Annotated in this window: 100 protein-coding genes and 6 pseudogenes (2 of these 106 cut by a window edge); 52 read left to right on the forward strand and 54 right to left on the reverse strand. The window is 72.5% G+C overall.

The genetic code is table 11. From position 1 onward, the window contains the following. The 4 genes from ACQPXS_RS06645 to ACQPXS_RS06660 all read right to left on the reverse strand — a co-directional run. Window positions 1–660 carry the 5' end (the start) of a sensor histidine kinase gene (locus ACQPXS_RS06645; protein WP_433455735.1) on the reverse strand. The gene continues 1,176 nt to the left of window position 1, outside the view, so the window shows 660 of its 1,836 coding nt (coding positions 1–660); the start codon lies at window positions 658–660; the stop codon falls past the left edge of the window. A 148-nt stretch (window positions 661–808) separates the two neighbouring features. Further along, window positions 809–1,513, reverse strand: coding sequence for a response regulator transcription factor (locus ACQPXS_RS06650; protein WP_433447860.1), 705 nt, complete (start codon window positions 1,511–1,513; stop codon window positions 809–811). 20 nt (window positions 1,514–1,533) lie between these two features. After that, window positions 1,534–2,274, reverse strand: a complete 741-nt coding sequence (locus ACQPXS_RS06655; RefSeq protein ID WP_433447862.1) for a L,D-transpeptidase family protein — start codon at window positions 2,272–2,274, stop codon at window positions 1,534–1,536. Window positions 2,275–2,316: 42 nt separating this feature from the next. Next, a complete protein-coding gene (locus ACQPXS_RS06660; protein WP_433447864.1) occupies window positions 2,317–3,723 on the reverse strand; it encodes a M1 family metallopeptidase in 1,407 nt (468 codons plus the stop codon). Window positions 3,724–3,883: 160 nt separating this feature from the next. On the opposite strand from ACQPXS_RS06660, the gene ACQPXS_RS06665 reads away from it, so the two are divergent. Further along, a complete protein-coding gene (locus ACQPXS_RS06665) occupies window positions 3,884–4,231 on the forward strand; it encodes a DUF488 domain-containing protein (RefSeq protein WP_433447866.1) in 348 nt (115 codons plus the stop codon). A 37-nt stretch (window positions 4,232–4,268) separates the two neighbouring features. Here the strand turns inward: ACQPXS_RS06665 and ACQPXS_RS06670 are convergent, their stop codons facing one another. The 3 genes from ACQPXS_RS06670 to ACQPXS_RS06680 are packed head-to-tail and all read right to left on the reverse strand — an operon-like array spanning window position 4,269 to window position 7,966. Then, a complete protein-coding gene (locus ACQPXS_RS06670; RefSeq protein WP_433447868.1) occupies window positions 4,269–5,573 on the reverse strand; it encodes an RNA-guided endonuclease InsQ/TnpB family protein in 1,305 nt (434 codons plus the stop codon). A 51-nt stretch (window positions 5,574–5,624) separates the two neighbouring features. Then, window positions 5,625–7,298: an FAD-binding dehydrogenase gene (locus ACQPXS_RS06675; RefSeq protein WP_433455737.1), complete on the reverse strand. Its 1,674-nt coding sequence runs from the start codon at window positions 7,296–7,298 to the stop codon at window positions 5,625–5,627. A gap of 26 nt (window positions 7,299–7,324) precedes the next feature. After that, complete coding sequence (locus tag ACQPXS_RS06680) at window positions 7,325–7,966, reverse strand: TetR/AcrR family transcriptional regulator (protein WP_433447870.1); 642 nt, start codon at window positions 7,964–7,966, stop codon at window positions 7,325–7,327. Between the two features lie 103 nt (window positions 7,967–8,069). Between ACQPXS_RS06680 and ACQPXS_RS06685 the strand changes: the two genes are divergently transcribed. From ACQPXS_RS06685 to ACQPXS_RS06695, 3 genes are all read left to right on the forward strand, one after another. Next, the gene (locus ACQPXS_RS06685) at window positions 8,070–8,699 is read left to right on the forward strand and encodes an alpha-ketoglutarate-dependent dioxygenase AlkB (protein WP_433447872.1); all 630 of its coding nucleotides are present in this window, start codon (window positions 8,070–8,072) and stop codon (window positions 8,697–8,699) included. Between the two features lie 77 nt (window positions 8,700–8,776). Next, window positions 8,777–9,523 (forward strand): MBL fold metallo-hydrolase, encoded by a 747-nt coding sequence (locus tag ACQPXS_RS06690; RefSeq protein ID WP_433447874.1) that lies wholly within the window; start codon window positions 8,777–8,779, stop codon window positions 9,521–9,523. A 31-nt stretch (window positions 9,524–9,554) separates the two neighbouring features. Further along, on the forward strand, window positions 9,555–10,790 hold the full coding sequence (locus ACQPXS_RS06695; RefSeq protein WP_433447876.1) for a DUF4032 domain-containing protein: 1,236 nt from the start codon (window positions 9,555–9,557) through the stop codon (window positions 10,788–10,790). Window position 10,791: 1 nt separating this feature from the next. Here ACQPXS_RS06695 and ACQPXS_RS06700 read toward each other — a convergent pair whose 3' ends face one another. Continuing rightward, entirely contained in the window at window positions 10,792–11,658 is an 867-nt protein-coding gene (locus ACQPXS_RS06700; protein ID WP_433447878.1) for a universal stress protein, read from the reverse strand. Between ACQPXS_RS06700 and ACQPXS_RS06705 the strand changes: the two genes are divergently transcribed. From ACQPXS_RS06705 to ACQPXS_RS06730, 6 genes and pseudogenes are all read left to right on the forward strand, one after another. Next, window positions 11,548–12,129 (forward strand): MarR family winged helix-turn-helix transcriptional regulator, encoded by a 582-nt coding sequence (locus tag ACQPXS_RS06705; protein ID WP_433447880.1) that lies wholly within the window; start codon window positions 11,548–11,550, stop codon window positions 12,127–12,129. The genes ACQPXS_RS06700 and ACQPXS_RS06705 overlap by 111 nt on opposite strands. A gap of 235 nt (window positions 12,130–12,364) precedes the next feature. Beyond that, window positions 12,365–12,705: pseudogene (locus ACQPXS_RS06710) on the forward strand (VOC family protein). Between the two features lie 119 nt (window positions 12,706–12,824). Continuing rightward, on the forward strand, window positions 12,825–14,501 hold the full coding sequence (locus ACQPXS_RS06715; RefSeq protein ID WP_433447882.1) for an FAD-dependent oxidoreductase: 1,677 nt from the start codon (window positions 12,825–12,827) through the stop codon (window positions 14,499–14,501). Window positions 14,502–14,517: 16 nt separating this feature from the next. Beyond that, the gene (locus tag ACQPXS_RS06720; RefSeq protein WP_433447884.1) at window positions 14,518–15,987 is read left to right on the forward strand and encodes an ATP-binding protein; all 1,470 of its coding nucleotides are present in this window, start codon (window positions 14,518–14,520) and stop codon (window positions 15,985–15,987) included. Beyond that, window positions 15,984–16,346 carry a UBP-type zinc finger domain-containing protein gene (locus ACQPXS_RS06725; RefSeq protein WP_433447886.1) on the forward strand — a complete coding sequence of 121 codons (363 nt, stop codon included), beginning with the start codon at window positions 15,984–15,986 and terminating at the stop codon, window positions 16,344–16,346. The genes ACQPXS_RS06720 and ACQPXS_RS06725 overlap by 4 nt, the downstream gene beginning before the upstream one ends. Window positions 16,347–16,481: 135 nt before the next feature. Then, window positions 16,482–19,445: a helix-turn-helix transcriptional regulator gene (locus ACQPXS_RS06730; protein WP_433447888.1), complete on the forward strand. Its 2,964-nt coding sequence runs from the start codon at window positions 16,482–16,484 to the stop codon at window positions 19,443–19,445. Here ACQPXS_RS06730 and ACQPXS_RS06735 read toward each other — a convergent pair. Together ACQPXS_RS06735 and ACQPXS_RS06740 are read right to left on the reverse strand one after the other, a co-directional pair. Next, entirely contained in the window at window positions 19,400–20,683 is a 1,284-nt protein-coding gene (locus ACQPXS_RS06735; protein ID WP_433447890.1) for an SGNH/GDSL hydrolase family protein, read from the reverse strand. The genes ACQPXS_RS06730 and ACQPXS_RS06735 overlap by 46 nt on opposite strands. A gap of 407 nt (window positions 20,684–21,090) precedes the next feature. Then, window positions 21,091–22,881, reverse strand: a complete 1,791-nt coding sequence (locus tag ACQPXS_RS06740; protein WP_433447892.1) for a M4 family metallopeptidase — start codon at window positions 22,879–22,881, stop codon at window positions 21,091–21,093. 302 nt (window positions 22,882–23,183) lie between these two features. Between ACQPXS_RS06740 and ACQPXS_RS06745 the strand changes: the two are divergent. From ACQPXS_RS06745 to ACQPXS_RS06795, 11 genes and pseudogenes are all read left to right on the forward strand, one after another. After that, a pseudogene (locus ACQPXS_RS06745) lies at window positions 23,184–24,101 on the forward strand (CAP domain-containing protein); the annotation flags it as partial. A gap of 56 nt (window positions 24,102–24,157) precedes the next feature. Then, entirely contained in the window at window positions 24,158–24,835 is a 678-nt protein-coding gene (locus tag ACQPXS_RS06750; protein ID WP_351808832.1) for an AIM24 family protein, read from the forward strand. Between the two features lie 169 nt (window positions 24,836–25,004). Next, window positions 25,005–26,045, forward strand: coding sequence for a tetratricopeptide repeat protein (locus ACQPXS_RS06755; protein ID WP_433447894.1), 1,041 nt, complete (start codon window positions 25,005–25,007; stop codon window positions 26,043–26,045). Then, window positions 26,042–27,061 carry a polyprenyl synthetase family protein gene (locus ACQPXS_RS06760; RefSeq protein WP_433447896.1) on the forward strand — a complete coding sequence of 340 codons (1,020 nt, stop codon included), beginning with the start codon at window positions 26,042–26,044 and terminating at the stop codon, window positions 27,059–27,061. Before ACQPXS_RS06755 ends, ACQPXS_RS06760 begins: the two co-directional genes overlap by 4 nt. Before the next feature lie 297 nt (window positions 27,062–27,358). Next, on the forward strand, window positions 27,359–28,321 hold the full coding sequence (locus tag ACQPXS_RS06765; protein WP_433447899.1) for a threonine/serine dehydratase: 963 nt from the start codon (window positions 27,359–27,361) through the stop codon (window positions 28,319–28,321). Between the two features lie 198 nt (window positions 28,322–28,519). Further along, window positions 28,520–30,103 carry a serine/threonine protein kinase gene (locus ACQPXS_RS06770; RefSeq protein ID WP_433447901.1) on the forward strand — a complete coding sequence of 528 codons (1,584 nt, stop codon included), beginning with the start codon at window positions 28,520–28,522 and terminating at the stop codon, window positions 30,101–30,103. Between the two features lie 50 nt (window positions 30,104–30,153). Continuing rightward, window positions 30,154–31,146, forward strand: coding sequence for an LLM class F420-dependent oxidoreductase (locus tag ACQPXS_RS06775; RefSeq protein WP_433447903.1), 993 nt, complete (start codon window positions 30,154–30,156; stop codon window positions 31,144–31,146). Between the two features lie 99 nt (window positions 31,147–31,245). Beyond that, entirely contained in the window at window positions 31,246–32,286 is a 1,041-nt protein-coding gene (locus ACQPXS_RS06780; protein WP_433447905.1) for a hypothetical protein, read from the forward strand. Between the two features lie 62 nt (window positions 32,287–32,348). After that, window positions 32,349–32,774 (forward strand): SsgA family sporulation/cell division regulator, encoded by a 426-nt coding sequence (locus tag ACQPXS_RS06785; RefSeq protein ID WP_433447907.1) that lies wholly within the window; start codon window positions 32,349–32,351, stop codon window positions 32,772–32,774. Window positions 32,775–32,917: 143 nt separating this feature from the next. Beyond that, window positions 32,918–33,103: a hypothetical protein gene (locus ACQPXS_RS06790; protein WP_433447909.1), complete on the forward strand. Its 186-nt coding sequence runs from the start codon at window positions 32,918–32,920 to the stop codon at window positions 33,101–33,103. A gap of 59 nt (window positions 33,104–33,162) precedes the next feature. Then, window positions 33,163–33,366 (forward strand): hypothetical protein, encoded by a 204-nt coding sequence (locus ACQPXS_RS06795; protein WP_433447911.1) that lies wholly within the window; start codon window positions 33,163–33,165, stop codon window positions 33,364–33,366. A gap of 282 nt (window positions 33,367–33,648) precedes the next feature. Here the strand turns inward: ACQPXS_RS06795 and ACQPXS_RS06800 are convergent, their stop codons facing one another. Continuing rightward, window positions 33,649–34,203, reverse strand: a complete 555-nt coding sequence (locus ACQPXS_RS06800) for a DUF6328 family protein (RefSeq protein ID WP_433447913.1) — start codon at window positions 34,201–34,203, stop codon at window positions 33,649–33,651. A 53-nt stretch (window positions 34,204–34,256) separates the two neighbouring features. Continuing rightward, window positions 34,257–35,240 carry an aldo/keto reductase gene (locus ACQPXS_RS06805; RefSeq protein WP_433447915.1) on the reverse strand — a complete coding sequence of 328 codons (984 nt, stop codon included), beginning with the start codon at window positions 35,238–35,240 and terminating at the stop codon, window positions 34,257–34,259. A 212-nt stretch (window positions 35,241–35,452) separates the two neighbouring features. Between ACQPXS_RS06805 and ACQPXS_RS06810 the strand changes: the two genes are divergently transcribed. Further along, window positions 35,453–35,599 carry a hypothetical protein gene (locus tag ACQPXS_RS06810; RefSeq protein WP_433447917.1) on the forward strand — a complete coding sequence of 49 codons (147 nt, stop codon included), beginning with the start codon at window positions 35,453–35,455 and terminating at the stop codon, window positions 35,597–35,599. Between the two features lies 1 nt (window position 35,600). Here the strand turns inward: ACQPXS_RS06810 and ACQPXS_RS06815 are convergent, their stop codons facing one another. From ACQPXS_RS06815 to ACQPXS_RS06830, 4 genes and pseudogenes are all read right to left on the reverse strand, one after another. Further along, entirely contained in the window at window positions 35,601–36,191 is a 591-nt protein-coding gene (locus tag ACQPXS_RS06815; RefSeq protein ID WP_433455739.1) for a TetR family transcriptional regulator, read from the reverse strand. Further along, on the reverse strand, window positions 36,188–37,678 hold the full coding sequence (locus ACQPXS_RS06820; protein WP_433447919.1) for an MFS transporter: 1,491 nt from the start codon (window positions 37,676–37,678) through the stop codon (window positions 36,188–36,190). The genes ACQPXS_RS06815 and ACQPXS_RS06820 overlap by 4 nt, the downstream gene beginning before the upstream one ends. A 99-nt stretch (window positions 37,679–37,777) precedes the next feature. Then, entirely contained in the window at window positions 37,778–38,599 is an 822-nt protein-coding gene (locus ACQPXS_RS06825) for a lipase family protein (protein ID WP_433447921.1), read from the reverse strand. A gap of 68 nt (window positions 38,600–38,667) precedes the next feature. Continuing rightward, window positions 38,668–39,871: pseudogene (locus tag ACQPXS_RS06830) on the reverse strand (FAD-dependent monooxygenase). Window positions 39,872–40,203: 332 nt separating this feature from the next. On the opposite strand from ACQPXS_RS06830, the gene melC1 reads away from it, so the two are divergent. Together melC1 and melC2 are read left to right on the forward strand one after the other, a co-directional pair. Beyond that, window positions 40,204–40,587 (forward strand): apotyrosinase chaperone MelC1, encoded by a 384-nt coding sequence (gene melC1, locus ACQPXS_RS06835; protein ID WP_433447923.1) that lies wholly within the window; start codon window positions 40,204–40,206, stop codon window positions 40,585–40,587. 34 nt (window positions 40,588–40,621) lie between these two features. Next, window positions 40,622–41,443, forward strand: coding sequence for a tyrosinase MelC2 (gene melC2 / locus ACQPXS_RS06840; RefSeq protein WP_433447925.1), 822 nt, complete (start codon window positions 40,622–40,624; stop codon window positions 41,441–41,443). A 16-nt stretch (window positions 41,444–41,459) separates the two neighbouring features. On the opposite strand, the gene ACQPXS_RS06845 is transcribed toward melC2, so the two are convergent. Then, window positions 41,460–42,158 carry a ribonuclease H family protein gene (locus tag ACQPXS_RS06845; protein WP_433447927.1) on the reverse strand — a complete coding sequence of 233 codons (699 nt, stop codon included), beginning with the start codon at window positions 42,156–42,158 and terminating at the stop codon, window positions 41,460–41,462. Between the two features lie 33 nt (window positions 42,159–42,191). Continuing rightward, a complete protein-coding gene (locus ACQPXS_RS06850) occupies window positions 42,192–42,986 on the reverse strand; it encodes a VOC family protein (protein WP_433447928.1) in 795 nt (264 codons plus the stop codon). 164 nt (window positions 42,987–43,150) lie between these two features. On the opposite strand from ACQPXS_RS06850, the gene ACQPXS_RS06855 reads away from it, so the two are divergent. The 5 genes from ACQPXS_RS06855 to ACQPXS_RS06875 all read left to right on the forward strand — a co-directional run bounded on the left by ACQPXS_RS06855 (window position 43,151) and on the right by ACQPXS_RS06875 (window position 48,883). After that, the gene (locus ACQPXS_RS06855; protein ID WP_351809133.1) at window positions 43,151–44,158 is read left to right on the forward strand and encodes a zinc-binding alcohol dehydrogenase family protein; all 1,008 of its coding nucleotides are present in this window, start codon (window positions 43,151–43,153) and stop codon (window positions 44,156–44,158) included. A gap of 300 nt (window positions 44,159–44,458) precedes the next feature. Continuing rightward, window positions 44,459–45,901, forward strand: a complete 1,443-nt coding sequence (locus tag ACQPXS_RS06860; RefSeq protein WP_365330512.1) for a family 2B encapsulin nanocompartment shell protein — start codon at window positions 44,459–44,461, stop codon at window positions 45,899–45,901. Beyond that, window positions 45,898–46,968, forward strand: a complete 1,071-nt coding sequence (locus ACQPXS_RS06865) for a family 2 encapsulin nanocompartment cargo protein terpene cyclase (RefSeq protein WP_433447929.1) — start codon at window positions 45,898–45,900, stop codon at window positions 46,966–46,968. Before ACQPXS_RS06860 ends, ACQPXS_RS06865 begins: the two co-directional genes overlap by 4 nt. Before the next feature lie 64 nt (window positions 46,969–47,032). Next, window positions 47,033–47,911 carry a geranyl diphosphate 2-C-methyltransferase gene (locus ACQPXS_RS06870; RefSeq protein ID WP_433447931.1) on the forward strand — a complete coding sequence of 293 codons (879 nt, stop codon included), beginning with the start codon at window positions 47,033–47,035 and terminating at the stop codon, window positions 47,909–47,911. Window positions 47,912–47,974: 63 nt separating this feature from the next. After that, entirely contained in the window at window positions 47,975–48,883 is a 909-nt protein-coding gene (locus tag ACQPXS_RS06875; protein WP_433447933.1) for an aminoglycoside phosphotransferase family protein, read from the forward strand. A gap of 24 nt (window positions 48,884–48,907) precedes the next feature. On the opposite strand, the gene ACQPXS_RS06880 is transcribed toward ACQPXS_RS06875, so the two are convergent. Next, the gene (locus ACQPXS_RS06880; RefSeq protein WP_433447935.1) at window positions 48,908–49,390 is read right to left on the reverse strand and encodes a VOC family protein; all 483 of its coding nucleotides are present in this window, start codon (window positions 49,388–49,390) and stop codon (window positions 48,908–48,910) included. Window positions 49,391–49,513: 123 nt separating this feature from the next. Between ACQPXS_RS06880 and ACQPXS_RS06885 the strand changes: the two genes are divergently transcribed. Beyond that, window positions 49,514–50,713: an epoxide hydrolase family protein gene (locus ACQPXS_RS06885; RefSeq protein WP_433447937.1), complete on the forward strand. Its 1,200-nt coding sequence runs from the start codon at window positions 49,514–49,516 to the stop codon at window positions 50,711–50,713. A 16-nt stretch (window positions 50,714–50,729) separates the two neighbouring features. On the opposite strand, the gene ACQPXS_RS06890 is transcribed toward ACQPXS_RS06885, so the two are convergent. Further along, the gene (locus ACQPXS_RS06890; RefSeq protein ID WP_366488193.1) at window positions 50,730–51,125 is read right to left on the reverse strand and encodes a helix-turn-helix domain-containing protein; all 396 of its coding nucleotides are present in this window, start codon (window positions 51,123–51,125) and stop codon (window positions 50,730–50,732) included. Window positions 51,126–51,392: 267 nt separating this feature from the next. Here ACQPXS_RS06890 and ACQPXS_RS06895 point away from each other — a divergent pair, with 267 nt between their 5' ends. After that, a complete protein-coding gene (locus ACQPXS_RS06895; protein WP_433447940.1) occupies window positions 51,393–52,286 on the forward strand; it encodes an RNA polymerase sigma factor SigF in 894 nt (297 codons plus the stop codon). Between the two features lie 19 nt (window positions 52,287–52,305). Here the strand turns inward: ACQPXS_RS06895 and ACQPXS_RS06900 are convergent, their stop codons facing one another. Both ACQPXS_RS06900 and ACQPXS_RS06905 read right to left on the reverse strand, forming a co-directional pair. Next, window positions 52,306–52,758, reverse strand: coding sequence for an ATP-binding protein (locus tag ACQPXS_RS06900; protein ID WP_433447942.1), 453 nt, complete (start codon window positions 52,756–52,758; stop codon window positions 52,306–52,308). 350 nt (window positions 52,759–53,108) lie between these two features. Continuing rightward, window positions 53,109–54,287 (reverse strand): annotated as a pseudogene (locus ACQPXS_RS06905) (DUF6777 domain-containing protein); the annotation flags it as partial. A gap of 189 nt (window positions 54,288–54,476) precedes the next feature. On the opposite strand from ACQPXS_RS06905, the gene ACQPXS_RS06910 reads away from it, so the two are divergent. Continuing rightward, a complete protein-coding gene (locus ACQPXS_RS06910) occupies window positions 54,477–55,751 on the forward strand; it encodes a streptophobe family protein (protein ID WP_390681499.1) in 1,275 nt (424 codons plus the stop codon). Between the two features lie 62 nt (window positions 55,752–55,813). On the opposite strand, the gene ACQPXS_RS06915 is transcribed toward ACQPXS_RS06910, so the two are convergent. The 4 genes from ACQPXS_RS06915 to ACQPXS_RS06930 form a co-directional block, all read right to left on the reverse strand. Then, a complete protein-coding gene (locus tag ACQPXS_RS06915; protein ID WP_433447944.1) occupies window positions 55,814–56,830 on the reverse strand; it encodes a serine/threonine-protein kinase in 1,017 nt (338 codons plus the stop codon). Beyond that, window positions 56,830–57,381 carry a hypothetical protein gene (locus tag ACQPXS_RS06920; RefSeq protein ID WP_433447947.1) on the reverse strand — a complete coding sequence of 184 codons (552 nt, stop codon included), beginning with the start codon at window positions 57,379–57,381 and terminating at the stop codon, window positions 56,830–56,832. The genes ACQPXS_RS06915 and ACQPXS_RS06920 overlap by 1 nt, the downstream gene beginning before the upstream one ends. Before the next feature lie 38 nt (window positions 57,382–57,419). Further along, window positions 57,420–59,759: an FHA domain-containing protein gene (locus ACQPXS_RS06925; RefSeq protein ID WP_351808905.1), complete on the reverse strand. Its 2,340-nt coding sequence runs from the start codon at window positions 59,757–59,759 to the stop codon at window positions 57,420–57,422. 70 nt (window positions 59,760–59,829) lie between these two features. Next, window positions 59,830–60,240 (reverse strand): hypothetical protein, encoded by a 411-nt coding sequence (locus ACQPXS_RS06930; RefSeq protein WP_433447950.1) that lies wholly within the window; start codon window positions 60,238–60,240, stop codon window positions 59,830–59,832. Window positions 60,241–60,564: 324 nt separating this feature from the next. On the opposite strand from ACQPXS_RS06930, the gene ACQPXS_RS06935 reads away from it, so the two are divergent. Beyond that, window positions 60,565–60,948 (forward strand): nuclear transport factor 2 family protein, encoded by a 384-nt coding sequence (locus ACQPXS_RS06935; protein ID WP_433447952.1) that lies wholly within the window; start codon window positions 60,565–60,567, stop codon window positions 60,946–60,948. A gap of 101 nt (window positions 60,949–61,049) precedes the next feature. After that, on the forward strand, window positions 61,050–61,334 hold the full coding sequence (locus tag ACQPXS_RS06940; protein WP_433447954.1) for a DUF1905 domain-containing protein: 285 nt from the start codon (window positions 61,050–61,052) through the stop codon (window positions 61,332–61,334). Here ACQPXS_RS06940 and ACQPXS_RS06945 read toward each other — a convergent pair. Then, window positions 61,327–62,244 (reverse strand): AraC family transcriptional regulator, encoded by a 918-nt coding sequence (locus ACQPXS_RS06945; protein ID WP_433447956.1) that lies wholly within the window; start codon window positions 62,242–62,244, stop codon window positions 61,327–61,329. The two genes, ACQPXS_RS06940 and ACQPXS_RS06945, sit on opposite strands and share 8 nt — an antisense overlap. 99 nt (window positions 62,245–62,343) lie before the next feature. Between ACQPXS_RS06945 and ACQPXS_RS06950 the strand changes: the two genes are divergently transcribed. Further along, on the forward strand, window positions 62,344–63,327 hold the full coding sequence (locus tag ACQPXS_RS06950; RefSeq protein ID WP_433447958.1) for an oxidoreductase: 984 nt from the start codon (window positions 62,344–62,346) through the stop codon (window positions 63,325–63,327). A gap of 25 nt (window positions 63,328–63,352) precedes the next feature. Here the strand turns inward: ACQPXS_RS06950 and mgrA are convergent, their stop codons facing one another. Beyond that, window positions 63,353–64,345, reverse strand: a complete 993-nt coding sequence (gene mgrA, locus ACQPXS_RS06955) for an L-glyceraldehyde 3-phosphate reductase (protein ID WP_351808919.1) — start codon at window positions 64,343–64,345, stop codon at window positions 63,353–63,355. Window positions 64,346–64,486: 141 nt separating this feature from the next. Between mgrA and ACQPXS_RS06960 the strand changes: the two genes are divergently transcribed. The 3 genes and pseudogenes from ACQPXS_RS06960 to ACQPXS_RS06970 all read left to right on the forward strand — a co-directional run bounded on the left by ACQPXS_RS06960 (window position 64,487) and on the right by ACQPXS_RS06970 (window position 67,525). Then, window positions 64,487–65,413 (forward strand): LysR family transcriptional regulator, encoded by a 927-nt coding sequence (locus ACQPXS_RS06960; protein ID WP_433447961.1) that lies wholly within the window; start codon window positions 64,487–64,489, stop codon window positions 65,411–65,413. Between the two features lie 67 nt (window positions 65,414–65,480). Next, window positions 65,481–66,981, forward strand: a pseudogene (locus ACQPXS_RS06965) (carotenoid oxygenase family protein). Between the two features lie 28 nt (window positions 66,982–67,009). Continuing rightward, the gene (locus ACQPXS_RS06970) at window positions 67,010–67,525 is read left to right on the forward strand and encodes a mycothiol transferase (RefSeq protein WP_351808928.1); all 516 of its coding nucleotides are present in this window, start codon (window positions 67,010–67,012) and stop codon (window positions 67,523–67,525) included. Here ACQPXS_RS06970 and ACQPXS_RS06975 read toward each other — a convergent pair. From ACQPXS_RS06975 to ACQPXS_RS07010, 8 genes are all read right to left on the reverse strand, one after another. Further along, on the reverse strand, window positions 67,507–68,577 hold the full coding sequence (locus ACQPXS_RS06975) for an adenosine deaminase (RefSeq protein WP_433447963.1): 1,071 nt from the start codon (window positions 68,575–68,577) through the stop codon (window positions 67,507–67,509). The genes ACQPXS_RS06970 and ACQPXS_RS06975 overlap by 19 nt on opposite strands. A gap of 36 nt (window positions 68,578–68,613) precedes the next feature. Then, a complete protein-coding gene (locus tag ACQPXS_RS06980) occupies window positions 68,614–69,009 on the reverse strand; it encodes a VOC family protein (RefSeq protein WP_433447965.1) in 396 nt (131 codons plus the stop codon). 119 nt (window positions 69,010–69,128) lie between these two features. Then, window positions 69,129–70,064 carry a M48 family metalloprotease gene (locus ACQPXS_RS06985; RefSeq protein ID WP_433447967.1) on the reverse strand — a complete coding sequence of 312 codons (936 nt, stop codon included), beginning with the start codon at window positions 70,062–70,064 and terminating at the stop codon, window positions 69,129–69,131. Next, complete coding sequence (locus ACQPXS_RS06990) at window positions 70,061–70,441, reverse strand: BlaI/MecI/CopY family transcriptional regulator (RefSeq protein WP_351808940.1); 381 nt, start codon at window positions 70,439–70,441, stop codon at window positions 70,061–70,063. Before ACQPXS_RS06990 ends, ACQPXS_RS06985 begins: the two co-directional genes overlap by 4 nt. Before the next feature lie 164 nt (window positions 70,442–70,605). Further along, entirely contained in the window at window positions 70,606–71,511 is a 906-nt protein-coding gene (locus ACQPXS_RS06995) for an aldo/keto reductase (RefSeq protein WP_433447970.1), read from the reverse strand. A 376-nt stretch (window positions 71,512–71,887) separates the two neighbouring features. Further along, the gene (locus tag ACQPXS_RS07000) at window positions 71,888–73,120 is read right to left on the reverse strand and encodes an RNA polymerase sigma factor (RefSeq protein ID WP_433447972.1); all 1,233 of its coding nucleotides are present in this window, start codon (window positions 73,118–73,120) and stop codon (window positions 71,888–71,890) included. A gap of 125 nt (window positions 73,121–73,245) precedes the next feature. Next, on the reverse strand, window positions 73,246–73,680 hold the full coding sequence (locus ACQPXS_RS07005) for an ATP-binding protein (RefSeq protein WP_356306581.1): 435 nt from the start codon (window positions 73,678–73,680) through the stop codon (window positions 73,246–73,248). Between the two features lie 35 nt (window positions 73,681–73,715). After that, window positions 73,716–74,621 (reverse strand): anti-sigma factor family protein, encoded by a 906-nt coding sequence (locus ACQPXS_RS07010; protein WP_433447975.1) that lies wholly within the window; start codon window positions 74,619–74,621, stop codon window positions 73,716–73,718. Between the two features lie 24 nt (window positions 74,622–74,645). Between ACQPXS_RS07010 and ACQPXS_RS07015 the strand changes: the two genes are divergently transcribed. Continuing rightward, window positions 74,646–75,638 carry a metallophosphoesterase family protein gene (locus tag ACQPXS_RS07015; RefSeq protein WP_433447977.1) on the forward strand — a complete coding sequence of 331 codons (993 nt, stop codon included), beginning with the start codon at window positions 74,646–74,648 and terminating at the stop codon, window positions 75,636–75,638. A gap of 35 nt (window positions 75,639–75,673) precedes the next feature. On the opposite strand, the gene ACQPXS_RS07020 is transcribed toward ACQPXS_RS07015, so the two are convergent. Then, complete coding sequence (locus ACQPXS_RS07020) at window positions 75,674–76,024, reverse strand: YciI family protein (RefSeq protein ID WP_351808960.1); 351 nt, start codon at window positions 76,022–76,024, stop codon at window positions 75,674–75,676. Between the two features lie 112 nt (window positions 76,025–76,136). Between ACQPXS_RS07020 and ACQPXS_RS07025 the strand changes: the two genes are divergently transcribed. Beyond that, the gene (locus ACQPXS_RS07025; RefSeq protein WP_433447981.1) at window positions 76,137–77,174 is read left to right on the forward strand and encodes an acyl-CoA dehydrogenase family protein; all 1,038 of its coding nucleotides are present in this window, start codon (window positions 76,137–76,139) and stop codon (window positions 77,172–77,174) included. Window positions 77,175–77,214: 40 nt separating this feature from the next. Here ACQPXS_RS07025 and ACQPXS_RS07030 read toward each other — a convergent pair whose 3' ends face one another. Beyond that, on the reverse strand, window positions 77,215–77,751 hold the full coding sequence (locus ACQPXS_RS07030) for an HXXEE domain-containing protein (RefSeq protein ID WP_433447984.1): 537 nt from the start codon (window positions 77,749–77,751) through the stop codon (window positions 77,215–77,217). Between the two features lie 201 nt (window positions 77,752–77,952). Here ACQPXS_RS07030 and ACQPXS_RS07035 point away from each other — a divergent pair, with 201 nt between their 5' ends. After that, window positions 77,953–78,387, forward strand: a complete 435-nt coding sequence (locus ACQPXS_RS07035; protein ID WP_433447987.1) for an SPW repeat protein — start codon at window positions 77,953–77,955, stop codon at window positions 78,385–78,387. 82 nt (window positions 78,388–78,469) lie between these two features. Here the strand turns inward: ACQPXS_RS07035 and ACQPXS_RS07040 are convergent. From ACQPXS_RS07040 to ACQPXS_RS07050, 3 genes and pseudogenes are all read right to left on the reverse strand, one after another. After that, window positions 78,470–79,236, reverse strand: a pseudogene (locus ACQPXS_RS07040) (ArsR/SmtB family transcription factor). Between the two features lie 55 nt (window positions 79,237–79,291). Continuing rightward, a complete protein-coding gene (locus ACQPXS_RS07045; protein ID WP_433447989.1) occupies window positions 79,292–79,822 on the reverse strand; it encodes a GNAT family N-acetyltransferase in 531 nt (176 codons plus the stop codon). A gap of 110 nt (window positions 79,823–79,932) precedes the next feature. Further along, on the reverse strand, window positions 79,933–81,384 hold the full coding sequence (locus ACQPXS_RS07050) for an APC family permease (protein ID WP_433447991.1): 1,452 nt from the start codon (window positions 81,382–81,384) through the stop codon (window positions 79,933–79,935). A gap of 118 nt (window positions 81,385–81,502) precedes the next feature. Here ACQPXS_RS07050 and ACQPXS_RS07055 point away from each other — a divergent pair, with 118 nt between their 5' ends. Together ACQPXS_RS07055 and ACQPXS_RS07060 are read left to right on the forward strand one after the other, a co-directional pair. Then, window positions 81,503–82,687 (forward strand): ROK family protein, encoded by a 1,185-nt coding sequence (locus tag ACQPXS_RS07055; RefSeq protein ID WP_433447993.1) that lies wholly within the window; start codon window positions 81,503–81,505, stop codon window positions 82,685–82,687. 105 nt (window positions 82,688–82,792) lie between these two features. Further along, on the forward strand, window positions 82,793–85,516 hold the full coding sequence (locus ACQPXS_RS07060) for a glycoside hydrolase family 2 protein (RefSeq protein WP_433447996.1): 2,724 nt from the start codon (window positions 82,793–82,795) through the stop codon (window positions 85,514–85,516). Between the two features lie 40 nt (window positions 85,517–85,556). On the opposite strand, the gene ACQPXS_RS07065 is transcribed toward ACQPXS_RS07060, so the two are convergent. Then, window positions 85,557–86,999, reverse strand: a complete 1,443-nt coding sequence (locus ACQPXS_RS07065) for a hydrolase (protein ID WP_356306549.1) — start codon at window positions 86,997–86,999, stop codon at window positions 85,557–85,559. Between the two features lie 211 nt (window positions 87,000–87,210). Here ACQPXS_RS07065 and ACQPXS_RS07070 point away from each other — a divergent pair, with 211 nt between their 5' ends. Further along, a complete protein-coding gene (locus tag ACQPXS_RS07070) occupies window positions 87,211–87,474 on the forward strand; it encodes a GlsB/YeaQ/YmgE family stress response membrane protein (protein ID WP_433447999.1) in 264 nt (87 codons plus the stop codon). Window positions 87,475–87,481: 7 nt separating this feature from the next. Here ACQPXS_RS07070 and ACQPXS_RS07075 read toward each other — a convergent pair whose 3' ends face one another. Together ACQPXS_RS07075 and ACQPXS_RS07080 are read right to left on the reverse strand one after the other, a co-directional pair. Beyond that, window positions 87,482–88,258, reverse strand: a complete 777-nt coding sequence (locus tag ACQPXS_RS07075) for a GNAT family N-acetyltransferase (RefSeq protein ID WP_433448001.1) — start codon at window positions 88,256–88,258, stop codon at window positions 87,482–87,484. Between the two features lie 41 nt (window positions 88,259–88,299). Next, on the reverse strand, window positions 88,300–88,677 hold the full coding sequence (locus ACQPXS_RS07080; protein WP_356306959.1) for a MerR family transcriptional regulator: 378 nt from the start codon (window positions 88,675–88,677) through the stop codon (window positions 88,300–88,302). Window positions 88,678–88,735: 58 nt separating this feature from the next. Between ACQPXS_RS07080 and ACQPXS_RS07085 the strand changes: the two genes are divergently transcribed. Then, window positions 88,736–89,989, forward strand: coding sequence for an MFS transporter (locus ACQPXS_RS07085; RefSeq protein WP_433448004.1), 1,254 nt, complete (start codon window positions 88,736–88,738; stop codon window positions 89,987–89,989). A gap of 157 nt (window positions 89,990–90,146) precedes the next feature. Here the strand turns inward: ACQPXS_RS07085 and ACQPXS_RS07090 are convergent, their stop codons facing one another. After that, window positions 90,147–91,001 carry a GNAT family N-acetyltransferase gene (locus ACQPXS_RS07090; RefSeq protein ID WP_433448006.1) on the reverse strand — a complete coding sequence of 285 codons (855 nt, stop codon included), beginning with the start codon at window positions 90,999–91,001 and terminating at the stop codon, window positions 90,147–90,149. Window positions 91,002–91,788: 787 nt separating this feature from the next. Then, the gene (locus tag ACQPXS_RS07095) at window positions 91,789–92,463 is read right to left on the reverse strand and encodes a chaplin family protein (RefSeq protein ID WP_433448008.1); all 675 of its coding nucleotides are present in this window, start codon (window positions 92,461–92,463) and stop codon (window positions 91,789–91,791) included. Window positions 92,464–92,746: 283 nt separating this feature from the next. Between ACQPXS_RS07095 and ACQPXS_RS07100 the strand changes: the two genes are divergently transcribed. Together ACQPXS_RS07100 and ACQPXS_RS07105 are read left to right on the forward strand one after the other, a co-directional pair. Further along, window positions 92,747–94,345: an alpha/beta hydrolase gene (locus ACQPXS_RS07100; protein WP_433448010.1), complete on the forward strand. Its 1,599-nt coding sequence runs from the start codon at window positions 92,747–92,749 to the stop codon at window positions 94,343–94,345. Between the two features lie 132 nt (window positions 94,346–94,477). Further along, window positions 94,478–95,008 carry a DUF4232 domain-containing protein gene (locus ACQPXS_RS07105; RefSeq protein ID WP_433448012.1) on the forward strand — a complete coding sequence of 177 codons (531 nt, stop codon included), beginning with the start codon at window positions 94,478–94,480 and terminating at the stop codon, window positions 95,006–95,008. On the opposite strand, the gene asnB is transcribed toward ACQPXS_RS07105, so the two are convergent. Beyond that, the gene (asnB, locus tag ACQPXS_RS07110) at window positions 94,998–96,839 is read right to left on the reverse strand and encodes an asparagine synthase (glutamine-hydrolyzing) (protein ID WP_433448014.1); all 1,842 of its coding nucleotides are present in this window, start codon (window positions 96,837–96,839) and stop codon (window positions 94,998–95,000) included. The two genes, ACQPXS_RS07105 and asnB, sit on opposite strands and share 11 nt — an antisense overlap. A 233-nt stretch (window positions 96,840–97,072) precedes the next feature. Then, window positions 97,073–97,852, reverse strand: a complete 780-nt coding sequence (locus ACQPXS_RS07115; protein WP_433448017.1) for an alpha/beta fold hydrolase — start codon at window positions 97,850–97,852, stop codon at window positions 97,073–97,075. A 180-nt stretch (window positions 97,853–98,032) separates the two neighbouring features. Here ACQPXS_RS07115 and ACQPXS_RS07120 point away from each other — a divergent pair, with 180 nt between their 5' ends. Then, a complete protein-coding gene (locus tag ACQPXS_RS07120) occupies window positions 98,033–99,127 on the forward strand; it encodes a chemotaxis protein (RefSeq protein ID WP_433448019.1) in 1,095 nt (364 codons plus the stop codon). A gap of 71 nt (window positions 99,128–99,198) precedes the next feature. Further along, entirely contained in the window at window positions 99,199–100,224 is a 1,026-nt protein-coding gene (locus ACQPXS_RS07125) for a Gfo/Idh/MocA family protein (protein WP_433448021.1), read from the forward strand. Here ACQPXS_RS07125 and ACQPXS_RS07130 read toward each other — a convergent pair. Further along, entirely contained in the window at window positions 100,214–102,238 is a 2,025-nt protein-coding gene (locus ACQPXS_RS07130; RefSeq protein ID WP_433448023.1) for a phosphocholine-specific phospholipase C, read from the reverse strand. The two genes, ACQPXS_RS07125 and ACQPXS_RS07130, sit on opposite strands and share 11 nt — an antisense overlap. 132 nt (window positions 102,239–102,370) lie before the next feature. After that, window positions 102,371–102,787 (reverse strand): SsgA family sporulation/cell division regulator, encoded by a 417-nt coding sequence (locus ACQPXS_RS07135; RefSeq protein WP_356306510.1) that lies wholly within the window; start codon window positions 102,785–102,787, stop codon window positions 102,371–102,373. A 347-nt stretch (window positions 102,788–103,134) separates the two neighbouring features. Between ACQPXS_RS07135 and ACQPXS_RS07140 the strand changes: the two genes are divergently transcribed. Then, the gene (locus ACQPXS_RS07140) at window positions 103,135–104,562 is read left to right on the forward strand and encodes a PP2C family protein-serine/threonine phosphatase (RefSeq protein WP_433448026.1); all 1,428 of its coding nucleotides are present in this window, start codon (window positions 103,135–103,137) and stop codon (window positions 104,560–104,562) included. A 66-nt stretch (window positions 104,563–104,628) separates the two neighbouring features. On the opposite strand, the gene ACQPXS_RS07145 is transcribed toward ACQPXS_RS07140, so the two are convergent. Beyond that, the gene (locus tag ACQPXS_RS07145; protein ID WP_356306506.1) at window positions 104,629–106,122 is read right to left on the reverse strand and encodes a DNA-binding protein NsdB; all 1,494 of its coding nucleotides are present in this window, start codon (window positions 106,120–106,122) and stop codon (window positions 104,629–104,631) included. A 331-nt stretch (window positions 106,123–106,453) separates the two neighbouring features. Here ACQPXS_RS07145 and ACQPXS_RS07150 point away from each other — a divergent pair, with 331 nt between their 5' ends. Together ACQPXS_RS07150 and ACQPXS_RS07155 are read left to right on the forward strand one after the other, a co-directional pair. Next, a complete protein-coding gene (locus ACQPXS_RS07150) occupies window positions 106,454–107,599 on the forward strand; it encodes an aminoglycoside phosphotransferase family protein (RefSeq protein ID WP_433448028.1) in 1,146 nt (381 codons plus the stop codon). A gap of 259 nt (window positions 107,600–107,858) precedes the next feature. Next, window positions 107,859–109,829, forward strand: coding sequence for an N-acetylmuramoyl-L-alanine amidase (locus ACQPXS_RS07155; protein ID WP_433448030.1), 1,971 nt, complete (start codon window positions 107,859–107,861; stop codon window positions 109,827–109,829). A gap of 17 nt (window positions 109,830–109,846) precedes the next feature. On the opposite strand, the gene ACQPXS_RS07160 is transcribed toward ACQPXS_RS07155, so the two are convergent. The 3 genes from ACQPXS_RS07160 to ACQPXS_RS07170 all read right to left on the reverse strand — a co-directional run. After that, window positions 109,847–110,344: a hypothetical protein gene (locus ACQPXS_RS07160; protein WP_030339601.1), complete on the reverse strand. Its 498-nt coding sequence runs from the start codon at window positions 110,342–110,344 to the stop codon at window positions 109,847–109,849. 162 nt (window positions 110,345–110,506) lie between these two features. Beyond that, complete coding sequence (locus ACQPXS_RS07165; protein WP_433448033.1) at window positions 110,507–111,922, reverse strand: 3-hydroxybutyrate oligomer hydrolase family protein; 1,416 nt, start codon at window positions 111,920–111,922, stop codon at window positions 110,507–110,509. Window positions 111,923–112,057: 135 nt separating this feature from the next. Next, on the reverse strand, window positions 112,058–112,068 hold the final stretch of the coding sequence (locus ACQPXS_RS07170) for an extracellular catalytic domain type 1 short-chain-length polyhydroxyalkanoate depolymerase (protein WP_433448036.1). It continues 1,246 nt past the right edge of the window; only the last 11 of its 1,257 coding nucleotides appear in the window; the start codon falls outside the window, past its right edge — the gene reads right to left on this strand; its stop codon occupies window positions 112,058–112,060.

A 112,068-nucleotide genomic window follows, 5' to 3' on the forward strand; every position in this document is an offset into this window, starting at 1 on the left:
GAGGTCGGTGAGGTCGGCCAGGGCCTTGCGTTCCGTCGGTGTCGGCATGTTGAGCCGTCCGTCCTCGCACACCGCCGCGCCGTAGGCGGCCGGATCGGTGCCGTCGGGGAGCGTGACGACGGTCCGCCCGCTCGCCGAGCGGACGATTCCGGGCTGGAGGCCGTAGTGCTCGTAGCACTGCCTGCGTTTGGCGGCCAGCGCCTTCACTTGCGCGCGTTCCTTCGCCGGGAGCCGGTAGGGGCCGACCACGCGCGGGTCGATGCCGCTGAGCTGGGCGCCGCTCTCGCTGTACGTGTCGGTGCGCAGCGGGTCGACGGTGGCCGCGGGCCGGGGCGGCAGCGGGGTGCCGCGGGGCGCGGAGTCGGCGACGAGGGTGCGGTCGGCGGTGGTCAGCGCGATCCGGCGTCCGGTCTCGGCGGCCAGCTGCCGGACGGTGCGGCGGACGTCCGTCCAGTCGGAGTGGGTGGCGGCGTATCCGCTGAGCCGGGCCAGGATGCTGTTGTCGGCCGCGAGGTCCTGGCCCTGCTCCTCCTTCAGGGCGCTGGTCGTGGTGGTCACCGCGAGCCAGGCGGTGGCGGCCACCGAGCAGACCGCGATCAGCGCGGACACGGACAGCAGCCGGACGAGAAGCCGCTTGCGCAGCGGGATCCGCCGCCTCACGGGCGCCTGCGGGCCGGCGCCCGCCTGCTCGCGCTGCCCGGGCATGCCCGGCCGGACCCGGAGCCACCGACGCTTCACGGACACCTCCGCCCGTCCCGAAGCCGCCCGCACGTCACGGACGCCTCCCGCCCCGCTCGGGACCGCCGCCTCACGGCCTGGTTCCGCTCAGCTTGTAGCCGACGCCGAACACGGTCAGCAGCCGTACCGGCCGGCGCGGGTCGGTTTCGATCTTGCGGCGCAGGTTCATGATGTGGACGTCGATCGCCCGCTCCGTGGACGCCCGGTCGAAGCCGCGGGTGCACTGCAGCAACTGCCGCCGGGTGAACACCCGTTCCGGCCCGGCGGCCATCGACAGCAGGATCTGGAACTCGGCGGGCGTGCAGTCCACGACCGCGCCGTCGCAGCGCACCTCGTGCCGTACGGGATCGACGCTGATCCCGGCGGCCCGTACGACCGGGTCGTCGTCCCGGGTGCCGACGCCGCGCCCGCTGCGTCTGAGCACCGTGCGGATGCGGGCCATCAGCTCGCGTGGGCTGTACGGCTTGGTCATGTAGTCGTCGGCGCCGAGTTCGAGGCCCAGCAGCACGTCGTCCTCGGCGGACCGGGCGGTGAGCATGACCACCGGTATCTCCGGGTCCGCGCCGCCGCGCAGCGCCCGGCACACCCCGAAGCCGTCGACGACCGGGAGCATCAGGTCCAGGACGACGAGGTCGGGTCTGAGGCCGCGGGCCGCCTCCAGCGCGGCGGCGCCGTCGTGCACCACGGTTGCGGTGTGTCCCTCGGCCAGCAGGGAGCGGCGGATCAGTTCGGCCTGCTTCTCGTCGTCCTCGGCGACCAGTACATGTGCGCACACGGGTTCGGATCCTAGGCGGCTCAGACGGCGAGCCAGTCGGCGTGTCCCATGACGACCACCGGATGCCGTGCCGGATCGAGGGTCCGCAGCAGTTCCCTCATGTGGCCCTTGGCGACGCTGACACAGCCGTGGGTGGGCCCGCCGTGGTCGACGTGCAGCCAGACTCCGCCGCCGCGCTTCGGGCCGAGCGGCCGGGTCCAGTCCAGCGGGGAGGTGCCGGGCCGGCGGTTGTAGTCGATCGCGATGACGTAGTCGAAGCAGCCCTCGAGCGGTTCGCCCTCGAAGCCGGTGCCGGGCGAGTGGAAGCCGCCGGAGCGGTGGTACGGCAGTTTGCTGCCGGGGTCGGGGAGGAGGCCGCCGGCGTCGGAGAGGGTGTAGACGCCGAGCGGGGAGCGCAGGTCGCCCAGTACGTGGTGGGCGCTCCAGCCGCGAAGGGCGTTGTGGCCGGGCCAGCGGGGGCCCGTCTGCCAGCCGGCGGTGGTGCGCTGGTGCAGGGCGACCGTGCAGAGCGGGGAGTCCTTCCCGCGCCCGGTGACGACGACGGCCTGCTCGCAGCGCTCGGGTATCGCCGCCGACCTGGCGGGGCCGAGGCCCGGTATGCCCTGGTGTGCCTGCTCCGCCTGGACCGCGGAGGCGGGCGTGGCGGTGGGTGCCGGGCGGGTGGGGGGTGTCCGGCGCCCGGTCGCCTCGACACCGCCGCCGCAGCCGGTGAGCAGCAGCGGGGAGGCGAGGAGGGCGACGGCGGTTCTGCGATGGATCATGGTGTCGACCCTGGCCGACACATGTTTGGAACCGGTCAGGGTTCAGGCGCTGTTCGGCTTGCCTTTGGTGAACAGCCAGGTGTGGAACAGCCCGTCCAGCCGCTTCCCGGAGATCCGCTCGGCCAGCGCTTCGAACTGTGCCGTCGTACCGTGGCCGCCGCGGTGTCCGGCCGTCCAGGCGCGCAGGATCCGGAAGAAGTGCCGGTCGCCCACGGCCTTGCGCAGTTCGTGCAGGGTCATGGCGCCACGGGCGTAGACGGGCGTGTCGAAGATGTTCCCGCCGCTGCCCGGGTCGCCGGGCGGAAACGCCCACAGGTGGTCGCCGGCCGGGCGGGCGTAGAGGGCGTCGAAGGTCTTCTGGGCGCTGTCGCCGCCGTGCTGCTCGGTGTACAGCCACTCGGCGTAGGTGGCGAAGCCCTCGTTGAGCCAGATGTCCTTCCAGGCGGTCAGGGAGACGGAGTCGCCGAACCACTGGTGGGCGTTCTCGTGGACGAGGGTGCCGATGTCGGGTGCGGAGTCGTACAGCGGCCGGGTCTGGGTCTCCAGGGCGTAGCCGACGTTCGCGTGGTCGACGATCGACCCGGCGGAGCGGAACGGGTACGGCCCGAACAGCTTGCTCTCCCAACTCAGGACGGACGGAAGCTTCTTGAGCACCGGTGCGGCCGCGCTCGCCTCACGCGGGTCGACGGCGTTGTACACGTGGACGCCGTCGTGGGTGGTGTACTGCTCGACGTCGAACTTTCCGATGGTGACCGTGGCCAGGTAGGCGGCCATGGGCTGGGTCTCGCGCCAGTGGAAGGTCGTACGCCCGTGCTCGGTGCGCCGGCCGAGCAGCACGCCGTTGGAGACGGCCGTGCGCCCCTGGGGGACGGTGACGGTGATGTCGTACGACGACGTGTCCTTGGGGTGGCTGTTCGCCGGGAACCAGGTCATCGCGCCCTGGGGCTCGCCGGCGACGAAGGCGCCGTCGTCGGTGGGGATCCAGCCGTCCGCGCTGCCGTCGGGGTCGGTGACCGGCTTCGGGGTGCCGGCGTAGGTGACGGTGACCCGGAAGTCCCGGCCCGCGCGCAGGGTGTGGCGCGGGGTGACGACGAGTTCCTGGCCGTCGCGCCGGAAGGCCGCGGGCGCGCCGTCGACGGTGACGCGGGTGACCTGCAGGCCCTTCAGGTCGAGGTCGAAGCGGCTGAGGTTCTCGGTGGCGCGGGCGGAGAGGGCGGCCCGGCCGTCGAGGTGCCGGGCGGAGGTGTCGTAGCGGAGCGTCAGGTCGTAGTGCCGGACGTGGTAGCCGCCGTTGCCGCTGAGCGGGAAGTAGGGGTCGCCCGTGCCGGAGGCGCCGGCCTTGCCCGGCACCGTGGCTCCGGCGGCGCCGACGAGTGTCGCGAGGGCGACGGGGAGGGTGGCGAGGACGGCGGTGCGGCGTCGGAGGTGCGGTCTGCTGGGTGGCGTCACATGCGGCTCCTGGAGGAAGTGCCGGGTGCTACAGACTAGGGGCGGCGAGCGCCCGGTTTCTGTCTTGTTCAGGACAACTCGCCCCGCGTCGCGACCGGGTGGCCGGGATCCGCCGCAGTAGGCTCGCGGGACCGTCCACGATCCGAGAGGGGCCCCGACCGTGAGCGTGCGTGTGCGCCGCATCTACGACCCGCCCGAGGCCGACGACGGCCTGCGCGTCCTCGTCGACCGCCTGTGGCCGCGCGGCCTCGCCAAGGACGCGGCCCGGGTGGACGAGTGGCCGAAGGCGCTCACGCCGTCCAACGAACTGCGCAAGTGGTACCACAGGGGCGGCTCCTACGAGGAGTTCCGGGGCCGCTACGAGGCGGAGCTCGACGCCCCCGAGTCCGCCGAACTCCTCGACGGCCTGCGCAAGGCGGCCCGCGGGAAGCGCGTGACCCTGCTGACCGCGTCCAAGACGCCGGAGCAGAGCCACGCGCAGGTCCTGCTGGAGCTGCTGAAGGGCTGAGTTGACTTCCTCCCCGGGTGGAAACCCGGGGATTCCCCTATGAGGGGGTTCGGCCGGTCGCCCGGCTTACGAGTTCCTGCTTCACGGACCGGCTGGTGCCAAGGTCTCCACAGGCTGAGACCGCATGTCCTGCGGCCTTGATGTTCTTCGCGGCGTTCACGTCGGCATGGTCGCGGTGTCCGCAGCCTGGGGCTTTGCACCGGAAGACCGCTTGGCTCTCGCGGTTTTCTTCGGTGACGAAGCCGCAGGCGGAGCACCGCTGCGACGTGTACGCGGGGTTGACCTTCACCACGCGCGTGCTCGTGTACCGGGCGGCGTTGGTAAAGGCGAGTTCGAGGCGGTGCCATCCCTTGTCCAGGATGGCCCGGTTCAGCCCGGCCTTCTGACGGACGTTCCGGCCGGGCTCGGCCACGGTACCGGACGCGCTGGCGGACATGTTCTTGATCCGCAGGTCTTCGAGGACCACCAGGGCGTTCTTCGCGACGATCCGGGCGGCGGTCTGCGCGCAGAAGTCCCCACGCCGGTCCGACACCCGGGACATGATCCGGCCCATAGCCGCGATCGTCTTCTGCCGGTTCGCACTGCCGCGCTTCGACCGGGCGAGGCGCTGTTGCAGACGCCGGTACCGGACGATCTCGCCGGCCGTGATGAACGGGCGGTCGTAAAAGTCGCCGTCCGAGGTGACGACGGCGGTCTTGACCCCCCGGTCGATACCCACGGCGGTACCGGGCATGGCATGCTGCCGGCAAGTGGCGGCCTGGTCGTCCACGAGGAACGACACAAACCACCGGCCGCCCTTGCGGGACACGGTCGCGGAACGGATCTCACCACCCGGGGGCCGGGACCAGCGGAAACGGACCCAGCCCCGCTTCGGCAGCTTGACCCGGCCCCGCTTGCGCCCCAGCCGCTCCACGCTGATCTGCTCGGCGTCCGGGAACCGGAACGACGGCGACCAACGTGCCTTCGACCGCCACCGCACCTGGAACGTGCCGTGATCCCGGCAGGCCCGGTCCAGATCCTTGAGCGTCTGCTGCAACGCGTGCGACGGTGCCGCCTTCAACCACGGGTGCTCAGCCTTGGCGTCGGCCAGCTCGGCACACTGCGGCGCGCAGTTCATCCACGCCCCGCGCCGCCGGTATTCCCGGCGCTGCTCCAAGGCTGTGTTCCACACCGACCGGCAGATGTTGCCGAACTCCTCGCACATCTCCTGTTGTTCGGGCGAGAGATCGAGCAGGTACCGGCGACCGGACAGCATGAGCACACCCCCCTTCGGCTGGTGGATCAACATAGTGCACGCCACCGACAACGCAGAGAACTCCGCCGCTGCGCGGCTCCGCGCCAAGGATGAGCTGACCCCGTCCTGAAGGACGGGGCCTGCACTCAAGAGATCCGGTCAACCCGTGTGCCTGGCCGCGTGCCGGCCCGCGGCCCGGCCGGAGAACAGGCAGCCGCCGAGGAAGGTGCCCTCCAGCGCGTTGTAGCCGTGCACCCCGCCGCCGCCGAAGCCGGCCACCTCGCCCGCCGCGTACAGCCCCTCGATCGGGGTGCCGTCGGCGGACAGGGCGCGGGAGTCGAGGTCGGTCTGGATGCCGCCGAGGGTCTTGCGGGTCAGCACGTGCAGCCGGACGCCGATGAGGGGGCCCGCGGCGGGGTCGAGGAGGCGGTGCGGGGTGGCGACCCGGCCGAGCCGGTCCCCGATGTAGCGGCGGGCGTTGTGGATGCCCTGGACCTGGGAGTCCTTGCTGTAGGGGTTGGCCATCTGCAGGTCGCGGGCCTCTATCTGGCGGCGCACCTCGACCGCGTCCAGCAGCGGCTTGTCGGTGAGGGCGTTCATCTTCCCGACCAGCTGCTCCAGGTTGCCCGCGGTCACGAAGTCCGCCCCCTTGTCGAGGAAGGCCTGCACCGGTGCGGGCGCACCCTTGCCGAGCAGCCGGTCGCGCAGGACGGCCTTGCGGTCCTTGGCGGTGATGTCCGGATTCTGCTCGGAGCCGGAGAGCGCGAACTCCTTCTCGATGATCTTCCGGGTGAGGATGAACCAGGAGTGGTCGTATCCGGCGATGTCCTCGGTGGTGCGCAGGTACTTGAGGGTGTTGAGGGTGTCGTAGCCCGGCAGGCAGGGGTCGGGCAGCCGGCGGCCGAGGGCGTCGAGCCAGATGGAGGACGGGCCGGGCAGGATGCGTATGCCGTGGCCGGGCCAGATCGGGTCCCAGTTCTGCAGGCCCTCGGTGTAGTGCCACATGCGGTCCCGGTTGACCAGCCGCACACCGGCCTCGGCGCTGATGTCGAGCATCCGGCCGTCGACGTAGGCCGGGACGCCGGTGACCATCTCGGCCGGCGGGGTACCGAGCCGCGCGGGCCAGTGGCGGCGGACGATGTCGTGGTTGGCGCCGATGCCGCCGGTGGTGACGACGACCGCCTGGGCGGTGAGTTCGAAGTCGCCGACGCGCTCGCGGTTGGAGGCGACTCCGCGTGCCGAGCGGTCCTCGGCGAGCACCGTGCCGCGCACCCCGCGCGCGGTGCCGTCCTCGATGACCAGCTCGTCGACCTGGTGGCGGTGGTGGAAGGTCAGCAGTCCGTCCCGGGCGGCCTGGCGGGCGTACTTGACGAACGGCTCGACCACGCCGGTGCCGGTGCCCCAGGCGATGTGGAAGCGGGGCACCGAGTTGCCGTGCCCGCCGGCCCTGAGGTCGCCGCGCTCGGCCCAGCCGACGGTCGGCAGCAGCTCGATGCCGTGCCCCTTGAGCCAGGACCGCTTCTCGCCGGCCGCGAACTCGACGTAGGCGCGGGCCCAGCGCACCGCCCAGGAGTCCTCGTCGTCGTGCCGGTCGAACCGCGCACTGCCCTGCCAGTCGCTCCAGGCGAGGTCGAAGGAGTCCTTGATGCCGAGGCGGCGCTGCTCCGGGGAGCCGACGAGGAAGAGCCCGCCGAAGGACCAGAACGCCTGTCCGCCGAGGTTGTTCGCGTTCTCCTGGTCGACCAGGGCCACCCGGCGGCCCCGGCTGGTGAGCTCGTGCGCCGCGACCAGGCCGGCGAGGCCCGCTCCGACGACTATGACGTCCGCGTCCATCGTGACTGTGTCCTTCCTGAGGGTCCTCATGCGGGGGTCGTGCGGGGTGCTGCGGGGGTGCGGCTGCCGTCCGTGAGCAGGGCGGTGACCAGTTGCTTGAGCCAGGCGCGGGCGGCGTCGACGTCCTTGTCCAGCAGGAGCTGGACGGTGACGCCGTCGTACGCGGCGACCACCGCGTGCGCGGCGCCGTCCACGCCACCGAGCACGGCGGGCAGTTCGGTGTGGCTGCCGGCCTGGAAGAGCCGGTCGGCGACCGCCTCGCGGAGCCGGGCGCGGTGGTCGAGGAGGGCCCGGGCGATCTCGGGGTCGCGGGCGGCGTGCACCAGGAAGTCGGTCTTGACCAGCAGCCAGTCCACGTCGAGCAGCAGCACCTCGGTGACGCGGTCCACGGCCGTCGGTACGTCGAGTCCGGGCCCGTCCTGGGTGAGCGCCTCGGTGACCTGGGAGGCGATGAGGTCGGCGCGCTCCTGGTAGAGGGCGAAGAACAGCTCGTCCAGCGTGGCGAAGTTCGAGTAGAAGGCGCCGCGGCTGAAGCCCGCGGCCTCGCAGACCTCCTCGATGGAGACCCGCCCGAAGCCTTTGGCCGCGAACACCTCGAACGCGGCCTGAAGCAGCCTTGCTCGGGTCTGGACCCGGCGCCGGGTGACGCGCTTGGGTGTGTCCTCCATCCGGCCCTCCCGAGTTCGATACAGGAATGTATCCGATACATCGATGTATCGAAAGGTCCGATCAAAGGGGAACACATTTTCGATTAAGGAGTACGCTGGACCCATGTCCACGCACCTCCAGGGCTCCCTCTTCGACCAGACCGACGAGCTCCGGCTCGGGCCGCTCGACGGGCCGGCCCGGACCGAGCTGGGCGCCGGCGCCTGGATCGACGTCCTGCCGGGCTGGCTGAGCGGGGCCGACGCCCTGTTCGAGAAGCTGGCGGCGGACGTGCCGTGGCGGGCGGAGCGCCGCAAGATGTACGACAACGTGGTGGCCGTGCCGCGCCTGCTGGCCTTCTACAAGGCGGACGACCCGCTCCCCCATCCGGTGCTTGACGAGGCCCGTGACGCGTTGTCCCGGCACTACGCCGAGGAGCTGGGCGAGCCCTTCACGACCGCCGGGCTGTGCTTCTACCGCGACGGCCGGGACAGCGTGGCCTGGCACGGGGACCGGATCGGGCGGGGTGCCCGCGAGGACACGATGGTCGCGATCCTCTCCGTCGGCGCGCCCCGGGACCTGCTGCTGCGTCCGGCGGGCGGCGGCGGTACGACGCTGCGGCGGCCGCTCGGCCACGGCGATCTGATCGTGATGGGCGGCTCCTGCCAGCGGACCTGGGAGCACTGCGTACCGAAGACGGCCCGGGCCACGGGACCGCGCATCAGCATCCAGTTCCGGCCGCACGGCGTGCAGTGACGCCACCCACCGGTGCGGGAGCACCGGCACATCTGGTTGGCTGTCCCGGACGGTCGGTCACAGGGTTCGGGGAGATCATGCGGGCAGAGGTACACCACGTCGCCGACGGCACCTATCTGGTGCACGGCAACCACGTCAACTGGGTGATCCTGAAGGACGGGGACGCCGTCACGCTGGTGGACACCGGCTATCCGGGAGACCGCCAGGGAGTTCTCGAATCCCTCGCCGAGGTGGGCAGCTCCCCGGAGGCGGTCGCCGCCGTTCTGATCACCCACGCGCACAACGACCATCTGGGCTCGGCCGAGTACCTGCGCGCCACCCACGGCACGCCCGTCTACCTGCACCCGGCCGAAGTGCCGCACGCGCGGCGGGAGTTCCTGCAGCAGGCCTCCATCGGCGACGTGGTCCGCAACGCCTGGCGGCCGGGCGTCCTGCCCTGGGCGGCCCATGTGATCCGCGTCGGCGGCACCGACCACAACCCCGTCACCGCTCCCGAGCCGTTCCCGGACGAGGGCCCCCTGGACCTGCCCGGCCGCCCCGTGCCCGTGCACACCCCGGGCCACACCGGCGGCCACTGCGTCTACCACCTCCCCGAGGCGGGCATCGTCATCTCCGGCGACGCCCTGGTCAGCGGCCACGCGACCTCGCGGGTCAGGGGACCGCAGATACTGCTCGACTTCTTCCACCACGAGCGCTCCGGTGTCCTGGCCTCCCTGGAGACGATCGGCGCGCTGGACGGCGACACCCTGCTGCCCGGTCACGGGCCGGTCCACCGGGGTCCGGTGCGGGCGGCGGCCGAGCAGGCGCGGGACCGGGCCTCCTAGAACACGCGGGCGGGGCCTTAGGGTTCGTGCCATGGCCTTGCAGATCAACGCCACGAACCCGGAGCACCCCGCGCTCCTGCTCGCCCTGCCCTGGGACGTGCCCCTGGAGGAGTGGCCCGAGGAGTACCTCGTGCCGCTCCCCAGGGGCATCTCCCGGCACGTCGTGCGGTACGCGCACGCCGGCGACGAGGTGATCGCCGTCAAGGAGCTGGCCGAGCGGCCCGCGCTGCGCGAGTACGGGCTGCTGCGCGACCTCGACCGGCTCGGCATCCCCGCCGTCGACCCGCTCGCCGTGGTCACCGGCCGCACCGACCGCTCGGGCGCCCCGCTGGAGCCGGTCCTGATCACCCGGCATCTGCGCGGCTCGATGCCGTACCGGTCGATGTTCGAGACGACCATGCGTCCGGCGACCATGCACCGGCTGATGGACGCCCTCGCCGTGCTGCTGGTCCGGCTGCACCTGGCCGGGTTCGCCTGGGGCGACTGCTCGCTGTCCAACACCCTCTTCCGGCGGGACGCGGGCGCCTATGCCGCGTATCTGGTCGACGCCGAGACCGGCGATCTGCACCCGCGGCTGAGCCCGGGGCAGCGGGAGTACGACCTGGACCTGGCCCGGGTGAACATCAGCGGCGAGCTGCTGGACCTGGAGGCGTCCGGTGCGCTGCACCCCTCCGTCGACCCGGTGGAGTTCGGGCACGAGATCTGCACCCGCTACCAGGGCCTGTGGCAGGAGCTGACCCGCACCTCGGTGTACCCGGCGGGCAAGTACCACTACATCGAGCGCCGGATCCGCCGGCTGAACGACCTCGGTTTCGACGTGGCCGAGATGCAGATCGAGCACTCCTCCAACGGGGACACGGTCACCTTCGTACCGAAGGTCGTCGACGCCGGGCACCACCAACGGCAGCTGTTGCGGCTGACCGGCCTGGACACCGAGGAGAACCAGGCGCGGCGGCTGCTGAACGACCTGGAGAGCTGGATGGCCACCCAGGACGACTACGCGCCCGGCGATCCGCTCGCCGCCCGTCCGGAAGTCCTGGCCCACCGGTGGGTGCGGGACGTGTTCCGGCCCACCGTACGGGCCGTGCCGCCACAGCTGCGCGGCTCGATGGACCCGGCCGAGATCTACCACGAACTCCTGGAACACCGCTGGTACCTGTCCGAGCGCGCCCAGCACGACATAGGCCTCGACACGGCCGTCGAGGACTACATCGCGAACGTCCTGCCCAAGGCGCGGGCCGGCCTGGAGCCGACCGAGGCCGAGTAGCTCACTCGTGCGGGACCACCGCGACCGGGCATTCGGCGTGGTGCAGCATCCCGTGCGCGACCGAGCCGATCCGGGCGCCCACGGCCGTACGGTGCGCCCGGCGCCCGACGACCATCAGCTGGGCCCGGTCGGCCACCGACAGCAGCACCTGGCCCGCGCTGCCCATCTCGAGGTGCTCGGCCACGGGCACGTCCGGGAACCGTTCCCGCCACGGCCGGAGGGCCTCGGTCAGCGCCTGCTGCTCGTAGGGTTCGAGACCGCCGGAGTCGTCGAGGAGCTTGAGCGAGCCGGGGCTGTAGGCGAAGACCGGCGGCAGGGTCCACGCCCGTACGGCCCGGACGGCCGCGCCACGGGCCGCCGCCGTCTCGAACGCGAACCGCAGCGTGGCCGCACTGTCCTCGGGGTCGCCGTGCTGGCCGACCACAACTTCCCGCCCGGCCGCCTCGGCCGCCGGCCGGTCCCCGGCGCGCACCAGGACCACCGGCCGGGCCGCCTCGGTGATCACCTGCTGCCCGACCGAGCCCAGCAGGAACCCGAGCACGGGGCCGTGCCCGCGCGAACCCAGCACCATCATCTCCGCCTCCGCCGCGGCACGGGCCAGCGCGCGCACGGGCTCGCCCTCGACCACGTCGACGCTCACCTCCAGCTCCGGATGCCGCGCGGAGACGCCCCGCACGGCCTCCGCCACCCCTTCCGACACCCAGACCTGCTGGGTGGTCCGGTCGGCGACGGCCAGCGACTCGGCGTACCGCCAGGCATGCACCACGCGCAGGGGCAGCCCACGGCGTACGGCCTCCCGGCCCGCCCAGTCCAGCGCGGCCAGGCTCTCCTGGGTGCCGTCCACCCCTGCCGTGATCGGGCGTGTCATCCGTGGGCCTCCTCGTCGTCGCCGCTGTCGTGGTGCTGGTGCCCACTATCGGCCACCGTCGCGCACGGGCACGACGATCTCCTCCACGAGCCGTCGGGCGATACCCCGGGGGGATGTTCCAGATGTCCGCGTGTCCGGCGACCAGCCGCAGGGTGCGATCGCCCCAGCCGGGAGGCCGCCGACAGGATCGGGGCCGACCGAACCACGATGACCGCACTGGTCGTCGCCCTGGAGGACAAGGGACTCGTGGCGCGCCGCCGCAACGCCGAGGACCGGCGCCGGAACACGGTCGAGCCGACCACCCACGGCCAGGAGGACCTGCACCGCGCCGAAGAGGCCCGCCCGGAGGCCGAGCGCCGGTTCCTGGCGGCCCTCTCCGACGCTGACGCCGAGCGTTTCCTGGGTGCGCTGCGGACCCTGGCCGGCTTCGCGGAGGCGGAAAGGGAACAGGACGGCACGGCCGCCCGCTGACCACGCTTCCGGCACGGCTCCGGAGTGGGAGCAGGTGGTCCTCGACACGGCCGGCCCCGTGGCGCTCGGGCGCTGGTGGGCCGGGGCGTGGTGAATGCGCCGCGGACGCGTACGAGATCCGGCCCGCGCCCGACCGGCTGCCTGGGCTGCTGTTCGTGCCGGCGCCGGAGACGGTCGAGAACCGGCACGGCCGCCCGCTGACCACGCTTCCGGCACGACTCCGGAGTGGGACCAGCTGGTCGTCGACGCGGCCGGCCCCGTGGCGCTCGGGCGCTGGTGGCCGAGGCGCTGGGCCGGGCCGTGGTGAACGACGCCGCGGACGCGTACGGGACCCGGCCCGCGCCCGACCGGCTGCCTGGGCTGCTGTTCGTGCCGGTGCCGGAGCTGGAGACGGTCGGGAACCGGCTGCATCTCGATTTTCACCCGGACGACCCGGCGGCCGAGGTGGCCCGGCTGCTCGCGCTCGGCGCCCGCCGCGCGGAGATCGGGCAGGGCGAGCAGCCGTGGCAGTGGGTGGTGCTCGCGGGTCCCGAGGGCAACGAGTTCTGTGTGCTCGGGGAGCGGCACCCGGGCTGATCGCGCCCCCTGCCGTATCCCAGGGCGAATCGGGGCGATCGAACATACGATGGCTGCGAACCGGTGCGGTGGTCCCCACGACACCGACCCGCGGAACCAACGCTCGGGGTGGGAGACGTATGGCACAGGCCGCCGACGCAGCGCGGACCGTCATCCTGACCGTGGACGACGACCCGGGGGTCTCCCGCGCCGTCGCCCGCGATCTGCGGCGCCGCTACGGCGAGTCGTACCGGATCGTGCGCGCGGAGTCGGGGGAGTCCGCGCTCGAGGCCCTGCGCGAGCTGAAGCTGCGCGGCGACCTGGTGGCGGTGATCCTTGCCGACTACCGCATGCCGCAGATGAACGGCATCGAGTTCCTGGAACTGGCGCTGGACGTGTACCCGGGGGCGCGCCGGGTGCTGCTGACCGCGTACGCGGACACCAACGCGGCGATCGACGCGATCAACGTGGTCGATCTGGACCACTATCTGCTCAAGCCCTGGGACCCGCCCGAGGAGAAGCTCTACCCGGTCCTGGACGATCTGCTGCAGGCCTGGCGCTCCAGCGCCTACCGGCCCGTGCCCAGCACCAAGGTGGTCGGGCACCGCTGGTCGGCGCGGTCGTCGGACGTGCGCGAGTTCCTCGCCCGCAACCAGGTGCCGTACCGCTGGTACTCGGTGGAGGAGCCCGAGGGGCAGCGGCTGCTGGCGGCCGCCGGGCAGGACGCGCGGCGGCTGCCGCTGGTGATCACGCCGGACGGCACCGTACTGGTCGAGCCCGAGGCGCCGGAGCTGGCCGCGCGGGTCGGGCTGGCGACCACGCCGACGGCCGACTTCTACGACCTGATCGTGATCGGCGGCGGGCCGGCCGGGCTCGGTGCGGCCGTGTACGGAGCCTCCGAGGGGCTCAGGACCGTGCTGGTGGAGCGGTCGGCGACCGGCGGGCAGGCCGGGCAGAGCTCGCGGATCGAGAACTACCTGGGCTTCCCCGACGGCGTCTCCGGCGCCCAGCTCACCGACCGGGCGCGCCGGCAGGCGGCCAAGTTCGGCGCGGAGATCCTGACCGCCCGCGAGGTGACGGGACTCGAGGTCAACGGCGCCGCCCGGGTCGTACGGTTCGCGGACGGCTCGGCGATCGCCGCGCACAGCGTGATCCTCGCGACCGGCGTGCAGTACCGGCAGCTGGAGGCCGCCGGCTGCTTGGATCTGACCGGCTGCGGGGTGTTCTACGGTTCGGCGCTGACGGAGGCCGCCTCCTGCCAGGGGCAGGACATCTTCATCGTCGGCGGCGCCAACTCGGCGGGCCAGGCCGCGATGTACCTGTCCCGGGGCGCGAAGTCGGTGACCTTGCTGGTGCGCGGCCCCGACCTGTCGGCCTCGATGTCGCACTACCTGATCCAGCAGATCAACGAGGCGCCGAACATCTCGGTGCGCCCGCACACCGTGGTGGACGCGGCGCACGGCACGGACCACCTGGAGCAGCTGACGCTGCGTGACACCGTGACCGGCGAGAGCGAACGGGTCGACGCGCAGTGGATGTTCGTGTTCATCGGCGCCGCCCCGCTGACCGACTGGCTCGGCGACGCCGTGCTGCGCGACGAGCGCGGGTTCATCCTGGCCGGGCCCGATCTGACGGCCGACGGGCGGCCGCCGGCCGGCTGGGAGCTGGACCGGCCGCCGTACCACCTGGAGACCAGCGTCCCCGGCGTGTTCGTGGCGGGTGACGCCCGTGCCGAGTCCGCCAAGCGGGTCGCGTCCGCCGTCGGAGAGGGAGCCATGGCCGTGATGCTCGTCCACCGGTATCTGGAACAGTCATGAACGATCTGGAGCAGTCATGAGCGGGCAGATCATGCCGTGCAGTCCCCAGGAGATCGGCTCGCTGTTCCTCTTCGAGAAGCTGAGCCCCGAACAGCTGGGCCGGTTGTGCTGCGAGGGTCGGGTGGAGCTGTTCCAGCCCGGTCCGGTGTACACCGAGGGCGACCCGGCCACCTGCTTCTTCGTGTTGATCGAGGGCACGGTCGTGCTCTCCCGCCGGGTCGGCGGCGACGACGTGGAGGTCACCCGCACCTCGCAGCGCGGGGTGTACGCGGGCGCGATGCAGGCCTACATCGGCGACCGAGTGCGGCAGGCCTACAACAACTCGATGCGGGTGACGGAGCCGTCGCGGTTCTTCGTGCTGCCGGCGGACATCTTCGCGGACGTCATGAACGAGTGGTTCCCGATGGCCGTGCATCTGCTGGAGGGCCTGTTCTTCGGGGCGAAGCGCACCCAGGCGGTGATCGGGCAGCAGGAGCGGCTGCTGGCACTGGGCTCGCTGTCGGCGGGGCTCACGCACGAGCTGAACAACCCCGCGGCGGCGGCCGTACGGGCGACGGCCACGCTCCGCGAACGGGTCGCGAAGATGCGGCGCAAGCTCGCCATGATCGCCGAAGGCCCCTTCTCCCGCGACGCGTTGGCGAGTCTGGTCGAGATCCAGGAGCGCACCGCCGAACGGGTCGCCAAGGCTCCGGTGCTCAGTCCGCTGGAGGCCTCCGACCGGGAGGACCTGCTCACCGACTGGCTGGAGGACCACGGCGTCGGCCAGGCCTGGCAGCTGGCGCCGGCCTTCGTGCAGGCCGGACTCGACGTCGACTGGCTGGACCAGGTCGCCGCCGCCGTGGACGAGGAGATCCTGCCCGGTGCGGTCGCCTGGCTCAACTACACCATCGAGACCGAGCTGTTGATGAACGAGATCGAGGACTCCACCACCCGGATCTCGCATCTCGTCGACGCGGCCAAGCAGTACTCGCAGCTGGACCGGGCGCCCTACCGCGCGGTGGACGTGCACGAACTCCTCGACAGCACCCTGCTGATGCTCTCCGGCAAGATCGGCGGCGGCATCCAGGTCGTGAAGGAGTACGACCGCACGCTCCCGCCGGTGCCCGCCTATCCGGCGGAGCTGAACCAGGTGTGGACCAACCTGATCGACAACGCGGTGTCCGCCATCAACGGCGCGGGCGGCACGGGCACGTTGACCGTGCGGACCGCGCTCGACCACGAACGGCTGCTGGTGGAGTTCCGGGACACCGGACCCGGGATCCCGCCCGAGATCAAGGACCGGATCTTCGACCCGTTCTTCACCACCAAACCGGTCGGCGAGGGCACCGGGCTCGGCCTGGACATCTCCCGGCGGATCGTCCTCAACAAGCACCACGGCGGCCTGCGCGTGGAGTCGGTGCCCGGCGACACCCGCTTCCAGGTGCTGCTGCCGCTCACCGCCGAGCTGCCTGACACGTCCATCGAGCAAGCGGAGGAAGCCGTATGAGCACCAGCGACAAGGCCGACGCGATCGACCCGGGCGTCCCGCCCAGCGGCACCGGCTGCGTGGAATGCGAGGAGGCCGGCGGCTGGTGGTTCCATCTGCGCCGGTGCGCGCAGTGCGGGCACATCGGGTGCTGCGACGACTCACCCGCGAAGCACGCCACCGCGCACTACCACGCCACGGGGCATCCGGTGATCCAAAGTTTCGAGCCGGGTGAGGAGTGGTTCTGGGACTACGCGACGGACGAGTTGTACACCTCGGGTCCGGAGCTGGCCCCGCCGGTCAGTCATCCCGCCGAACAGCCGGTGCCGGGGCCTGCCGGGCGGGTGCCGAGGAACTGGGCGCAGGTGCTGAGGGGTTGAGCGTCCGCCGGCTCGGCGGGTTCTGCGCGGACGGCGACCGCGGGTGCGTCGTGGCTGGTCGCGCCCGCGCGGCGGGACCGCCCATCGGCACGGTCCCGCGCCCCTTCGGGGCGCCCGGCGTGCCAGGATGGGGGCGTGTCGCAGATCGTCTTCTCCTCGCCGCCGTTGATCGGGCGGGACGAGGAACTGGCCCGGCTCCTCGGCGTGCTGGAGCGCGCCCGGGGTGGGGAGGCGCGGGCGGTGCTGGTCGCCGGGGACGCCGGGGTCGGCAAGACACGGCTGCTGGACGAGGTCACGGGGCGGGCGGCGCGGACGGGGGGCACCGTGGTCACCGGGCACTGCGTGGACCTCGGTGACGTGGGCCTGCCGTATCTGCCGTTCACCGAGATCCTCGGCGTGCTCGCCGCCGACGCACGCTTCACGTCCGTGCTGGCCGCGCATCCGGCGGTGGAGAGGCTGCTGGGCGCCGGCACCGATCCGGCGGGCGGCCCGGACGGAAGGCTGCGACTGTTCGAGGACGTCGCCGGGCTGCTGGCCGAACTGGCCGCCGTGGCACCGCTGCTGCTGGTCCTGGAGGACCTGCACTGGGCCGACCAGTCCTCCCGGGACCTGCTGCGCTTCCTGCTCAGCCGGGGCGTGCTGCACCGGCCGGGCGGCGGCCCCGAGCGGCGCCTCGCGGTCCTCGCCTCCTACCGGGCGGACGATCTGCACCGCCGCCACCCCCTGCGCCCGCTGCTCGCCGAACTGGTCCGGCTGCCGGCCGTGGAGCGGCTGGAGCTGCGGCCGCTGCCCGATCCCGAGGTCGCGCGGCTGGTGCGGGCCCTGGAGGACCGCCCGCTGCCCGAGGCCGTCGTACGGGGCATCGTGGCCCGCGCGGAGGGCAACGCGTTCTACGCGCAGGAGCTGTTCGCTGCGGCCGGCGCGGACGCCGGCGGCGTGCCCAGCGGGCTCGCGGACCTGCTGCTCATCCGGGTCGAGCAGCTGACGGAGACCGGCCAGCAGGTGCTGCGGACCGCCGCCGTGGCCGGGCGCCGGGTGGAGCACGACCTGCTGCGCGAAGCGGCCGGGCTCCCCGAGGAGGAGCTGGAGGCGGCGCTGCGCGAGGCCGTCGGCCGGCAGCTGCTCGTCCCCGGGGACCGCGACACCTACGCCTTCCGGCACGCCCTGACCCGCGAGGCGGTCTACGCCGATCTGCTGCCCGGCGAGCGGTCCCGGCTGCACGGGGCGTACGCCCGGCTGCTCGCCGCCCGCGGCCGCGCCCCGGAGACCGCCGCCGAGCGCGCCCACCACGCGCGCGAGAGCCACGACCTGCCGGCGGCGCTCGCCGCCTGTCTGGAGGCGGCCGACCACGCCCGGCGGCTGGGTGCGCCGGCCGAGGAGCTGCGGCACCTGGAGACGGCGCTGGACCTGTGGTCGTCGGTGCCGGCCGGGGCACGGCCGAGCGCCGACGGCATCGCGCCCGTCACCCTGACCCTGCGGGCCTCCGTCGCGGCCGTGCAGGCCGGGGACTCCCATCGGGCGGTCTCCCTGACGCGGGCCGCGCTCGCCGAGGTCGGCGAGGACGCCGACTCCGCGCTCGCCGCCCGGATCCGCTACACCCTGGCCGGCAACCTGATCAGCGTGGACCGGCTGCAGGCCGCCTTCCGGTACAGCAGTGAGGCGCTGGCGCTCATCCCCGCCGAGCCGCCCTCGCCGACCTGGGTGTGGGCGGCGGCCACCCATGTCGTGGCGGCCCGTCACCTCGGCGCGGACGAGACGGCGCTGAGCATCGCCCACCGCGCCCTGCGCGTCGCGGAGGAGCTGGGTATGGCCGATGCCTGGGCCGATCTGCTGATCTCCCTGGCCAATCTCGAAGGAGGCGGCCGGCGCTCCCCGGAGGGCCAGGAGAAGCTGCGGCGGGCCCGGGAGCTGGCGCGGTCCGCCGGGCACGGTCCGGTGGAGATGCGCGCGCTGTTCAACCAGGCGATCAGCCGCCTGGAGGCCGGCGATCTCCAGGCGTGCCTGCCCGTGCTGGCCGAGGCGCTGGAGCGGGCCCGCCGGACCGGACTGCTGTCCTCGCCGTATCCGCTGGGGATGCGGTATCTCCAGCTGCTGGCGCTGTACACGCTCGGCCGGTGGGACGAGTGCCTGAGCACGGCGGCCGAGGCCGCGTCCGCCCTGCCGGCCACGGGCGCCTTCGCGGCGGGGCCCGCGCTGTACGCGGCCGCGGCGCGGGGCGACGCCGGGGCCGTCCAGCGGGCCGAGGCCCTGCTGGAGGGGCCGTTCAACTGGATGGGCACGCTGGTCGCCGGCATCGTCCTCACCGACGCCGCCGCCCTACGGGGCGACCCGGAGACGGCCGAGGAGCGGATGCGGGCGGCCCTCGCCGCGCTGGGCGACGGCTCGGAGCGGCGGCCCGACGTCACCGTCCGGCTCGCCGCACTCTGTCTCACGGCGGTCGCCGACCGGGCGGTGGAAGCGCGGCGTACCGGGGACGCGCCGGCGCTGCGCCGCTGGGCGGACACCGCGACCGAGCTGGTGGAGCAGGCGCGGGCCTCGGCGGCACGGGACGAGGAGGGGCGTCCGCAGGGCCCGGAGGGCCAGGCCTGGCTGGCGCGCGCCGAGGCGGAGTGGGCGACGGCCACCTCCGGCCCGGATCCGGCGGCCTGGGACAAGGCGGTCGCCGCGTTCGCGTACGGCGACGTGTACGAGCAGGCGCGCTGCCGGGTGCGCTGGGCGGAGGCGCTGCTGGCCGTCGAGCGGCGCGCGGAGGCGGCGGAGCAGGCGCGTGCGGCGCGGGCGACAGCGGCCACGCTCGGTGCGGCACCGCTGCTGGAGCGGATCGACGTGCTGACCCGCCGGAGCCGTCTTACCGCCGCCACCGCGGCGGACCCGGCCGGTGCCGCGCCGCTGACCGCCCGGGAGCAGGACGTGCTGCGGCTCCTCGCGCGGGGCCGCAGCAACCGGCAGATCGGCGAGGAGCTGTTCATCAGCGTCAAGACGGCGAGCGTGCACGTCTCCAACATCCTGGCCAAGCTGGGCGCAGCGAGCCGTACGGAGGCGGTGGCGGTCGCCTACCGCCGGGGGCTGATCGCGCCGGAGCCGACCGGGGCGGGGTGAGCCGGCCGGTCCCCGGTCAGGCGGGTGCAGTCGAGGGTGCCGGGGTCGACGGCGCCGGCGATCGCCCGCATCCCCTGGTCGTCGGGGTGCAGGTGGTCACCGCCGTCGAGGAACGGCAGCAGCCGTACGGCGTCGTGGGGGCTGCGCAGGATGCGGTCGACGTCGGTGACCGCGTCGAACTCCCCGCTGCCGCGGATGAATCGGTTCACTTCCCGGCGTACGGTCTCGGCGGCCGGATCCCATTCGGGCCAACCCTCGAAGGGGCCGATCGTGGCGGCCACCACGCACTTGCCCGCAGCGTGCACCCGCTCGGCGATCTTCCGGTACCCGGCGATCAGGTCCCGCGCGGTGACGCCGGTGTGCGCCTTGAGGTCGTTGACCCCCTCGAAGAGGAAGACGGTGCGCACACCGGGCAGGGACAGCACGTCCCGGTCCAGCCGGTTCAGCGCGCTCTGCCCGGCGCTGTCGGCGAGGACCTGGTTGCCCGAGATGCCCTCGTCGGCGACGCCTCGCACGGCCGCGCGGGCTGTGCGCAGGCGCTTCGCCAGATAGTCGGGCCAGCGGTGGTCCAGATCCAGGGTGGAGTGCCAGCCGTCGGTGATGGAGTCGCCGAGCGCGGCCACGGCCCCGGTGCCGCGGCCGGCCGGCCGTACCGACACGGCGTCGAGGTACCACCAGGAGCCGGTGGTCTGCGTCCAGTTGGTGCCGCTCTCCTCGGCGGTGTGGTCGCCCTGTCCGGTGTAGGAGGTCTGCATCGCCAGCCAGTGGCCGGTCGCCGGACCTGCCGCGGCCGGGGTATGCAGGCTGACGACCAGATCGGTGCCGGCGCGCAGCCGGCCGGGCAGCGGGTCACTCCAGGCGGTGGCACCCGTCGGAACGATGACCGTACGGGCGCCGCCGAAGGTGAGCCGCCGGTTGCTGCCCGGCCGCACGGCGGCCCCCTCGCCGCGCATCCCGGCGTAGACGCTGTCCACGGTCAGCGGCCGGTCGCCGAAGGCGTTGCTCAGCCGCACGCGCGGATCGTCGCCGCCGACGCTGGTGTGCACGATCATCCGGTAGCCCTGGCCGGCGGTGCCCTCGCCCATGCGGTCGGCGCTCGCCGCCCAGGTGACGACCCCGGAAGCCTGCTCGGCGGACGCGGGCAGAGCGGCCGCCCTGCCCGGCGCGGACTGGCAGACGACGGCCGTGAGCAGGACGGCGGCGACGCGGCGGAGGCGTCGGAACCGGCCGGTCTTCACGCGGGCTCCCGGAGCGTGCCGGACCCGCCGGGTCGCACGCGGACCGTCCGGGACATGCCTGCGTACCCCACGGACGTCATGGTCCCGCCACCGCCGCGGTCGCGCACCTCGGTGGGTCTCCGCTCCCGCCGCTGCGGGCCGGGGAGGGGCCCGCAGCGGGTCCCCGGCCCCGGTCGGCGAGGCGCCGGGCCGTTCGCGCCGAGGTCCTCCGGGGACATCCACTCCGAAATCGGCCTCCCGAACCGGATCCGCCACCGGCGTACGGTAGTTGCCGGACAGCGCTCACACCAAGGGCGCCACCCCCGGCCTCGCCGTGGGTCAAGCGGACGGCCATGGGCGGTTCGCGCGGGTCCCGGACATGCGGATGCCCCGCGCGAGGCGGGGCATCCGGTGGTGCGGCGGTTCCGTCAGTGACGGGCGGCCGGCGTGTTGGCGGCGGTGACGTTGACCGCGGCCCACGCCTTGTCCACCGTCTTGTACTCGGTGCTGCTCGCGCCGTACAGGTCCTTGGCCGCCTTCAGCGTCGCGACGCGCGCGTCGTGGAAGTCGGTCGTGGAGACCATGTAGCGGGTGAGCGCACGGTAGAAGATCGCGGTGGCCTTGGTGCGGCCGATGCCCTTGACCGTGGCGTTGTGGTAGGTCGGCGAGTTGTAGTTCACGCCGTTGATCGTCTTCTTGCCGCTGCCCTCCGCGAGGAGGTAGTAGGCGTGCGAGGAGACACCGGAACCGGCGTGCACCTCGGTGTAGTACGTGTCCGGCGACCAGTAGTCGATCGTGCCCTCGAGTTTGTCGAGCGACGGGTGGTCGAGACGGCGCAGGAACTTCTGCGCGAGGCCCAGCTTCTCGCCGATGAGGTAGTCCCCGACGTCCTTGGAGTTCTTGGTGAAGAACTCGACGTTGGAGCCGAAGATATCGGCGAGCGACTCGTTCAGCGAGCCCGGCTCACCGTACTGGTTGCCGTCGGAGTCGACGTAGGTCGGCTCCAGCTTCGCGGTCGCGTCCACCACGCCGTGGGTCAGCTCGTGGCCGGTGACGTCGAGGACGACGAGCGGCTTCTTGAACATCTGGCCGTCGCCGTCGCCGTACAGCATGCAGTTGCAGGTCGGGTCCCAGAAGGCGTTGGCGACCTTGCTGCCCCAGTGCACCATCGCCTGGGCGGCCTTGCTGTTGTTGGCTATGCCCTTGCGGCCGAAGGTGCTCTTGTAGAAGTCCAGCGTCTTGGTGACGCCGTACTGCGCGTCGGCCGCGGCGCTGGCACGGCTGCTCGTCGCGCCGTTGCCCCACACGTTGGTCGTGTTGGTGAACTTCGTGCCCGCGCTGAACTTCTCCGTGTACGAGCCCTTGGCGTCCCGCGTCTCGGTGCCGTACCGGCTCGGGTCCTTGAGCTGGTAGTGGCCGCGCGAGGTCTGCGTGGTGGTCAGGCCGACGCTGCCGACGAAGAGGGTCTTGCCGGTGCCCTTGGCGGCCGACGGGTAGCTCGCCGCGGCACCGGAGACGCCGGAGCCGAGCAGGCCGGCCTCGGGGGAGGCGGAGCCGATGCCGGTGGCCGGGTCGATCGTCTCGTGGTGCTTGCGCAGGCTGTCCAGCAGCTTCGGCGACAGGAACTCGTCGCTGTCCGGTGTGTTGCTGCGCACCTTGCCGGTGACGGCGTCGACGACGACGGTGTTGGTGCCGTTCCCGTCGGTCACGGTCACCTGGTAGGCGAGGGCCGAGGAGCCGCCGCGCGCGTCGACGACGAGCCGGGCGGTGCCCGCGTCGCCCTTGGCGGCCTGGGCGGCCTTGGCGGCGGCCTGGTCGGCGGTCAGCTTGGCCTTGGTCGTGGCCGGCTCGACGGCGTGGCCGGCGGCGCGGGTCACGCCGGCGTAGGCCAGCTTGTGGTCGAGGTGGACGATGAGGTCGCCGCCGAGCACGGGCATGCCGTCGTGCGTGCGGACGAACCGGACGTGCCGGGCGCCCTCGGGGTCGAGCATCACGTCCTGCGCGTGCAGTTCGTCGCCCCGGGAGACGCCGGTCGCCGAGGCGTGGGCGAAGGCCGCGGTGCGCGCCGCCTCGACCACCGCGGTGGCGTTCGTGGTGGCGGACGCCGAGGACCGCTCCACCCCCGTGGACGGACCCGCGAAAGCCGTACCGGCCAGACCCGTGGCAGCGGTCGTCACCGCGATGGCGACGGCAACGCTGCGTATGTGAGGTCTACGCAAGGATCAGGGTTCCTTCGTTCTAAGGCAGCGGGGATCACCAACCGCCTTGACGCATGACGCGGTTCCGCGTCACGGGGGCTGGTCGGGCCCCAGGGCGTAACCCTTACGGATCAGTCATGTCCACGTAAAGGCGGAATGATCGATTTCGCGAACTTCTATGGCAATCCTTTACGAATGGGCGCCACAGAGTGATCACGGACTGACCAACTGTGTGTCGGCTGTGGAGACGTGGACTCCGTCCCCCAGGTTCCGAGGCCGGAATGTGACCGATGTCGCATCACATGCCGTACCCAGCAGCCACCCCTTCCGTCCCGCCGACCACGACCAACCCGCCTTCGCCGCCGCCCCCTCCGTCCGCCCGGGCCCCGACGGCCCGCCCACAACCTCCATCCGCCGGTCCGGCCACGCCCCGCCCACACCCGCCGTCCAGCCCGCCCGCCGAGGCACCCGGCGGCGCCGACGGCTTCCTCCGCCTGGTCAACTCGGCCCGTGCGCGGGCCGGTTCTCCCCTGGTCGCCCTCGATCCACGGCTCGTCTCCGCCGCGCGGTCCCATGTCCGGGCCATGGCGGAGGCCGGGCGGCTCGACGGTGAGGGCCGGGACGGAGTTTCGGTGCACCAGCGGATCAGCATCGCCGGATACACGTACGTCACGGTCGGCGAACACCTCGTCTCCGGGCCGCGCAGCCCGGCGGAGTTCGTGGAGTACTGCCTGGAATCGGCGCATTCCCGGCGTACCCTGCTCGACCCTGCCTTCCGGCATGCCGCCCTGGCCCACGCCGACGCCGGCCACCGGTACTGGACCGCACTGTGGGCCGCTCCGCTCACCCCGGACGCGCTGTCGCGCACGGCCTCCGAGATCCTCGCGCTCACCAACGCCGAGCGCGGCCGGGCGGGCCTGCCCCCGCTGGCGGAGGACCCGCTGCTCACGGCCGTCGCGCAGGCGCACTGCGGGGACATGGTGGCCCGCGACTTCTACGACCACACCTCGCCCGACGGCTCCCGGCCCTGGGACCGGGCCGCCGCGGCGGGATCCCGGATGCGCACGATCGGCGAGAACATCGCCTGCGGCCAGCGCTCCCCCGCCGAGGTCGTGAACGGCTGGATGAACAGTCCCGGGCACCGCGCCAACATCCTCAAGCGGGAGTTCGGCCACCTGGGCGTCGGCTTCGCGGGCGGCGGCCGGGCGGGCACGTACTGGACCCAGCTGTTCGGTGGTTGAGCGGGCACTTTGCGTGATCTTGTCGGAACGACATCCTCCGGGACACCATGCCCCGCATGAAGGGTGATCTCTTTTCCAGTACGCACGTGGTGCAGCCGGCCGTGGAGCCGGGGATGTCCGTGGAGAACGCCAAGTGCGTCAAGTACGCGGTGAACGGCGAGATGTACGCCCGCCAGGGCGCGATGGTCGCCTACCGCGGGAACCTGAAGTTCGAGCGCAAGGGGCAGGGCGTCGGCGGCATGCTGAAGCGTGCGGTCACCGGTGAGGGACTGCCCCTCATGGCCGTGCGCGGGCAGGGCGAGGCCTGGTTCGCGCACGAGGCGCAGAACTGTTTCATCGTCGAGGTCGAGCCCGGCGACCAGTTCACCGTCAACGGCCGCAACGTGCTGTGTTTCGACGCCTCGCTGTCGTACGACATCAAGACGGTGAAGGGGTCGGGCATCGCGGGCGGCGGCCTGTTCAACAGCGTGTTCAGCGGGCAGGGCCGGCTCGGGCTGGTCTGCGAGGGCAACCCGCTGGTCATACCGGTCTCCGCGCAGTCCCCGGTGTACGTCGACACGGACGCGGTGGTCGGCTGGACCGCGCATCTGCAGACCTCGCTGCACCGCTCCCAGTCCATCGGCTCGATGCTGCGCGGCGGTTCCGGCGAAGCCGTGCAGCTGATGCTCCAGGGCGAGGGCTTCGTCGTGGTGCGCCCGAGCGAGCTGACCCCGCAGAAGGCCCAGCAGCACTGAACCTTCACAGGGTGATCCGCATCGCACGGGCAACCCCCGTCGCCGTACCCGCGTCTTGATCGGCGACAGACCGACACGCCCCGGTCCCCTCGGCCGGGGCGTCTTTTCGAGACGCTATACACGCCATGTATACGCATCGTGTATACACGTCGAGTATAGAAAGGTACGCATGTACGGCAAGGCTTTCGCCCCGGAGTACCAGGGCGCCCTGACCACCCTGTCCGTGAACTCCTCGCTGGTCGATGTGCTGGCGGAGGGCACCGAGAAGCTGCGCGAGGCCGAGCGGTCCGGGCGCCCCGCCGAGGCGGCCCGCTGCGGGATCGCCGTCGCCGAGGCGCACCGGCGGCTCGGCCACACGGCGGCCGCGGACCAGGCCTGGAAGGCGAGTTACCGCACCGCCCGCGCGGCAGGCGACACGGCCGCGATGGCGTGGGCGCTGTGGAGCGGCGGCACCCTCGCCCGGCAGCGCGGGGCCTTCCCGCTGGCCTGGCGGCTGCTGGGGTTCGCGGCCGAACTCGGCGAGCGCGGCGGCGACATCGTCGTCCGCGGCTACTCGCTGGCCGGCCTGGCGGAGACCGGCCGGATCCAGGGCGACTACGCGGCGGTCGGCCGGCTGCACGAGCAGCTGCTGGCCGAGGCGCGCCGGCGCGGCGAGGCCCGGCACACCGTGTGGGCGCTGGAGGGCATCGCGCAGATGCACCGCAACACCGGCGACCACGACCGGGCGTTCGCGCTGTTCGAGGAGGCGGCGGAGATAGCCGAGCGCGCGGAGGACCGGCGCGGGCACGCCTGGGCGCTGCGCGGACTCGCCGACATCCTCTCGGTGCGCGACAAGGACACCGAGGGAGCACTGGAGCTGCTGTCCCGGGCGGAGGCCTCCTGCCGGGCGATGAACCTCTCCAGCGCGCTCGCCTACAACCACAAGATGCGCGGCAACGTCCTGTACCGGGCCGGGCGTTACGCCGAGGCGCGCGATCTGTACGAGCTGGCGCTCGGGGAGTTCCGCGCGATGAGCGAGCCGCGGGGCGAGGCGCTGGCCCGGCTGGGCCTGGCCAAGTCGCTGGCGCGGCTCGGCCGCGACCGGTCCGAGACGGCGGCCGAACTCGCCGATCTGGCACGGATGTTGGAGCGGAGCGGACTGAAGCACGCCCGGGAGATGGTGGCCCGGGCCCAGGAGGAGTTCGGCCTCGATGCGGAGGTGGTCCGGTGACCACCGTACAAGCTCCGTCCTCTGTTCCCGAACTCCTCGGCCGCTGTGCGCGGTTGGCGCAGCCCGCGCTGCGGGAGGCGGTCGGGCGGCTGCATCCGTGGGTGGCCGAGATGGCCGGGTACTCCTTCGGCTGGTGCGAGGTCGGCGGGGCACCCGCCGCCGCGCCGGGCGGCAAGGGCGTACGGCAGGCGCTGGCGGTGCTCGGCGCCGAGGCGGCGGGCGCCGACCGGCGGGCAGGCGTCCCGGCCGCGGTCGCCGTGGAGCTGGTGCACGCCTTCTCGCTGCTGCACGACGACGTCATGGACGGCGACGCGACCCGGCGCCGCCGCCCCGCCGTGTGGAAGGCGTACGGCACGGGCCCGGCGGTGCTCGCCGGGGACGCCCTGTTCGCGCTGGCGGTGGAGACCCTCGCGTCCGCACCGCAGGGAGCCGGCACCGTACGGCTGCTGTCGGCGGCCCTCGCCGACCTGGTGCGCGGGCAGGCCGACGACCTGCTGTTCGCCACCCGCCCCTGGACCGGCCCGGAGCGGGTCACACCCGAGGAGTACCGGTCGATGGCGGAGGGCAAGACCGGCGCGCTGCTGGGCTGTGCCGCCGCGCTGGGCGCCGTGCTCGGCGGCGCGGACGCGGCCACCGCCGGTGCGCTGGACCGGGCCGGACGGCATCTCGGCATCGCGTTCCAGCTGGTCGACGACGTGCTGGGCATCTGGGGCGACCCGGCCGTCACCGGCAAGCCCGTGGGCGGCGATCTGCGACAGCGCAAGAAGACCTATCCGGTGCTGGCCGCACTCGGTTCCCCGGCGGCCCGTGGGTTGCCCGAGCTGCTCGACACGCCGGGACGGGCGGCGCAGGCCGCCGCGCTGATCGAGGCAGCGGGCGGCCGCACGGCGGCGCTGACCGAGGCCCGCGCGCACACGGCCGCCGCCCGGGCGCTGATCGCGGAGGCACCCCTGGCCACCGAAGCCGCCGGGCAGCTCCTCCGGCTCCTCGATCACCTGATGGACCGCGAGCTGTGACCCCACACGACCGTCCGCGACCCGGGAGCCACTCGAGTCGCCGAGACAGGCCACGGAGGCCGCCACGCTGATCGAGGCAGCGGGCGGCCGCACGGCGGCCCTGGCCGAGGCCCGCGCGCACACGGCCGCCACCCGGGCGCTGATCGCGGAGGCAGCCGGGGAGCTGTTCCGGTTGCTGGGCGTCCGGGTGGGCCGCGAGTGGCCAGCGGCTGTGAAACCGTGTTGACCTCGACAGTCTGCGCGGGTCAGGGTGCGAACGGCGCGGCCCAACTCCCCGCGCCGGAAGGGTGAAGCACCTTGATCGGCATCACGGAGATCGAAGCCGCGGCGGAGCGGATCGCCGGACATGTGGTGCGGACGCCGACCGTCCCGAGTCCGGGCCTGACCGAGCTGCTCGGCGTGCCGGTCACCGCCAAGCTCGAACTGCTGCAGCGCACCGGCTCGTTCAAGGCTCGCGGGGCGACGGCGAAGCTGCTGTCGCTGAGCACGGCCGAGCGGGCGGCGGGCGTGGTCGCGGTCAGCGGCGGCAACCACGGGATCGCCCTCGCGGTGATGGCCGCGGCCCTCGATGTGAAGGCCACCGTGGTCATGCCCCGCACCGCGCCCGAGCGTTCCGTCGCACTCGTCGAGCGGGCGGGGGCGCAGCTGCGGCTGACCGATGGCATGGACAGCGCCTTCGCGCTGGTGACGCGGCTCCGGGACGAGGGGCTGACCCTGGTCCACCCGTTCGACGACCCGGTGGTGATCGCCGGACAGGGCACGGTCGGTCTGGAGCTGGCCGAGGACGCGCCGGGCGACCTGACGGACGTCGTGCTCAGCATCGGCGGCGGTGGGCTGATCGCCGGGGTCGCCGCGGCCCTCGCCGCCCGGCGTCCCGGGGTCCGCGTCTGGGGTGTGGAGACCGAGGGCGCCGAGGCCATGTCCGGCGCGCTGAAGTCGGGCGGACCGGTGCCGGTGCCCTTGTCGTCCCTGGTCACCACGCTCAGCGCGCCCTCCGTGTCCCAGCTGACGTACGACCATGTGTCGGCGCTGGTCGAGGAGGTGCTGGTGGTGCCGGACCGGGACGCGGTGCGGGGCTCGCTGGACCTCGCCGAACACGCGAAGGTGTGGGCCGAGCCGGCCGCGGGCTGTCTGCTGCCGGCGGCCCGCCAGGTCGTGGCCCGGGTCGGCGACGGCGCCCGGATCGGACTCGTGGTGTGCGGCGGCAATACGACACCACGGGAACTGACCGGCTGGGCCGAGCGGTTCGGGCTGCTGTGACACGCGGCCGCACCCGTGAATTTACCCTCGGTTACCCGCAGGTCGAAGGCCCCCCGGGTGCGACCATCCCAAACTCGCAAGCCCTTTCGAAGAATTGAATGAAAGGCAGGAACGGCACCGGACTCGCGGATTCTTTGAACGCACCCCCGCACGCCCCTCGTACCTCTGTGAGACACGCAACAGGGGTTCCAGCGAGGGATGACCATGACCAAGGCGCACGTCTCCGCACACGAGTTGGTCGCCGGACGGTACCGGCTCCTGGAGGTCTTCGCCCGCGAGACGAACCGCCTGTGGTGGTACGCCGAGGACGTGGCGGCGGAGCAGCCCCGGCTCGTGGCCCAGACCGCCCTGCCGGAGCCCTCCGCCGACGACACCGCGCGCCGGATCACGGCCCGCGTCGTGCGGACCTCCGAGACCATGCGGCTGCTGTGCCCCGGCCAGGTCGCCACGGTCGTCGACGCCGTGGTGGAGGCCGGCACCCTGTGGACGGTCACCGAGTGGATCGACGGCACGCCTCTCGGCGAACTCCTCGACCGCGAGGGCGGGTTCAACGTCGCGCGGACGGCCCGGATCGGCGTGGAACTGCTCGACGTGCTGCGGGCCGCGCACGACGGGGGCATCACCCACGGCGAGCTGAGCCCCGGCCAGGTCTTCGTACGGGACAGCGGCCCGGTCGTGGTCACCGGGTTCGGGCTGGCCGGCGCGACCCTGGTGCCGCGGCTCACGGCACCGTCGTACGCCTCGCCCGAGCAGGCCCGCGACGAGCGCATCGGACCGGCCGCCGACCTGTGGGCGCTGGGCGCGCTGCTGTACACGATGGCGGAGGGCCGACCGCCGTTCCGCGACCGCGGCCGGCCCGACGCCACCCTGAAGGCCGTGGACCGGCTGCCGCTGCGCACCCCCCTGCGCACGGGCCCGCTCACCCAGGCCGTGCAGGGGCTGCTGCGGAAGAACTCGCGGGAGCGGCTGACCCGGCCGGTGGTCAGGGAGGCCCTGATCCGGGCCCTCGACGAGGACGCCGACGCAGACCGGGAGCCGGCCCCCGTGCCCCGGCTGCGCGCCGCGTACGCCGGTGTCCGCGCCGGCGTACGCCGCGCCGGGCGGGAGCGGAGCAGAGGGATGCTCGCGGCCGGCACCGCGCTGGCCGTGGTCACCGTGGCCGCCGCCGTCCTGGCCGCGACCCACCAGCTGCCGGGCGTCGGCACCGCGCAGGCACCGGTCCGCCCCACCACTTCGGCCACCCCGGCAGGCAGTCGCACCGGAGGCACCGCGACCTCCTCCCCGACCCCGACCCCGGCACCGAGCACCGCGCCCGTCCTGCCGGCCGGCTATCACCGCTACACCGCCCCGGAGGGCTTCTCCGTCGCCCTGCCGGACGGCTGGAAGCGGCTGACCACCACCCGCGTCACCGGCGCCTACCGCGTCACGTTCGGGCGGGACGGCACCTCCCCCACCCTCGCCGTCACGCACAGCGAGCAGGTCGGCCCGGATCCCGTGGCCGTCTGGCGGGACGACGTCGAGCCCGGTCTGCGGCGGCTGGCCGGCTACCACCGCGTCGGCGACGTCCGGGCCACCACGTACCAGGGGTACCGGGCCGCCGACCTGGAGTGGCTGGCCGGCACGGGGGACGCGCGGGTGCACACCTTCGGGCGCGGCTTCCTGACCGGCGGCGGCGACGCCTTCTCGCTGCGCTTCACGGCCCCGGCCGCGACCTGGGGCGACGCCGCGAGCCGGCTGGCGCTGAGGACGTTCCTGCAGACGTTCCGGGTGCCGGAGCACTGACCGGCGCCGGTGGTTCGTTTTCCGGCCGCCACCCCGGGGACTCGCCACGTATGGTGCAAATCGGATACACGATGATGACCGAGCAGGCAGGGCCCCGGGACCTCGTGGGCCACGTCGTCCGGGCCGAGGAGACCGGGTTCGACTTCTCGGTGATCTCCGACCACTACTTTCCGTGGCTGCGCTCGCAAGGCCACTCCCCGTACGCGTGGAGCGTGCTGGGCGCCGCTGCCCAGGCCACCTCGCGGATTCCGCTGATGACCTATGTGACCTGCCCCATCCTGCGCTACCACCCGGCGATCGTGGCGCAGCAGGCGGCCACCGTGCAGTTGCTGTCCCAGGGCAGGTTCCGGCTCGGGCTGGGCGCCGGCGAGAACCTCAACGAGCATGTGGTGGGCGGCGGCTGGCCTCCGGTGGACGTGCGCCACGAGATGCTGGAGGAAGCCGTGGGGATCATCCGCGCGCTGTTCGAGGGCGGCCATGTCACCCACCACGGACCGCACTACGACGTGGACTCGGCCCGGCTGTGGGATCTGCCGGACCAGCCCCCGCCGATCGGCATCGCCGTCTCCGGCGACCAGTCCTGCGAGCTCGCCGGGCACCTCGCCGACCTGCTGATCGCGACCGAACCGGAGCCGGGTCTGCTGGAGGCCTTCGACCGGCACGGCGGCAGCGGCAAACCCCGCGTCGGCCAGCTGCCGGTGTGCTACGACCCCGACCGGGACACGGCGGTCAAGCGCGCCCATTCCCAGTTCCGCTGGTTCGGGCTCGGCTGGAAGGTGAACGCCGAACTCCCGCACCCCGACTCCTTCGAGTCCGCGACCCGATTCGTGGACGAGGACGACGTCGCCGCCTCGATCCCGTGCGGCGACGACCCCGATGCCTTCGTCGAGGCCGTACGGCCGTACGTCGAGGCCGGGTTCGGGGAGATCGCGCTCGTGCAGATCGGCGGCGACGCGCAGGCGGAGTACCTGGACTGGTCGGCGAAGACCCTGCTGCCCGCGCTGCGGGAGGCGTTCGGCAAAGGCGCGGAGACGGCGACCTGACGGGTCGGCCCAAACATGGCCAATGCGTCCATATAGGCTTTCCTGCCTGCGCCCGCTTCCGGGTGCGGTTCCCTGAGCATTGTTGCAGGAGAGTCATCCGTGACCCTGGTCATCGACCCGTCCGAGACGTCCGCCCCGGCGCCGCAGCCGCTGTCCGACCTGGTGGCGCGCGACGCCCGTGAGTTCGGCGCCTACGCACGCGCCGGGAGCTGGGCCTTCGCGCTGATGGTGGCCCGCAGTGTGCGGCCGGGCGGACAGCCTGCCGGTGAGACGCCGAAGGTGTCCGCGAAGGAGTTCGCTCGACTCGCCGGCTGCTCCCCGGAGCGGGTCATGCGCTACTACAAGGCCTGGGACCGGGCCGCCGACGACGGGCTCGTGCCGCACTTCGAGGCCCTGCAGCCGGGCCGGCAGGTCGCGCTGCCGGACGCGGACGTGTGGCTGAGCTACTACGTCTCGCGCACCAGCGCGACCTCCGAGCGCGGCACGGCGATCGCCGAGGCCGCCGAGGCCGGGGGCATCCGCCCCACCAAGGCGCTGGAGGTCGCCGAGAACCCGACCGCCCTGCGTGCCGCGATCCTCGCCGATCCCTCCACCGCCCGCACGGCCCGCGCCGCCCTGCTGGACCGGCTGCGGGAGGACCCCGAGCTGCAGGCGGAGCTGGCGCGTGACGTCGTACGGACCGACGACCTGAAGAAGGCCGTCGCGACCGAGAGCCGGGCCGCCGACCGGATCGGGTATGTCCGGCAGATCGCCGAGTCCGGGCAGATCAGGACCCCGGCCGGACAGACCGTCGAGGCCCCGGCCGAGCTGCGCGAGGAGGCCGAGCGCCATCTGTCGCTGATCGACGAGCTGGAGGGCGACGAGGACACCGGCGAGTGGGCGACGGAGGCCTACGACACGATGAAGTCGCTCGTCGCCGAGGCGGTCGAGGCCGATCCCCGCTTGCGCGTCCAGGAGCGGCGGACGAAGTTCTACAGCAGCCTGCAGAAGGCGACCAGGGCGTTCGAGGAGCTGACCTTCGACGACGCCCAGGACTTCTACGAGGACGACATGGTGCGGCGCCTGGAGGAACTCCAGCAGGCCATCGGCAGCTGCCTGGCCGCACTGCGCGGATCCGGCGGGAATCCCTCGGACGAGTGAGCATCACGGCCCTCACGGGGGTACTAGAGGGCCCTGAGCCGTTCGTCACCGGAGGCCCTCTCGTGACCGCGTTCGTGCACAACACCCTGGTGGTACAGCTTCGTTCGGAAGGCACCGGCCGGTGTCCCGTGCTGGCCCATCTCAGTTACGACGCCGACGACCCGTTCGCCGTCACCGCCGTCTTCGGCCACGACGGCCGGGTGCTGGCCTGCTGGCGGCTGGACCGGGAGATGCTGTCCGAGGGTCTTACGCGGCCGGTCGGCGTCGGGGACGTACGGCTGCGGCCGGCCGCGACCGGTGCGTGGCACGAGCTGCGCATGGAGTTCCTCGGGGACGTCCGCCCGGACGGCGGCCGGCAGCACGCGGTGGTGTTCGCCTGGGCGCCCGCGGTCGCGGCGTTCCTGCGGGAGACCCACCGGATCGTGCCGCCGGGGCGGGAACGCGTCCCGGTGGACGCGCTGCTGGCCGAGATCCTCGCCGCGGGCTGAGCGTCCCGTTGCCGCGCCGGGTACCGCCCGCCGTGTTCGCCTGCGTGGCGGCCGCCCGGTCTCGCCCTGTCGGCGCGGGGCACGCACGACCGCACGACCTGGCTGCTGGGGACCGCGTTGGCGCTGATGGGCCTGCCCTCGCGATGCTGCCGCTGCGGCGCTTCCCGCTGACCGGGCTACCGTACGGGTTGCTGACCGCGCACGCGGTGGTGTTCGCCTGGGCGCCCGCGGTCGCGGCGTTCCTGCGGGAGACCCACCGGATCGTGCCGCCGGGGCGGGAACGCGTCCCGGCGGACGCGCTGCCGGCCGAGATCCTCGCCGCGGGCTGAGGGTCTCCCGTTGCCGCGCCGGGTACCGCCCGCCGTGTTCGCTCACGTGGCGGGCGCTGATGGGCCTGCCCCTCGCGATGCTGCCGCTGCGGCGCTTCCCGCTGACGGGGCTACCGTACGGGCTGCTGACCGCGCACGCGGTGGTGTTCGCCTGGGCGCCCGCGGTCGCGGCGTTCCTGCGGGAGACCCACCGGATCGTGCCGCCGGGGCGGGAACGCGTCCCGGCGGACGCGCTGCCGGCCGAGATCCTCGCCGCGGGCTGAGGGTCTCCCGTTGCCGCGCCGGGTACCGCCCGCCGTGTTCGCTCACGTGGCGGGCGCTGATGGGCCTGCCCCTCGCGATGCTGCCGCTGCGGCGCTTCCCGCTGACGGGGCTGCTGTGCGGGCCGCTGACCGCGCACGCGCTGGTTCGGGCACCTGGCGCAGGGCTTGGCTTCGTGCCGGCGGTGCCGGTGCGCGAGCTGCTGAGCCGCTCACCGTGTGCGCCTGCCCGGCGTTCTGCTGAAGAGTGCCGGCCGCGGAGACCGGCGGCCACGGTGCCGCTGCTCAGTCGTGTCCACGACTGTCGGCTCCGCGCGCTGGAGGAGCCTGCCCCGGCCCGGGGTGATCGGCAGGCGACGCGGTCGTGTGCCGGTGCCGGGCCCACAGCGGGAGGCCGTACCAGCAGACCAGGTACCAGACGACGACGGCCGCCAGCAGATACGGCACATAGCCGCCCTGCGTGGCCACCCGCAGGATCAGCAGCAGGGCGCACGCCATCGTCGCCAGGAGCAGGATCAGGCCCACGAACGTCATCCGGGCCGCGATCCGCACCGTCTGCGGCTTGATCCGGCGGCCCGCCACCAGCCGGTGCAGGGACACCGGGCCGATGAGGGCGCCGGTGGCGCAGGCGCCCAGGACGACGGTCACGATGTAGATGGCCTGGTCGGCGTCGGGCAGCGTGGCGTACTTCGGCTGGAAGACGACGGTCAGCAAGAAGCCGAACAGGATCTGCACACCCGTCTGGGCGACGCGGACCTCCTGGATGAGTTCGACCCACATCCGGTCGGCCCGCTCCTCCTCGGTCTCGTCCCGCCCCCGGCGCGGTCCTTCCTCTTTCATGCGCTTGCGTGTAACCGCCCTGCCGTTCGTTCAAACGACGGGTGACACGGTGACTACCAGCGGTGCTCGACCTGGTCCTTGATCCGCCACTCGTACAGCTCACGGATCGCGGTGAACGTCTCCGCGGGCAGCGGCGGCAGCTTGGCGGCGGCCGCGTTCGCACGGGCCTGGTCGGGGTTGCGGGCGCCCGGGATCACCGTGGTCACGCCGTCCTGCTCGGCGATCCAGCGCAGCGCCAGCTGGGCCGGGGTGTAGCCCTCGGGGGCGAGCGCGGCGAACTCGGCGGCGGCCTCGACACCGGTCTCGTAGTCGACTCCGGAGAAGGTCTCGCCCTGGTCGAAGGCCTCGCCGTGCCGGTTGTAGGTGCGGTGGTCGTTGGCCGCGAACACCGTGTCCTTGGTGTACTTGCCGGACAGCAGGCCGGAGGCGAGGGGCACGCGCGCGATGATGCCGACGCCGGCCTCGCGGGCGGCGGGGAGCACCTCGTACAGGGGCTTCATGCGGAACGGGTTGAGGATGATCTGCACGCTCGCCACGTGCGGCCGGGCGATCGCGGTCAGCGCCTCGGCGCAGGTCTCCACGCTCACCCCGTACGCCGCGACGCGCTCCTCCTCGACCAGGGTGTCCAGCGCGTCGAACACCGCGTCGGAGGAGTAGACGGGCGTCGGCGGGCAGTGCAGCTGGACCAGGTCGATGCGATCGACGCCGAGGTTGCGGCGGGAGCGGTCGTTCCACGCACGGAAGTTGTCCAGGACGTAGTTCTCGGGGACCTGCTCGACCCGGCGGCCCATCTTGGTCGCCACCAGGACATGCAGGTCGGGCCGGCTACGCAGGAAGGAGGCGATGGTCTCCTCGCTGCGTCCGTCCCCGTACACGTCGGCCGTGTCGAAGAAGGTGACCCCCGCCTCGGCCGCGGCCTCCAGGACGGACAGGGCTTCCTTGTCGTCCACGTCGCCCCAGTCGGCGCCCAGCTGCCATGTGCCGAGACCGATCACCGATGCCCACTGACCCGACCTGCCGATTACGCGTTCGTCCATGGCGCCAGTGTGTCATCCGGCACCGGGGCTCGTGGAATGAGCCGCTCCTGCGGGCGAGCTGCCGGTTCCCACCCGGGGAAGCCGAAGCGCTCCTCGCCCGTCACCGGGAGCGCTCCCGGTGACGGGCACGTCCGGGGGCAGGCCGACGACCTCGGCGATGGCCCGGAACGGCGGCCCTTCCTCGTCGGTGGTGGGCAGCCGGCTGCCCGCCGGTGCCTGCCGACGACTTCGAGGACGAGTCCGAGCTCGTCGCCTCGGGCCAGGTCGCCCTGGCGACGCGCGCCGGCGACGACGGCCGCCTGTTACGCGGCCTTCCGCGGGTCGGCGCGGGCCCTGCTCACCGGCCGGCCGGCGAGTGAGTCAAGGTCCGGGGGTCAACTGGGCCTGCACCAGCGGTCCGTAGCGGTCGGCGATGGAGTCGATGTCGCTCTCGCGCAGGTGCGGGCCGCGTGCGATGCCGTACATCACGCCGAGGCCGACCAGTGCGGCGACGGCGAGTTCGGCGCGCAGGCCCGCGTCGGGGCCGGTGAGCCGCGCGGCGAGGCGTTCGGTCACCTGGGCGCGGAAGTTGGCGCGCAGGATGTCGCCGTGGTCGCCGTGCAGCGGGGCGAAGGCGATGCGCAGCAGCGGGTCGGCGCCGCGCTCGCGCTGGCTGGCGAGGACGTGCCGGGCCATGTGCCGGCCGAGATCGGCGAGCGGCGCGTCCAGCAGGGCGTCCGCGTCGGTGTCGAAGGACATCACGCGGGCGAACAGGGCGTCCTTGTTGCCGAAGTACTTCACGATCAACGGCGGGCTCACGCCGGCGCGTTCGGCGACCGCCTTGAGCGTGATGTCGGCGTGCGCGTGCCGGGCGAGGAGGTGGCGGGCCGCTGTGAGGATGGCCGCCTTGGTGGCCTCGGCGTCGCGACGGGCGGACAGGCTCGGTGCGGGTGGCGTGCTCACGCCTCCTATGCTCCCTCCATGGCCTGGTCGCGGGCGCCGCGGGTGGTGTCCTCGGCACGCCGGGTGCCGTCCGGGGTGCCGTCGCCCGGGATGGCCAAGGCGGCGGCGCAGGCGGCGAGGGCGACGGCGCCCGCCATCGCGAAGGCGAGCAGATAGCCGTGCAGGGTGGGAATCGGGACGCCGCCGACCGGGCCGCTGTGGTGCACGAGGACGGCGGCGACGGCAGCGCTGGAGGTGGCCTGGCCGATGGTGCGCATGAGGACGTTGACGCCGTTGGCGGAGGCGGTCTGCCCGGCCGGGACGGCCCGCAGGATGAGCGTCGGCAGCGCCGAGTAGGCCAGCGTGGTCCCGGTCGCCACGACCGTGGCCCCGATGATGATCATCCACAGGTCGCGGCTGTCGGCGATGCGGACCGCATAGCCGCAGGCGATGACGGCGGCGCCCAGGGCGAGGGTGATCCGCGGGCCGCGGGCGGCCGAGATACGGGCCGACAGCGGTGAGAACAGCAGCATGGTCACGCCGCTGGGCAGCAGGCACAGACCGGTGGCGACGATCGACAGGCCCAGGCCGTAGCCGCTGGCCTTCGGCGCCTGCACCAGCTGGGCGGTGACCAGCGAGTTGGCGTAGAAGGCGAATCCGGTCAGCAGGGCGGCCACATGCGACAGGCCGACCCGTGGCCGGCTGACCAACCGCAGGTCGACCAGCGGCCGTTCGGCGCGCAGTTGCTGCCACCACCACAGGGCGAGGACGAGGGCGGCCCCGAGGAACAGCCCGAGGACGCGGGCGCTCCCCCAGCCCCAGGAGCCGCCCTGCGAGACACCCAGCAGCAGGCACACCAGCCCGGCGGCCAGGCCCAGCGCGCCGAGCACGTCGAACCGGCCGGGCTCGCGCACCGGCGACTCCTTGACCGCCCACCAGGTCGCCGCGACACCCGTCGCGCCCAGGGCGCTGGTCAGCCAGAACATGGTGTGCCAGTCGGCGTACTGGACGACCAGCGCGGCGAGCGGCAGGCCGAGGGCGGCGCCGATGCCGACGGTGGAGCTCATCAGCGCCACCGCCGAGCCCCGCCGTTCCGGCGGGAGTTCGTCGCGCAGGATGCTGATGGACAGCGGTACGACGGAGGCGGCGGCGCCCTGGAGTGCGCGGGCGGCGATGAGCACGCCGATGTCGGAGGACAGCGCGCACAGCACCGACCCGATGGTCATCAGGGCGAGCGCACCGGTCAGCACGCGCCGTTTGCCGTACATGTCGCCGGCCCGGCCGAGCACCGGGGTGAGGACGGCGCCGGAGAGCAGGGTCGCGGTGACCGTCCAGGAGACGGCCGCGGCGGACGCGCCGGTGAGCCGGGGCAGGTCCGGCAGCAGGGGGACGACGACGGTCTGCATGACCGCCATGAGGATGCCGCCCGACGCCAGCACCGGGATGGTGAGCCGGTCCCGCAGCGGGGGCGCCACGGCCGGGCCGAGCGGCTGGGATATCGGGGCGGGCTGGTCCATCCGGGGCTCCTGTGGAAGATGCGACTGGCCGGTGAATGGCAATTCACCCTATCGAGTGAATGGCCATTCACCAACACGCCCGGCGCCGGCGCGGGGCCCTCAGTCGAGGTTCTTCTCCAGTGCCGTCAGGTAGTTGTGCATGAAGTGGTCGCGGATGCCGTCGGAGGTGGGTGCGAAGGCGTCGACGGTCGGTCCGGCCGCCCGGTCGGTCAGCGCCGCCAGCATCGGCATGCTCTCGTGCAGCCGGCCGTAGGAGTCGATGTAGCGCAGGGCGCGGACATGGGTGAAGGCGGGCTCGGGCGGCAGTTGGGGAACGATGTCGTTGTTGTTGACGAAGCGGTACATGCGGCCGCCGAATCCCTCGTGGAACGCCTCGGCGAGCAGCCGGTCGCAGGTGCGCGGCTGCCCGTAGGTGTACACGCCGTCCGCGGCCAGGTGCGGGTCCTCCAGATACATCCGGGCGCCGGCCAGCATCGCGAGGGCACCGCCCAGGCTGTGCCCGGTGAAGTACACGGTCTGCCCGTTGGTGCGCAGTTCGGCGAGGGTCTTGTGGACGGCCGGGTAGACCGATTCCAGGACCTCGGCGAATCCGTGGTGGACGTATCCGTTGCCGCCGGGTCCGGGCCAGGGCGGGGTGGTGACGTCGGTGAGCCAGTCCTTGATCCGGGTGGGTTCGGTGCCGCGGAAGGCGGTGACGATCATCCGCTCGCCGGCCAGGGTGTACGCCTGGGTGTCCGGCAGCGGGAAGGGCGGGGTGAAGCGGGTCTCGTGGTGGCGCACCTGGTCGAAGCCCCACTTGGCGGCCTGGTCCTCGATGTCGGCACGGTCCTTGTGGGCCAGGTCGGCTGCGCGGGCCAGCCAGTAGGCCCGTTGCAGGCTGTAGCCGGTCGAGATCTGGTCGAACGAGACGGGTACGGCCATGGGCGGACTCCTCGGGTGTGGGGGCGGGGAAACCGGGGTGGACCGGCCGCGGCGGGAACGGGCGGGGGCTAGCCGCGGTGGGCCGAGGACCGGGCGTGCAGGGCGCGTGACCGCCCTGGGGCCGAGCCACCGCTTGAACCCGTGCAGGGCCTGCAGCCGGCCGGCCGCCTTGTCGAGGCCGTAGTACAGCTGCGGCGGGACGTACGGCAGCAGAGGCGAGTGGCGCCGGCCGAGTAGCGCGGACATCCGGTGCGGGGGGAGGTGGATGTACCGGGGCAGGTTCTCGTACCACCGGGCGCTGTAGCGGGCCGCACTCTGCACGGACAGCAGCTCGGCCATGCGCCGGCGCTCGTAGGCGGCGAGGGCGTCGGACAGGCCGGTGTGCTCGTGCAGGGCGCGGGCGAGGCACATGGCGTCCTCCAGGGCGAGGGTGGTGCCGGCGCCGATGGAGTAGTGGGTGGTGTGGGCGGCGTCGCCGAGCAGCACCAGGTTGCCGTGGTGCCAGGTGCGGTTGGTGAGGGTGCGGAAGTTCAGCCGGCCGGCGCCGGGGCGGCCGATGAGCGGGTGGCCGTCGAGGACGTGCGCGAAGAGTTTCTCCAGCAGGGCGAGGCCGTCCGCCTCGGTCGCCCGGTCCAGGCCGAGCCCGGTGAAGGTCTCCGGGGAGCACTCGACGACGCAGGTGCCCGTCACCTCGCTGCAGGCGTAGCCGTAGGTCCAGATCCAGCCGTGCTCGGTCTCGGTGAAGGCGAAGGTGAAGGCGTCGAAGGCCTTGGTGGTGCCGAGCCAGATGTAGTGGTCGCGGCCCGAGGTGATCCGGGTGCCGAAGGACGCCGCGTGCCGGGTGCGCAGGGCGCTGTGCACCCCGTCGGCCGCGACGACGAGGTCCGCGCCGGCCGGCGGTTCGGTGATCGCGCTCTCGAACTCCAGCCGGACGCCGAGGGCTCGGGCCCGTTCGGCGAGCAGGTCGAGCAGCCGGGGGCGGCCGATGCCGAAGCCCTCGCCACCGTGGTGACGGGTCGTCAGGTCGCGTACGTGGGCAATGCCGTCGCCCCAGCGGACGGACGCCTCCTCGATCGCCCGCGCCGTGGCCGGGTCGGGCTCCTGGAGCTTGTCGAGGAGGCCGCGCCAGTACGTCACGCCCCAGCCGTAGGTCGAGCCCTCGGGGTTGCGCTCGTGGACGGTGATGCCATGGGACGGGTTCTGCCGCTTGAGCAGGATGGCGAGGTACAGGCCCGTGGGCCCGCCTCCGACACGGACGACCTTCACGTGCACCCCTGACAGTCACCCGATGCGCTCGGTCGGTACCGCAGGGTAGCAGCGCACCCACCCCGCCCTATCGCGTCACTCTGGCGTGGTGAGCCGGGCCACTCGGACGGAGGGCGGACGAGAGGGATCGCCGGAAAAAGGGGCGGGCCCGGCAAGGATTTCCCCGTTCCGGGGTGCGTCACCCCCCGGCCGCGGCAAGATCATCCTGGTTCAACTCTGTACGGCATGTGGTCAATTGTCCGGATCACAGCCAACCGGTTCCGGGTGATTTCCTCCCGTACCGGAGCCCCCGATAGGCATACGTCGTCACCACCGGAACACCCTCCTGGAGGACCCGTATGCCCGACATCACCCGGCGCCGCGCGCTGACCGCGACGGCGGCCCTCGCCGCGACGGCCGCCGTGACCACCCTCGTGGCACCCGCCGCCTCGGCCGCCGGTCACGGCCGGCCCATGCCGATGCCGGAGAGCTTCGACGAGGTCTACCGGGGCCGCCGGATACAGGGCCGGCCCATGACGGGCCCCGGCGGTCACCACCACGAACACGGCGGCGGTTACGAGGTGTTGATCGACGGCGTACAGCTGCATGTGATGCGCAACGCCGACGGCAGCTGGATCAGCGTCGTCAGCCACTACGACCCGGTGCCCACCCCACGCGCCGCCGCCCGGGCCGCGGTGGACGAGCTGCAGGGCGCCCCGCTGCTGCCCTTCCCCGCCAACTGACCGCCCCCGCAAGGACTCCGGAGCATCGCGCACCATGACCGTACGCAAGAACCAGGCCACCCTGACCGCCGACGAGAAGAAGCGGTTCGTGTCCGCCGTCCTCGAACTCAAGCGCAACGGGCGCTATGACGAGTTCGTCCGCACGCACAACGCGTTCATCATGTCGGACACCGACACCGGCGAACGGACCGGCCACCGCTCACCGTCGTTCCTGCCCTGGCACCGCAGATTCCTGCTCGACTTCGAGCAGGCGCTGCAGTCGGTGGACTCCTCGGTCGCGTTGCCGTACTGGGACTGGAGCACCGACCGCACGGTGCGTGCCTCGTTGTGGGGACCGGACTTCCTCGGCGGCACCGGGCGCAGCTCGGACGGCCGGGTGATGGACGGGCCGTTCGCCGCGGCGGCCGGCGACTGGCCGATGAACATACGGGTCGACGGCCGTACCTTCCTGCGCCGCTCGCTCGGCACGGCCGTGCGCGAGCTACCGACCCGCGCGGAAGTGGAGTCGGTGCTGTCGATCGCGACGTACGACATGGCGCCGTACAACAGCGCCTCCGACGGCTTCCGCAACCACCTGGAGGGATGGCGCGGGGTCAATCTGCACAACCGGGTCCACGTCTGGGTCGGCGGGCAGATGGCGACCGGGGTCTCCCCCAACGACCCGGTGTTCTGGCTGCACCACGCCTATGTCGACAAGCTCTGGGCGCAGTGGCAGCGGCGGCATCCGGACGCCGGGTACGTGCCGGCCGGCGGCACGCCGGACGTCGTCGATCTGGACGAGGCGATGAAACCGTGGAACGACGTGCGCCCGGCGGACCTGCTGGACCACACGAAGTACTACACCTTCGACAGCTGAGCGGACCGCGCGGTGCTCAGGCCTCCGCGGTACGGCACTCCGGGTGGCCCCAGCCCTGCGCGTTCTTGGCGATGGACTCGCCGGCCGCGTAGGCGCGGCCGCACAGGCAGCGGCCGGGGAACTTCGCCTTGATGGTGCGGGACGAGGACGCTCCGCCGCCGGTGCGGCGGGGCGCCTTCCCGCGCGAGACGGCCGCCTTCGGGGTGCCGGGCGAGGGCGGCGGCACCGGGGAGCCGAGCGCGCTGCCGGCCGCCTCCTGCACCAAGGCGGCCTGGCTGGCGGCGCGGTCGGCGAAGTCGTTCAGCGGGTCGCCGTCGACCTGGTGGGCCGGGACGTAGCGGAACTCGACCGTGCGGCCGTCCAGGAGCGCGTCGATGCGGACGACCAGCTCCTGGTTGGCGACGGGCTTGCCGGCGGCCGTCTTCCAGCCGTTGCGCTTCCAGCCCGGAAGCCAGGTGGTGACGGCCTTCATCGCGTACTGGGAGTCCATGCGGATCTCCAGCGGCACGTCCGGCTCGACGGCCGTGAGCAGCCGCTCCAGGGCGGTGAGTTCCGCGACGTTGTTGGTGGCCCGGCCGAGCGGGCCCGCCTCCCAGCGGGCGGGGGTCCGCTCGTCGCCGTCCGAGACCACCCATGCCCATCCGGCCGGTCCGGGGTTTCCCTTCGAAGCCCCGTCGCACGCGGCCACCACACGTTCACGCATACGCCCGATCATGCCACGGCCGCGGCGGGCGCCGTCACATGCCGGTCAGGCCTCCTTGACCTTGGGCATCTCGCCCTCCGTGGTCGTGATGTCGATCACGGAGAAGTTCGCGCCCTGCGGGTCGCTGAGCGCCGCGAACCGGCCGAAGGGGCTGCTCATCGGCCCGAAGCGGAGGATGCCGCCGAGCTTGGTGGCCCGGGAGACGGCCTCGTCGCAGTCGTCGACGGTGAAGTAGACGTTGATGTACGAGGGCACCTCGGGCGGGAAGTCGTCGGTCATGCGCATCCGGCCGAGGACGGTGTCCTCGCCGACGTCGAACATCCGGAAGTCCACCGCGTCGTCCACGATGTCCTTCATCCGGTACGGGAACACGGCGGAGAGGAAGGTGTCGGCCTTCTCGGGCTCACGGGTGAAGACCTCCGCCCAGCAGTAGGCGCCCGGGGTCGCGGTCGCCTCGAAGCCCTCGTGGGTGCCGGCCTGCCAGACCCCGAAGACGGCCCCGCTGGGCTCGCGGGCCAGGCACATCGTGCCGAAGTCCCCGACCTGCATCGGCTCCATCAGCACCTCGCCGCCGTTGTCCCGGATCTTCTCCGCGGTGGCGGCGGCGTCCGGTGAGGCGAAGTACAGGCACCACTGCGACTGGCCCTCCTGGCCGGGCATGGGCGGGACCACGGCCGCCACCGCCTTGCCCTCCGTGTAGGCCTGCGTGTAGTTGCCGTACTCCGACGACGACTCGCCGAAGGTCCAGCCGAGGACTTCGCCGTAGAACCGCTTGGCTCCCTCGACGTCGCCGAACATCGCATCGGCCCAACAGGGCGTTCCCTCGGGTTGCACGGCCATGCTCGCGGCCCTCCTGGTCTTCGATCCCGTACGGATGGTCCCCCGCCTTCGAGGCTTACGTCCCGAAGCTCACGCTAGCCATCCCGCCGTCGGCCCGCGCGCCGAACCGCGGAGACGCCCGGACAATGGGAAGTGGAGGCGACGGAGCGATGACGACGGGCACGATGCGGGCGTGGTCGGTGGTCCTGCCGGGGCCGGTCGAAGGGCATCCCCTGCGGCTGGTGGAGCGGCCGGTGCCGGTTCCTGGGGCGGACGAGCTGCTGGTGCGGGTGCGGGCCTGCGGGGTGTGCCGGACCGATCTGCATGTCGCCGAGGGCGATCTGCCGGTGCACCGGGCCGGGGTCACCCCCGGACACGAGGTGGTCGGCGAGGTCGCGGGGGCCGGGGCCGGGGTGCGGGACTTCACGGCGGGCGACCGGGTCGGCGTGGCCTGGCTGCGGCGCACCGACGGGGTGTGCGCGTACTGCGCGCGGGGCGCCGAGAACCTGTGCCCGTACTCGGAGTACACGGGCTGGGACGCCGACGGCGGATACGCCGGGTACACGACCGTGCCGGCCGCGTTCGCCTACCGGCTGCCCGGCGCCCTGGACGACGTGGCGGCGGCGCCGCTGCTGTGCGCCGGGATCATCGGGTTCCGCGCGCTGCGGCGGACCGGGCTGCCCAAGGGCGGCAGGCTCGGCCTGTACGGGTTCGGGGGCAGCGCCCATCTGTGCGCGCAGGTGGCGCTCGCCGAGGGTGCCACCGTGCATGTGATCACCCGGGAGCCGGCCGCCCGCAGGCTGGCCCTGGAGCTGGGCGCCGCCTCCGCGCGGGACCTGCACGAGGCGCCGCCGGAGCCGCTGGACGCGGCGATCCTGTTCGCCCCGGCCGGCGAGCTGGTCCCGGTGGCGCTGCGCGCCCTCGACCGGGGCGGCGTGCTGGCCCTCGCCGGCATCCACCTGACCGACGTACCGCCGCTGCACTACGCGACCGAGCTGTTCTACGAGAAGGAGCTGCGCAGCGTCACCGCCAACACCCGTGCCGACGGGCGGGAGTTCCTCGCCCTGGCGGCCCGGCACGGCGTCCGCGCGACCACGCACGCCTATCCGCTGTCCCGCGCCCCACAGGCGCTCCGCGACCTCAAGGCCGGCCGGTTCGACGGGGCGGCCGTCCTGGTCGACGACCTGTCCTGAGCCCTGGCCGACGGCCTCTCCCGAGCGCTCGCAGGCGGCCTCTCCCCTGCGCCCGGGGCGCACCACACCGGCGCGCGCGGACGCCGGCCGGGGGCGCAGTGCACCGGCGCCCGATCACACCGTTTGCCGGTCGTGCCCCGATCAGCAGGTTTACGCACCTGAGCGTCATGATCAGCCCCCTTCGCGCTGTATCGGGCACTTCACGAGGACTGTTTGGCTTGGCCCGGGTGCTGGATCACCACGCCCACCACCCGGCGATCCAAGCCACCCCTGTTCGCACGCAGCTCCGCTGGAGGGAATGTGACCACACCGGACACCGCCACCGGTTCCGCCGTCGACGAACCCGCCCCCGACCCGGCGGCCGACGGGCAGCTCACCAGCCTGAGCACCCGGGCGGCACGCCAGCTCAGCACGACCACCAAGTCCGAACCGCAGATGCAGGCCATCACCTCGCGATGGCTGCTGAAGTCGCTGCCGTGGGTGGACGTCAGGGGCGGCACCTACCGGGTCAACCGCCGCCTGACGCTGCGCACGGGCCGCGGCCGGGTGCACTTCGAGCAGAACGGCGCCGACGACATCCGGGTCGTCCCGGAGACGCTGACCGAGCTGCCGATCCTGCGCGGCTACCCCGACGGGGAGGTGCTGCGGGAGATCGCCGGCCGCTTCCAGCCCCGGGAGGTGCGCGCCGGGCAGGTGCTGTTCGAGGCCGGACAGCCCGTGACGGAGGCCTACCTGGTCGTCCACGGCCGGTTCACCCGCTACACCGCCGGCAAGTACGGCGACGAGGAGATCACCGGGGTCGTCACCGACGGCGACCAGATGGGCGACGAGGCGGTCGGGCAGTCCGACCCGCTGTGGCTGACCTCGGTGCGGGCCGAGACCGCGGGGGTGGTGCTCGCGCTGCCCTGGGCCGTCGTGCAGGAGTTCACCGAGCGGGTGCCGTCCCTCGCCGCGCACTTGCGGGCCTATGTCGAGCGGCAGCAGCGGCCGATGAACCGCAAGGGCGAGGCCGAGGTGCCGGTGCAGGCCGGTCACGTCGGCGAACCGACCCTGCCCGGCGGCTTCGTGGACTACGAACTCGCCCCGCGCGAATACGAGTTGTCCCTCACCCAGACCGTGCTGCGGGTGCACACCCGGGTCGCCGACCTCTACAACCACCCGATGGACCAGACCCAGCAACAGCTCCGGCTCACGGTCGAGGAGATCCGCGAGCGCCAGGAGTGGGAGCTGGTCAACAACCGGGAGTTCGGGCTGCTGCACAACGTCGACTACGGCCAGCGGATCAGCACCTTCACCGGCCCGCCGGTGCCGGACGACATGGACGAGCTGCTGTCGATGCGCCGCAAGACCAAGGTGTTCCTCGCCCATCCCAAGGCGATCGCGGCGTTCTTCCGGCAGTGCAACCGGCGCGGTCTGGTGCCCGGCACCGCGAGCGTCGACGGACACGAGGTGCCGGCCTGGCGCGGGGTGCCCATCTTCCCGTGCAGCAAGATCCCGATCAGCGAGGACCACACCACCAGCATCATCGCGCTGCGCACCGGCGAGGCCGACCAGGGCGTGATCGGCCTCTACCAGACCGGCATCCCGGAGGAGTACCAGCCGGGGCTGAACGTCCGGTTCATGGGCATCGACTCGGCCGCGATCATCAGCTACCTCGTGACCGCCTACTACTCGATGGCGATCCTCGTGCCCGACGCGGCCGGGATCCTGGAGAACGTCCAGATCGGCCGGTTCCCCGAATGACCTCCGAGCGGACCACGAGTTCGCCCGCCCCCTCCTACACCCTGCCGGGGCCGCCGGACGTCGCCGCGAGCCTGCGCAGACCCCGCCGCACCGGGGCCGTCCCAGGACTGCACCACCAGCCGGCCGTGCCCGCCGACCCGGTGAAGGCGGCCGAGGTGGACCGCCGGCTGGAGACCTGGGCCCGTGGCCTGGATCTGTTCCCGGAGGCGTGGAAGGGGGACTTCTCCGGCTTCCAGTTCGGCCGGGCCGTCGTCCTGCAGCATCCGGGCGCGCTGGACCTGGACCGCCTCACGGCCGCCGGGAAACTGCTGCTCGCCGAGAACATCGTCGACTCCTGCTACTGCGAGGAGGACGAGGGCCGGGGCGCGGCGCGCCGCGGCCTCGGCGGCCGGCTGGTCATGGCCCAGTCCGCGCTCGACTCCTACCACGGCGTCCCGGAGCTGGAGGAGGAGTGGCGCCAGGGCATGCGGGCCGACGGTCCGCTGCGCTCGTACCACTTCGCCCTGGAGGACTTCGCCGGCTTCGCCACGCCCAGCCAGACCGACCGGTTCGTGCACGACATCGCCCGGCTGCACCTGGGCTACCTCGCGGAGGCCGCCTGGGCGGAGACGCGGTACATGCCGAGGGTCTGGGAGTACCTGGTGATGCGGCAGTTCAACAACTTCCGGCCCTGTCTGTCGATCGTCGACGCCGTGGACGGCTACGAGCTGCCCGAGCAGATCTACGCCCGGCCCGAGATCCAGCGGATCACGGCCCTCGCCTGCAACGCCACCACGATCGTCAACGACCTGTACTCCTTCACCAAGGAACTGGCCGGCGATCCCGGCCATCTGAACCTGCCGCAGGTCGTCGCCGCCAACGAGCGGCGCGGGCTGAAGGCCGCCTATCTGAAGTCCGTCGAGATCCACAACCGGATCATGGCGGCCTTCGAGGAGGAGTCGGCGCTGCTGTCGGCCACCTCGCCCCTGGTGGAGCGCTACGCCCGGGGGCTCGCCGCCTGGGTGTCCGGCAACCACGAGTGGCACGCGACCAACACCCACCGCTACCACCTGCCCGACTACTGGTGACCGCCCTGACCCGAAACACCGTCACATGCACGACGAACACCGCCACATGCGCGAGGAGCCACCTTTGACCACCGCCCCCGTCGCCCGGACCACCTCCGCTGCGATCCCGTCCCAGTCCGTCTACCAGAGCCGGGTCGCGGACTACTGGAACGCCGAGGAGAACCCGGTCAACCTCGAACTCGGCAAGATCGACGACCTGTACCACCATCACTACGGCATCGGAGAGGCCGACCGGTCGGTGCTCGACGAGCCCGATCCGGACCGGCGCCGGGAACGCGTCACCGCCGAGCTGCACCGCCTGGAACACGCCCAGGCCGAGCTGCTCGCCGCGCATCTCGGCCCGCTGGCCCCCGCCGACCGGGTCTTCGACGCCGGCTGCGGCCGGGGCGGCGGCAGTGTCGTGGCGCATCTGCGGTACGGCTGCCACGCCGACGGGGTCACCATCTCCGCCAAACAGGCCGAGTTCGCGAACGAGCAGGCCCGCGCCCGGGGCATCGACGACAAGGTGCGCTACCACCACCGCAACATGCTCGACACCGGCTTCGAGACCGGCGCGTACGCGGCCTCCTGGAACAACGAGTCCACCATGTACGTCGAGCTGGACCTGCTGTTCGCCGAGCACGCCCGGCTGCTGCGCCGCGGCGGACGCTACGTGGTGATCACCGGCTGCTACAACGACACCTACGGCCGGGCCTCGCGCGAGGTGTCGCTCATCAACGCCCACTACATCTGCGACATCCACCCGCGCTCGGAGTACTTCAAGGCGATGGCCCGCAACCGCCTGGTGCCGGTGCACGTCGAGGACCTGACCGAGGCCACGATCCCCTACTGGGACCTGCGCAGGGAGGCCGACCATCTGGTGACGGGCATCGAGGACACCTTCCTGGACGCCTACCGCAACGGCAGCTTCCAGTACCTGCTGATCGCGGCCGACCGGGTCTGAGCCCGGCCTGCCGGCGGAAATTCCGTCGACAGCGAGGGCGCCGAGGCGCTGGGATGGGCCGCCATGAGCGCCCACGACAGCCCCACTCCGCCGAGGATGCACGCGGACGAGATCGACCTCGACGCCCCGCTGGTCCAGCGCCTGGTCGCCCGCCGGTTCCCGCAGTGGGCGGCGCTGCCGGTACGCCGGCTGCCGTCCTCCGGGACCGAGAACGCCATGTTCCGGCTGGGCACCGAGCTGCTGGTACGGCTGCCCCGGCGGCCCGGCGCCGTACCGGACGTGAAGCTGGAGCAGCGCTGGCTGCCCCGGCTCGGGCCGCTGCTGCCGGTCGCCGTGCCCGAACCGGTGGGCATCGGCGCGCCGGACGAGGGTTATCCGTGGCCGTGGTCCGTCTACCGCTGGCTTCGGGGGCGCAATCCGGTGGCGGGCGCCGTGCGGGAGCCGGAACGGCTCGCCGAGGACCTGGCGGCGTTCGTGCGCGCGCTGCGCCGGATCGACCCGCAGGACGGACCGCCCGGTTACCGGGGTGGTCGGCTGCGGGACCGGGACGAGTCCACCCGGGCGGCCGTCGCCGAGCTGGGCGCACGGGTCGACGCCGGCGCGGTCACGGCGCTGTGGGAGGAGTCCCTGCGGGCCCCGGAGCACGCGGGGCCGCCGGTGTGGGCCCACGGGGACCTCTCCCCCGGGAACGTGCTGGTCGACGCGGGCCGGCTGAGCGCGGTCCTCGACTTCGGCTGTGCGGGGGTGGGGGACCCTGCCGTGGATCTGATCGTGGCCTGGAACCTGCTGCCCGCCGCCGTCCGGGACACCTTCCGCAAGGCCGTCGGCGCCGACGACGCCGAGTGGGCCCGGGGGCGGGGCTGGGCGCTGTCGATCTCCCTGATCGCGCTGCCGTACTACTGGGACACCAACCCGGCCCTGGCGGAGAACTCCCGGCATGTGATCACCGAGATCCTCGCCGAGACCGGGTGACGGTCGCGGTCCGACGGGGGTCCGCTACTCGCCCGCGTACGCCTTGTCCAGCGCGGCGACGTCGAGCTTGCCCATGCCCATCATGGCCTTCATGGCGCGGTCGACCTTCTCCGGGTCGGGGTCGTGGAGGATCTCGGGCATCCGGTCGTAGACGACCTGCCAGGAGACCCCGAACCTGTCCTTGAGCCAGCCGCAGGGGCCGCCCTCGCCGCCGTTCTCGGTGAGCTTGGCCCAGTAGTGGTCGATCTCCGCCTGGTCGGCGCACAGGATCTGGAAGGAGATGGCCTCGTTGAACTTGAACTGGGGGCCGCCGTTGAGCGCGACGAACTTCTGGCCGTTGGCCGTGAACTCGACGGTCAGCACGGAGCCGGTCTCGCCGGGGGCGGAGTCGGTGCAGCGGCTGACCCGGCCGAGGCTGGAGTTCTTGAAGACCGACACGTAGAACTCGGCGGCCTCCTCGGCCTGGCCGTCGAACCAGAGACAGGTGGAGAATCCGTCGGTGGTCATGGGTACCTCCTTGGCGGGGGAACGCGGTCTCCAGTGTCGACCTGTCCTCGCGGCCGAACTCATCGGCCGCGCCACCGAAATAATCCGGGCGGGTGAACGGCGCACCCGCCTAGCATCCCGATCATGACCTCCACACCTGCCGAACGCATCGAGCCCTTCCGGCTGTCGGTACCGCAGAGCGACCTCGACGACCTGCACGACCGGCTCGACCGCACCCGCTGGCCGGCCGAGCTGCCGGGAGCCGGCTGGGAGTACGGCGTCCCGGCCGGCTATCTGCGGGAGCTGGTCCGGTACTGGCGGCACGAGTACGACTGGCGGGCCGCCGAGGCCGAGCTGAACCGGTGGCCGCAGTTCACCACCACGATCGACGGAGCCAAGGTCCACTTCGCCCACGTCCGCTCCCCGGAGCCCGATGCCACGCCGCTGGTGATCACCCATGGCTGGCCGGGCTCGATCGCGGAGTTCCTGGACGTGGTCGGCCCCCTCACCGACCCGGTGGCCCACGGCGGCGACGCGGCGGACGCCTTCCATGTCGTCGTGCCGGGCATCCCCGGCTTCGGGCTGTCCGGGCCCACCACCGAGCGGGGCTGGGAGGCGCGCCGGGTGGCCGACGCCTGGGCGGAACTGATGCGGCGGCTCGGCTACGCGCGGTTCGGGCTGCAGGGCGGCGACTGGGGCGCGGCGATCTCGCGCGAGCTGGGGCGCGTGCATCCGGAGCGGGTGATCGGCGTCCACCTCAATCTGCTGCCGGGCGCGCAGGCGGCCACCGAGCCGACCGAGGAGGAGCTGGCCGCGCTCGGTCCCGAGGAGCGGGAGCGGACCCTGCGGTCCTGGCGCCGCTGGGACGCGTGGTCGCGGGACGGCGCCGGGTACGCGAGCCTGCAGTCCACCCGTCCGCACACCCTCGGCTACGCCCTGACGGACTCGCCCGTCGGCCAACTCGCCTGGATCGTCGAGAAGTTCCGGGAGTGGACGGACTGCGAGGAACTGCCGGAGGAGGCGGTGGACCGGGACCGGCTGCTGACCAACGTGATGCTGTACTGGCTGACCGGTACGGCCGGTTCGTCCGCCCGTATCTACTACGAGCGGGCCCACGTCACCGGCGACCGGGCGTGGCAGCCGGCCGAGCCGTCGACGGCGCCGACCGCGGTGGCGGTGTTCCCGGCCGACCCCCAGATCCCGCTGCGGCACAAGGCGGAGCGGACCGAGAACCTCGTGCGCTGGACGGAGTTCGACCGGGGCGGCCACTTCGCGGCCCTGGAGGAGCCGGACCTGCTGATCGACGACGTCCGGGCGTTCTTCCGGCAGCTCCGCGAGAAGTGACCCGGCCGCCGCCGGGTCAGGCGGCCAGGCAGAGGCCGTTGTAGGGGCGGTGCGGCGCGGCGGCCGGCCGGTGCTGCGCGCCTGTGCGCCTGGTCAGCTCGCCGTGTGCCAGTGAGAGCAGGTCGCCGAGGCCCAGGCCGAGGGCGTGCGCCGCGGCGGCGAGGACCTCCGAGGAGGCCTCTTTGCGGCCGCGCTCGATCTCGGACAGGTAGGGCAGCGAGATCCTGGCCGCGTCGGCCACGTCCTTGAGGGTGCGGTCCTGTGCCCGCCGCTCACGGCGCAGCACCTCGCCGACCAGATCGCGCCACAGCGGCTCCTTGTCCACCGCGGGCTCGGCCCCGGGCTTCGCGGGTCGGGCCGGCGCCGGTCGCAGGGGGATCACTCGGGCTTCGTCGCTCACCTGGTTGCTCATCCCCGTCAGCCTAGGAGCCGGAGGCCGTGGGGCAAGGGCCCGGCATTGCGCCCTGAGGGGAAACGGGCCTTCCGGGCGGGCGCCGGCCGGTTCCCGGATCGTCATCGGGTGTGCATGCGTGGCGTGACGGGGGGTACCCGCCCGGTGAGCGGCACCCGCCGGTACGCATGAAACGCCGGGTTATGGGTAAAGCAGACAAACATCAGCGAATACCCGCATATAGGATGTCGAGGCAGACTCAGCACCGTGACTTTCGTGGGAGAGGTAATGAATACCGCCGGGATCCGGTCGGACGCAGAAGTCTCCGAGAGCACCGCGCAGGGCAGGACGGGCGAGGGAGCGGTATCAGTGCCTGGCATCGCGGACCCTGCGTCCGTCGCACCACGTGACGCACGCGAGCTGTCCCGTCAGTTCTTCCGCCGGCTGACCGAGCTGGAGGAGGGCACGCACGAGTACCAGTACGCGCGCAACACCCTCATCGAGATGAACATGTCGCTGGTGCGGTTCGCGGCCGGGCGGTTCCGGGGCCGCGGCGACGACATGGAGGACATCGTCCAGACCGGCATGATCGGCCTGATCAAGGCCATCGACCGGTTCGAGCTGGCCCGCGAGGTGGAGTTCACCTCCTTCGCGCTGCCGTACATCGTCGGTGAGATCAAGCGGTTCTTCCGGGACACCACCTGGGCGGTCCACGTGCCACGCCGGCTCCAGGAGCTGCGGGTGGAGCTGGCCAAGGCGCGCGAGGAGCTGTCCAGCCGGCTGGACCGGGACCCGACGGTGGCCGAGCTGGCGACCCTGATGAACATCTCCGAGCAGGAGGTGGTCGAGGCCCAGCTCGCCTCCAACGGGTACAACTCCGCGTCCCTGGACGCCGCGCTCACCGGCGACGGCCCGGAGGACGGCGAGGCGGTGCTCGCCGACTTCATCGGCGTGGAGGAGGAGGGGCTGCGGCTCGTCGAGGACTTCCAGGCGCTCGCCCCGCTGATGGCGGAGCTGAGCGAACGGGACCGGCAGATCATCCATCTGCGGTTCGTCGAGGAGGCCACCCAGGCGCAGATCGGGGAACGGCTCGGCTGCTCCCAGATGCATGTGTCCCGGCTGATCAAGCGGATCATCACCCGGCTGCGCGAGGGGATGCTCGGCGAACTCGACCGCGTCTGAGACGGCGCCCTGGTCCGGTTCAGCGGTTCAGCTCGAAGCGGGCGCGTACCCGCTTGCCCACGGGTACGCGCTCCGCGACGACCTCCGAGGCCAGGGCGTACACGATCTCCATACCGTGCCGGCCGACGCGCTCGGGGTCCCTCGGGTATCTGCGGGGCAGGGCGGCGCTGCTGTCGTAGACGCCCACCGTGACGGCGCTGTCCGTGCCTTCCAGTTCCAGGATGTAGGGGCCGTTGCTGTGCCGGTCGGCGTTGGTGACGAGTTCTGTCACGACGAGCAGCAGCTCACCACAGGCGCGGCGGTCGGCGACTGCGCACCACTCGGTGCGCAACTGCTCCAGAAACCGGGCGGCGAAGGCGCGCGCCTCGGCGATGCATCCGGGTTCGCCGGTGTAGTGGGCCGCGCGCCACAGTGGCTCCACGGGTACGTCGAAGCCAGTCGGTATCACTGCCCCGCCCAGGTGCTTGGTCATGCTGTCTCTCTCGGAAAGCCCGGCCCGGCCGGTCGCCTGTTGCACCTGTCCTCGTACCCCGTGCCGGGCGCGGCAGTCCCCCGGGCGTTCGCCCCACCGCGCACAGTGGCGATGGTCACGCCGCCGGAAGCCGCGACCGCTCACTGAGCAGGTGAGCCCTGCGGCTCCGGCTGCGTGGGCGTGATCGCCCCCGACTCGCCGGGCGTCTGAGTGGTCGCCGGGCCCGGAGCGGAACTCTCCGAGGACACCTGAGCGGTGCCGGTCGTCTGCTGCTCCGACGTCTTCTCGCTCGTGGTCTGGGCCGACGGAGAGCCCGCGGACGGCGACGCCGGCTCGGCGGAGGACGGCTTGGTCGACGACGACTGCGACTGCGACGACTGGGATTCGGACGACTTCGGTTCCGACGGCTTCGATTCCGAGGGTGACTTCGATTCCGAAGGCGAGGACTCGGACGACGACGGGGACGAGGGCGAGGACGAGGAGGGCGAAGAGGACGAGGAGGACTTCGACGGGGACGGCGACGAGGACGACGCCGACGGGCTGGGCCGGCCCGGTGTGGACGGGCAGTTCTTCGAGCCGGGCGGGCACGTCGGGGACGGAGGCCGGGGCGGGTTCCAGGGATTCGGCAGCTTCGGCGGCTCGGCGTGCTCGTCGTGCCGGCCGTACTGGTCACCGCGCTCACGCTGGATCCACTCCTTGTGGTGGCTGTCGTAGAGCACGAAGACGTTGACGACCGTCGGCGCCGGCGTCACCACGACCACGTTCGAGGGCCGGTACGACGGCCAGGGGTGGCCCACCAGCTTCGGCGTGCTCTTCTGCGCGACCGGCGGGTTCAGCGGGTTGCCGCAGGCGCAGCGCACGCGGGGGACGCCGTGGCTGTCCACCAGCACGGCGGTGCCCGCCTGGAGGACCGACTGGTAGCTGGTGGCGGCCCCGTCGCGGTAGCCGTGGTTGGTGACCCGGGTGTCCACGCGCAGCTGAACCGGGGTCAGCGAGCGCAGATAGGCGGGTACGCCGGAGGGCTGGACGCCGGCCACGGAGGCGAAGGCCTTCTCCTTGCCCTGGTCGGCCTGCAGGTACTTGACCTGCTTCTCGACGTCGCAGGCGGGAGTGCGACGGGTGCCGCCGTACAGGCCGGGCGCTCCGCCGTCGACTCCCTGCAGCGTGTTGGCGGTGCCGGTGGGAGCGGCGGAGGCGGAGGGCGGGGGCGGGGCGGAGCTCTGCTTCGCGGTGGATTCCGTGAACGGGTCCTGACCACTGCTGTTCGCGGACTGCAGGAAGACCTCGCCGCCCTTGCCGGAGCCGCCCGGCCGGGTGAAGACCACCGCGAGGACCACGGCGGCGACGACGGCGGCGCTGATGGCCGCCACCCGCGGCACGGACTTCCACCACGGCCCGTGGGGTCCCTGGGCTCCGCCGCCACCCGGCGGTTGGGAGGGCGGGGGCCCGGACGGGGGCCGGGAGGAACCCGACAGCGGGCCGGAGGGCGGCCCGGTCGGACGGCCCGAGGACGGAGGTTCGGCGCTCACGAGCACTTCTTCCCGTCGCGATCGTCGCGATACGCGGTGCGATACGCGGCTTTTATCGGTCAAGTCCCGTTTAGTGCATTTAGCTGCACGTTGACCCCATTGTGTGTCTCAGGACGGCGAGGCTCGCAAGCCGACGCGAACGGCCCACCCGGCGGGCGGGGTGCCCGGCCGCTGCATAGCGTGTCAACCGTGAGCGTTCCGTCCGTCTCCCAGCGGCCCGCCGCCCGTCACGGCTGGGCGCGGGCCGTGGCCACGGTGCTGACCGGGCTGGCCGTCATGGCGCTGGTGGCGGCGCTGGGACTGTGGGCGGCCGGAGCGGGTGACCTGCCGGACGGCGCGTTCCCGCGGGTGGTGGCCGCGACCCTGGTCACGGCGGTCGGCGGCAGCGTGGAACTCTCCGGCAACGCGGGCGCGCTGGCGCAGACCCGGGCGGGGGTCACCGTGATCCCGCTGTCGGTGACCCTGGTCGGCGCGCTGGTCATCGGCGGGGGCTTCCTGCGGCCGCTGCGGCACCGGGCGGTCGCCTCGGCCGGAGAACTGGCCGGCTGGGCCGCCCGGATCGGGGTGCTGTGGCTGCTCGCGCTGATCGGCCTCGCCCTCGGCGCCCGGCAGACCTTCGCGGTCGACGTGGGCAGCGGCACCCTCAGCGACCTGACCGGCCTGTTCGACGCCGCCCCCCGGGTCGGCTTCCGCACGGACGTGCCGCTGACGGTGCTGTTCGGCCTGCTGTGGCTGGCCGGGGTGCTGGTGCTCGCGCTGCTGGTCGCGCGCGGGGCGCCGCTGCCGGGGCGGCTGCTGCGGTTCCAGGAGTCGGTGCGCCCGGCGGCGCACGCGATGGTGGTGCTGCTCCTCGCGTACGTCGTCATCGGCCTGGTCGCCGCCCTGATCGCGGCGGCCACCCGGGGGCACGCCCCGGCGACCTTCGCCCTGATCCTGCTCGGCCTGCCCAATCTGGCCTGGCCGGCTCTCACCATCGGTATGGGAGCGACCTGGAACGGCCGCGTGGACGGGCCGTTCGGACTGCCGGTGCCGCACGTCCTGGACGTCATCCTGCGCACCCCGGACGTCTCCGCGCTGAACCTCGGCTCGCTCACCGACTACGACGGCCGGTGGTGGTGGCTGGTGGCCGTGGACGCGATCCTGCTGCTTGCCGTGGCCTTCCGGATGGCAGCGAGCTCACCGGCTCGGATCCGCCTGTGGCAGCACGCCGTCCACCTGGCGGTGGCGCTGGCGCTGACGGTGCTGATGATCTGCCTGACGGGCCGTATCTCGGCGCACTACGGGCTCTCCCTGCTCGGCATCGGCGACCTCGGCGGCGGGCTGTCCGGGGAACTGTTCCTCAGGCCCCAACTGTGGGGGGCGGTGGGCCTGGGCGCGCTGTGGGGGCTGGCCGCCGGGTTCCTGGGCGGCCTGCTGGCCCGGCGGGTGCGGCGGCGGGGCGAGGTGGGCGGGCCGGGCGAGTGATCCACCTGGTCGGCGGCCGGATCACCGAGGGCTTCCGGCCGGAGGCGGCACGGTGGGCGGTCTCAGGCGGGGTTCCGCGCTGTCTCGTCCGCCCGGTACACCGGGTCCGCCCAGTGCGGCGGGCTCGGAGGCTCGGCCGCCACCGTGTGGTCCGTCTGCGTGTGGGGCTGGTGCGCCGGGCGGACGCCGGCCGGGCCCGCGCCGGTCGCCATGGTGGCGCGCAGGGCGGCGACGAAGGCGAGGCAGGTGTCGTAACGGGCGTCGGGGTTCTTGGCCAGGGCCTTGGCGAAGACCGGGTCCACCGCGGGGTCGAGTCCGGGGCGGGCCTCGCTCGGCGGGGGCGGCTCGTCGTACTGGTGGGCCCAGAGCAGCGCCATGTCGTCGTCGCGCAGGAACGGGGGCCGACCCGCGAGGCTCTCGTAGACGACGCAGGCCAGTCCGTAGACATCGCAGCGGCCGTCGACCGGGCGGCCGGAGATCTGCTCCGGGGCCACGTAGTCGAGGGTGCCGACGAACTGGCCGACGCTGGTGAAGCCGGTCAGAGACAGCGACTTCTTGGTGAGTCCGAAGTCGGTGAGGTAGACGTGCTCGGGGTGGTCGGTGTCGATGCCCTCGGCGACCAGGATGTTGCCGGGTTTGACGTCCCGGTGCACCAGTCCGTGCTCGTGGGCGGCGTCGAGAGCGGACGCCACCTGCGCGGCGATCCGCACGGCATCGGGCAACGGCAGCGGTCCGTGCAGGTCGAGGACGTGGCGCAGGTCGCTGCCGGAGACGTGCCGCATGGCGATGTAGAGCACCCCGTCGGTCTCGCCGGCCTCGAAGACCGGGACGATGTGCGGGTGGTCGATCGCCGCGGCCACCTGGGACTCATGGGTGAAGCGCTTGCGGAAGGTGTCGTTGCGGGCGAGTTCGGGGGCGAGCAGCTTGAGGGCGACCGTGCGGTCCAGGCGCAGGTCGCGGGCGCGGTAGACGACGGCCATGCCGCCGCGCCCGATCTCGCTCTCGATGCGGTAGCTCGCGATTCTCCGGCCGATCAGCTCCGAGGGCCGGCCGGAGAACAGGCTGGTCTCGCCCGCCATCAGCGCTCACCCTCGGGCGCGACGAGCCGGGTCGGGGCGTGCCCGGCGGCGTCCTCGCCGGTGACCTCGCGGTCGGTGGCGTAGGTGCTGAGCCGCCGTCCGTCGCCGTACACCCAGCGGCCCTCCTCGGGGTCGTACAGCCACATGGACTCGCCGTCGACGACGATCCCGAGCCTGAGGCCCCGGGTGCGGTCCTCGAAGTCCTCGCCGTCCAGGGTGCCGGCGGCCAGCTCCTCCACCGCGGACCGGTAGTCGGCCAGGGCCTGTTCGGCACGGGTCAGCAGCGGCCGCGGATCGGCGGTGCCGGCCGGTCCGCCGGCGGCGGGCGGGTCCTCGGGTACGGCGACGAGCCGGCGGCCGTCCACCCAGGCGGCCCAGCCGTTGGCGCAGCGGATGTATCCCCAGTCGCCGCGCCGCTCCACGAGCTCGACCGGCAGCAGCGGGTCGAGGGGCACGGTGGGCCGGGCCGGGTCGGGGGACTCCCAGGCGGGCATGCCGCGCCGCGGCACGACGTGCGTGGGCTGGAATCCGGTACTGGCCGCTCTGCTCATCGGGGCGCCTGCTTCCGCGTGTGTGCCATCGCGTTCGCCTACTTCCGCATCACGGCGGGCTCGTGCCGGCGCAGCAGCCGGGCGACCATGAGCCCGTAGAGGACGGAGAGCACCACCAGCATGGCCATATCGAGCAGCCAGACGCCCGTCGAGTGCCGGAAGAGGGGGTCGGCGGTCAGCTTGCCCGGGACGATCCGGGACAGCCCGACCGTGCCGGCCATGGCGCCGAGCGCCCAGCGGGAGGGCACCAGCCAGGACAGCTGCTCCAAGCCCGGCACACCGTTGAGCGGGAGCAGGGCACCGCAGAAGACGACCTGGACGATGGCGAGCAGCACCAGCAGCGGCATCGTCACCTCCTCCTTGCGCACCAGCGCGGAGACCAGCAGGCCGAGCATCATCGCGGTGAACGCGAGGAAGGCGGCGGCCAGGGCGATCTCGACGAGCGGCGGCAGCAGGACGCCACGGCCGCCGGGGGTGTTCAGGTCGACGCCGAGCAGGGCGACCAGGGTGAGGACGACGGCCTGGACGACGCTGATCGTGCCGAGTACCACGATCTTGGACATCAGATAGGCCGAACGGGGCAGGCCGACGGCGCGTTCGCGTTGATAGACGACGCGTTCCTTGACGAGTTCGCGCACCGCGTTGGCGGCACCGGTCAGCACGGCGCCGACGCACAGGATCAGCAGCGCGTTCATCGCGGTGTCCCGGGCGAGCCGGCCGCCGGCCAGGGCGCGGGCCATGGCGCCCATGATGAACGGCAGCGCGATCATGACGAGCAGGAAGGTGCGGTCGGAGCCGAGGACGGCCGCGTAACGGCGGACCAGGGTGCCGAGTTGGGCGCCCCAGCCGCGCGGGCGGGGCGGTGGTGCCGGGGAGACGGGGGCCGGGCCCGGATGGTGGGGCTGGGTGGTGGACTCGGCGACGTAGTGCCGGTGGAACGGCGACTCGCGGTACTCCCGGGCCCAGTCGCGTTCCGGGTCGCGGTCGAAGGCCTCGAAGGCCTCCGGCCACTGTTCGAAGCCGAAGAAGGCGAGGGCGTCGTCGGGCGGCCCGTAGTAGGCCACCTTGCCGCCCGGGGCGAGCACCAGGAGGCGGTCGCAGACGCCGAGGCTGAGGACGCTGTGGGTGACCACGACGACGGTGCGGCCGTCGTCGGCGAGGCCGCGCAGCATGTTCATCACCGACCGGTCCATGCCGGGGTCGAGGCCGGAGGTCGGCTCGTCCAGGAAGAGCAGCGAGGGTTTGGTGAGCAGCTCCAGGGCCACGCTCACGCGCTTGCGCTGTCCGCCGGAGAGGCTGTGCACGGGCTGGTCGGCGCGCTGTTCGAGGCCTAGCTCCCCGATCACCTCGTCCACCCGGGCCCGCCGCTCGGACGCGGCGGTGTCCTCGGGGAAGCGCAGTTCGGCGGCGTAGGTCAGGGCGGCACGCACGGTGAGCTGGGGGTGCAGGATGTCGTCCTGCGGGACCAGTCCGATGCGCTGACGCAGTTCGGCGAAGTCGCGGTAGAGGTCGCGGCCGTCGTACAGGACGGTGCCGCGGTCGGCGGGCCGCTGCCCGGTCAGCGCGTTCAGCAGCGTGGACTTGCCGGCGCCGCTCGGTCCGACCACCGCGAGCAGGCACTTCTCGCCCACCGGGAAGGACACCCGGTCGAGGAGCACCTTGCGTCCGCCGTCCACGGCGACGGTGAGGTCCTGGGCGTCGAGGGAGATCTCGCCGGTGTCGACGTACTCCTGGAGTTCGTCGCCGACCAGGCAGAACGCGGAGTGGCCGATGCCGACGATGTCGCCGGGCACCATGGGCGCGCGGGTGACGGGCCGGCCGTTGAGGTAGGTGCGGTTGTGGCTGCCGAGGTCGACGATCTCGTACGTGCCGTCGCCGTGGGCGCGCAGTTCGGCGTGGCGGCGGGAGACGACCAGGTCGTCCACCACCAGGTCGTTGTCGGCGGCCCGGCCGATGCGGATCGAGCGCGCGGGCAGCGGACGGACACTGCTGGGCCGGCGGAAGGTGCCGGTCAGCTGGGGAAGCGACACCGCGGAAGGGCGGTCGGGGGCGGGCCGCGGGGCATCGGCGAGGACCGCGCGGGGGCCGTCGGTGGGATTGCCGAAGCGGATCACGCTGCCGGGGCGTACGCCCCACTCGCTGATCCTGCGGCCGTCGGCGTAGGTGCCGTTGGTGCTGTGCCGGTCCGTCAGGGTCCAGTGGTCGTGCCGGCAGCGCAGCACGGCGTGGTGCCACGAGACCCGGGCATCGTCGAGGACGATGTCGCTCAAGGGGTCACGTCCGACGTGGTAGTCGTGGCCCGGGCTCATGACCGTGGAGCCCGTGTCGGTCTCCAGGACGAGTTCGGGCGCCGTCGGGGCGATGGGCCGCTCCGCCATGGCCAGAATTCTACCGATTCGTCCACATACGCGCCCGGAGTCGAGGGGCGATGCCGGCGGCGGACAGGTGTCAGGCGACGGGCACGACGAGCGCCGGCAGGGTGCGCTGCATGCGCAGCGCGTCGACGGACTCGGCGAGCAGTTCGTACTCGGTGGTGTCGTCACTGGCGGCGATCCGCACCAGCCGTCCGCCGGCCAGCTCGTCGGCCACCAGCTCCTGCCGGACGTCGTCGGCGCACCAGGCGCGCAGCAGGGCGGGCACGTCGGGCACCGTGTCCGCGACCGGCACCAGCGCGCCCACCGGGAAGGCGGAGTCCTGCGGGCTCGGGTCCAGCCGCTCGGCGATCCAGGACGCGCGGTCGCGCAGCCACCACATGGCCAGGGCCAGCGTGGGCGCGCGATAGGTACCGAGCGGCACCCCCACGCGCCGGCCGTCGCACATGCCGTACGCCGTGACATGGCACAGGAATTCGTCGTGCACGTCTCACTCCCCCGTCGCCTCGCCGGTTGCGCCCGGCCCGGCCTCGCTCTCCGTGCGGCTGCTGTGCGGTGAAGTGCCCCTGATGTCGAGTATCGCCACTCCCGAAACACAGTCACCACGACTTTCCGGCCAGTCTCTTGGCATATTCACCGCCGGTTCTGGCCGGAACGCAGCGGCGTGTTCGCACCCCGGGCATTACCAGGCAGGTAATCGACCCGCCCCTCGGTGCTCCGGCATGGTGGTCACACCGGATCGGCGAAGCCCCGGATCCGGCTCTGACCAGCACTTACCAGCAGTCACGACCTCGATGGAGGCTGATTCACCATGTCCGTGAACACCGACCGTTACGAGAGCGCCGTCGCCCGTTACTTCGAGGCCTGGAACGCCACCGAGCCGGAGGCGCTGAAGAAGGCGGTCGCCGCCGCCTGGACCGCCGACGGCGGCTACACCGACCCGCTCGCCGACGTCCGCGGTCACGAGGCCGTCGCGGCCGTGATCGCGGCGGCGCACGAGCAGTTCCCCGGGTTCCTCTTCCGCCCGCTCGGTGCGGTGGACGGACACCACGACACCGCGCGCTTCGGCTGGGAGCTCGTGAACCAGGCCGACAGCTCGGCGCCGGTGGCCGGGTTCGACGTCGTCACGCTGGACGACGAGGGCCGGATCCGGCAGGTGCTGGGCTTTCTGGACCGGGTGCCGGCCGGTGCCTGACACCGCCTGGCCGCGATGAGTTCCACCGCGCGCGGCGGTCTGCCCCGGTGAACGACGACCCGGCAGAGCTCGGCGCGCGCGGAGCAGGACGGAGGAGCATCATGCGGACGAGCGGTCCGGTGGACGTGGAGTTCACCACGGTCCTGGAGAAGAGCCCGCAGACCGGCGGCTGGACCTATGTGGTCTGGCCGCGCTCGGCAGAGCTCTTCGGCACGCGCGGCCTGGTGAAGGTGCGCGGCGCGGTCGACGGGCACCCGTTCCGGAGCTCGTTCATGGCCCTGGGCGACGGCCGGCACAAGCTCCCCGTGCAGGCCGGCATCCGCAAGGCGATCGGCAAGCGGGAGGGCGACACCGTGACCGTACGCCTGGCGGAGCGGCTCAGCTGACGACCGACTCCCGGTAGCGGCGGGGTGCGACGCCGACCGTGCGCTTGAAGGCGTTGCTGAAGGCGCTCTCGGAGCCGTAGCCGACCGAGCGGGCCACTTCCGCCACCGGCACCGAGTCCTGCCTGAGGGCACGGGCGGCCAGGCTCATCCGCCAATTCTGCAGATAGGTCAGCGGCGGCACCCCCGCGGCCTCCCGGAAGCGCACGGCGAAGGTGGTGCGGGACATCGCGGCGGCGCGCGCGAGCTCCTCCAGTTGCCAGGGGTGCGCCGGGTCGGCGTGCATCAGGCGCAGGGCGGGGGCCAGGCGCTCGTCGGCCAGCGCCCGCAGCCAGCCGGCCGGCAGGCCCGCGGCCTCGCTCAGGCACGCCCGCAGCACCTGCAGGAACATCAACTGGGCGAGGTGGTCCGAGGAGAAGGCGGAACCGGCCCGGCCCCCGGCCATCTCCCGCATCAGCTGGGCGGTGAGCCAGCGCAGCACCGGCGCCTCCGCCGCGGTGGAGCGCACGTGGATCAGCTCGGGCAGGGCCCGGCGCAGCAGGTCCCCGCCGTGCCGGCTGAGGTCGATGTGCCCGGAGACGCACACCACCTCCTCTCCCCCACCGAGCGCTCCCATGCGGGTGCGCGGGTCCACGGCGACCTGAGCCGGTTCGACGGGCTCCAGTCCGGGCTCGCTGCACAGCACGTACGGCCGCCGCCCGTCGGAGACGACGACATCGCCCTCGGACAGGGCGACGGGGTGGGCGCCGCCCTCGGCGACGAGCAGACAGCCGCCCCGCGCCACGACGTTCACCTTCAGCTTGTCGCGCCCGCGCAGCCGGATCGCCCAGCGCCCGCCGGCCGTGAAGCCCCCGGAGAACACGCCGCGCGCGTCCGCGACGGCGAGGGCGTCGGAGAGAGGATCGGTGGACATGCTCGAACTATCACGCAAGTAGTGCGCATTCTCAAGCATTCATCGTTCGGAACCACGGACCTACGGTGGTCTCACGGCTCATACCGAGGAGAGACCCACATGACCACCGCACAACAGCCCCTGCGCTCCGGCTTCGGCCCCGCGTCCACCGCCGAGGACGTCATCGAGGGCATCGACCTGACCGGAAGAGTCGCGATCGTCACCGGCGGCTACTCCGGCATCGGCCTGGAGACGAGCCGCGTCCTGCGGGCGGCGGGCGCCGAGGTCGTCGTACCGGCCCGGGATCCGGAGCGGGCCCGCGCCGCGCTGAAGGAGGTGGAGGGCGTCGAGGTCGAGCACATGGACCTGATCGACCCGGCGTCGGTCGACGCCTTCGCGCAGACGTTCCTGGCCTCCGGGCGCCCCCTGCACATCCTGGTGAACAGCGCCGGAATCATGGCGACCCCGCTGCGGCGGGACGCGCGCGGCTACGAGGCCCAGTTCGCCACGAACCACCTGGGGCACTTCCGGCTGGTGGCCCGGCTCCGGCCCGCTCTGGTGGCGGCCCGCGGGGCGCGCGTGGTCTCGGTGTCCTCGCGGGGCATCCGCTTCTCCCCCGTGGTCTTCGACGACCTGCACTTCGAGCACCGGCCCTACGAGCCGTTCCTCGCCTACGGCCAGTCGAAGACCGCCAACGCGCTCTTCGCCGTGGAGCTCGACCGGCGGGGCCGGGCGGAGGGCGTGCGGGCCTTCTCCGTCCACCCCGGCCAGATCATCGACACCGGCCTCGCCAAGCACCTCACCGAGGAAGCCCTCAGGGCAGCCGGGGCCATCGACGAGGAGGGCCGCCCGGTGCGCGACCCCTCCCGGCAGCAGAAGACCGTCGCGCAGGGAGCGGCGACCGGCGTGTGGTGCGCCACCAGCCCGCGGCTCGACGGGCTCGGCGGTGTCTACTGCGAGAACTGTGACATCAGCCCCCTGGTGAGCCCGGAGGGTGAGGCCGAGTGGCGGGCGGACCCGGGGCGGCCCGGCGTGCTGCCGTACGCCGTCGACCCGGAGGCGGCGGCCCGGCTGTGGGAGGTGAGCGAACGGCTCACCTCCTGACCGCGGCCACCGGCCCCGGGCGTGCTCAGCCCTGCACGATCGCGTCGATCCGCGCCAGTTCCTCGGCGTCGAAGTCCAGGTTGCGGATCGTCCCGACGCTGTCCTCGAGCTGCTGCGGGCTGCTCGCGCCGACCAGCGCGGAGGTGACCCGGCCGCCGCGCAGCACCCAGGCCAGGGCCAGCTGGGCCAGGGTCTGGCCGCGGGACTTGGCGATCTCGTCGAGGGAGCGCAGGCGGCCCACGAGGTCCTCGGTGACCGCGTCCGAGTTCAGGAACGGGCTGTCGCTCGCGGCCCGCGAGTCCTCGGGGATGCCGTCGAGGTAGCGGCCGGTGAGCAGGCCCTGCTCCAGCGGGGAGTAGGCGATGGAACCGGCCTGGAGTTCGTCCAGGGCGTCCAGCAGGCCCTCGTCCTCGGGCCGGCGGTCGAGCATCGAGTAGCGCGGCTGGTGGATGAGCAGCGGGGTGCCGAGGTCGGCGAGGATGCGGGCGGCCTCCCGGGTCTGCTCCGCCGAGTAGTTGGAGACGCCGACGTACAGCGCCTTGCCCTGCTGCACGGCCGAGTGCAGGGCGCCCATCGTCTCCTCCAGCGGAGTGTCCGGGTCGGGGCGGTGCGAGTAGAAGATGTCGACGTAGTCCAGGCCCATGCGCGCGAGGCTCTGGTCGAGCGAGGACAGCAGGTACTTGCGCGAGCCCCATTCGCCGTACGGGCCGGGCCACATGAGGTAGCCGGCCTTGGTGGAGATGATCAGCTCGTCGCGGTACGGCCCGAAGTCGGCCTTCAGGGCCTCGCCGAGCGCGGACTCGGCGGCGCCGGGCGGCGGGCCGTAGTTGTTGGCGAGGTCGAAGTGGGTGACGCCCAGGTCGAAGGCGCGGCGCAGGATGGCCCGCTGGGTCTCGGCGGGCCGGTCCGGGCCGAAGTTGTGCCACAGGCCGAGGGACAGCGCGGGGAGCTTCAGTCCGCTGCGTCCGGTGCGCCGGTAGGGCATGTCGGCGTAACGGTCGGGGTGTGCGGTGTACAACGCGACTCCAGAGGGGTTGGCACACGGTGTTCCCGGCTCCGGGAGCCTGCGGCTCCTGGGACCGCTTCCACTCTTTCCCGCCCGGCGGGCAGCGGTCCAACAGAAGAATCCGATGGAATTCAGCGGCTAGGCTTCTCAATCATGGAACTGCGCCATCTTCAGCACTTCGTCGCCGTCGCCGAGGACCAGCATTTCACGAGGGCCGCCGAACGCCTGATGGTGTCCCAGTCGGGGTTGTCGGCGTCCATCCGGGCGCTGGAGCGGGAGCTGCGCGCGCCCCTGTTCGTGCGTACCACCAGGCGGGTGACGCTCACCGAGGCGGGGCGGGCGCTGCTGGCGGAGGCCGAGCGGATCCTCGCGCAGGTCCGCGCCGCGCACGAGGCGGTCGCGGCGGTGCAGGGCGTGCTGCGCGGCACGCTGGCGCTGGGCACCGAGCAGTGCATCGCCGGGGTGCATGTGGCTCGGCTGCTCGCCGCCTTCCGGGGCCGGCATCCGGACGTGGAGATCCGGCTGCGGCAGGCCGGTTCGGGCGCGCTGGCCGAAGAGGTGGCGGCCGGCCGGCTCGACCTCGCCTTCGCCTACCGCACCCGGGCCGACAGCGACCAGCTGCGTTCGGTGGCGCTGACGAGCGAGCCGATGACCGTGCTGTGCCATCCCGGGCACCGGCTGGCCTCGACGGGCGCGGTGCTGACCCCGGACGATCTGGCCGGCGAGGTCTTCGTGGACTTCCACCCGGACTGGGGGCCGCGCCGCACCACCGACGCCGCGTTCGCCGCGACCGGTGTCCGGCGCACGGTCGCGCTGGAGGTCAACGACGTGCACAGCCTGCTGGACCTGGTGGACGAGAACCTGGGGATCGCGGTCGTACCCCGGCACTTCCGGCACAAGCGGCCCTCGCTGACCGCGCTGCCGCTGAAGGGCACGGGCGAGACGGAGTACGAGACCGTGGCGCTGCTGCCGCCGGACCGGGCCACCAGTCCCGCCGCCCGGGCGCTCGTCACGCTCCTGGAGACCGGCGACGAGGCGGGGGGCCTGGCACCACCCCAGGAGGGGTCCCAGCCCTCCTGATTCCGGGCGTCCGCCACCGCAGACTCGGGACCGTCGGCCAGGACGACGACGGTCAGGAGGACACGTCATGGCGGAACACACACGGCGGACCGTGCTGCGCGGGACGGCCGGACTCGCGGCGGCGGGCGCGCTCACCGGCCTGGGCACCGGCCGGGCGGCGGCCCGCCTCACAGGTGAGGTGACGCAGCGTCATTTTCCGTTCCTGGAAGGGGCGTTCACTCCCGTCACCGAGGAACTGACGGCCTTCGACCTGTCGGTGACGGGCCGCGTTCCGCGCGAGCTGAACGGCCGCTTCCTGCGCAACGGACCCAACGTCCTGGGCCTGGAGGACCCCAGGGCCCATCACTGGATGCTCGGCGACGGCATGGTGCACGGCGTCCGGCTGCGCGACGGACGGGCCGAGTGGTACCGCAACCGCTGGGTGCGCTCCGCGCAGGTCGCGCGGAAGCTGGGCGAGGCGTATCCGGGGCCGGTGCCGGAGGAGGACTTCGCGTGCAACACTCATGTGATCCCGTACCGGGGACGGATCCTCACGCTCCAGGAGGGGGGTCCGCTGCCACGAACTCGACGGCGAGCTGGGCACCTCGGGTACGTACGACTTCGCGGGCACGCTGGAGGGCGCGTTCGCCGCGCACACCAAGTTCGACGTGCACGCCGGTGAGCTGCACGCCGTCGCCTACCACGCTACCTGGGACCACGTCCGGCACCTGGTCGTGGACCGCGCCGGGAGGGTCTCCCGCACGACGAGGATCCCGGTGGCGGACGCCCCGATGATGCACGACTTCGCGCTGACCGAGCGGCACGTCGTCCTCTTCGACATCCCGGTCACCTTCGACGCGGCGGCGGGCGGGCGGGGCGTCCCGGTGCCCTACGTCTGGAACCGGAACCATCCGACCCGGGTCGGTGTCATGCGGCGGACCGGCGGGCCGGTGCGCTGGTTCGGGATCGACCCCGTCTTCTACTCGCACACGCTCAACGCCTACGAGGAGGGCGGGTCCGTGGTGGTCGACCTGACGACCTGCCCGGCGCCGTTCCACGTCGCCGGGCGCGGCTCGGACGGTCCGTACGCCACGGGCACCACGAAACTGGAGCGCTGGACGATCGATCTGCACCACGGCCGCGTACGGCAGCGGGTGCTGGACGACCGGCCGCAGGAATTCCCGCGGGTGAACGAGTCGCTGGTGTCCCGGCGGCACCGCTACGGCTACGCGGCAGCGGCGGCCGGGCTGACGGCCGCCTATCTGACGCCGGACGGCGGCACCCCGCCCGACGACGCCTTCTCCAACGCGCTCGTCAAGCACGACCTGCTGCGGGGCGCCACCCAGGTGCACCGGCTGCCGAAGGACGCGGCGGCGGGCGAGGCGGTGTTCGTGCCGCGGGACGCCGGCGACCACCGGGCGGACGAGGACGACGGATACGCGATCGCCTACGTCCACAACCCGGACCGCGGTGCCGCCGACCTGGTGATCCTGGCCGCCCAGGACTTCACCGGCGAGCCGGTGGCACGGGTGCACCTGCCCGGGCGGGTGCCGCTGGGCTTCCACGGGAGCTGGATTCCGGACGCGTGAGCGCCCGCTGTTTGGGATGGTGGACGGTATGCATGCCAAGGACATCCTCATCGACGGCTACGGCCGCATCCAGGAAGAAGTCCATGCCGCCCTCGACGGCCTCGGACCGGACGCGCTGCACCACCGCCCGGCCCCCGACGCCAACTCCGTCGCCTGGCTCGTCTGGCATCTCACCCGGGTGCAGGACGACCACATCGCCGACGCCTTCGACCTCGACCAGGTGTGGCTGTCGCAGGGCTGGGAGAAGCGCTTCGGCCTCGACCTGCCCCGCCACGACACCGGGTACGGGCACAGCCCGGCCAAGGTCGCGAAGGTGCGGGTCGAGTCCGCCGACCTGCTCACCGGGTACTACGACGCCGTGCACGAGCAGACCCTCGGCGTCCTGCGCGGCCTCGCCGCCAAGGACCTCGAGCGGATCGTGGACGAGCGCTGGGATCCCCCGGTCAGCCTGGGCGTCCGCCTGGTGAGCGTCCTGTCCGACGACCTTCAGCACATCGGACAGGCCGCCTACCTCAGGGGGCTGATTCAGAGCGCGGCGGCGTAAGCGGGCAGGACCACGTCCTCGATGAGGGCCTTGCGCTCGTCGAACGGGAGGAAGGCGCTCTTGAGCGCGTTCACCGTGACCGTGCGCAGGTCCTCGACCGTCCAGCCGGCCTCCTCGACCAGCAGGGACATCTCCCGGGTCATCGTCGTGCCCGACACCAGACGGTTGTCGGTGTTGAGGGTGACCCGGAAGCCGAGGTCCTTCAGGGCCGTGATCGGGTGCTCGGCGATCGAGGTGGCGCAGCCGGTCTGCAGGTTGGAGGTGGGGCACATCTCCAGGGCGATCCGGCGGTCGCGCACCCAGGAGGCGAGCCGGCCGAGCTTGCCGTCCACGATGTCCTCGGTCAGGCGCACACCGTGGCCGATGCGCTGGGCGCCGCACACCTGCAGGGCCTGGTGGATGCTGGGCAGTCCGTGCGCCTCCCCGGCGTGGATGGTGAAGGGCACGCTCTCGCGGCGCAGGTGCTCGAAGGCCTCCAGGTGGTCGGCGGGCGGGAAGCCGTCCTCGGCGCCGGCGATGTCGAAGCCGACGACACCGGCGTCGCGGTAGGCGACGGCCAGGTCGGCGGCCTCGCGGACCCGGTCGAACATCCGCATGCCGCACAGCAGGGTGCCGACCCGTACGGGGGTGCCGGCGGCGGCCGCCTTGGCCATACCGGCGGCCAGCCCCTGCTGCACGGTCTCCACGACCTCGCGCATCGTCAGCCCGCCCCGCGTGTTCAGCTCGGGGGCATAGCGCACCTCGGCGTAGACGACACCGTCGGCGGCGAGGTCCAGCACGTACTCCTCGGCGGTGCGCAGCAGGCCCTCACGGCTCTGCATGACGGCGAGGGTGTGCTCGAAGGTGGCTATGTAGCGGACCAGGTCGCCGGAGTTGGCGGCCTCGAAGTACCAGGCGGCCAGCTCGTCGGGGTCGGTGGTGGGCAGGGTGTGACCGATCTCCGCCGCGAGTTCGACGACGGTGGCGGGGCGCAGTCCGCCGTCCAGGTGGTCGTGCAGCACGGCCTTGGGCAGCCGGCGGAGGGTCTCGGTGTCGATGCGGGGCGCGGTCATGGCGTGTGGGTTCCTCGGCAGGTGGTGCGGTGCTGATCAGTGGGCGGCGGGCTGGAGCAGGTCCCAGCGGTTGCCGTACAGGTCCTGGAGGACGGCGACGGTGCCGTACGGCTCGTGCCGCGGCTCCTCCAGGAAGGTCACGCCGGCCGCGGTCATCCGGGCGTGGTCGCGGGCGAAGTCGTCGGTGTGCAGGAAGAAGCCGACGCGTCCGCCGGTCTGGTCGCCGACTCGGGCCCGCTGGGCCTCGTCCTTGGCGCGGGCCAGCAGCAGTCCGGTGCCGGTGTCGGGGCCGCCCGGTTCCACGACGACCCAGCGGGAGCCGTCGGGGCGCGGGGCGTCCTCGGCGAGCCGGAAGCCGAGGGCCTCGGTGTAGAAACGGATGGCCTCGTCGTAGTCGTCGACGACGAGGGTGACCAGGGCGACGCGTCGCATCGGGACCTTCCGGTGTGGGCGGTTAGCCGGTGAGGTTATACGTAAAACCCCACCGGCGCCAGTCCCGGTCTACGCGCGTTGCCCTGCGGCGTCGTCCAGGTGTCCGGGGACGGGTTCGCTCAGGGCCGCTCGTCGCCCTGGGCGACCTCCACCCGGTGGTGGACATCGGCCAGGCCGGCGACCGAGGCGGCGCAGGACAGGGCCGTACAGGCGATGAGGAGCGCGGCGATCGCCCGACCGGTCCGGGGTGCGAGCGGAGCGGCGAGCAGGGCCTGGACGCGCTGCGGGACGGGTCCGGTGGTCGCGGCGGGCGCGAAGTCGGGACGCCCGGGGCGGGCCGAGCGGGCCGCCTGTCCGGCGAGGGCCGCGCGGGCGATGGCCCGGGCGGTCAGGCGCCGGTCGCCGACGCTGGCGGCGGCGGCCTCGTCGGCGGCGCGCTCGGCGGCGAGGCGGATGGTCCCGCGGACCGGCCGCAGCGCGGGGTGGCAGTGCGCGGCGAGTTCGGCCGCGGCGAGGAAGTAGTGGTGGTGGCCGTCGTTGTGCGCCCGCTCGTGCGCGAACAGCGCCTCTCGCTCGGGACCGTCCAGGCTGCGCAGCATCGCGGTGGTGACGACGATGCGGTGCGGGCGGCCGGGCAGCGCGTAGGCGTCCGGGCGGGGCGAGTCCACCACGCACAGGTCGCCGGCCGAGGGGCCGCTCCCGGCCTCGGTGCGGGCCGCGCGGAAGGCACGGGTCTGGTGCAGCACCGAGCGCACGAGGGTCCAGCCGCAGACGGCGAGCGCGCCCACGGAGGTCGCGGCGGCCGGCAGCACGACGAGGTCCGAGGCGGTGCGCAGCGGGTGGATCAGCTCGCCGAGCGCGGCGAACAGCGGCACCTTGAGCAGCCCGATGAGCACGAACGAGCCGAGCGCCGCCAGGGAGCTGCCGGCGAGGACGACCGCACAGCCGGTGACGGCCCACAGCGCGGCGACCGGGGCCAGCCGGTCCAGGGCCCGGCGGGCCAGGGCCGGCAGGGCCAACGGCAGCAGCAGGGGCAGCAGCAGGAGCGCGGTCATCGTTCGTCGGATTCGAGCAGGTCCCGCAGGATCCGTTCGTCGTCGGGGCTGAGCTGGGCGACGAAGCGGGCGAGGACGGTCTCACGGTCGCTGTCCCGGTCCAGTTCGCTGTGCATCCGGCGGGCGGTGAGGCCGTGCGCGTCCTGGACGTCGCGAACCGGGAGGTAGGCGTAGCCGCGGCCCTGACGGTGCCGCTCGACGACGCCCTTGTCGTAGAGCCGGGTGAGGATCGTGGTCACCGTCGTCCGGGCCAGGTCGGCGCCGAGGCGCAGCTGGACCTGGCCGGGCGTCTGCGGTCCGCCCGCGGCCCAGAGTGCGGCCATGACGCTCGCCTCGAGCTCACCGGCCGGCCGGCGCTCGTCCTTCGCCTCCGTCATGGAACGTCCCTCACCCCGTGTTCGTGTGCGGCCCCGGCAACCGTCTACACGATAGTAGTCAGTCGAGCCTTGGTACGGCTGTGCCCCCGCACCCATTATGGGAGGACCGCTGGTACGGGGGGCGCCGTCCGGGAGAGGGACCCCGGGGCGGCGGCCCGGGCGGGTCAGTCCGTGCGGACGTGGAGGGCGTTCAGGCGGGTCAGTTCGTCCGCCGCGAGGCGCAGCGCGCCCGCCGCGACGTTCTGCGCGAGGTGGTCCGGGTTGCCGGTGCCGGGGATGGCGAGCACGTGCGGGCCCTGGTGCAGGGTCCAGGCGATGCGGAGCTGCGCGGGGCTCACGCCGTGGGCGCGGGCGATGTCGCGCACCGTGTCGTCGTGGGTGTCGGTCGCGGCCTGCGGTCCGGCCTGGCCGGCGACGGCGAAGAAGGGGACGAACGCGATGCCGTGTTCGCCGCAGAGGCGCAGCATCTCGTCGTCGAGGGGGTCGGGCCGGTCCAAGGCGTAGCGGTTCTGCACGCACACCACCGGGGCGATCTCCAGCGCCTCGGCGAGGTGGCGCGGTCCGACGCCGGAGATGCCCAGGTGGCGGATCAGGCCAGCCTCGCGCAGTTCGGCGAGCGCGCCGAAGTGCTCGGCGATCGAATCCTGCTCCTGGCGGCGGAAGTTGACGACGTCGAGGTGGTCGCGCCCGAGCTGGCGCAGGTTCTCCTCCACGTGGCCGCGCAGCTGGTCGGGGCGCGCCGCCTCGCCCCACTCGCCGTGGTAGTCCCGGAAGGGGCCGACCTTGGTGGTGATGACCAGGTCCTCGGGGTACGGGGCGAGGGCGGTGTTGATCAGCTCGTTGGCGGAGCGGGTGGCGGAGAAGTAGAAGGCCGCGGTGTCGATGTGGTTCACGCCGAGCTCGACGGCCCGGCGCAGCACGGATATGGAGCGTGCGCGGTCGCTGGGCGTACCGAGGTGGAACGCGGCGCTGCCCGTCAGCCGCATGGCTCCGAAGCCGATGCGGTGGACGGGCAGGTCGCCGAGTTTGAAGGTGCCGGAGGCATCCGCGGTGATCGGGTCAGCGGTCATTCGGCGGAGTTTCGCACATCTGGCCCGCCACGCAAGTGAATTCAGGCCGGCGACAGGCCGTGGCCCGGGCCGCCGGAGGAGGTCTCGGCGGCGATGCCTTCGCGGTCCGCTCCGACGGTGAAGACGTACGGCGCGAGCGGCTTGTCGCGGTCGTCGACGAAGGCGGAGGCTCGCGGTGTCGTGGGTCAGGTCGTCGTGGGGTCGGTCTCCGTCGGCGCCGCTCCAGGTAGGCCCGCTCGGCCTCGCTCCCGGCCAGCTCGGCGGCCCGGCCGTACTCCGCGGCCGCCTCGGCGGTGCGGCCCAGGCGGCGCAGCAGGTCGGCGCGGACGGCGTGCAGCACGTGATAGACGAAGGCGGAGGCTGGCAGTGACGTGGGTCAGGTCGTCGTGGGGTCGGTCTCCCGTCGGCGCCGCTCCAGGTAGGCCCGCTCGGCCTCGCTCCCGGCCAGCTCGGCGGCCCGGCCGTACTCCGCGGCCGCCTCGGCGGTGCGGCCCAGGCGGCGCAGCAGGTCGGCGCGGACGGCGTGCAGCACGTGATACCGGCCGAGGTCCAGGGCGTCGACGAGGTCGAGCGCCCTGGCCGGCCCCTGGACCTCGGCCAGGGCGACCGCACGGTTCAGGGCGACGACCGGGGACGGCGCCACGGCCATGAGCTGGTCGTACAGGCGCAGGATCTGGTCCCAGTCGGTGTCCTCGGCGCTGGGCGCGTCGCTGTGCACGGCGTTGACGGCGGCCTGGATCTGGTAGGGGCCCGGCCGGTTCCGGCGCAGACAGCGGCGGACCAGCTCCTGGCCCTCGGCGATCAGCTCGCGGTCCCACAGCGTGCGGTCCTGCTCGGGCAGCGGGACGAGGACGCCGTCCGCGCCCTGCCGGGCCGGCCGCCGCGACTCGGTCAGCAGCATCAGCGCGAGCAGGCCGGTGACCTCTGGCTCTTCCGGCATCAGCGCGGCGAGCAGCCGGCCGAGGCGGAGCGCCTCCGCGCACAGGGCGGGGTCGCCGGTGTAGCCCTCGTTGAAGATCAGGTAGACGACGGCGAGGACGCCGCCGAGCCGCTCGGGCAGGTCGGCGTCGCGGGGCACGCGGTACGGGATGCCCGCGTCGCGGATCTTGGCCTTGGCCCGTACCAGCCGCTGGGCGAGGGTCGGCTCCGGCACCAGGAAGGCACGGGCGATCTGGGCGGTGCTCAGGCCGCCGAGCAGGCGCAGGGTGAGGGCGACCCGGGCCTGGAGGGCGAGCGCGGGATGGCAGCAGGTGAAGATCAGGCGGAGCCGGTCGTCCTGCACCGGGCCCTCCTCGGACGGCTCGGCGGACGCATGCGGGTCGGGGGTGTACGGGTGGGGCGCGTACAGCCGGGCGGCCTCGGCGTGCCGGGCGTCCCGGGAGGACTCGCGGCGGAGCCGGTCGATGGCCCGGTTGCGTGCGGTGGTGATGATCCAGCCGGCCGGGCTCGGCGGCACGCCGGATTCCGGCCAGGTGCGTACGGCGGTGGTGAAGGCCTCCTGCACCGCCTCCTCGGCGAGGTCGATGTCGCCGAGGAAGCGGACGAGGACGGAGACCGCGCGCCCGTACTCGGCGCGGAAGACGGCCTCGACATCGCCGGTGTCCGGCATGGGCGCCCCTGTCCTCCTGTGCGTTCAGGCCGCGACCCGGACGACGTCGGCCGTGCGGTGGCGTGCGGCCCGGTGGACGGCGACCGGTCCTGCCGTGACCGGTCGCCGAAAGCGTAGGGGCCCGATCATGCCGAGCAGCGCAGACAGGCGCGGACTTCCCGGCCGCCGCGCGTCTGATGGATCTCGGTCGACTGGGCGAGGGAGTCGACGATGCCGGTGCCTCGGCCGTGCTCGTCCGGTGCGACCTCGCGGTGACCGTGCTCGACCGCGGTTCCCGAGTCGCTGACCACGATCTGCAGGGTGCCGTCGTCGAGGACGAGCAGCAGCGTCATGCATTCGCGGCCGTACTGGGCCGCGTTGGCGGCGAGTTCGTCGACGATGAGGACGGCGGAGTCCCGCTCGCTCTGCGGCACGCGCCAGCACTCCAGCAGGTCCGCCGTGAGATGACGAGCCGCGGAGACGTGCGCCACCTGCGCGGGCAGGGTGAGCATCGCCTGGTGGCGGCAGGACCGTGCGGGAAGTGAGCCGGCACGGGCGGAATCGGTCACGTACATGGTCATCTGGCTCTTCTGCGTCGGAACCTGTGTGTGAGCACTCATTCAGTTCTACGGGCGACGAGCGCAGATGGTTCGAGTGATTCGCTCTTTTTGTTCCGCTTCTTGGGCGTGCGTCGGCTACTCGGCGGTGGTCCGTGCGGCCCGGCCCTTCTCACGCCCGGGATCGTGACCAGTTTCTGGCCGTTGCCGGCGATGATCTCGAAGTGCTCGATGGCGCCCGGGGACAGGGGGACAGCCCCGGGGACGGTGGTTCCGGGCGGATAGGTGCCGGCGCGCCAGGTGGCGGCGTCCGCCCTGGTGCCACCGGGCCCGACCGCCTGCAGCCGGCAGGTGATTCCCGCGGGTGCCCCATGGGCGGAGACCTCCAGCACACTGCCCCAGGCCGAGGGGGAGACCCGCACCGAAGCGGTGACGCCGGTGGCCGGATCGTTTCCCGAGAAGGTGCGCGTCGGAGCCGGCGCCGTCGGTCCGGGCGGTGTCCCCTGACCGACCACGGATCCACCGATCGCCAGCCATGTGCCGCCGACCGCCGCCCCGGCGACCAGTGCCAGCGAGGCGGCCGCACCGGCCAGTTGCAGCCGCCAGGTCCTGCGGCGCCTGGCGGCGGCCTGCTGCAGCATCCGGTCGAGCAGTCCCGTCCCGAAGTCCCGGGGCGCCGCGGCCGTACCGGACGGCGCCTCGGGCCGGCCCCCGGCGCTCTCCGCCGCCCGCCGCACCAGCCGATCGGCCGGGTCCTCGTCGCCGACCGGCACGGGCCGGCCCTCGGCTTCCGCTGCGGTGACCGTCGCGAGCAGCGCCGGAAGTCCGGCCAACTCGGCGTGCTCCGCCCTGCACTCGTCGCATTCCGCGAGGTGCGCACGCACCCGTTCCGCCTCCGCCGGGGACAGCGTGCCCAGGACATATCCTCCCAGCGCCAACCGGAGGGCGTCGTGGTCCGCGTTCATGACCGGCACCGTGGAGGTGACCTCATGACCTCGTACGACGACCACCAGAGCCCGGCACCGATCGCTGACGCCGACGGACCCACCTCCGAACACGGCATGACGCGCCGTCAACTCATGTGCCACGCCGGGTGGTTCGGCGGGGCCGTCGTGCTCACCGTGGCCGGCGGAGAGGTGGTCAGCCATGTCGCCGGCTCCCGGGACGCCCTCGCCGGGGCCGCCGCGGCACCGGGCGGCGGTCCACTGCGGTTCGTGCAGGTCTCCGACAGTCACATCGGCTTCCAGGGCCCGGCCAACACGGACGTGGTCGGCTCGTTCACCGAAGCGATCCACCAGGTCAACGGGCTCGGGTTCAGGCCCGACTTCGTCATGCACAGCGGCGACCTGACACACCTGTCCACGGCAGGACAGTTCGACCAGGTCAGGCAGATGATGACCGGGCTGCGGACGGACCGTGTCTTCACCGTCCCGGGCGAGCACGACTCCATCGGCGACGCGGGCCGCGCCTACCGGCGGATCTTCGGCAAGGGCACGCTCGGCGACGGCTGGTACAGCTTCGACACCCACGGTGTGCACTTCCTCGCCCTGGTCAACACCCTGAGCCTGGAGAAGCTCGGTCACCTCGGCACCGAGCAGATCGATTTCGTCCGCAAGGACCTCGCGGGCCTGCCGTCGGACACCCCCGTCGTCGTCTTCAGCCACATCCCGCTGTTCGCCATGTACCCGAAGTGGGGCTGGAGCACGGACGACGCGCTGAAGGTGATCGCACTGCTGCGCCGCTTCTCCTCGGTGACCTGCCTCAACGGGCACGTGCACCAGCTGTTCACCAAGACGGAGGGCAACATCACCTTCCACTCCGCCACGACCACCGCCTACCCGCTGCCCAAGCCGGGGCGGGCGCCCGCCCCCACTCCCCAGGTCGTGCCCGCCCGACAGCTGAAGGACGCGCTCGGCATCCGCAGCGTGGGCTACCGGCGGGGCGACCAGCTGCTGGCGGTCAAGGACGAAAGGCTGGCATGAAGCGCGGGAGACGCCTCGCCCCGGCAGGGACGAGGCTAGTGCTGGTCCACGAAGGGCCGTACCTCGATGGGCAGCGTCGTGGCCAGGGCGGCCTTGCGGCCCCACTCCAGCGCCTCGTCCAGGTCCGCGGCCCTGATCAGGCACAGACCGCCCAGATACTCCTTGCCCTCGGCGTAAGGCCCGTCGGTGATCAGGACATCGCCGTCCTTCGGGCGGAGCATGGTGGCGGTCTCCGGACCGTGCAGGCCGCCAGCGAACACCCACGCTCCCGCGGCGCGCAGCTCGTCGTTGAAGGCCTCGACGTCGCGCATGATCGCGGCGAGCGCGTCGGGGGCGGGCGGGGTCACGCCGGCCGGCTGGACCACGCTGAGCAGGTAGTACTTCATGGTGTCCTCCTCGGTGACTTCAGGGTCTCTCGGTTGCCAGACACCTCCTACACGAACGGCCGCCCCCGGATTCGACACGGCGCCGGAAGAAATCTTCGAAAGAATCTTCCGTATGACAGCCACCACGCCGCATCCGCTCCTCGACCGCGCCCACCGGCTCGCCACGGACCTGCTGATCCCCGAGGCGGAGCGGGTCGACCAAGAGGGCGTGCCCGCGAGTCACATCGAGGCGGTGAAGCGGTCCGGGCTGCTCGGGGCGGGCGCTCCGGTCGCGTACGGAGGCTCCGGCGCGCCACCGAACGTGGTCCGCCGGATCGCGGAGATCCTCTCCGGGGCGTGCTGTGCGACATGGTTCGTGCAGACCCAGCACCACACGCCGGTGCAGACCCTGGTCCAGAGTGAACTGCCGGTTCGTGAGCGGTTGTTGGGCCCGCTGTCGCGAGGGGAGTCGCTGTCCGGGGTGGCCTACGCGCATCTGCGGTCGTATCCGCGCGTCCCGGTGCGGGTCCGCCGGGAGGGCGACGGCTGGCGGTTCGACGGGACCGTGCCCTGGTACACCGGCTGGGGCCTGAACGACGTGATGCTGCTCGCCGGGACGACCGACGCCGGCGAGGTGCTGTTCGCGTTCACCGAGGCACGCGAGCAACCGGGACTGCGGGCCTCGGAGCCGATGCGTCTCGCGGCGCTCACGGCCGCGCGCACGGTGTCGCTGGAGCTGGCCGGACTGTGGCTGCCGGAGGAGGCGGTGGCCCTGCGGATGCCGTACGAGCGGTGGGCGCCCGGGGACCGGGCCAGAACTCTGAGCGCGAGCCCGGCGGTGTTCGGCGTCGCGGAGGCCGCCCTGTCCCTGCTGGACGCGGAGACGGCCGCCCCGCTCACCGCCCGGCTGTCCGACGTCCGCCGCCGCGCCTACGCCCTGACGGACGACCCGGCGCCGCTGGGGCGGGTCGCGGAACGACTGGCGGTGCGCGCCGAGGCGTACGAGGTGCTGCGCACGGCCACGACGGCGGCGGTGGTGGCCGGGGGTGGCCGCTCGATGACCCTGACGAGCCGCGCCCAGCGCCTCGCCCGGGAGGCGTTGTTCCTGCTGGTGCAGGGGCAGACGGCGGAGACGCGGTCGGCGCATCTGCGGGCGCTGGGCGGCACCTGAGCCGGGGCCTCGGCATCACCGCCGGCCGGGAGTACTGCCGTCACCGCCGGCGCAGCACGCCCTGGGCCACTGTGTGGGTGACGACCGTGGCCGCCGCCGCGAAGGCCAGGCCCTCGGCGAGCTGCCGTGCGCGGGTGGGGCGCAGGGCGCCGGAGCGGCGGAGCCGGCCGCGGGCCCACAGGGTGAACGGGAGCACCACGAGGGGCGTGGTCGCGGAGCCCGGGGTGTAGCCGCGTATCGCCGCAGCCTGGGCCAGATGGACCAGGCCGTGCACCCCGAAGGCGTTGAGCGCGGTCTGGTAGACGGCGGACCGGCCCCCGGTCCGGTGGCCGTCGGCACACGCGGCGGCCAGCACCACCGCCATCGCGCCGACGGCGGTGGTGAACTCCCGCCCGTCGACGGACTCCAGCCGCCGCCACACCGTCTCCGGCATCCGGGGGAACCTCTTGCGCAGCTCCGGCACCTGGGTGCGCACCCACCGCGGCACCATGACCACTTCCTCGGTGTCGTGCGCGGCCCATGCGGCCAGCAGACCCCAGGTGACGGCCCCGGTGACCTCGTTCGGTTCTCGTGTCATGAACCCGCAGTGTGCCAGGGCCTGTTGGTCAGGACGCGAACGGCACCCGGGCCGAGGCAGCCGACTGACGGCGGACTGACATCCGGGTATGCGCACAGGCCTACACATAAAGAAAAAATAAGAGCAAACTGGGAACACGTGGTGGTAACGGCATACACCGCACCAGACGCGGTCTGGCCTGCAAGTCAAAGGAGACGAGTTATGGCCAACCTGCACAGGGGTGACATATCAGCCCACCCCGATGTCTCCGAAATGCGGGAACGCTACGCCCGCATGCTCGGCGGTCGTGATGTGGCGCTCGTGGACGGCCCGGTCTTCCTGCTCGGCCTCTACTGCGCGGCATCTCCGTGGATAGTGCACTACACGACGAGCCAGCCCGCACTCATGACCCACAACCTGATCATGGGCATAGCGATAGGTCTGCTGGCACTGGGATTCACCCGGGCCCCCGAGCGGATGTACGGCCTCAGCTGGGCCATGTGCGCCATGGGCATCTGGTTGATCATCGCCCCCTGGATCGTGGGCAGCGGCCCGGACCAGGGCGTGATCATCAACAACGTCATCATCGGCGCACTGGCGCTCGTACTCGGCCTGGTCTGCGCCGGTACGGCGGCGCGGAGCACCCCCAGGCCGTAACAGGAGACGGAAAGGAAGAACAGGAAGAACGGCAGTACGTGAGGCCGGTCCGCCCGGGCGGACCGGCCCCCATCGCGTCCGCTCAGCGCCCCGCCACCAGCCACGGCTCCTGCGGCAGGGTCCGGCCGGTCTCCAGCAGGGACTTGAGGTTGGACAGCACGGCCGGCCAGCCGGCGGCGACGTCCGAGCGCTCGCCCTCGTCGTTGAGGTCCTCGTGGACGACGGTGAGCCGGACGATGTCCTCGTACGGGCGGATCTCGAAGGTGACGCGGGAGTGCCGCTCCTCCTGACCCTCCTGGTCGGGCGCGGCCCACGTGGTGACCAGCCGGGTCGGCGGCTCGCTCTCCACCACCTTGCCGACCACGTCGGCGATGCCGGAGCCGTCGGTGCGCACATGCGCCCAGCGGGACCCGGGCCGCCAGTCGGACTCGTTGCGGTGCCCCCAGTAGGCGCCGGTCAGGTCGGCGTCGGTGAGCGCCTCCCACACCTTCTCGGGGGTGCTCGCATATAGGTGACGTACACGAAACTCGGCTTGTCGGTCATGGCTTCCTCGGCTCGTCGCTTCAGGGCGCCGAGCGCACTCAGGCGCGGGCGCTCGAACTTCTCGATCCACCGCTCCTGGATCTCGTGGAGCGGTACGGGGTTGAGGTAGTGCAGCTTTTCCCGCCCCCGCCGCACCGTGCTGATCAGATTGGCGGCCTCCAGGACCGCCAGATGCTGGGTCACCGACTGGCGCGTCATGGCGATGCGCTCGCACAGCTCACCCAGGGTCTGGCCGTTGTTCTCGTGGAGCCGGTCCAGCAGGCGTCTGCGCGTGTCGTCCGCCAGCGCCTTGAAGACCTTGTCCATCCCGGTGTCGTCTTCTGATTGCACACTCAACGTTATGCAGGCAATTACTTGCATGTCAAGGACGCGGTGGTACGCCCGCTTCGAAGCGGAAGGACAGCCACACGTCCGGAGGCAGTTCGGGGCGCTCCGGCACCGGCCGGAGTTCGCGGGTCCAGGCGTCCCCGGCGAGGTCCGAGGCGACCCGGTGCCAGAAAGCCACGGCGGCCGGGTTGTCGCGCTGAAAGGCGACCTCCCACGGCCCGGGATGCCGGGTGAGCACCGCGCGCACGGCCTGCAGCCCGACGCGTCTGCGCCGCACCCCGCGCACCACGAAGAAGCTGTTCAGCACCCGCACCGGGCCGTCGAGTCCGCGCACGAACGCGAAGCCGGCCGGGTGCGTGCCGCACTCGAACAGGTAGGGCGCCCAGCCGGGGCGGGTGAAGGCGCTCTCGACCCGCTCGTCGCGAAAGGTGCCGTCGGGGGCGGGCAGGCCGCATCGGAAGGCGGAGAGGTCATGCCGGAACATCAGCCACAGCCGCTCCACGGTGGGCCGGTACTCGGCGGTCGCGGGGCGGACGGTGACATCGGGAAGGACGGTGTCGGTCATGAACGAAAGCCTCCCCGGCGGACGCGGGTCCGGGCCGGGGAGGCTTGCGAAGACTGCCGTAACTCTAGCCCATCGCGGGCCAGTTGGTCATGACGCGGCGGCTGTGCCGGTCATGCCACGGGGGCGACGTCCGGGTCCGTGCCCGCCAGGTACTCCTCGCTGATCTCCCGCTCCCCGAACGGCCACACCTTCTCCAGCCGCGCCCACACGACGTAGGCCACACAGCCGAGGGCCAGCCAGGCCAGGGACCACTCGATGGGATGGCGGCCCGGGGAGTTCTTGTCCGCGTAGCCGTAGATCACGCACCAGCCGGCGAAGGCGACGATGCTCGGCAGCGGGTAGAGCCACACCCGGTACGGCCGGCCCAGGCCCGGCTGGCGTTTGCGCAGCACGGTAAGGGCGACGATCTGGGCGAGCGCCTGCACGATCACCATGACCGTCGTGAGCAACTGGATCAGTGTCGCGAGGTCGGTGTGCCGGCCGATCAGGAAGCCGATCGCCGTGATCACGCCCATCGTCGCGAGGCCCAGCATGGGGAAGCGGTGCTCGGGGTGCAGCTTCTCGTACGGCCGGAAGAAGACGCGGTCGCGGGCGGCGTCGTAGGGCACCCGGGAACCGCCCAGCAGCCCGGTGAAGACCGAGGCGAACGCGGTGACCAGGATCAGCACGGTCACCGTGTCGGCGGCGCCCTTGCCCCAGGTCTTCTCCAGCACCGCCGAGGCGACCGAGGTGGCGGCGATGTCGTGCGGGTCGGCCATCCGGTGCCAGTCGATGACCCCGAGGGTCCCGATCTGGAGGAGCAGGTAGATCGCCATGATGCCGAGGATGGAGAAGAGGATCGAGCGCGGGAGGGTACGGCCCGGGTCCTTGATCTCGGCGCCCATGTACGCGGTGGTGTTGTAGCCGAGGTAGTCGTAGATGCCGATGGTCAGGCCCGCGGCGAAGCCGAGCCAGAAGTGGTCGCTCGTCAGGTCGAAGGCGCCCGAGGGGTAGGTGAAGGCCAGGTGCGGGCTGAAGTCGGTGGCCGCGGCGACGATCACCAGCAGCACCGAGGCGATCATCACCGCCCACATCACGGCGGTGATCCGGGCGATGTGCTCGATGCCGCGCCAGAGCAGGAGCACGACCAGGGCGATGATGCCGAGGCCGATCAGGTCGCCGGCCGTCTGCCCGAGATCCGGGGCCAGATAGCCCAGGTACTGGACGAAGCCGACCACGCCCGTGGACATGATCAGCGGGATGAAGAGCATCGCCGTCCACACGAAGAGGAACGGCATCAGCCGGCCGGTGCGGTACTGGAAGGCCTGGCGCAGATAGACGTAACTGCCGCCGGAGCCGGGCATCGAGGCGCCCAGTTCGGCCCAGACCAGTCCGTCGCACAGCGCGAGGACGGCGCCCGCGACGAAGCCGATGACCGCCTGCGGGCCGCCGAACGCGGTGACCATGAGCGGAATCGTCACGAACGGCCCGATGCCGCACATCTGGCTCATGTTGATGGCCGTGGCCTGGAACAGGCCTACACGGCGGACGAAACCACCCGAGGGTGGCGGGCTACCGGACATGGGGACTCCTGACGCCACGGGCGCGCTCGACGGCACCCGGCGGGCTGACTGGCCGATAAAGTTAAGGAGCCTTACTAGAGCCGTCAAGTACGCGCCGGGAATACATGAGAATGGTCCGATGACCGTCAGTGACGCCGAAGAGCAGCAGGATCAGCCCTGGAGCCGCCGACGGCTGCGCAGCACCAACGAGCGTCTGCTGCTGGACCGGCTGCGCGCCCTCGGCGCGGCGTCGCGCGCCCAACTGGCCCGGGAGACGGGCCTATCGAAGCCGACGGTCTCCAGCGCGCTGGCCTCCCTGGAGGCGGCCGGACTCGTGCACGAGGTCGGCACCCACGCCCCGGAGCGCGGGCGCACCGCCGTGCTCTACGCCCCCGACCCGGCCGCCGGGTACGCGCTCGGGGTGGACATCGGGCGGGGCTGGCTGCGGGTGGCGGTGGTCGACCTGGACGGCACGGTCGTCGCCCGCACGGACGTACGCAACCGGACCCGCGCCTCCGCCGCGCTGGCCGACCTGGTCGTGGACACGGCCCGGCAGGTGATCGCGGGTTCGGGTGTGGACCCGGCCGAGGTGGTGCACGGGGTGGTCGGCACGCCCGGCGTCTACGACGAGAAGCAGCGGCGGGTGCGGTACGCGATGCATCTGCCGGGCTGGGGGCGCGCGGGGCTCGTGGACCGGATGCGCGAGGAGCTGGGCGTACCGCTGGAGGTGCACAACGACGCCAACCTGGCGGCGCTCGGCGAGTACACGTACGGCGTCGGCACCGGCAGCCGGCTCTTCGCGTACATCCTGATCGGCACCGGCCTCGGCATGGGCGTCGTCAGCGAGGGACGGCTGTTCACGGGGGCGCACGGGCTGGCCGGCGAGATCGGATTCCTGCCCTGGCCGGGCCGGCAGAAGCCGGAGCGGCTGGAGGACGCGGTGTCCGGGGTGGCCGTGGTGGAGGCCGCCCGGGAGTTCGGGATGCGCGGGCAGCTCACGGCGAAGGCCGTCTTCGACGCGGCCCGGCGGGGCGATCCGGCCGCTCTGCGGGCGGTGGAGCTGGAGGCCGAGCGGATCGCGCACACCGTGGCCGCGGCCGCAGCCGTGCTCGATCCGGATCTGGTGGTGCTCGGCGGCGGGGTCGGCCACAGCGTCGACCTGCTGCTGCGTCCGGTCCAGGAGCAGGTCCGCGTCCTCACCCCGCTGCGACCGCGGATCGCGCCGAGCCGGCTCGGCGAGGACGCGGTGCTGCTCGGCGCGGTGGCGACGGCGCTCGACACGGCGCGGGACCTGGTGTTCGAACGCAGGACGGCCGGAACCTGACGCCGTCAACGGCCACGGTGGCCACGCTCGTTGACACGGCCCGCGAGGCCCCCTAGCTTGAACCAGGTTAGTAAAGTTTCCTAACTTTACGAACCCGGAGCCCCCATGTTCCCTCGCCCCGCCCTCGGACGCCGGTACGCCGTCCCCGCGCTGGTCCTCGGCCTGCTCGGCTCCCTCACCGGCGGCGCCTGGACCGGCGCCCGGCAACCGGCACCACCGCACGGGCCCGTCCGGACCACCCTGGTCCCCTCCGCGGCCGGCGCCGGCACACCGCTCGCCGGGTACGCCATCCAGTCCTCGGCGAAGGTGGGCGACTCGCCGGCCGCCATCTCCTCCCCGGGCTATCCGGCGACGGGGTGGTATCCGGCGGGCCCGCGCTCCACCGTCCTGGCCGCGCTGCTCGACGACGGCGTGTACGCCGACCCCTTCTACTCCACCAACCAGCAGAAGGTCCCCAGGGCCGACTTCCAGGTGCCCTGGTGGTACCGCTCGGACTTCACCGTCTCGGACACCGCGCAGCGCACCTTCCTCGACTTCAGCGGGGTGATCTCGGCGGCGGACGTCTATGTGAACGGCCACCAGGTGGCGAAAGCCGCGGACGTCACCGGCGCTTACACGCACCACGAGCGGGACATCACCTCGCTGGTCAGGTCCGGCACCAACACGGTCGCCTTCCGCATCCGGCCCAACGATCCGGACAAGGACCTCACCATGGGCTGGATCGACTGGCTCCAGCCGCCGCCCGACCGGAACATGGGGATCGTCCGGGACGTCCTGGTGCGCCGGGGCGGCCCGGTGGCGCTCCGTGACGCACACGTGGTCACCAGGCTCGCCGTGCCGTCGCTCGCCTCCGCCGACCTGACGGTGAAGGCGCGGGTCCGCAACGACACCGGCTCCGCCGTCACCGCCGAGGTCACCGGACGCATCGGCGCGACCACGTTCACCCGGCGGGTTCCGCTCGCCGCCCATGAGACGAGGACCGTCGCCTTCTCCCCCGCCGACACCCCGGGCCTGCGTCTCACCTCGCCGAAGGTGTGGTGGCCGGCCGGGATGGGCGGACAGCCGCTGTACGACCTCGACCTCACCGCGTCCGTGGCCGGAACCACCTCGGACACCGCGCACGAGAGCTTCGGCGTCCGTGACGTCCAGGCGCCGCTGAACGCGGACGGCGCACGCCAGTACCGGATCAACGGCCGCCGGCTGCTGATCAAGGGCGGCGGCTGGTCACCGGACGAGTTCCTGCGCTGGGACACCACCTACGTCGAGGACCGGCTGAAGTACGCCCTCGACCTGGGCCTGAACACGATCCGGCTGGAAGGGCACCTGGAGCCGGACGAGTTCTTCGACCTGGCCGACCGCTACGGCATCCTCACGCTGCCGGGCTGGGAGTGCTGCGACAAGTGGGAAGGCCAGGTCAACGGGAGCGAGACCGGCGAGCCGTGGACCGAGGCCGACTATCCGGTGGCGCGGGCGTCCATGGCCGCCGAGGCCGCCCGGCTGCGCGACCACCCGAGCGTGGTCTCCTTCCTGATCGGCAGCGACTTCGCACCCGACGCGAGGATCGAGAAGACCTACCTGGACGCCCTGCAGGCCGCCGACTGGCCCGACCCGGTGGTCTCCGCCGCCTCCGACAACTCCTCGCCTCAGCTGGGCAGTTCTGGCATGAAGATGACCGGGCCGTACGACTGGGTGCCGCCCGGCTACTGGTACGCCAAGCGCGAGGGCGGGGCCACCGGCTTCAACTCCGAGACCAGCGCGGGCCCCGCCATCCCCACCCTCGACACCCTGCGCCGCATGCTGAGCCCGGCCGAGCTGGACACCCTCTGGAAGGACCCTGACGCAAGGCAGTACCACCGCTCGCCGTCCTCGGTCTTCGGCACGCTCAAGATCTACGACGCCGCACTCACCGGCCGCTACGGCGCCCCGAAGAGCCTCGCCGACTATGTACGCAGGGCCCAGCTGGCCCAGTACGAGAACGTCCGCGCCCAGTTCGAGGCGTACCAGCGCAACGCCACGGACTCCGCCAAGCCCTCGACCGGAGTGATCCACTGGATGTTCGACAGCGGCTGGACATCCCTGCACTGGCAGCTGATGGACCGCTACCTGGATCAGGGCGGGGCCTACTTCGGCGCGAAGAAGGCCGGCGAGCCGCTGCACATCCAGTACTCGTACGACGACCGGTCGGTCGTGGTCGTCAACCACCTCCACGGCTCCGCGACCGGACTCACCGCGCGGGCCACGCTGTTCGACCCCGACGGCACGCAGAGGTACGACAAGAAGGTCGGCGGGCTGACGGTGAGCGGCGACGGGGCGCACGGCACCGCCCTCACCCTGCCGTCCTCGGTGGGCGGGCTGTCGTCGTCGACGTATCTGCTCCGCCTGGTCCTGACGGGCGCGGACGGCAAGGAGGTGAGCCGGAACGTGTACTGGCTGTCCACCCGGCCCGACACCCTCGACTGGTCCGGCACGACCTGGTACTACACGCCGACGACGACTTACGCCGATCTCAAGGGGCTCGCCTCGATGGCGCGGGTGCCGGTGTCCGCGACGGCGGCCACGGAGTCGTCGGACGGCACGTCCACCACGACGGTGACCCTGCGGAACACCGGGAGCGGGAAGACCCCGGCTCTGCTGACGGACGTCCACCTCGTGGACGCACGGGGCAAGCCGGTGCTGCCCGTGCGCTGGTCGGACAACGAGGTGAGCCTGTGGCCGGGCGAGTCGGTGACGCTGACCGCCACCTGCCGGACGGCCGATCTGCACGGCTCGGCGCCGGGGGTGCGGATCTCCGGCTGGAACACCCCGGAGCGGACGGTGCCGGCGGCCTGACACAGCGGGGGTGGACCGGTTCGGCCCACCCCCGGGCGGTTCAGCCGACGTTGAGCGCGGTGTCGTCCACGACGAACGACGTCTGGTACTGGGAGCCCTCTGTGCCGGTGAACTTCAGCGTGACGGTCTGCCCGGCGTAGCTGCTGAGGTTGAAGCTGCGCTGGGTGTAACCGGAGGCGGCGTTGAGGTTCGAGTACGTCGCCAGGGTGCCGAGGACCGTGCCCGAGCTGCCCAGGACCTGGACCTTGAGGGTGTCGTAGGCCGTGCTGGTCGAGGTCTCGGCCGTGTCGATGTGCAGATAGAAGCTGAGCGTCGCCGTCGAGCAGCCGGACGGGATGGTCACCGACTGGGACAGGGTGTCGGTGGTGGCGGTGCCGTAGCCGTCGAGCCAGGCGTAGTACGAGCCCGAGTGAGCCGGTTCACCGGTCGCGTTGGTGATGACCCCGCTGGACGCGCTCCAGGTGGTATTGCCGGACTCGAAGCCGTTGTTGCCGAGCAGCTGGGCGGCGGTGCAGGTGCCGCCGCCTCCGCCGCCGCTGGTGCCCGAGCCCGCCAGCCAGGCGGTGGCGTTGAGGGCGAGGGCGGCGTCGGTGGCGCTGGAGTCGTTCCAGCCGTCGTAGAGGGTGTTGCCGGACTGGCCGGTGCCGTCGTCGATCGGCGAGCTGTCGCCCCAGAAGGCGACGCGGCCGCTGCCGAAGGTGCTGGTGAGGAAGAAGGCGCCGGTGTTGCCGGAGTAACCGGTGCGGTACAGCAGGCCTTTGACGTTCGGGTTGTCCGACGGTTTGAGCGTGGCGGTGGTGCCGTTCGCGATGAGGCTCTTGGTGACCGTGCCGAAGGAGCCGTGCAGCACCGGGTCGGTGCTGTCGCTGATCGCGGCCGGGTGGTCGGAGCCGATGTTCAGCGAATCGATCGAGAAGCCGAACGGGTCGGTGGAGTCGACGCTGTTGTTCGTCATCAGGTCGTTGAGGATCTTGACCGCGTCGTTGCCGTCGTTGTTGCGGTCGGCTCCGGTGTGGTCGGAGACCATGAACAGCCCGCCGCCGTTCTTCACGAAGTTCATGATCGCCGTCTTCTCGGCGCTGGTGAACAGCGTGTTGGGTTCCGGCAGGACCAGCGTGTCGAAGTTCGACAGGTCGGTCGAGGACGAGCCGCCGTAGCTGAGGCTGGAGCCCGACGGCAGTGTCTTCAGGCTGTAGCTCCCGGTCTTCTGCAGCGCCACGCCCCAGGAGGACAGGGCGCCGGTCCAGTCCGTCTCGGCCGACGGGGAGGAGTCCTGACCGAGCGGGTCGGGCTGGCTGGTGGAGATGATCCAGTCGGCGTTGCCGGCCGTCTCGGCGTGCGCGTTGTCGAACAGGATGCGGTGCGTGGTCGCCGCGTGGGCGGCGGTGCCGCTGCCGACCTGGACGGCGGCTCCGGTGAGGAGCAGCCCGAAACCGGCCAGGGCGGTGGTGAGTCTGCGGCGGGATCTCCTGGATCCAAGCATCCGGCGAACCTCCATGAGGGGTGGGGAGAGGCGGTGCGGCGCCAAGTCTGCGCGCGTAGAGCCCGCTTGAGGGTTCTACACGCGTCGAGTGGTTGAAAGGTACATGGCATGAAAGCCGGGTGAACAGAAAGTCCCGGCAATAACCGGAGCGGAGTGCCTCCGCTTACAGCGGGCACATGCTTAGCGGGAGGCAATACCAAAAGGGGTGGACATGGAGATCTCGGGCATCATCAGCGCCATCGTCATCGGCCTCGTCATCGGCGTCCTGGGGCGCCTGGTCGTCCCCGGGCGACAGCACATCGGCGTCCTGTGGACCATCGTCGTCGGCATCGTGGCCGCACTGCTGGGCTCGGCGATCGCCGCGGGGTTCGGGGTCGCGGACACCAAGGGTCCCGACTGGATCGAGTGGTTCATCCAGGTCGCCCTGGCCGCGGTCGGGATCGCGGCGCTGGACCGGTCCCGCGTCCGTCGCTGACGCGGGGTCAGCCGCCGTAGAGGTAAGGGGTGGTGGTGCTCAACGCGTGGAAGCCGAGGCGTTCGAGGATCGGGCGGCTCATGGGTGAGGCGTCGACCTGGAGGTAGCGGTAGCCGCGGGCGGCGGCGACGCGGGCGCGGTGGGCGACGAGGGCGCGGTAGACGCCCCGGCCCCGCCAGGCCTCGACGGTGCCGCCGCCCCACAGCCCGGCGAACCGGGTGCCGGACACCAGCTCCATCCGGGCGGCGCTCACGGGTTCGTCCCCGGCGAGCGCGACCACGGCGACGACCGTACCGGGGTCGGCGGCCAGGCGGGCCAGCAGCCGGTGCCGCAGCCGGCCGCCGTCGGTGCCGAAGGCCTTCTCGTGGACGTCCACGACGAGGTCGACGCCGGCCGGGTCGGTGGCCTGCACGAGGCGGACGCCCTCGGGAGGTTCGGCGTCCACGGCGAGCCGGCCGGTCTCGCCGATCATCAACGTCTCCTCGGGCTCGGCCCGGAATCCGGCGGCGACGAGCCGGGCGCCGAGGTCGTGCGGCCGGTCGTGGCCGTAGAGCTTCCACTCGAAGTCGCGGCCGAGGCCGGTGAAGTACGCGACCTGGTCGTGGATCGCCCGGTCCGCGCCCGCCGCGTCCAGACGGGACCAGAGCACGCCGTTCCACCCCTGCGCGTCCGCGATCTGACGCACCACCGCGCCGGACCGCTCGATCCGGGCACCGGGTCCGTCGGGAGCCGCGTTCTCACGCAGGTCACGGTCGAAGAGGGCGAGCACCGCCGAGTGATCCATGCCCCGACTCGATCATGCCGGACCGGCCCGGGGCAACGGGATTACTCCGCACCCGCCTCCGGGCGTACGGCGGCCAGGTAGGCGCTGAGCCGGTCGCGGTTGCGGGCCAGGCAGTCGATGCGCGACTGGATGCGGTCGATGTGCCCCTGGAGCAGGGCGGCCGTCTCCGGGGTCACGCACGCGGCCGGCGGGTGCAGCTCGCCCGGTCCCGAGAGGTACGGCAGGATCGCCCGGATCATCTCGGTGGTCAGACCGGAGTCCAGCAGGCCGCGGATCTGCTGGACCTCGGCGACCGCGGACTCGGGATACCTGCGGTAGCCGTTGTCGCCGCGCCCGGGATGGAGGAGGTCCTGTTCCTCGTAGTAGCGCAGCAGCCGGGCCGGTACGCCCGTGCGGCGCGACAGTTCACCGATCCGCATGGCCGCCTCCCACGTCCGCTTGACCTTCACACTGATGTCAGACTCCGACCATGGTCCCATGACCCTGTCCTCCACGTCTTCCCAGGTCAAGGCTGGTCCGCTGCCGTGGTCGGGGCTGCTGGCCCTGTCCTGTGCCGCGTTCACCGCGGTCCTCACGGAACTCCTGCCGGCCGGCACGCTGCCCGCGATGGCGCGCCCGCTGGACGTCACCGAGTCCCGGATCGGTTTCCTGGTCACCGCGTACGCGGCGGCCTCCTTCCTGGCCGCCGTCCCGCTCACCGCCGCCCTGCGCGGGCTGCCGCGGCGGCCGGTGCTGTGCGGCGCCCTGCTGGGCTTCGCCGTCAGCAACGCGCTGGTCGCGCTGTCGTCGTCGTACCCGCTCACCTTCGCGGCCCGGCTGCTGGCGGGCGCGATGGGCGGCACCCTGTGGGCGATGCTGGCCGGCTGTGCGGCCCGGATGGTGCCGGCCGGGCGGCGCGGGCGGGCCATCGCGATCGCGCTGGCCGGCATCACCCTGGCCCTGTCGCTCGGGGTGCCCGCCGGTACCGCGCTGGCCGGTGCGGTGGGCTGGCGGGCCGCCTTCGGCATGCTGTCCGTGCTCGCCGTACTGCTCGTGGGGTGGATACGGCTGCGGGTGCCCGGTTTCCCCGGCGAACCGGCGCACGCGCGCGTGCCGCTCGCCAGGGTCGCGCTGCGCCCCGGCATCCGCCCGGTGCTGTCGGTGACCCTGTTCCTGCTGCTGGGCCACCAGGTCGTGTACACCTACCTCGCCCCGTTCGCGGGGCACGCCGGGTACGGCCGTACGGGCCTGCTGCTTGCGGTGTTCGGGACGGCCACGGTGGCCGGGATCTGGGTCACCGGGATCCTGATCGACCGGCATCCGCGCCCCACGCTGCTCGCGGCGCTGGCCCTGTTCACCGGCGTACTGCTGACGCTCGGCGCGGGCGCGCGGGCGCACGCGCTGCTGGTCGGCGCGGTGGCGCTGTGGGGCGTGGCCTTCGGCGGGGCGCCGACGCTGATCCAGACCGCGCTGGTCGACGCCTCCGGGCCGGCCGAGGCCGATGCCGCGACCTCCTTGCAGACGACCGTGTACAACGCGGGCATCGCCGCCGGTTCGCTGACCGGCGGCGTGGCGCTGGATGCGCTGGGCCCCGGAGCCCTGCCCTGGACCGCCCTGGCGCCGGCCGTGCTGGCGCTCACGATCGTCGCGGCGGCCCGGCGCCACGCCTTCCCGCGCGTGCGGCACGCCCTTGCCCCGGAGGCGAAGGTGCCGGGCGAGCCGGTGTCGGTGGCCGATGGCGAGGGACGGTGAGTTGCGGTACCTGCGCCGCTGTGTGGAGCCGGCGGTCGACGCGCTCGAGGTCGGTGACGAGCCGTTCGGTCGGTGCTGGTGGCCGGGGACGGCCGGGTGCCGGGCCGAGGACCGCAACCGGGCGAAGGGCGGAGACCGCACCCAACGCCCCTGAGCATCAGCCGAGTTCGAGCGTGGTGACGCCGAACACCCGGTGCCGGGCGTGTCCGCGGACCGGTCCGGTGTACATGCGGGCGGTCTCGAACGAGGCCTGGAGTCCGGCCTCTTCGGCGAGCGCGACACCGGCCGCGTTCGGCTCGGGCACGTCGATGGCGACCTCGCGTCCTGCGGCGTCGGCCGTAAGGGCGGCGAACAGGGCGCGGGCGTCGTCGGCGGTGTCCGCGAACAGGGGGCCGATGCGCAGGGTGTCGTGGCCGGGGCGGATCACGCCGTAGCCGGTGAGGCGGGCGCCGTCGTGGCGGACGAAGGCCCGGTGCCCGGGGCCGGTGAGCCACTCGGCGAGGAAGCGCGGACGGTCGGCCGGGTAGCAGGCGCTGTCGTAGGCGGTGATCGCGGCGAGGTCGGCGGGCCCGGCCGGCCGGACGCCCGCGGGCGTCTCGCGCCGCGGTGCCGTACCGGTGAACCGGATGGTGCGGTAGGCGAGTTCGAACCCGGACTGGCGGTAGTTGTCCTGCTGGGCGACGACCCCGTCCAGGCCGACGGTGCGGTTGCCGACGTGGGCGAGGGCGGTCTTCCAGGTGGTGAGGCCGTGGCCCTGGCCGCGCAGGTCGGGCCGGACCAGGTAGCAGCCCAGGAAAGCGTACTCCGCGCCGTAGTTCACCACGGAGATGGCCGACACCGGCTCCCCGTCGAGACGACCGAGGAAGAACCCGTCGGGATCCTGCGCGAAGAAGGCGGGCCCGTCGGACAGTCCGGGATTCCAGCCCTCCGCCGCCGCCCATCCGGCGATCACCGGCCAGTCGGCGAGAGTGGCCTGGGTGACGACGAGGTCGTGGGGGGCCGCAGAGGTCATCGATGCGCTCCATTTCAGTCGGGACCGGACTGCCGTGCCGCATCCTTCCGGATCAACGGGGGCCGCACCATGGGGAGATCGGCCGTTGCGTGCGCGGCCCGGACGACACGGACGCCCTGGGCCGGGCGCCTCACCCCGACGGGCAGGCCCACTCTGGGATCCATGCCGGACGCACGATCGCTCGACAGCATCATCGCCGTCCCCTACGGCGCCCTCTGGTTCACACGGCCGGGAGGGCTGGGACCCATCGGCGTCGGCGCCGCCGCCGCCCGCTTCCCTGTCCCCCCACGCCCGGCACCCCCACCGACGGGCATCGCCGGTCCCGACGGCGCGCTCAGGTCTACGACGGACATCTGGGCCTGGCGCCTCAGCCGGACGGGCAAGGTCACTCTGGGATCCATGCCGGACCCACGATCACTCGACAGCCTGGTTCACACGGCCGGGACGGCTCGGACGCATCGGTGTCGGCGGCGCCGCCGCCCACTTCCCCGTCCCCCACGCCCGGCACCCCACCGACGGGCATCGCCGGTCCCGACGGCGGCTTCTGGCTCGTGGGCCGGGGGGACGAGTGTCGTTCGCCGCTTCTCGCTCCGGGCGGTGGCGAGGCGGCGACGGCCGCGCGGGCTCCACGCCGAGATCGGCGGGCGCCGGGCACCGGGCGTAGTGCGCCTGGCGGTCGGCCGCCCTTCCCCGACTGATCGGCCGCTGCCCGACGGTGGCGTGATCCGTCGGACAGACCAAGCCCCACCGGGCCGGCGTCCGGTGGGGCTTTGGGAGGGGGAGGGGGTCAGTGGGTGCGCACCGGGCGGCAGCGGCGGTAGAGGACCGTACCCGTGAGCAGGAGCGCGGCGCTGCCGGCGATGGCGGGCACGGTGACGTCCGTACCGGTGTGGGCCAGTACGGGCGTCGTCGGCTGGGCCACCAGGCTCGGTGTGTACGGGAGGGGCTGGTGTCTGGTGGGGGCCGTGGGCTTCGGGGCCGGGTTGTGCGGGGTGCGGGGCTGGTCGCCGGGGCCGTTGACCGACCGGTTGCCCTCGGCCGGGTTGCCCACCCCGACCACGTTGACGCTGTTGCCGCTGACGTTCACCGGCAGGTCGACGGGGAGCTGCACGCCGTTGCCGGAGAGCACGCCGGGCGAGTCCTTCGCGCCGCCGTGGGCATAGGCGCCGCCGGACGTCGCCGACCCGCCCGTTCCGGCGCCGTCGTGCGTGCCGTTCGCGCACGCGTTGCCGGCGGCAGGGTTGAGCAGCCCCACCACGTTCACGGTGTTGCCGCACACGTTCACCGGCACATGCACCGGGAGCTGGATGCCGTTGCCGGAGATCAGCCCGGGCGAGCCGGCCGCGGAGCCGTCTGCGGTGGCACCGTCGGCGGCGAAGGCGGCGGACACCGGCAGCGCCACGGCCATCGCTCCGGAGGCGGTGACGACCGCGATCACACCGTTACGGGTAGCCCGTCTCATAGGTTCCCTGCCTTCCAGACTTCGTCGCGGGCACTCACCCGCACCCCGTAAAACGCAGGTGCACCATCCGAGTTATGGCTTATCGACCTTTCACCCCGTCGAGCGACAGTGTTATCGAACTCCCTGTAAAGACGCCGAATGATCGATGACGGGCGAAAAGGATGCGCAGGATACGGCACCGGGCGCCGGCCTGCCCGCCGGGAGGCGGGCCGTCCGGGGCCCGCTTATGGTGATCCGAGGGCGCCGCCCGCCGGCCCGCGACAGGCGTCCCGGGAGGCTGTCGATGCTGGTCAAGCTGTCCACACGGCCCGCCGTGCGGCGCTGTGCGGGTACCGGAGCCCTCGCCCTGGCGCTGCTCGGCGCCGGGCTGCCCGCGACCGGCCGGCCGCAGCCCGACCTGGCCCGCTTCTACCGGCAGAAGGTGACCTGGGCGGCCTGCAAGGGCCCGGACATGCCGAAGGACCTCCAGTGCGGAAAGGTCACCGTCCCGCTCGACTACGCCCGGCCCCGCGCGGGCACGCTCGACGTGGCCCTCGCCCGCTACCAGGCCACCGGGAAGAAGCGGGGCTCGGTGCTGCTGAACTTCGGCGGCCCCGGCGCCGCGGGCATCCCCGCACTCGCCGCCGACGGCAAGCAGTTCATGGACCTCACCAACGGCTACGACGTGGTCGGCTTCGACCCGCGCGGCGTCGGCCGCTCCTCCCCCGTCAGCTGCGGCGAGGGCAGCGACGAGGCCTCCACCGCGATGGACGACGAGTCCGGCCTCGCCCATCCGCAGGCGCTCCTCGCCAAGCTGCGCGAGGCCGCCGACGAGTGCGCGCGCAGCTCCGGGCCGGTGCTGCCCCACATAGGCACCGTGAACGCCTCCCGCGACCTGGACATCATCCGCCAGGCCCTCGGCGACAAGAAGCTCAACTACCTCGGCTTCTCCTATGGAACACGGCTCGGCGCGGTGTACGCGGCGCAGTTCCCGCACAAGGTCGGCCGGATCGCCCTCGACGGCGTGGACACCCTGACCGAGTCGCTGGCCGAACAGGGGGTGGCCGGCGCCCAGGGACAGCAGACCGCGCTGGACGATTTCCTGGACTGGTGTACGACGGACGTCGCCTGTCCGTTCGGGCAGGACCGGCGTGCGGCCGGGGACCAGGTGCTCCGGATCGTGCGCTCGCTCGACCAGAACCCGGTCCCGACGGACTTCGGCGGCTCCTTCTCCGGGCAGGACCTGGTCGGCGCCATCGGGCAGGGGCTCTACAGCAAGCAGCTGTGGCCCTCCCTGGAGCGCGCCCTGGCCTCACTGGTCGAGGACGGCGACACACGGCGGATCCTGAGCTTCGCCACCGGGGGCTCGGGTCTGCCCCGCGGCGAACACCACAAGAACGGCGGTCTGGTCGATCCGCAGGACGTGCCGGTGGACAACCTCGAGGCCGCGCTGATGGCGATCAACTGCGCCGACGACCCCGACCGGCCCGGCGCGGCGCAGGTCACCAAGGATCTGAAGCGACTGCGGGCCGAGTACGACCGGGCCTCGCCGGTCTTCGGCCGCTACCGCCTGACCCAGCTGCTCATGTGCTACGGCCGACCCAAGGGCACGGCCTTCATCCGGGACCGGGTGAAGAACGTCGACTCGGCGAGGATGCTGCTGGTGGGCACGCGCGGCGACCCGGCGACGCCGTACCGGTGGACGGTGGAGACGGCCGCACGGCTCGGTTCGTCGGCGGTGGTGCTCGACAACAAGGGCGACGGCCACACCGGCTACACCTCCTCCAAGTGCGTGCACCGCAAGATCGACGACTTCCTGCTCTACGGCTCCCTGCCCCCGAGCGGCAGCTCCTGCCCGGCCGACGGCAACGACTGGAGCGCCACCACGAACTCCACCAACTGATGACAGTCGCGGCGCAAGCGCGTAACAGCCGCGAATCCGGCACAACCTCTCGGCCCACCCGGTCGTCACACCGGGCGGAGCGCGCTCCGGCCTCCGCACCCCGTACCCGACCACGACAGAGGGGACACCATCATGCGCATCCGCGCCGCCATCGCCGTACCGGCCGCCTCGGCCGCCGTGGCCTGTCTGCTGCTGACCGCGCAGCAGGGCCAGGCCGCCACGGCGGACCAGGCCCGGCCCGTCCGCTGCGCCGAGAAGTCGCTGACGGTGCGGGCGAAGGCCGTGCCCGGCGATCCGACCGTGCTGCGGGTCGGTGTCACCCACCGCGGCGCCGGGGCGTGCGTCGTCGACCGGGTGCCCACGGTGACCTTCGGGGACCTCGACGGCGCCGCGCTGCCGACGCCCGAGGGCGGCACCGGCACCTACCGGCTCGCGCCCGGCCAGACCGCCTACGCCGACGTCCGCACCATCGGCGACCCGGCGGACCCCGAGGCCCGCCGGGTGGACACCGTGACCGTGGCCGCCTCGGCCGCCCACTGGGGGCGCTCCTTCACCGCCGCGCGGCTCGGCACCGGCAGGCACGTCCTGGTGTGGGAGCCGGTGACGACGTGGTGGCAGCCCACGCGGGCGGCCGCGGACCGGGCCATCGGCCTCAGCCGGTGATCACCTCCGGCGCGTAGACCTCCAGCCACCGCGCGAGGTCCAGGGCGCGTTCCAGGCCGCGCCGGGCCGCCTGGGTGCTGACCGGTGCCTCGCGCTCGGCGGCCCGGCGGAGCCGGTCGCGGTCGACGAGGTCGAAGACCTGGTGCGAGGGCCGGGAGAGCAGCTCCTTCGCCTGCTCCTGGAGGGCGCGGGCGTACCGCGGGTCCTGCGTGGACGGGTACGGGCTCTTGACCCGCTCGTACACCGAGCGCGGCAGGACGTCCGCCGCCGCCTCCCGCAGCAGGCTCTTCTCCCGGCCGTCGAAGGACTTCAGCGCCCACGGGGCGTTGTAGACGTACTCGACCAGCCGGTGGTCGCAGAACGGCACCCGGACCTCCAGGCCGACGGCCATGCTCATGCGGTCCTTGCGGTCGAGCAGGGCGCGCACGAAGCGGGTCAGGTGCAGATGGCTCATCCGCCGCATCCGGTACTCGAAGTCGCTCTCGCCGTCGAGCCGTTCGATGCCGGCGACGGCGGCGCGGTAGCCGTCGGCGACGTAACTCTCCAGGTCCAGGGACTTGGTGAGGTCGGCGCGCAGCACGTCGGCGTCGTCGCCGAAGTGGCGCCCCATGGTCGTCAGCCACGGGAAGGTGTCGGCGCGGCGCGCCTCCTCGTCGAAGAACTGCAGATAGCCGCCGAAGACTTCGTCGGCGGACTCGCCGGACAGGGCCACCGTGGACTTCTCGCGGATGGCGCGGAAGAGCAGCAGCAGCGAGGTGTCCATGTCGCCGAAGCCGGCGGGCAGATCGCGGGCGCGGATCACCTGCTCGCGCACGGCGGGGTCGGCGAGGGACTGCGCGTCGAGGACAATGTCCTGGTGGTCGGTGCCCGCGAGCCGGGCCACGTCGTGCACGAAGGGCGTGTCGGGGGTGCCGCGCAGTTCGTCGGCGACGAAGTTGTCGGTCTGGCCGACGAAGTCGACGGCGAAGCTGCGCACCTTCTCGCCCTGCCGGGCGAGTTGCCGGGCGGCGATCGCGGTCATCGCGGAGGAGTCGAGGCCGCCGGAGAGCAGGGTGCAGCGCGGGACGTCCGCGACCAGCTGGCGGCGCACGATGTCGTCGAGCAGCGAGCGCACGGTCGCGATGGTGGTGTCGCGGTCGTCGGTGTGCGGACGGGTCTTCAGCTGCCAGTAGACGCGGGTGGACAGGCCGGAGCGGTCGACGGTGACGACCGTGCCGGGTTGCACCTCGTGCATGCCGTCCCAGATCGCGTGTCCGGGCGTCTTGACCATGACGAACAGTTCCCGCAGCCCGTCCAGGGTCACCCGGCGGCGGGCCAGCGGGTTGGCGAGGATCGCCTTGGGCTCCGAGCCGAACAGGACGCCGTCGGAGGTGGGGTGGTAGTAGAACGGCTTGATGCCCATGCGGTCGCGGATCATCACGAGCTTGTCGTGGCGGCCGTCCCAGACCGCGAACGCGTACATCCCGTTGAGCCGTTCGGCGACCGCGTCACCCCATTCGAGGTAGCCGTGCAGCACGACCTCGGTGTCGGAGTCGGTGGTGAACCGGTGGCCGCGGCCTTCCAGTTCGCGGCGCAGCTCGGTGAAGTTGTAGGCCTCCCCGGAATACACCATGGCGACCGTTCCCTCGGGGGTCGCCACCGACATCGGCTGACGGCCGCCGGGGAGGTCGATGATCGCGAGCCGGCGATGGCCCAGGGCGGCCGGGCCCTCGGCCCAGGTGCCGCGGTCGTCCGGGCCGCGGCAGGCCATCGTCTCGGTCATCGCATGCAATGTGGTGGCCTCGGCGGTCAGGTCGCGGTCGAAAGAGACCCATCCTGTGATGCCGCACATGCGCTGCCTCCTGCCTCCGGCTCGCATCAAGAGCCAACCAGTTGTATCGAGCACCTATATGACGAGCCTCCGTCAGGCGTTCGACGCGGTCAACGCGGCCGTAACACGATTGCCCCACACTCCCCCTGGTTTCGGCCGGGTTTTGCCTTCGCGAAATCCCCGGATCGCGGGGACTGCGGGCCGACGGGCAGCGAACCGGCCACAGGCAAAAACTTGGCCAAACAGCTCGGGCGTTACTCCTTCACGGCCAGAAACGAGTCGAGCGCCTCGGTCAGCTCGGCCGGCCTCTCCAGTGGCAGCTCATGGCCCGCGTCGAGGATGCGGACGACCGCGTCCGGGTAGGCCTTGGCCATCCGCAGCATCTGCCGCACCGGCAACTGGACGTCGTGGTAGCCGTGCACCATCAGCGTGGGCGTGCGGATCTCCCCGGCCCGGTCGAGGACGTCGAAGGCGCGCATCGCGCCGTACAGCGTCATCACGACCTCCCGCGGGGTCGCGGCGGAGGCGCGGATGTGCGCGCGGATCTCCTCGCGCGGAAAGCCGGGCGCGAAGGCGCGCTGGATGTTGGCGGCCACGAACAGCCGGTACGGCACCAGGGTCGAGGCGGCCATGAGCAGGCCCCGGCCACGGCTGTACGTCATCCGGCCGATGGAGCCCACCAGCGCCATCCGCTCCACCCGCTCGGGGTGGGCCAGGGCGATGGTCTGCGCGATCATCCCGCCCATCGAGTGGCCGACCAGCGCGAACCGTTCGACCTGGAGGTGATCGAGGAGGGTCAGGACGTCCTGGGCCAGCTCCGCGATCGTGCGCACCCCGGACCCGGTGCTCTCCCCGTGCCCGCGCAGGTCCAGCCGGATCACCCGGCGTCTTTCGGAGAAGTGCGTGATCTGGTGGTCCCAGCGGTGCCGGTTCGCGGTCCAGCCGTGCACGAACACCAGGGGCACCTCGGGTGCGTCACGGGGCCCCTCGTCGTCGTAGGTCAGGGCCGCTCCGTCGACTTCGAGCTGCGGCATGTCAGGCCTCCTGGGTGCGCTGCGGTCCGGTTACTGGCCGGTACGGTAACCGTCCGCGGGGCACCGCGTCACCGTTGTGCGCCAAGGAAGTCCGCGACCGTCCGCCCCGGAGACCGACGGTGACCTCGGGTCCGGATTACCCCGAATGCCGTACCTGTGAATCCGACCTATCGTGCTGTCATGGAGCACGCACTGAGTCCCGCGACCCTCGCCGAACTGCGGCGACCGCGTCCGTACCCGGCGGTGTCCGTGCTGACCCCCACGCACCGCCGCGAACCCCAGTCCGGCCAGGATCCCGTCCGGCTGCGCAATGTGGTCACCGAGGCCCGCAGGCGCCTCGAGTCCGATCCCGCCGTCACCCGTGAGCGGCGCAACGACGTCGTGGCGCAGCTCGACCGGGCGCTGGCCGAGGTGGATCTGACGCACGCCGAGGACGGCCTGGTGATCTTCGCCGCCCCGGGCGAGCACCAGGTGTGGTCCCTGGCCCGCGCCGTCCCCGAACGGGTGGTGCTGTCGGACACCTTCCTCACCCGCAACCTGGTCGCCGCACAGGCCGCCGAGCGCCCCTTCTGGGTGCTGTCGGTCTCCGCGGACCACGTCACCCTGTGGAGCGGTGGCGAGGGCCGCGTGGTGCAGGACCGCTCGGGCGGCTTCCCGCTGGAGCGCAGCCGGGAGAACTTCGACGCCGAGCGCCAGATGCAGGTCGGCGATCTGAAGAGCGCCTTCCGCGAAGAGGGCACCCGGCAGTTCCTGCGCGAGGCCGACACCGCCATGAGCACGGTCCTGCGCGAACAGCCCCGGCCGCTGTACGTCACCGGAGAGCAGGCGGCGCTGTCCCTGCTGGACGAGGTCGGCAGTGTGGCCAAGGCCGCGGTCCACGTGCCGCACGGCGGGCTCGCGCACGCCGGTCCCGAGGCGGTGTGGCAGGCGCTGCGGCCGGTGCTGGAGCAGGAGGCCCGCAAGGACACCACGGCCGTGGTCCGGGAGTTGACCTCGGCCCGCGGGCACCGGACCTACGCGGCCGGTCTCGACGAGCTGTGGCAGAGCGCCCGGGAGGGCCGGGTACGGCTGCTCGCCGTGGAGGAGAACTTCCGGGCGACCGTCAGTGACCTGGGCGAGCATCTGGTACCGGCCGAACCCGGCGACCTGGACGCCCGCGAGGACATCGTGGACGAGATCGTCGAGCAGTGCCTGGAGACCGGCGCCGAGGTCCGCTTCGTGCCCGACGGCACGCTGGGCGACGCCGACGGGATCGCCGGGGTCCTGCGGTACTGAGACGCTCCCCCGGCAGCGCTCCCTGCCCGGCGTACGCTACGGCGTGATCGTCGGCGTAAGGGAGCGCACACATGGGTGACCTTCTGGGAGTGGCCGTACTGGGTGCCGGACACATGGGGGCCGACCACATACGACGCCTCGACCAAGTGGTCAGCGGAGCGAGGGTCGCGGCGGTGGCCGACCCCGAGGCCGAGCGGGCGGAGAAGGCCGTGGCGGGCATCGACGCAGTGACCGTGCACACGGACCCGGAGGCCGCGCTCGACGCGCCCGGCGTGGCGGCCGTGCTGATCGCCTCGCCCGGGCCCGCCCACGAGGAGGCGCTCCTCGCCGCCTTCGCCCGCGGGCTGCCGGTGCTGTGCGAGAAGCCCATGGTGCCCGACTCCACGGGTGCGCTGCGGGTGGTGGAGGCCGAGGCACGGCTGGGCCGCCGGCTGGCGCAGATCGGCTTCATGCGCCGCTACGACGCCGAGTACCGCCGGCTCAAGGCGCTGCTGGACGGCGGTGGTCTGGGCCGTCCCCTGATGCTGCACTGCACCCACCGCAACGTCTCCTCCCCCGGCCACTTCACCAGCGCCATGCTGATCAACAGCTCCGTCTCGCACGAGATCGACGCGGCCCGCTGGCTGCTCGGGCAGGAGCTGACGGCGGTGACCGTCGTGCGTCCCACGCCGTCCGCGGACGCCCCCGAGGGCCTGCTCGATCCGCAGTTCGTGCTGTTCGAGACCGCGGGGGGCGCGCTGGTCGACGTGGAGGTCTTCGTCAACTGCGGCTTCGGCTACCAGGTGCGCTGCGAGGCCGTGTGCGAGCGGGGCAGCGCGCGGATCGGCGACGAGCGCACCATGGTGGTCACCGCGGCGGGCAGCGCCCGTGAGGAGGTGGCGCAGGACTACCTCGTCCGGTTCGCCGACGCCTACGACCGCGAGGTGCAGGCCTGGGTGGACGCCACCCGGCGTGGCGAGGTCACCGGTCCGAGCGTCTGGGACGGTTACGCCGCGTCGGTCGTCGCCGAGGCGGGCGTCCGGGCGCTGGAGACCGGCGGCCGGGTGGCCGTCGGCCTCGCCCCGCGCCCGGACCTGTACGCCGGGGTCAGCCGCTGACGCTCGCGGCTCCCGTCTCCAGGTGCCCGGTGAACCGGCGCGACCAGCTCGCGTCGGAGTCGACGGTCACCGTGAAGTCGTACCAGCCGTTCTGGTAGGCGACGGCGTTGAAGTAGTCCTCCGCCGAGGCGCCCGCGGTGACGGTGTAGGTCCACGGGCCGTCGCCGCGGTAGTGGTTCGAGGTGATGGTGAACCTCACCGGGGATGAACCCGAGTTGGTCATCTTGAAGTAGACGGCCAGCTTGCCCGTGCCCGGCTCGACGGCGTAACGGGTGCTCACCTCCGCGGACCTGCCCGCCTTGGTCGCGTCGCCCTGGAAGCGGCGCAGGAAGCGGTTGGGGCCGACCATGGTGAAGTCGTACGTGCCGCCGCCGAAGCCCGTGCCGATGTTGAAGGAGTCGGAGGCGGTGCCGCCCGCGTCGACGGTGTACTGGTAGGGCGTGGTGTCCCGGTAGGCGTTCGGGTGGATGGAGAAGTGGGCCGCGCGGGAGGCCGGGCCGCCCTGGTTGGTCATGGTGAACCAGGCGAGGATCTTGCCGGCGGCGCCGAACTCCAGGTGGTCGAGGTAGCCGCCCGGCTGGTACGGCAGCGCGCGGGCCGGGCGGGTGCCGGACTCCTGCGCGGGCAGGGCGTTGTCGGTCGGCACCGGGTTGGGCAGCGGGCCGCAGGTGCCCATGCCGATGACGCTGGTCGCGGGCAGGGATACCGGGCCGTAGACCGGATTGGCGAAGTCGAAGACGCCGGTGAGGTCGCCGCTCACCTTGCGCCGCCAGTCGCTGATGTCGGGGCACTTGGCGGGCTTGCCGAGCGCGGACGTCCAGGTCTCCAGGAAGCGCAGCACCGAGGTGTGCTCGAAGACCTCCGAGGAGACCCAGCCACCGCGTGTCCAGGGCGAGATGACCAGCATCGGGACGCGGAAGCCGAAGCCGTACGGCACCCCGTTCAGAAACTCCCCGGCCGTTCCGGCGGGCGGTGCCGGCGGGGGCACGTGGTCGAAGTAGCCGTCGTTCTCGTCGTAGTTGAGGAACAGGACGGTGGAGTCGAAGACGTCCTGGTCGGCCGCGAGGGCCTGGTAGACGAGGCCGACGAAGTGGGCGCCGTCGCCGGGCGGGGCGTAGGGGTGCTCGGAGAAGGCCTGGTTGGGCACGACCCAGGAGACCTGCGGGAGGGTGCCCGCGAGCACGTCGGACTTGATGGCGGCGGCGATGTCGTCGGGGGTGGAGCCGGTCACCTTGGGCGCCGAGGACATGCCGCGGTCGTACAGCGGGTTGCCCGGCCGCGCGTTGGCGAAGTTCTTGAAGTAGGCGCAGCCGTTGTCGCCGTAGTTGTCGGCCGCGTTCTGGTAGACCTTCCAGCTCACCCCGGCGGCCTGCAGTGCCTCGGCGTAGTTCTGCCAGGTCAGGCCGGACTCGTCGCCGCCGTCGTAGCTCGTGGAGTCGACCTTGCCGCTCCACAGGTAGGTGCGGTTGGGGCCGGTCGCGCTGAGCGTGGAGCAGAAGTAGGCGTCGCAGACGGTGTAGTTGTCGGCGAGCGCGTAGTGGAAGGGGATGTCGGAGCGGTCCAGGTAGCCGAGCGAGCGGACGTTGCCGACGCCCGCGACCCAGTTGTCCATGCGGCCCTTGTTCCAGGCGGAGTGCTGCGAGGACCAGGAGTGGGGCAGGTCGCCATTGCACTGGGCCAGGGTTTCGCCGTCCTTGCCGCCGGCGGACGGGGTGGCGCTGAGCTTCCAGGGGTACTGGCGGCCCGTCCCGTTCGGCTGGTCGAAGACCGAGTGGCCGCCGCCGAGGGTGATGCCGCTGCGGTCTCCGAAGCCGCGCACGCCCTTCAGACGGCCGAAGTAGTGGTCGAAGCTGCGGTTCTCCTGCATCAGGATCACCACGTGCCGTACGTCCTTGATCGTGCCGGTCGCGGTGGTGGCCGCCGCCGCGCTGCGGGTGCCGGCGCCGCCCAGTGCCACTCCCGCTGCCACGGATGCGCCGAGCCCCACGAAGCCTCTTCGGCTGATCGGTGTCATCGCCCCGTCCTTGTCACCTTCGGTGCCCCTGCGGCACGCCGCGCGCCAGGGTGCCCCTCGGCGGCCGTCGGGGGCCATGCCGGAGCGGTGAGGCGAAGGTGAACAAGAGTCAAAGTCGCCCGCGGGCCCGCCTCATACCCCGCCGAACAGGGCGCCCAGCCCCCGCTCCACCACTCCGGCCAGGTCCTCCTGCCCGGCGGCCACCACCCCGTACGTGCGCAGCAGGAAACGGCGCAGGGCCGACGCGGGGAACTGCAGCAGGGCCAGGCCGTGGGGCGAGTGGAACTCCAGGACCGTGCGGGTGCGGCCGTATGGCCAGATCTGCACGTCCCCGTGGCCGGCCGGGGACCGCAGCCCCTGGTCGAGCAGGGAGCGCGCGAAGACCCAGGTGACCTCCTCCCCGTCCAGGGCGGCCTCGGCCGGGAAGTCCACGAAGACGGCCAGGGGATCGTCCGTGGTGTAGCGCAGCGTGGCCGACACCGGGATCTCCTGGTCCTCGGCGGTGACGAGCCGGGCCTGGGCGGGCTGTTCGACAGTGATGGCGTCCATGCCTTAATGGAGTCGTCGAAGGCGCTTCACATGCCGCGAAATCCGGTCAGAGTTCGACAGGTACAAGACGCTTCCCGCACACTGGAACACAGGAGCGACGAACACACGCGTGAGCGCCGAGGAAAAGCGGCCCGGAACGGGCAACACTCGTAGCCCGTCTACGACTTGCTCCGCCTGGCGCGTACGTCATTCGTGCGCGCGGATCACTCGGGGAAGACTCTGGCATATGCCGAAAGCACCACCGTATCGTGTGGTGCCAAATCCCTTACGGGGCGTCGCGGGCTGTGCGAAAGTCGTAACGGCCCCCCCGTCCTCCCCGGCCGTATCGTCCCCCAACGGAGTGCGTCATGCCGTCCCCAGTCTCCGCGGACCACCCAGCCGCCCAGCCACCCGGACGCGGCTCGGTGGAGGCCTTGATAACACAGACGCGACGGCTCAAGGGCGACGTGGACGCCGTACGGCGGGACACCCGGAGCGAGGGCGGGGACCCGGAGGAACGCTGGCAGCGCGCCCTGTACGACCTCGCGCTGCACCAACTCGAGGACCTGGACGCCCATTTGGCCCAGCTCCGGGACGGACCGGTCGCCGAGCCGACGGAACCGGTCGAGGCACCCGCGCCTCGGCCCGCGCCCGCCGCCTCGAGCGCCTCGCTGCTCAGCCGCGTCGGCAGCGCGGAGTGGAACCTGCTGACGGACGAGGCGACCTGGTCCGGGGAGCTCTACCAGATCCTCGGCCTGGACCCGGACGCCCCCGCCCTCACCCTGGACGAACTGCCCTCGCTGGTTGTCGAGGAGGACCGGCCGAAACTGACCGCGATGGTGACGGACTGCCTGGTCGACGGCAAACCCATCGACGGCGAGTTCCGCGTCCTGCGGCCGGACGGCTCCGTGCGGGCGGTGCACATGATGGGCGAACCCGTGCTCGGCGCCGACGGCGGCACCGCCTCGATGTGGGCCGTGCTGCGCGACGTCAGCGAACTGCGCCGCTGCCGGCGTACGGTGCACGAGACCCGTGACTCGATGCAGCGTCAGCGCCGGCAGGAGCAGACCGAGCACCGGATCGCGGCCGAGCTGCAGGAAGCCGTGCTACCGCCATGGCGCGGCTCCCTGCGGCTCCCGCACCAGGGGCCACACACCCTCGACCTCGCCGCGCGCCGCCTGACCGCGGCGACGGCCTCACCGCTCGGCGGCGACTGGTACGACGCGCTGGAACTGTCCGACGGCGACACCCTGCTCAGCGTCGGCGACCTCACCGGGCACGGAGTGGCCGTCGCCTCCGGGATGGCGATGCTGCTCGGTGCCGTACGCGGCATGGCGCTGGCCGGCAGCCCGCCCGGTGAACTGCTCGGCATGCTCAACCAGTTACTCGACGCCACCGTGCAGCCCGCCCTCGGCAGCGCCGTCTGCTGCCGCTACCGGCCCGGGACCCGCACCCTGGTCTGGGCGCAGGCAGGACACCCCGCCCCGCTGCTGTACCGCAACGGGACGGGGCGCAGGCTGAACGCACCGGACGGCGTCCTGCTCGGCGCCACCACGGGCGCCGCCTACGGGCAGGCCGAAGAGACCCTTCGGCCGGGTGACCTCCTGCTGCTGCACACCGACGGACTGGTGCCGGGGCACAGCCCGGGCGCGGCCGTGGACCGCCTGCTCGGCCTTGCCCCGCGGTTCGGCACGGCGCGCACCGCGCAGGACTGCGTGCGCACGGTGGTCGAGGAGTTCGGCGGAGCCGGACGCGAGGACGACGCCTGCGTGCTCGTCGCCAGGGTCACCGCATGAGATCGACGTGACCGATGAGTTGAGGTTGCTGATCAAGTCCGGCGCACAGGCCCGGTGCCTGTGCGCTCACGCCTGTGCGCTGTCCGCGCCCTTGGACCTCGGCTTGGGCAGGGCGAGCCGGATCTCCTCCCGCAGTTCGTGGATCTTCGGGTAGCCGGAGTACTCCGCGGTCAGCCGGTACATCTGCCGCAGCCGGTCCCAGGTGCGACGGGAGGAGTTCGACCCCATCGACATCAGGGCCAGCCGTGCGTAGCGGTCGGCCTGTTCGGGGTCATCGGCGATGAAGCAGGCCGAGGCCATGGACAGATGGTCGAAGATCTTCGACCGCTCCCGCCCGTCGACGCGCAGGGAGAGCGCCTTCTCCGCGTAGTACTGGGCGTGCGTGGCCGCGCTCGGGTCGAACTCCGCCAGCGTGCGGTAGGCGAGCGCCTGCATGCCGTACAGATCCTCGTCCTTGAAGGTCTGCATCCAGTCCAGCGGCTCCGCCTCGCCCCGGTCGGCGACGAACATGTCCTCCGCCTGCCCGAGCGTGCGGCGCATCGCCTGGCCCTTGCCCATGGAGGCCTGCGCCCAGGCCTCGATGGTGTGGAACATCGCCTTCGTGCGCGGCTGCAGGCGGTCGCCGGCGCCGGACTGGGCGAGCTTCATCAGGTCCAGTGCGTCGTCGGGCCGGCCGAGGTGCACCATCTGCCGGGCCGCCCGGGACAGGGCCTCACCGGCACGCGGCCGGTCTCCGCCCTCGCGGGCGGCATGGGCGGCGATCAGGAAGTACTTCTGCGCCGTGGGCTCCAGGCCGACGTCGTGCGACATCCAGCCCGCGAGGACGGCAAGGTTGGCAGCCACGCCCCACAGGCGCCGCTGGAGATGGGGTGGATGGTGGTAGGCGAGCATGCCGCCCACCTCGTTGAGCTGGCCCACGACCGCCTTGCGCTGAAGTCCGCCGCCACGGGCGGCGTCCCAGGCGCGGAACACCTCGACCGAGCGCTCCAGTTCCTCGATCTCCTGCGACCCGATGGGGGCGGCCTCATAGCGGTCGAACCCAGCGGGGTCGGCGTGCAGGGGGTCGTCGAGAACGGGGGCGTCGGCCTTCAGGGCCGGGTCGGTGTGCAGCCAGTCGTACATGGCGCTGCTGAGTGCGGATCCCGCGGCGAGCGCGGCACCCGCGCCCACCAAGCCGCGTCGGTTGAGCATGAGGTCCATTCCCGTGAATTCGGTGAGGACCGCGGCGGTACGTTCGGGCGCCCACGGCACGCCGTCGGGATGTTCCTCGATCCCGTCGCCCTGCCGTTTCCCCGTACGCCCGTGCCGTACCAGACCGAGGTCCTCGATGGTCACGACACGGCCGAGACGCTCGGTGAACAGGGCCGCCAGCACCCGCGGCACCGGATCGCGCGGGATCTCTCCCATGTCGATCCACCGACGGACCCGGGAGGTGTCGGTCGACAGCTGGGGGTGGCCCATGGCCGCCGCCTGCTTGTTGACCAGCCTCGCGAGTTCCCCCTTGGACCAGCCGGCCAGGCCGAACAGGTCCGCAAGGCGGGTGTTGGGTTGTCCGCTCACGTAAGCCCCCAGGTTCTCGGCTGAGTTGACAGTAGCCCGGTGAAGGTTGCCGGGCGACTATTCGCCAGGGTTCGCCAGGGTCCGCCAGATGGTGTGCCACTGGGCATCGGGTGTCGAGTAGGAACGCGCCACCCCGACCCGGTCGCCGCTCGGCTCGCCGAGCTGACGGGTGCATTCCCCAGGGTGCACCCGGGCGGCCGGGCCGGGCAGGCGCACGCTCACAGTGCATGCGAACGGAGTACGGGCTCTGCCGAGCCCCGGCCCCGCGCATGTGCCCCGAGCACGCACCACAGGCAGGCACCGCAGGCACACGAAGGGATCTGTATCTCCCATGTACGCAGCATCGTCCTCCGTGTCCGCCCCGCCCCGGCCGCTGCGCTCCCGCCCCGCGGGCGGCGGGCCGTACCTGGACCCGGCGGCGCGTCCGGGCGGCCCCGCGCCGGTCGCCGGCCGGCTCCGGCGGGTGCCGGGCCAGGTCGGTACCCAACCGCTCAGCGGGAGACTGGACTTGTCCGGCCCCCAGGGCGCGCAGCTGCGCACCGCGATCGCATCGGTGCACCGGATCTGTCCGGAGTTCACCCCGGTGCAGGTGCTGCGGCGCAGCGGACGGTCCGTCCTCCTCGTCGGGACGACCGGGCGCGGCGCGGCCGTGGCCAAGTGTCTGCTGGACCACTCGCCCGCCTGGGCCGAGCGGTTCCGCCACGAGATAGCCGCATACCGCTCGTTCGTCCGGCACCGGCCACCGGTCCGCGTGCCCCGGCTGATCGCGGCGGATCCGGACCACTGCACCCTGGTCATCGAGCGGGCGCCGGGCCGGGTGGCGGCGCTGCAGCGCCATCCGCTGGAGGCGCCGCCCCGCCCGGACATCCGGGCGGCGCTGGGCGCCATCTGCCGGGTGAACGCCTGGCGGCCCCCGGTGGGCACCTTCGACATGCCTCTGGACTACGGCGCCCGGATCTCCCGGTACCACGAGCTGGGCCTGCTCACCGACCGGGACCTCGGCGACCTCCAGAAGCTGCTGCACGGCATCGCCCACGAGGTGGGCCGGCACGGCATGCTCCAGTTCAACCACGGCGACGCCCTGCTGTCGAACATCCTGCTGTCACCGGCCGGTCCGGTGCTGGTGGACTGGGAGCACGCGGGCTGGTATCTGCCGGGGTACGACCTGGCGACGCTGTGGCTGGTCCTCGGGGACGCGCCGGTGGCCCGGCGGCAGATCAGCCAGATCGCCCAGTCGGCTGGCCCGGCCTCCCGGGACGCCTTCCTGGTGAACCTGATGCTGGTGCTGACCCGGGAGATCCGTACGTACGAGACGGCCGTGCAGCGTTCGATGCACGAGGTGGCCCCGGCGGCACCGGGCGTGGCCCACCCGGGTGCTGCGCCGTCCGGCGAGGAACAGCGGCTGCTGCTCAGGCGGCTGCACGACGACTGCCAGATGGCCCGCAAGGCCGTCCGAGCGGCGGTCGGAACTCGCTGACGGGGACGACGGTTCCGCGGTGCGCCAGAGCGGCGGCGCACCGCGGACCTTCGTGTGTCCGGGGGGTTGTGGCCAGTGGTGTATGCCAGTGACGCCGCGCAGGCCCGCGCACCGCCGCCGCGAAACTCGCCGAAAACCCTCCGTGACGTGGGAAATCGCCTGTACGAAGGCATCATTGACGGATCGTCGGCAACCCGGTACCACTGACCCTGCTCCGCGCCGTACGCCCCGCCACGCCCACCCGTCACAGGAGGCCGCATTGCGAGGTTCCGCCACCGATTCCCCGTCCACACCCGGCCACAGACATCTGCGCAGGGCCGCCGTCCCCCTGGCGTCGGCGGCCCTGCTGCTGCCCCTGCTCGGCGCGGCCCCCGCCCAGGGCACCACCGACTCCTCCGCCGGCCGGCTGCAGCACGCGTTCGCCACCGCGGCGACCGAGTACCACGTGCCGCAGAGCGTCCTGCTGGCCGTCTCCTACCTCCAGTCCCGCTGGGACTGGCACGCCGGGGCGCCCAGCGTGTCCGGCGGTTACGGTCCGATGCACCTCACGGACGCCCGCACCGCCATCGCCACCACCGAGCACTACGCCGAGGGCACGGAGGACGCCCGCGGCGACGCCGCCCGCGCGGCCGTCCACCCGGACGTCAAGGCGCCCGCCGAGTCCGCGCTCCCGGCCCGCCTGAAGACGCTGCCGAAGGCGGCGCAGCTGACCGGTCTGCCGGCCGAAGAGCTGCGCACCGACCCGACGGCGAACGTGGCCGGCGGCGCCGCTCTGCTCGCCGCCGCGCAGAAGGAGCTGGGCGAGCCGCTGAGCGCCGACCCGGCCGACTGGTACGGCGCGGTGGCCCGCTTCTCCGGCGCCGACGACGCGGCGACCGCGGCGGCGTACGCCGACGACGTGTACGACGTCCTGCGCACCGGGGAGGAGCGCGTCACCGACGACGGCCAGCTGGTCGCGCTCGCCGCGCAGCCGGAGCTGACGGCCGACACCGCCCAGCTGCGGCAGGACGGGCTGGGCACGCTGCCGACGGACGGCGTCGAGTGCCCGAGCTCGGTGTCCTGCGAGGCGGTCTGGGCGCCGTACGCGCAGTTCGGGAACGACGACTACGGCAACCACGACCTCGGCGACCGTCCGGTGTCACAGGCCATCAAGTACATCGTCATCCATGACACGGAGGGCGCCTGGGACGGGGTGCTGAACCTGATCCAGGACCCGACCTATGTGTCGTGGAACTACACGATCCGCTCCACGGACGGTCTGATCGCCCAGCACGTCAAGGCGAAGGACGTGGCCTGGCACGCGGGCAACTGGGACGTCAACGCCCGGTCCATCGGCATCGAGCACGAAGGTTTCCTCGCCAACCCGGACGCCTGGTACACCGAGGCGATGTACCGCTCCTCGGCCCGGCTGGTGAAGTACCTGGCCGGCAAGTACGGCATCCCGCTGGACCGGCAGCACATCCTCGGCCACGACAACGTGCCCGGCCCGACCACGTCCACCATCCCCGGCATGCACACCGACCCGGGCCCGTACTGGGACTGGCGGCACTACTTCCAGCTGCTGGGCCACCCCTTCAAGCGCACGGCCGGCAAGCAGGGCGGACTGGTGACGATCCTGCCGGACTACGCCAGGAACCAGCCGGTGTACACGGGCTGCACCACCAGCGGCGAGGCGTGCACGTCGCACGGCTCCAGCGAGGTGCGGCTGTACTCGGACCACGACGTGAACGCACCGCTGATCAAGGACATCGGGCTGAAGAAGGACCCGACCGAGGACGTGAACGACCTGTCCTCCCGGGCCTCCACCGGCCAGCAGTACGCGGTCGCGGACCACTGGGGCGACTGGACCGCGATCTGGTACCTGGGCCAGAAGGCCTGGTTCCAGAACTCGCCCACCGCGCCGGCGGCGGTGCCCGCCAACGGCGTGGTGATCACCCCGAAGGACGGCCTGGCCAGTGTCCCGGTGTACGGCAGGGCCTACCCGGAGAAGGAGGCCTACCCGGCGGGCGTACCGGCGCAGTCGGTCGTGCCGCTGCCGTACACGATCCCGGCCGGACAGAAGTACGTGGTCGGTGACGTGGTGCCGGGCGAGTACTACTACGCGGTCACCTTCACCACCGACTCGCACCGGGTCGTGGTGGGCAAGGACCTGTACTACGAGATCCAGTACGGCCACCGGGTGGCCTTCGTCCGCGCCGCGGACGTGAACCTGGAGGGCTCGGCCGGCTAGCCCGGCCGGCGGCGGCCTCAGCCCTGCTGGAAAAGCTCCGCCGGGAGCGGCTTCAGCAGGGCGTACAGGTCGTCGGTGATGGGGCGGTCCCAGGCGGCGATGGTGACGAGGACGCCGTCGCTGCGGTCGAACTGGACGCAGGAGATCCGGGACTCGGACAGCTTCAGCCGCCGCACGATGAGCAGGTTGTCGCCCTGGAGGACCGGGGTGTCCTCGACGCCCACGACGGTGACCTCCTCGTCGTTCTCCAGCGCGAGCAGCAGCTGGCCCACCTCGAAGGGGATCTCGCCCTCGGCCACCTCGCGGGCCGGGGACCCCTCGGGGAGGTTGCCGATGATCATGGCGGGGCCGCGGCCGCCGAAGAGGTCGTAGCGCAGGAAGACACCCTGGCAGGTGCCGTCGGGCGCGGGCAGCAGGCCCGCGCCGAGGTTGCCCGGCCAGTCGCCCGGGTCCATGGCCAGCACGTCGAAGTCGGGTCCGGCGGGGGTGGCGCTGCGGCGGCGGAGGAACGACATGCGGCCATGGTACGTGGGCTGCGCGGGAAGTGCGGTCCGGCTCCACCGGATCGGCCGTGACGGGGCCGTCCGGCCGGGTGCGGGTCCGTTGCGGCTGGTCGCGCGGTTCCCCGGGCCCCGTCGGGGCGCCCCCTGCGGGGCGCCGCCCAGGGGCGCTGCCGCTCAGCTCAGGGGGCAGCTGGTGAGGAGCGTGGACGCGGTGGCGTCAGGCGGGCGGGGGACGGTGTGGTCGGCCGGCGGGAGGCCGGAGCCGGTGATCCAGCCCTCCAGGGCCTCGAAGGCCGAGTGGTGGCAGGGCAGCATCGGGCGGAGACGGCCGGGGAAGGCGTCGACCAGGGAGTCGGTGTGGGTGCCGTCCTCGATGCGGTAGTAGCGCAACAGGGCGCCGCGCCCGGCCGCGTGCACCATGCGCGCGTAGACGTCGGAGTCCTGGCTGATCGGCAGCAGCACGTCGAGGGTGCCCTGGAGGGTGATCAGTGGTTTGCCGATGCGTCCGGTGAGCGCGATCCGGTCGACGGCGCGGTGGACGGCCGCGGTCCGGGCCGCGTAGTCGTAGTCGGCGTCGCAGCCCGGTGTGCCGGAGGCGCAGAACGGGGTCCCGGCCTCGGTGGCGCCGTCGTAGCCGGGGTCGAGCTCCTCCCGGTAGATGCGCTGGGTGAGGTCCCAGTAGACCTGGTAGTGGTACGGCCACAGGAACTCCGAGCCGGCCGGGAAGCCGGCCCGGTGCAGGGCGGCCTGGGCCTCGGCGCCTCCGGGGCCGCCGGCGGCGTACACGGGGTAGTGGCGCAGGGCCTGCGGCAGGAAGGTGAGCAGGTTGGGGCCCTCGGTGCGCCAGAGGGTGCCTTCCCAGTCGACCCCGCCGTCGTACAGCTCGGGGTGGTTCTCCAGCTGCCAGCGCACGAGGTAGCCGCCGTTGGACAGACCGGTGGCGATGGTGCGGGCCGGGGGCCGGTGATAGCGCTCGGCGACCACGGCGCGGGCGGCGCGGGTGAGCTGGGTGAGGCGGGTGTTCCATTCGGCGATGGCGTCGCCGGGCCGCCGGCCGTCGCGGTAGAAGGCGGTGCCGGTGTTGCCCTTGTCGGTGGCCGCGTAGGCGTAGCCGCGGGCGAGCACCCAGTCGGAGATGGCCTTGTCGTTCGCGTACTGCTCGCGGTTGCCGGGTGTCCCGGCGACGACCAGGCCGCCGTTCCAGTGGTCGGGCAGGCGGACGACGAACTGGGAGTCGTGGTGCCACCCGTGGTCGGTGTTGGTGGTGGAGGTGTCCGGGAAGTAGCCGTCGATCTGGATGCCGGGCACGCCGCTGGGCGTGGCCAGGTCCTTGGGGGTGAGTCCGGCGTAGTCGGCGGGGTCGGTGTGCCCGGAGGCCACGGTGCCGGCGGTGGTCAGCTCCTCCAGGCAGTCGGCCTTCTGGTAGGCGGCGCCGGGCACCCGCAGCTGGCTGCGGCCGGCACAGTGGCCGTCCGGTGTGCCGGTGGGTGCCGCCGTGGCCGGGGTGGCCAGGAGCAGGCAGGCCGCGGTGAGCGAGAGTGCGGGGAGAACGGCTCGGCGGGTGGGCCGTCTGTGCGGTGTGGTCGGCATACGGGTTCCTCCGGCTGTGGGTGGACGCGCTGGAGGCTAGGGGTGGAGTGGGCGTGCCGGACATGTGTGGGGCCGCCATGAAGACGGCCCCGGCAGCGTCGTCGGCCACCATGACCGACCGGGGCTGACTCGGTGTCAGGGGCAGC

The organism is Streptomyces sp. CA-142005, from assembly GCF_050942335.1.
Taxonomy (GTDB): Bacteria; Actinomycetota; Actinomycetes; order Streptomycetales; family Streptomycetaceae; genus Streptomyces.

Coding starts and splice junctions, on each gene's coding strand:
- ACQPXS_RS06655 (WP_433447862.1), bottom strand. CDS start 2,274: ATGATCCATCGCAGAACCGCCGTCGCCCTCCTCGCCTCCCCGCTGCTG.
- ACQPXS_RS06675 (WP_433455737.1), bottom strand. CDS start 7,298: ATGGACGCGGACGTCATAGTCGTCGGAGCGGGCCTCGCCGGCCTGGTC.
- ACQPXS_RS06680 (WP_433447870.1), bottom strand. CDS start 7,966: ATGGAGGACACACCCAAGCGCGTCACCCGGCGCCGGGTCCAGACCCGA.
- ACQPXS_RS06685 (WP_433447872.1), top strand. CDS start 8,070: ATGTCCACGCACCTCCAGGGCTCCCTCTTCGACCAGACCGACGAGCTC.
- ACQPXS_RS06690 (WP_433447874.1), top strand. CDS start 8,777: ATGCGGGCAGAGGTACACCACGTCGCCGACGGCACCTATCTGGTGCAC.
- ACQPXS_RS06695 (WP_433447876.1), top strand. CDS start 9,555: ATGGCCTTGCAGATCAACGCCACGAACCCGGAGCACCCCGCGCTCCTG.
- ACQPXS_RS06705 (WP_433447880.1), top strand. CDS start 11,548: ATGCACCACGCGCAGGGGCAGCCCACGGCGTACGGCCTCCCGGCCCGC.
- ACQPXS_RS06700 (WP_433447878.1), bottom strand. CDS start 11,658: ATGACACGCCCGATCACGGCAGGGGTGGACGGCACCCAGGAGAGCCTG.
- ACQPXS_RS06715 (WP_433447882.1), top strand. CDS start 12,825: ATGGCACAGGCCGCCGACGCAGCGCGGACCGTCATCCTGACCGTGGAC.
- ACQPXS_RS06720 (WP_433447884.1), top strand. CDS start 14,518: ATGAGCGGGCAGATCATGCCGTGCAGTCCCCAGGAGATCGGCTCGCTG.
- ACQPXS_RS06725 (WP_433447886.1), top strand. CDS start 15,984: ATGAGCACCAGCGACAAGGCCGACGCGATCGACCCGGGCGTCCCGCCC.
- ACQPXS_RS06750 (WP_351808832.1), top strand. CDS start 24,158: ATGAAGGGTGATCTCTTTTCCAGTACGCACGTGGTGCAGCCGGCCGTG.
- ACQPXS_RS06755 (WP_433447894.1), top strand. CDS start 25,005: ATGTACGGCAAGGCTTTCGCCCCGGAGTACCAGGGCGCCCTGACCACC.
- ACQPXS_RS06770 (WP_433447901.1), top strand. CDS start 28,520: ATGACCATGACCAAGGCGCACGTCTCCGCACACGAGTTGGTCGCCGGA.
- ACQPXS_RS06775 (WP_433447903.1), top strand. CDS start 30,154: ATGGTGCAAATCGGATACACGATGATGACCGAGCAGGCAGGGCCCCGG.
- ACQPXS_RS06790 (WP_433447909.1), top strand. CDS start 32,918: ATGCTGCCGCTGCGGCGCTTCCCGCTGACCGGGCTACCGTACGGGTTG.
- ACQPXS_RS06795 (WP_433447911.1), top strand. CDS start 33,163: ATGGGCCTGCCCCTCGCGATGCTGCCGCTGCGGCGCTTCCCGCTGACG.
- ACQPXS_RS06800 (WP_433447913.1), bottom strand. CDS start 34,203: ATGAAAGAGGAAGGACCGCGCCGGGGGCGGGACGAGACCGAGGAGGAG.
- ACQPXS_RS06805 (WP_433447915.1), bottom strand. CDS start 35,240: ATGGACGAACGCGTAATCGGCAGGTCGGGTCAGTGGGCATCGGTGATC.
- ACQPXS_RS06820 (WP_433447919.1), bottom strand. CDS start 37,678: ATGGACCAGCCCGCCCCGATATCCCAGCCGCTCGGCCCGGCCGTGGCG.
- ACQPXS_RS06825 (WP_433447921.1), bottom strand. CDS start 38,599: ATGGCCGTACCCGTCTCGTTCGACCAGATCTCGACCGGCTACAGCCTG.
- melC1 (WP_433447923.1), top strand. CDS start 40,204: ATGCCCGACATCACCCGGCGCCGCGCGCTGACCGCGACGGCGGCCCTC.
- melC2 (WP_433447925.1), top strand. CDS start 40,622: ATGACCGTACGCAAGAACCAGGCCACCCTGACCGCCGACGAGAAGAAG.
- ACQPXS_RS06845 (WP_433447927.1), bottom strand. CDS start 42,158: ATGATCGGGCGTATGCGTGAACGTGTGGTGGCCGCGTGCGACGGGGCT.
- ACQPXS_RS06850 (WP_433447928.1), bottom strand. CDS start 42,986: ATGGCCGTGCAACCCGAGGGAACGCCCTGTTGGGCCGATGCGATGTTC.
- ACQPXS_RS06855 (WP_351809133.1), top strand. CDS start 43,151: ATGCGGGCGTGGTCGGTGGTCCTGCCGGGGCCGGTCGAAGGGCATCCC.
- ACQPXS_RS06865 (WP_433447929.1), top strand. CDS start 45,898: ATGACCTCCGAGCGGACCACGAGTTCGCCCGCCCCCTCCTACACCCTG.
- ACQPXS_RS06875 (WP_433447933.1), top strand. CDS start 47,975: ATGAGCGCCCACGACAGCCCCACTCCGCCGAGGATGCACGCGGACGAG.
- ACQPXS_RS06880 (WP_433447935.1), bottom strand. CDS start 49,390: ATGACCACCGACGGATTCTCCACCTGTCTCTGGTTCGACGGCCAGGCC.
- ACQPXS_RS06885 (WP_433447937.1), top strand. CDS start 49,514: ATGACCTCCACACCTGCCGAACGCATCGAGCCCTTCCGGCTGTCGGTA.
- ACQPXS_RS06890 (WP_366488193.1), bottom strand. CDS start 51,125: ATGAGCAACCAGGTGAGCGACGAAGCCCGAGTGATCCCCCTGCGACCG.
- ACQPXS_RS06895 (WP_433447940.1), top strand. CDS start 51,393: ATGAATACCGCCGGGATCCGGTCGGACGCAGAAGTCTCCGAGAGCACC.
- ACQPXS_RS06900 (WP_433447942.1), bottom strand. CDS start 52,758: ATGACCAAGCACCTGGGCGGGGCAGTGATACCGACTGGCTTCGACGTA.
- ACQPXS_RS06915 (WP_433447944.1), bottom strand. CDS start 56,830: ATGGCGGGCGAGACCAGCCTGTTCTCCGGCCGGCCCTCGGAGCTGATC.
- ACQPXS_RS06920 (WP_433447947.1), bottom strand. CDS start 57,381: ATGAGCAGAGCGGCCAGTACCGGATTCCAGCCCACGCACGTCGTGCCG.
- ACQPXS_RS06925 (WP_351808905.1), bottom strand. CDS start 59,759: ATGGCGGAGCGGCCCATCGCCCCGACGGCGCCCGAACTCGTCCTGGAG.
- ACQPXS_RS06935 (WP_433447952.1), top strand. CDS start 60,565: ATGTCCGTGAACACCGACCGTTACGAGAGCGCCGTCGCCCGTTACTTC.
- ACQPXS_RS06940 (WP_433447954.1), top strand. CDS start 61,050: ATGCGGACGAGCGGTCCGGTGGACGTGGAGTTCACCACGGTCCTGGAG.
- ACQPXS_RS06945 (WP_433447956.1), bottom strand. CDS start 62,244: ATGTCCACCGATCCTCTCTCCGACGCCCTCGCCGTCGCGGACGCGCGC.
- ACQPXS_RS06950 (WP_433447958.1), top strand. CDS start 62,344: ATGACCACCGCACAACAGCCCCTGCGCTCCGGCTTCGGCCCCGCGTCC.
- ACQPXS_RS06960 (WP_433447961.1), top strand. CDS start 64,487: ATGGAACTGCGCCATCTTCAGCACTTCGTCGCCGTCGCCGAGGACCAG.
- ACQPXS_RS06970 (WP_351808928.1), top strand. CDS start 67,010: ATGCATGCCAAGGACATCCTCATCGACGGCTACGGCCGCATCCAGGAA.
- ACQPXS_RS06975 (WP_433447963.1), bottom strand. CDS start 68,577: ATGACCGCGCCCCGCATCGACACCGAGACCCTCCGCCGGCTGCCCAAG.
- ACQPXS_RS06980 (WP_433447965.1), bottom strand. CDS start 69,009: ATGCGACGCGTCGCCCTGGTCACCCTCGTCGTCGACGACTACGACGAG.
- ACQPXS_RS06985 (WP_433447967.1), bottom strand. CDS start 70,064: ATGACCGCGCTCCTGCTGCTGCCCCTGCTGCTGCCGTTGGCCCTGCCG.
- ACQPXS_RS06990 (WP_351808940.1), bottom strand. CDS start 70,441: ATGACGGAGGCGAAGGACGAGCGCCGGCCGGCCGGTGAGCTCGAGGCG.
- ACQPXS_RS06995 (WP_433447970.1), bottom strand. CDS start 71,511: ATGACCGCTGACCCGATCACCGCGGATGCCTCCGGCACCTTCAAACTC.
- ACQPXS_RS07000 (WP_433447972.1), bottom strand. CDS start 73,120: ATGCCGGACACCGGCGATGTCGAGGCCGTCTTCCGCGCCGAGTACGGG.
- ACQPXS_RS07005 (WP_356306581.1), bottom strand. CDS start 73,680: ATGACCATGTACGTGACCGATTCCGCCCGTGCCGGCTCACTTCCCGCA.
- ACQPXS_RS07010 (WP_433447975.1), bottom strand. CDS start 74,621: ATGAACGCGGACCACGACGCCCTCCGGTTGGCGCTGGGAGGATATGTC.
- ACQPXS_RS07015 (WP_433447977.1), top strand. CDS start 74,646: ATGACCTCGTACGACGACCACCAGAGCCCGGCACCGATCGCTGACGCC.
- ACQPXS_RS07020 (WP_351808960.1), bottom strand. CDS start 76,024: ATGAAGTACTACCTGCTCAGCGTGGTCCAGCCGGCCGGCGTGACCCCG.
- ACQPXS_RS07025 (WP_433447981.1), top strand. CDS start 76,137: ATGACAGCCACCACGCCGCATCCGCTCCTCGACCGCGCCCACCGGCTC.
- ACQPXS_RS07030 (WP_433447984.1), bottom strand. CDS start 77,751: ATGACACGAGAACCGAACGAGGTCACCGGGGCCGTCACCTGGGGTCTG.
- ACQPXS_RS07035 (WP_433447987.1), top strand. CDS start 77,953: ATGGCCAACCTGCACAGGGGTGACATATCAGCCCACCCCGATGTCTCC.
- ACQPXS_RS07045 (WP_433447989.1), bottom strand. CDS start 79,822: ATGACCGACACCGTCCTTCCCGATGTCACCGTCCGCCCCGCGACCGCC.
- ACQPXS_RS07050 (WP_433447991.1), bottom strand. CDS start 81,384: ATGTCCGGTAGCCCGCCACCCTCGGGTGGTTTCGTCCGCCGTGTAGGC.
- ACQPXS_RS07055 (WP_433447993.1), top strand. CDS start 81,503: ATGACCGTCAGTGACGCCGAAGAGCAGCAGGATCAGCCCTGGAGCCGC.
- ACQPXS_RS07060 (WP_433447996.1), top strand. CDS start 82,793: ATGTTCCCTCGCCCCGCCCTCGGACGCCGGTACGCCGTCCCCGCGCTG.
- ACQPXS_RS07065 (WP_356306549.1), bottom strand. CDS start 86,999: ATGCTTGGATCCAGGAGATCCCGCCGCAGACTCACCACCGCCCTGGCC.
- ACQPXS_RS07070 (WP_433447999.1), top strand. CDS start 87,211: ATGGAGATCTCGGGCATCATCAGCGCCATCGTCATCGGCCTCGTCATC.
- ACQPXS_RS07075 (WP_433448001.1), bottom strand. CDS start 88,258: ATGGATCACTCGGCGGTGCTCGCCCTCTTCGACCGTGACCTGCGTGAG.
- ACQPXS_RS07080 (WP_356306959.1), bottom strand. CDS start 88,677: ATGCGGATCGGTGAACTGTCGCGCCGCACGGGCGTACCGGCCCGGCTG.
- ACQPXS_RS07085 (WP_433448004.1), top strand. CDS start 88,736: ATGACCCTGTCCTCCACGTCTTCCCAGGTCAAGGCTGGTCCGCTGCCG.
- ACQPXS_RS07090 (WP_433448006.1), bottom strand. CDS start 91,001: ATGACCTCTGCGGCCCCCCACGACCTCGTCGTCACCCAGGCCACTCTC.
- ACQPXS_RS07095 (WP_433448008.1), bottom strand. CDS start 92,463: ATGAGACGGGCTACCCGTAACGGTGTGATCGCGGTCGTCACCGCCTCC.
- ACQPXS_RS07100 (WP_433448010.1), top strand. CDS start 92,747: ATGCTGGTCAAGCTGTCCACACGGCCCGCCGTGCGGCGCTGTGCGGGT.
- ACQPXS_RS07105 (WP_433448012.1), top strand. CDS start 94,478: ATGCGCATCCGCGCCGCCATCGCCGTACCGGCCGCCTCGGCCGCCGTG.
- asnB (WP_433448014.1), bottom strand. CDS start 96,839: ATGTGCGGCATCACAGGATGGGTCTCTTTCGACCGCGACCTGACCGCC.
- ACQPXS_RS07115 (WP_433448017.1), bottom strand. CDS start 97,852: ATGCCGCAGCTCGAAGTCGACGGAGCGGCCCTGACCTACGACGACGAG.
- ACQPXS_RS07120 (WP_433448019.1), top strand. CDS start 98,033: ATGGAGCACGCACTGAGTCCCGCGACCCTCGCCGAACTGCGGCGACCG.
- ACQPXS_RS07125 (WP_433448021.1), top strand. CDS start 99,199: ATGGGTGACCTTCTGGGAGTGGCCGTACTGGGTGCCGGACACATGGGG.
- ACQPXS_RS07130 (WP_433448023.1), bottom strand. CDS start 102,238: ATGACACCGATCAGCCGAAGAGGCTTCGTGGGGCTCGGCGCATCCGTG.
- ACQPXS_RS07135 (WP_356306510.1), bottom strand. CDS start 102,787: ATGGACGCCATCACTGTCGAACAGCCCGCCCAGGCCCGGCTCGTCACC.
- ACQPXS_RS07140 (WP_433448026.1), top strand. CDS start 103,135: ATGCCGTCCCCAGTCTCCGCGGACCACCCAGCCGCCCAGCCACCCGGA.
- ACQPXS_RS07150 (WP_433448028.1), top strand. CDS start 106,454: ATGTACGCAGCATCGTCCTCCGTGTCCGCCCCGCCCCGGCCGCTGCGC.
- ACQPXS_RS07160 (WP_030339601.1), bottom strand. CDS start 110,344: ATGTCGTTCCTCCGCCGCCGCAGCGCCACCCCCGCCGGACCCGACTTC.
- ACQPXS_RS07165 (WP_433448033.1), bottom strand. CDS start 111,922: ATGCCGACCACACCGCACAGACGGCCCACCCGCCGAGCCGTTCTCCCC.